Annotated in this window: 103 protein-coding genes and 5 pseudogenes (2 of these 108 only partly in view); 49 read left to right on the forward strand and 59 right to left on the reverse strand. The window is 50.4% G+C overall.

Annotation, left to right across the window (positions count from 1 at the left end):
• Positions 1–1,207, forward strand: partial view of a mannitol dehydrogenase family protein gene (locus ACLJZ5_RS01135; RefSeq protein ID WP_024798485.1) — the 3' portion only. It extends 260 nt beyond the left edge of the window; 1,207 of the gene's 1,467 nt are visible here — the last part of the coding sequence; the start codon falls outside the window, past its left edge; the stop codon is at positions 1,205–1,207.
• A 66-nt stretch (positions 1,208–1,273) separates the two neighbouring features.
• Here the strand turns inward: ACLJZ5_RS01135 and ydfZ are convergent, their stop codons facing one another.
• The 3 genes from ydfZ to ydfG form a co-directional block, all read right to left on the reverse strand.
• On the reverse strand, positions 1,274–1,477 hold the full coding sequence (gene ydfZ / locus ACLJZ5_RS01140) for a putative selenium delivery protein YdfZ (protein ID WP_000989267.1): 204 nt from the start codon (positions 1,475–1,477) through the stop codon (positions 1,274–1,276).
• Between the two features lie 180 nt (positions 1,478–1,657).
• Positions 1,658–2,344 carry a GntR family transcriptional regulator gene (locus ACLJZ5_RS01145; protein WP_000215563.1) on the reverse strand — a complete coding sequence of 229 codons (687 nt, stop codon included), beginning with the start codon at positions 2,342–2,344 and terminating at the stop codon, positions 1,658–1,660.
• A gap of 129 nt (positions 2,345–2,473) precedes the next feature.
• Positions 2,474–3,220: a bifunctional NADP-dependent 3-hydroxy acid dehydrogenase/3-hydroxypropionate dehydrogenase YdfG gene (gene ydfG, locus ACLJZ5_RS01150; RefSeq protein WP_024798471.1), complete on the reverse strand. Its 747-nt coding sequence runs from the start codon at positions 3,218–3,220 to the stop codon at positions 2,474–2,476.
• Positions 3,221–3,358: 138 nt separating this feature from the next.
• On the opposite strand from ydfG, the gene dcp reads away from it, so the two are divergent.
• A complete protein-coding gene (gene dcp / locus ACLJZ5_RS01155) occupies positions 3,359–5,401 on the forward strand; it encodes a peptidyl-dipeptidase Dcp (protein ID WP_024798470.1) in 2,043 nt (680 codons plus the stop codon).
• Between the two features lie 345 nt (positions 5,402–5,746).
• Complete coding sequence (locus ACLJZ5_RS01160; RefSeq protein ID WP_000807642.1) at positions 5,747–5,929, forward strand: general stress protein; 183 nt, start codon at positions 5,747–5,749, stop codon at positions 5,927–5,929.
• 119 nt (positions 5,930–6,048) lie between these two features.
• Here the strand turns inward: ACLJZ5_RS01160 and ACLJZ5_RS01165 are convergent, their stop codons facing one another.
• Positions 6,049–6,576 carry a 2-oxo-tetronate isomerase gene (locus tag ACLJZ5_RS01165; RefSeq protein ID WP_001235357.1) on the reverse strand — a complete coding sequence of 176 codons (528 nt, stop codon included), beginning with the start codon at positions 6,574–6,576 and terminating at the stop codon, positions 6,049–6,051.
• Between the two features lie 427 nt (positions 6,577–7,003).
• Here ACLJZ5_RS01165 and ACLJZ5_RS01170 point away from each other — a divergent pair, with 427 nt between their 5' ends.
• Entirely contained in the window at positions 7,004–7,396 is a 393-nt protein-coding gene (locus ACLJZ5_RS01170) for a YdeI family stress tolerance OB fold protein (RefSeq protein WP_410958868.1), read from the forward strand.
• A gap of 346 nt (positions 7,397–7,742) precedes the next feature.
• Here the strand turns inward: ACLJZ5_RS01170 and mgtS are convergent, their stop codons facing one another.
• Together mgtS and ydeE are read right to left on the reverse strand one after the other, a co-directional pair.
• Positions 7,743–7,838: a protein MgtS gene (gene mgtS, locus ACLJZ5_RS01175; protein ID WP_000901531.1), complete on the reverse strand. Its 96-nt coding sequence runs from the start codon at positions 7,836–7,838 to the stop codon at positions 7,743–7,745.
• Between the two features lie 247 nt (positions 7,839–8,085).
• Positions 8,086–9,273 carry an efflux MFS transporter YdeE gene (ydeE, locus tag ACLJZ5_RS01180; RefSeq protein ID WP_024797879.1) on the reverse strand — a complete coding sequence of 396 codons (1,188 nt, stop codon included), beginning with the start codon at positions 9,271–9,273 and terminating at the stop codon, positions 8,086–8,088.
• A 227-nt stretch (positions 9,274–9,500) separates the two neighbouring features.
• Here ydeE and eamA point away from each other — a divergent pair, with 227 nt between their 5' ends.
• Positions 9,501–10,403, forward strand: a complete 903-nt coding sequence (gene eamA, locus ACLJZ5_RS01185) for an O-acetylserine/cysteine exporter (RefSeq protein WP_077914002.1) — start codon at positions 9,501–9,503, stop codon at positions 10,401–10,403.
• Positions 10,404–10,521: 118 nt separating this feature from the next.
• Here eamA and marB read toward each other — a convergent pair whose 3' ends face one another.
• The 3 genes from marB to marR are packed head-to-tail and all read right to left on the reverse strand — an operon-like array spanning position 10,522 to position 11,603.
• Complete coding sequence (marB, locus tag ACLJZ5_RS01190; RefSeq protein ID WP_000783049.1) at positions 10,522–10,737, reverse strand: multiple antibiotic resistance protein MarB; 216 nt, start codon at positions 10,735–10,737, stop codon at positions 10,522–10,524.
• Positions 10,738–10,765: 28 nt separating this feature from the next.
• Complete coding sequence (marA, locus tag ACLJZ5_RS01195; protein WP_000091194.1) at positions 10,766–11,149, reverse strand: MDR efflux pump AcrAB transcriptional activator MarA; 384 nt, start codon at positions 11,147–11,149, stop codon at positions 10,766–10,768.
• Positions 11,150–11,168: 19 nt separating this feature from the next.
• Positions 11,169–11,603 (reverse strand): multiple antibiotic resistance transcriptional regulator MarR, encoded by a 435-nt coding sequence (marR, locus tag ACLJZ5_RS01200; protein ID WP_000843434.1) that lies wholly within the window; start codon positions 11,601–11,603, stop codon positions 11,169–11,171.
• A 258-nt stretch (positions 11,604–11,861) separates the two neighbouring features.
• On the opposite strand from marR, the gene ACLJZ5_RS01205 reads away from it, so the two are divergent.
• On the forward strand, positions 11,862–12,527 hold the full coding sequence (locus tag ACLJZ5_RS01205; protein WP_000968968.1) for a MarC family NAAT transporter: 666 nt from the start codon (positions 11,862–11,864) through the stop codon (positions 12,525–12,527).
• 46 nt (positions 12,528–12,573) lie between these two features.
• Here ACLJZ5_RS01205 and ACLJZ5_RS01210 read toward each other — a convergent pair whose 3' ends face one another.
• Together ACLJZ5_RS01210 and ptrR are read right to left on the reverse strand one after the other, a co-directional pair.
• On the reverse strand, positions 12,574–13,764 hold the full coding sequence (locus ACLJZ5_RS01210; RefSeq protein WP_000154613.1) for a sugar transporter: 1,191 nt from the start codon (positions 13,762–13,764) through the stop codon (positions 12,574–12,576).
• Positions 13,765–13,879: 115 nt separating this feature from the next.
• Positions 13,880–14,752 (reverse strand): putrescine utilization regulator PtrR, encoded by an 873-nt coding sequence (gene ptrR, locus ACLJZ5_RS01215; RefSeq protein ID WP_000366535.1) that lies wholly within the window; start codon positions 14,750–14,752, stop codon positions 13,880–13,882.
• 102 nt (positions 14,753–14,854) lie between these two features.
• On the opposite strand from ptrR, the gene sad reads away from it, so the two are divergent.
• The 4 genes from sad to ACLJZ5_RS01235 all read left to right on the forward strand — a co-directional run bounded on the left by sad (position 14,855) and on the right by ACLJZ5_RS01235 (position 18,772).
• Positions 14,855–16,243 carry a succinate-semialdehyde dehydrogenase gene (gene sad / locus ACLJZ5_RS01220; protein ID WP_023233323.1) on the forward strand — a complete coding sequence of 463 codons (1,389 nt, stop codon included), beginning with the start codon at positions 14,855–14,857 and terminating at the stop codon, positions 16,241–16,243.
• Positions 16,244–16,315: 72 nt separating this feature from the next.
• A complete protein-coding gene (glsB, locus tag ACLJZ5_RS01225) occupies positions 16,316–17,242 on the forward strand; it encodes a glutaminase B (RefSeq protein WP_000090081.1) in 927 nt (308 codons plus the stop codon).
• Positions 17,242–17,601, forward strand: a complete 360-nt coding sequence (locus tag ACLJZ5_RS01230; protein WP_000992444.1) for a DUF4186 domain-containing protein — start codon at positions 17,242–17,244, stop codon at positions 17,599–17,601. The genes glsB and ACLJZ5_RS01230 overlap by 1 nt, the downstream gene beginning before the upstream one ends.
• A 256-nt stretch (positions 17,602–17,857) precedes the next feature.
• The gene (locus ACLJZ5_RS01235) at positions 17,858–18,772 is read left to right on the forward strand and encodes a bestrophin family protein (protein ID WP_001670736.1); all 915 of its coding nucleotides are present in this window, start codon (positions 17,858–17,860) and stop codon (positions 18,770–18,772) included.
• Positions 18,773–18,827: 55 nt separating this feature from the next.
• Here the strand turns inward: ACLJZ5_RS01235 and ACLJZ5_RS01240 are convergent.
• Positions 18,828–19,205, reverse strand: a pseudogene (locus ACLJZ5_RS01240) (YybH family protein); the annotation flags it as partial.
• A gap of 501 nt (positions 19,206–19,706) precedes the next feature.
• Between ACLJZ5_RS01240 and ompC the strand changes: the two are divergent.
• Complete coding sequence (ompC, locus tag ACLJZ5_RS01245; protein ID WP_023227492.1) at positions 19,707–20,825, forward strand: porin OmpC; 1,119 nt, start codon at positions 19,707–19,709, stop codon at positions 20,823–20,825.
• 140 nt (positions 20,826–20,965) lie between these two features.
• Here the strand turns inward: ompC and hypA are convergent, their stop codons facing one another.
• From hypA to ACLJZ5_RS01290, 9 genes are read right to left on the reverse strand one after another with little or no spacing between them, the layout of a single operon-like run.
• Positions 20,966–21,307 (reverse strand): hydrogenase maturation nickel metallochaperone HypA, encoded by a 342-nt coding sequence (hypA, locus tag ACLJZ5_RS01250; protein ID WP_000544772.1) that lies wholly within the window; start codon positions 21,305–21,307, stop codon positions 20,966–20,968.
• Positions 21,308–21,319: 12 nt separating this feature from the next.
• Positions 21,320–22,207 (reverse strand): ATP/GTP-binding protein, encoded by an 888-nt coding sequence (locus ACLJZ5_RS01255; protein WP_024797877.1) that lies wholly within the window; start codon positions 22,205–22,207, stop codon positions 21,320–21,322.
• Positions 22,195–23,256 carry a hydrogenase expression/formation C-terminal domain-containing protein gene (locus tag ACLJZ5_RS01260; RefSeq protein WP_024797876.1) on the reverse strand — a complete coding sequence of 354 codons (1,062 nt, stop codon included), beginning with the start codon at positions 23,254–23,256 and terminating at the stop codon, positions 22,195–22,197. Before ACLJZ5_RS01260 ends, ACLJZ5_RS01255 begins: the two co-directional genes overlap by 13 nt.
• Positions 23,257–23,273: 17 nt before the next feature.
• The gene (locus tag ACLJZ5_RS01265) at positions 23,274–23,684 is read right to left on the reverse strand and encodes a hydrogenase (RefSeq protein WP_024797875.1); all 411 of its coding nucleotides are present in this window, start codon (positions 23,682–23,684) and stop codon (positions 23,274–23,276) included.
• Complete coding sequence (hypC, locus tag ACLJZ5_RS01270; protein ID WP_000334910.1) at positions 23,681–23,980, reverse strand: HypC/HybG/HupF family hydrogenase formation chaperone; 300 nt, start codon at positions 23,978–23,980, stop codon at positions 23,681–23,683. The genes ACLJZ5_RS01265 and hypC overlap by 4 nt, the downstream gene beginning before the upstream one ends.
• Positions 23,980–24,588: a HyaD/HybD family hydrogenase maturation endopeptidase gene (gene hybD, locus ACLJZ5_RS01275; RefSeq protein WP_000852663.1), complete on the reverse strand. Its 609-nt coding sequence runs from the start codon at positions 24,586–24,588 to the stop codon at positions 23,980–23,982. The genes hypC and hybD overlap by 1 nt, the downstream gene beginning before the upstream one ends.
• 5 nt (positions 24,589–24,593) lie before the next feature.
• Complete coding sequence (gene cybH / locus ACLJZ5_RS01280) at positions 24,594–25,337, reverse strand: Ni/Fe-hydrogenase, b-type cytochrome subunit (protein ID WP_000924456.1); 744 nt, start codon at positions 25,335–25,337, stop codon at positions 24,594–24,596.
• Positions 25,288–27,090: a nickel-dependent hydrogenase large subunit gene (locus tag ACLJZ5_RS01285; RefSeq protein WP_000331200.1), complete on the reverse strand. Its 1,803-nt coding sequence runs from the start codon at positions 27,088–27,090 to the stop codon at positions 25,288–25,290. The genes cybH and ACLJZ5_RS01285 overlap by 50 nt, the downstream gene beginning before the upstream one ends.
• A gap of 2 nt (positions 27,091–27,092) precedes the next feature.
• The gene (locus ACLJZ5_RS01290; RefSeq protein ID WP_001194448.1) at positions 27,093–28,196 is read right to left on the reverse strand and encodes a hydrogenase small subunit; all 1,104 of its coding nucleotides are present in this window, start codon (positions 28,194–28,196) and stop codon (positions 27,093–27,095) included.
• Between the two features lie 418 nt (positions 28,197–28,614).
• Between ACLJZ5_RS01290 and ACLJZ5_RS01295 the strand changes: the two genes are divergently transcribed.
• Positions 28,615–29,706 carry a choloylglycine hydrolase family protein gene (locus ACLJZ5_RS01295; RefSeq protein ID WP_000976508.1) on the forward strand — a complete coding sequence of 364 codons (1,092 nt, stop codon included), beginning with the start codon at positions 28,615–28,617 and terminating at the stop codon, positions 29,704–29,706.
• A 45-nt stretch (positions 29,707–29,751) separates the two neighbouring features.
• On the forward strand, positions 29,752–30,543 hold the full coding sequence (locus tag ACLJZ5_RS01300) for a FadR/GntR family transcriptional regulator (protein ID WP_000388417.1): 792 nt from the start codon (positions 29,752–29,754) through the stop codon (positions 30,541–30,543).
• Positions 30,544–30,601: 58 nt separating this feature from the next.
• On the opposite strand, the gene ACLJZ5_RS01305 is transcribed toward ACLJZ5_RS01300, so the two are convergent.
• The 5 genes from ACLJZ5_RS01305 to ACLJZ5_RS01325 all read right to left on the reverse strand — a co-directional run bounded on the left by ACLJZ5_RS01305 (position 30,602) and on the right by ACLJZ5_RS01325 (position 37,430).
• Entirely contained in the window at positions 30,602–31,627 is a 1,026-nt protein-coding gene (locus ACLJZ5_RS01305; RefSeq protein ID WP_000864928.1) for a zinc-binding alcohol dehydrogenase family protein, read from the reverse strand.
• Positions 31,602–32,888 carry an MFS transporter gene (locus tag ACLJZ5_RS01310; RefSeq protein WP_000824240.1) on the reverse strand — a complete coding sequence of 429 codons (1,287 nt, stop codon included), beginning with the start codon at positions 32,886–32,888 and terminating at the stop codon, positions 31,602–31,604. The genes ACLJZ5_RS01305 and ACLJZ5_RS01310 overlap by 26 nt, the downstream gene beginning before the upstream one ends.
• A gap of 176 nt (positions 32,889–33,064) precedes the next feature.
• The gene (locus tag ACLJZ5_RS01315; RefSeq protein WP_077914003.1) at positions 33,065–34,621 is read right to left on the reverse strand and encodes a PhoPQ-activated pathogenicity-related family protein; all 1,557 of its coding nucleotides are present in this window, start codon (positions 34,619–34,621) and stop codon (positions 33,065–33,067) included.
• A gap of 69 nt (positions 34,622–34,690) precedes the next feature.
• Positions 34,691–35,932: an MFS transporter gene (locus ACLJZ5_RS01320; protein ID WP_024797873.1), complete on the reverse strand. Its 1,242-nt coding sequence runs from the start codon at positions 35,930–35,932 to the stop codon at positions 34,691–34,693.
• Complete coding sequence (locus ACLJZ5_RS01325) at positions 35,922–37,430, reverse strand: FAD-dependent oxidoreductase (RefSeq protein ID WP_000199415.1); 1,509 nt, start codon at positions 37,428–37,430, stop codon at positions 35,922–35,924. The genes ACLJZ5_RS01320 and ACLJZ5_RS01325 overlap by 11 nt, the downstream gene beginning before the upstream one ends.
• Positions 37,431–37,474: 44 nt before the next feature.
• Between ACLJZ5_RS01325 and ACLJZ5_RS01330 the strand changes: the two genes are divergently transcribed.
• Together ACLJZ5_RS01330 and ACLJZ5_RS01335 are read left to right on the forward strand one after the other, a co-directional pair.
• Positions 37,475–37,963, forward strand: a complete 489-nt coding sequence (locus tag ACLJZ5_RS01330; RefSeq protein ID WP_001293634.1) for a MarR family winged helix-turn-helix transcriptional regulator — start codon at positions 37,475–37,477, stop codon at positions 37,961–37,963.
• 192 nt (positions 37,964–38,155) lie between these two features.
• Complete coding sequence (locus tag ACLJZ5_RS01335) at positions 38,156–39,235, forward strand: S-adenosylmethionine:tRNA ribosyltransferase-isomerase (protein ID WP_024797872.1); 1,080 nt, start codon at positions 38,156–38,158, stop codon at positions 39,233–39,235.
• Positions 39,236–39,282: 47 nt separating this feature from the next.
• Here the strand turns inward: ACLJZ5_RS01335 and ACLJZ5_RS01340 are convergent, their stop codons facing one another.
• Both ACLJZ5_RS01340 and ACLJZ5_RS01345 read right to left on the reverse strand, forming a co-directional pair.
• Complete coding sequence (locus ACLJZ5_RS01340; RefSeq protein WP_000194089.1) at positions 39,283–39,672, reverse strand: RidA family protein; 390 nt, start codon at positions 39,670–39,672, stop codon at positions 39,283–39,285.
• A 170-nt stretch (positions 39,673–39,842) separates the two neighbouring features.
• A pseudogene (locus ACLJZ5_RS01345) lies at positions 39,843–39,944 on the reverse strand (type II toxin-antitoxin system mRNA interferase toxin, RelE/StbE family); the annotation flags it as partial.
• Between ACLJZ5_RS01345 and ACLJZ5_RS01350 the strand changes: the two are divergent.
• Positions 39,941–40,180 (forward strand): annotated as a pseudogene (locus tag ACLJZ5_RS01350) (DUF1493 family protein); the annotation flags it as partial. The pseudogenes ACLJZ5_RS01345 and ACLJZ5_RS01350 sit on opposite strands and share 4 nt — an antisense overlap.
• Positions 40,181–40,561: 381 nt before the next feature.
• Entirely contained in the window at positions 40,562–40,684 is a 123-nt protein-coding gene (locus ACLJZ5_RS01355) for a hypothetical protein (RefSeq protein WP_254888761.1), read from the forward strand.
• A 364-nt stretch (positions 40,685–41,048) separates the two neighbouring features.
• Here the strand turns inward: ACLJZ5_RS01355 and ACLJZ5_RS01360 are convergent, their stop codons facing one another.
• A complete protein-coding gene (locus tag ACLJZ5_RS01360; protein ID WP_410958869.1) occupies positions 41,049–42,515 on the reverse strand; it encodes a hypothetical protein in 1,467 nt (488 codons plus the stop codon).
• Positions 42,516–42,772: 257 nt separating this feature from the next.
• On the opposite strand from ACLJZ5_RS01360, the gene ACLJZ5_RS01365 reads away from it, so the two are divergent.
• From ACLJZ5_RS01365 to ACLJZ5_RS01375, 3 genes are all read left to right on the forward strand, one after another.
• Complete coding sequence (locus tag ACLJZ5_RS01365; RefSeq protein ID WP_000201071.1) at positions 42,773–43,780, forward strand: LacI family DNA-binding transcriptional regulator; 1,008 nt, start codon at positions 42,773–42,775, stop codon at positions 43,778–43,780.
• 143 nt (positions 43,781–43,923) lie between these two features.
• Positions 43,924–45,375, forward strand: coding sequence for a Na+/H+ antiporter NhaC (gene nhaC, locus ACLJZ5_RS01370; RefSeq protein WP_001276632.1), 1,452 nt, complete (start codon positions 43,924–43,926; stop codon positions 45,373–45,375).
• Positions 45,376–45,387: 12 nt separating this feature from the next.
• Complete coding sequence (locus ACLJZ5_RS01375) at positions 45,388–46,596, forward strand: MalY/PatB family protein (RefSeq protein WP_024797868.1); 1,209 nt, start codon at positions 45,388–45,390, stop codon at positions 46,594–46,596.
• A gap of 112 nt (positions 46,597–46,708) precedes the next feature.
• Here ACLJZ5_RS01375 and glgX read toward each other — a convergent pair whose 3' ends face one another.
• The 6 genes and pseudogenes from glgX to ACLJZ5_RS01405 form a co-directional block, all read right to left on the reverse strand.
• Positions 46,709–48,784, reverse strand: a complete 2,076-nt coding sequence (gene glgX / locus ACLJZ5_RS01380) for a glycogen debranching protein GlgX (RefSeq protein WP_024797867.1) — start codon at positions 48,782–48,784, stop codon at positions 46,709–46,711.
• A 56-nt stretch (positions 48,785–48,840) separates the two neighbouring features.
• Positions 48,841–51,369, reverse strand: coding sequence for a malto-oligosyltrehalose synthase (gene treY, locus ACLJZ5_RS01385; RefSeq protein ID WP_024797866.1), 2,529 nt, complete (start codon positions 51,367–51,369; stop codon positions 48,841–48,843).
• Complete coding sequence (gene treZ / locus ACLJZ5_RS01390) at positions 51,366–53,150, reverse strand: malto-oligosyltrehalose trehalohydrolase (protein ID WP_024797865.1); 1,785 nt, start codon at positions 53,148–53,150, stop codon at positions 51,366–51,368. The genes treY and treZ overlap by 4 nt, the downstream gene beginning before the upstream one ends.
• Positions 53,151–53,278: 128 nt before the next feature.
• Positions 53,279–54,064 (reverse strand): OBAP family protein, encoded by a 786-nt coding sequence (locus tag ACLJZ5_RS01395; protein ID WP_023218045.1) that lies wholly within the window; start codon positions 54,062–54,064, stop codon positions 53,279–53,281.
• A 142-nt stretch (positions 54,065–54,206) separates the two neighbouring features.
• The gene (gene hdeB / locus ACLJZ5_RS01400; RefSeq protein ID WP_001032161.1) at positions 54,207–54,536 is read right to left on the reverse strand and encodes an acid-activated periplasmic chaperone HdeB; all 330 of its coding nucleotides are present in this window, start codon (positions 54,534–54,536) and stop codon (positions 54,207–54,209) included.
• 234 nt (positions 54,537–54,770) lie between these two features.
• A pseudogene (locus ACLJZ5_RS01405) lies at positions 54,771–55,003 on the reverse strand (efflux RND transporter permease subunit); the annotation flags it as partial.
• Positions 55,004–55,303: 300 nt separating this feature from the next.
• Between ACLJZ5_RS01405 and ACLJZ5_RS01410 the strand changes: the two are divergent.
• Both ACLJZ5_RS01410 and hlyE read left to right on the forward strand, forming a co-directional pair.
• Complete coding sequence (locus ACLJZ5_RS01410; RefSeq protein ID WP_000778346.1) at positions 55,304–55,939, forward strand: hypothetical protein; 636 nt, start codon at positions 55,304–55,306, stop codon at positions 55,937–55,939.
• A gap of 134 nt (positions 55,940–56,073) precedes the next feature.
• A complete protein-coding gene (gene hlyE, locus ACLJZ5_RS01415; RefSeq protein WP_024797864.1) occupies positions 56,074–56,985 on the forward strand; it encodes a hemolysin HlyE in 912 nt (303 codons plus the stop codon).
• 120 nt (positions 56,986–57,105) lie between these two features.
• Here the strand turns inward: hlyE and ACLJZ5_RS01420 are convergent, their stop codons facing one another.
• Positions 57,106–57,537, reverse strand: a complete 432-nt coding sequence (locus tag ACLJZ5_RS01420; protein ID WP_000152297.1) for an OsmC family protein — start codon at positions 57,535–57,537, stop codon at positions 57,106–57,108.
• A gap of 512 nt (positions 57,538–58,049) precedes the next feature.
• On the opposite strand from ACLJZ5_RS01420, the gene bdm reads away from it, so the two are divergent.
• From bdm to adhP, 4 genes are all read left to right on the forward strand, one after another.
• On the forward strand, positions 58,050–58,265 hold the full coding sequence (bdm, locus tag ACLJZ5_RS01425) for a biofilm-dependent modulation protein (RefSeq protein WP_000495700.1): 216 nt from the start codon (positions 58,050–58,052) through the stop codon (positions 58,263–58,265).
• Positions 58,266–58,359: 94 nt separating this feature from the next.
• Positions 58,360–58,503 (forward strand): stationary-phase-induced ribosome-associated protein, encoded by a 144-nt coding sequence (gene sra, locus ACLJZ5_RS01430; RefSeq protein WP_000841559.1) that lies wholly within the window; start codon positions 58,360–58,362, stop codon positions 58,501–58,503.
• A 176-nt stretch (positions 58,504–58,679) separates the two neighbouring features.
• Positions 58,680–60,377, forward strand: a complete 1,698-nt coding sequence (locus tag ACLJZ5_RS01435; RefSeq protein ID WP_000450511.1) for an NAD-dependent malic enzyme — start codon at positions 58,680–58,682, stop codon at positions 60,375–60,377.
• A 281-nt stretch (positions 60,378–60,658) separates the two neighbouring features.
• Positions 60,659–61,669 (forward strand): alcohol dehydrogenase AdhP, encoded by a 1,011-nt coding sequence (adhP, locus tag ACLJZ5_RS01440; protein WP_000642447.1) that lies wholly within the window; start codon positions 60,659–60,661, stop codon positions 61,667–61,669.
• 90 nt (positions 61,670–61,759) lie between these two features.
• On the opposite strand, the gene fdnI is transcribed toward adhP, so the two are convergent.
• Genes fdnI through fdnG form a run of 3 tightly spaced genes read right to left on the reverse strand, consistent with a single transcriptional unit; the run spans position 61,760 to position 66,354 of the window.
• Positions 61,760–62,416, reverse strand: coding sequence for a formate dehydrogenase-N subunit gamma (gene fdnI, locus ACLJZ5_RS01445; RefSeq protein ID WP_000045658.1), 657 nt, complete (start codon positions 62,414–62,416; stop codon positions 61,760–61,762).
• Positions 62,409–63,293 carry a formate dehydrogenase subunit beta gene (gene fdxH, locus ACLJZ5_RS01450; RefSeq protein ID WP_000061599.1) on the reverse strand — a complete coding sequence of 295 codons (885 nt, stop codon included), beginning with the start codon at positions 63,291–63,293 and terminating at the stop codon, positions 62,409–62,411. Before fdxH ends, fdnI begins: the two co-directional genes overlap by 8 nt.
• 13 nt (positions 63,294–63,306) lie before the next feature.
• Positions 63,307–66,354: a formate dehydrogenase-N subunit alpha gene (fdnG, locus tag ACLJZ5_RS01455; protein ID WP_077914005.1), complete on the reverse strand. Its 3,048-nt coding sequence runs from the start codon at positions 66,352–66,354 to the stop codon at positions 63,307–63,309.
• A gap of 277 nt (positions 66,355–66,631) precedes the next feature.
• Here fdnG and yddG point away from each other — a divergent pair, with 277 nt between their 5' ends.
• The 3 genes from yddG (at position 66,632) to ACLJZ5_RS01470 (ending at position 69,650) form a co-directional block, all read left to right on the forward strand.
• A complete protein-coding gene (yddG, locus tag ACLJZ5_RS01460; RefSeq protein ID WP_000203793.1) occupies positions 66,632–67,513 on the forward strand; it encodes an aromatic amino acid efflux DMT transporter YddG in 882 nt (293 codons plus the stop codon).
• 524 nt (positions 67,514–68,037) lie between these two features.
• Positions 68,038–69,126 (forward strand): porin OmpD, encoded by a 1,089-nt coding sequence (ompD, locus tag ACLJZ5_RS01465; RefSeq protein ID WP_000769035.1) that lies wholly within the window; start codon positions 68,038–68,040, stop codon positions 69,124–69,126.
• Positions 69,127–69,269: 143 nt separating this feature from the next.
• Positions 69,270–69,650 (forward strand): GFA family protein, encoded by a 381-nt coding sequence (locus ACLJZ5_RS01470; protein WP_014343841.1) that lies wholly within the window; start codon positions 69,270–69,272, stop codon positions 69,648–69,650.
• A 24-nt stretch (positions 69,651–69,674) separates the two neighbouring features.
• On the opposite strand, the gene smvA is transcribed toward ACLJZ5_RS01470, so the two are convergent.
• The gene (gene smvA / locus ACLJZ5_RS01475; RefSeq protein WP_024797947.1) at positions 69,675–71,162 is read right to left on the reverse strand and encodes a methyl viologen efflux MFS transporter SmvA; all 1,488 of its coding nucleotides are present in this window, start codon (positions 71,160–71,162) and stop codon (positions 69,675–69,677) included.
• A gap of 117 nt (positions 71,163–71,279) precedes the next feature.
• On the opposite strand from smvA, the gene ACLJZ5_RS01480 reads away from it, so the two are divergent.
• The 7 genes from ACLJZ5_RS01480 (at position 71,280) to ACLJZ5_RS01510 (ending at position 81,204) form a co-directional block, all read left to right on the forward strand.
• A complete protein-coding gene (locus ACLJZ5_RS01480) occupies positions 71,280–71,858 on the forward strand; it encodes a TetR family transcriptional regulator (RefSeq protein ID WP_000121044.1) in 579 nt (192 codons plus the stop codon).
• 213 nt (positions 71,859–72,071) lie between these two features.
• The gene (locus ACLJZ5_RS01485) at positions 72,072–73,460 is read left to right on the forward strand and encodes a NarK family nitrate/nitrite MFS transporter (protein ID WP_000198255.1); all 1,389 of its coding nucleotides are present in this window, start codon (positions 72,072–72,074) and stop codon (positions 73,458–73,460) included.
• A 91-nt stretch (positions 73,461–73,551) separates the two neighbouring features.
• Entirely contained in the window at positions 73,552–77,292 is a 3,741-nt protein-coding gene (locus ACLJZ5_RS01490; protein WP_024797946.1) for a nitrate reductase subunit alpha, read from the forward strand.
• Complete coding sequence (gene narH, locus ACLJZ5_RS01495; RefSeq protein ID WP_024797945.1) at positions 77,289–78,833, forward strand: nitrate reductase subunit beta; 1,545 nt, start codon at positions 77,289–77,291, stop codon at positions 78,831–78,833. The genes ACLJZ5_RS01490 and narH overlap by 4 nt, the downstream gene beginning before the upstream one ends.
• Positions 78,833–79,528 carry a nitrate reductase molybdenum cofactor assembly chaperone gene (narW, locus tag ACLJZ5_RS01500; protein ID WP_024797944.1) on the forward strand — a complete coding sequence of 232 codons (696 nt, stop codon included), beginning with the start codon at positions 78,833–78,835 and terminating at the stop codon, positions 79,526–79,528. The genes narH and narW overlap by 1 nt, the downstream gene beginning before the upstream one ends.
• Positions 79,525–80,205 carry a respiratory nitrate reductase subunit gamma gene (gene narI / locus ACLJZ5_RS01505; protein ID WP_023220220.1) on the forward strand — a complete coding sequence of 227 codons (681 nt, stop codon included), beginning with the start codon at positions 79,525–79,527 and terminating at the stop codon, positions 80,203–80,205. The genes narW and narI overlap by 4 nt, the downstream gene beginning before the upstream one ends.
• Before the next feature lie 105 nt (positions 80,206–80,310).
• Positions 80,311–81,204 (forward strand): PhzF family isomerase, encoded by an 894-nt coding sequence (locus ACLJZ5_RS01510; protein ID WP_024797943.1) that lies wholly within the window; start codon positions 80,311–80,313, stop codon positions 81,202–81,204.
• Positions 81,205–81,239: 35 nt separating this feature from the next.
• Here the strand turns inward: ACLJZ5_RS01510 and nhoA are convergent, their stop codons facing one another.
• Both nhoA and steA read right to left on the reverse strand, forming a co-directional pair.
• On the reverse strand, positions 81,240–82,085 hold the full coding sequence (gene nhoA / locus ACLJZ5_RS01515) for an N-hydroxyarylamine O-acetyltransferase (protein WP_024797942.1): 846 nt from the start codon (positions 82,083–82,085) through the stop codon (positions 81,240–81,242).
• A gap of 282 nt (positions 82,086–82,367) precedes the next feature.
• Positions 82,368–83,000 carry a type III secretion system effector SteA gene (gene steA, locus ACLJZ5_RS01520; RefSeq protein ID WP_001120860.1) on the reverse strand — a complete coding sequence of 211 codons (633 nt, stop codon included), beginning with the start codon at positions 82,998–83,000 and terminating at the stop codon, positions 82,368–82,370.
• Between the two features lie 512 nt (positions 83,001–83,512).
• Between steA and ansP the strand changes: the two genes are divergently transcribed.
• Complete coding sequence (ansP, locus tag ACLJZ5_RS01525; RefSeq protein WP_000857110.1) at positions 83,513–85,006, forward strand: L-asparagine permease; 1,494 nt, start codon at positions 83,513–83,515, stop codon at positions 85,004–85,006.
• A 76-nt stretch (positions 85,007–85,082) separates the two neighbouring features.
• Here the strand turns inward: ansP and ACLJZ5_RS01530 are convergent, their stop codons facing one another.
• Positions 85,083–85,304 carry a YgdI/YgdR family lipoprotein gene (locus tag ACLJZ5_RS01530; protein ID WP_000732362.1) on the reverse strand — a complete coding sequence of 74 codons (222 nt, stop codon included), beginning with the start codon at positions 85,302–85,304 and terminating at the stop codon, positions 85,083–85,085.
• Between the two features lie 144 nt (positions 85,305–85,448).
• Positions 85,449–86,510, reverse strand: a complete 1,062-nt coding sequence (locus tag ACLJZ5_RS01535; RefSeq protein WP_000550642.1) for a YncE family protein — start codon at positions 86,508–86,510, stop codon at positions 85,449–85,451.
• A 263-nt stretch (positions 86,511–86,773) separates the two neighbouring features.
• On the opposite strand from ACLJZ5_RS01535, the gene pqqU reads away from it, so the two are divergent.
• Positions 86,774–88,894 (forward strand): TonB-dependent receptor PqqU, encoded by a 2,121-nt coding sequence (pqqU, locus tag ACLJZ5_RS01540; RefSeq protein WP_024797941.1) that lies wholly within the window; start codon positions 86,774–86,776, stop codon positions 88,892–88,894.
• 55 nt (positions 88,895–88,949) lie between these two features.
• Here the strand turns inward: pqqU and mcbR are convergent, their stop codons facing one another.
• Together mcbR and ACLJZ5_RS01550 are read right to left on the reverse strand one after the other, a co-directional pair.
• Positions 88,950–89,615, reverse strand: a complete 666-nt coding sequence (mcbR, locus tag ACLJZ5_RS01545; RefSeq protein WP_024797940.1) for a colanic acid/biofilm transcriptional regulator McbR — start codon at positions 89,613–89,615, stop codon at positions 88,950–88,952.
• Positions 89,616–89,948: 333 nt separating this feature from the next.
• A complete protein-coding gene (locus tag ACLJZ5_RS01550) occupies positions 89,949–90,986 on the reverse strand; it encodes an NADP-dependent oxidoreductase (RefSeq protein WP_017465903.1) in 1,038 nt (345 codons plus the stop codon).
• Positions 90,987–91,197: 211 nt separating this feature from the next.
• Between ACLJZ5_RS01550 and mddA the strand changes: the two genes are divergently transcribed.
• Together mddA and ACLJZ5_RS01560 are read left to right on the forward strand one after the other, a co-directional pair.
• On the forward strand, positions 91,198–91,713 hold the full coding sequence (gene mddA / locus ACLJZ5_RS01555; RefSeq protein ID WP_000155373.1) for an L-methionine sulfoximine/L-methionine sulfone acetyltransferase: 516 nt from the start codon (positions 91,198–91,200) through the stop codon (positions 91,711–91,713).
• Positions 91,713–92,162 (forward strand): DMT family transporter, encoded by a 450-nt coding sequence (locus ACLJZ5_RS01560; RefSeq protein ID WP_017441332.1) that lies wholly within the window; start codon positions 91,713–91,715, stop codon positions 92,160–92,162. The genes mddA and ACLJZ5_RS01560 overlap by 1 nt, the downstream gene beginning before the upstream one ends.
• A 4-nt stretch (positions 92,163–92,166) precedes the next feature.
• Here ACLJZ5_RS01560 and ACLJZ5_RS01565 read toward each other — a convergent pair whose 3' ends face one another.
• Positions 92,167–92,400: a YdcY family protein gene (locus ACLJZ5_RS01565; protein WP_024797939.1), complete on the reverse strand. Its 234-nt coding sequence runs from the start codon at positions 92,398–92,400 to the stop codon at positions 92,167–92,169.
• Between the two features lie 223 nt (positions 92,401–92,623).
• On the opposite strand from ACLJZ5_RS01565, the gene srfA reads away from it, so the two are divergent.
• From srfA to srfC, 3 genes are read left to right on the forward strand one after another with little or no spacing between them, the layout of a single operon-like run.
• Complete coding sequence (gene srfA, locus ACLJZ5_RS01570) at positions 92,624–93,943, forward strand: virulence-associated effector SrfA (protein WP_024797938.1); 1,320 nt, start codon at positions 92,624–92,626, stop codon at positions 93,941–93,943.
• A gap of 4 nt (positions 93,944–93,947) precedes the next feature.
• On the forward strand, positions 93,948–96,929 hold the full coding sequence (locus tag ACLJZ5_RS01575) for a virulence factor SrfB (protein WP_024797937.1): 2,982 nt from the start codon (positions 93,948–93,950) through the stop codon (positions 96,927–96,929).
• A complete protein-coding gene (gene srfC / locus ACLJZ5_RS01580; protein WP_024797936.1) occupies positions 96,926–99,070 on the forward strand; it encodes a virulence-associated effector SrfC in 2,145 nt (714 codons plus the stop codon). Before ACLJZ5_RS01575 ends, srfC begins: the two co-directional genes overlap by 4 nt.
• Before the next feature lie 33 nt (positions 99,071–99,103).
• Here the strand turns inward: srfC and ACLJZ5_RS01585 are convergent, their stop codons facing one another.
• Positions 99,104–99,277, reverse strand: a complete 174-nt coding sequence (locus ACLJZ5_RS01585; protein WP_000171943.1) for a GhoT/OrtT family toxin — start codon at positions 99,275–99,277, stop codon at positions 99,104–99,106.
• Between the two features lie 198 nt (positions 99,278–99,475).
• On the opposite strand from ACLJZ5_RS01585, the gene yncL reads away from it, so the two are divergent.
• The gene (yncL, locus tag ACLJZ5_RS01590) at positions 99,476–99,571 is read left to right on the forward strand and encodes a stress response membrane protein YncL (RefSeq protein ID WP_001103198.1); all 96 of its coding nucleotides are present in this window, start codon (positions 99,476–99,478) and stop codon (positions 99,569–99,571) included.
• Between the two features lie 104 nt (positions 99,572–99,675).
• Here the strand turns inward: yncL and patD are convergent, their stop codons facing one another.
• From patD to ACLJZ5_RS01615, 5 genes and pseudogenes are all read right to left on the reverse strand, one after another.
• Entirely contained in the window at positions 99,676–101,121 is a 1,446-nt protein-coding gene (patD, locus tag ACLJZ5_RS01595; protein WP_000158095.1) for an aminobutyraldehyde dehydrogenase, read from the reverse strand.
• Positions 101,122–101,235: 114 nt separating this feature from the next.
• Positions 101,236–102,660: a GntR family transcriptional regulator YdcR gene (ycdR, locus tag ACLJZ5_RS01600; RefSeq protein ID WP_024797935.1), complete on the reverse strand. Its 1,425-nt coding sequence runs from the start codon at positions 102,658–102,660 to the stop codon at positions 101,236–101,238.
• 135 nt (positions 102,661–102,795) lie between these two features.
• Positions 102,796–103,566, reverse strand: coding sequence for a M15 family metallopeptidase (locus ACLJZ5_RS01605; protein ID WP_024797934.1), 771 nt, complete (start codon positions 103,564–103,566; stop codon positions 102,796–102,798).
• A 259-nt stretch (positions 103,567–103,825) separates the two neighbouring features.
• Positions 103,826–104,058 (reverse strand): annotated as a pseudogene (locus ACLJZ5_RS01610) (hypothetical protein).
• A gap of 32 nt (positions 104,059–104,090) precedes the next feature.
• Positions 104,091–104,489, reverse strand: coding sequence for a hypothetical protein (locus ACLJZ5_RS01615; RefSeq protein ID WP_024797933.1), 399 nt, complete (start codon positions 104,487–104,489; stop codon positions 104,091–104,093).
• A gap of 515 nt (positions 104,490–105,004) precedes the next feature.
• On the opposite strand from ACLJZ5_RS01615, the gene sifB reads away from it, so the two are divergent.
• Both sifB and ACLJZ5_RS01625 read left to right on the forward strand, forming a co-directional pair.
• Complete coding sequence (gene sifB, locus ACLJZ5_RS01620) at positions 105,005–105,955, forward strand: SPI-2 type III secretion system effector SifB (protein ID WP_024797932.1); 951 nt, start codon at positions 105,005–105,007, stop codon at positions 105,953–105,955.
• Positions 105,956–106,226: 271 nt separating this feature from the next.
• A complete protein-coding gene (locus ACLJZ5_RS01625; RefSeq protein ID WP_000956438.1) occupies positions 106,227–106,457 on the forward strand; it encodes a DUF2554 family protein in 231 nt (76 codons plus the stop codon).
• On the opposite strand, the gene ACLJZ5_RS01630 is transcribed toward ACLJZ5_RS01625, so the two are convergent.
• A complete protein-coding gene (locus ACLJZ5_RS01630) occupies positions 106,458–108,422 on the reverse strand; it encodes a peptidase U32 family protein (RefSeq protein ID WP_024797931.1) in 1,965 nt (654 codons plus the stop codon). It lies immediately after the preceding gene.
• 78 nt (positions 108,423–108,500) lie between these two features.
• Entirely contained in the window at positions 108,501–109,037 is a 537-nt protein-coding gene (locus tag ACLJZ5_RS01635; protein WP_000369544.1) for a helix-turn-helix domain-containing protein, read from the reverse strand.
• A gap of 91 nt (positions 109,038–109,128) precedes the next feature.
• Between ACLJZ5_RS01635 and ACLJZ5_RS01640 the strand changes: the two genes are divergently transcribed.
• Complete coding sequence (locus ACLJZ5_RS01640; protein ID WP_024797930.1) at positions 109,129–110,307, forward strand: benzoate/H(+) symporter BenE family transporter; 1,179 nt, start codon at positions 109,129–109,131, stop codon at positions 110,305–110,307.
• Positions 110,308–110,360: 53 nt separating this feature from the next.
• Here ACLJZ5_RS01640 and ACLJZ5_RS01645 read toward each other — a convergent pair whose 3' ends face one another.
• From ACLJZ5_RS01645 to tehA, 3 genes are all read right to left on the reverse strand, one after another.
• Positions 110,361–111,029, reverse strand: a complete 669-nt coding sequence (locus ACLJZ5_RS01645; protein ID WP_001259021.1) for a DUF3313 domain-containing protein — start codon at positions 111,027–111,029, stop codon at positions 110,361–110,363.
• 155 nt (positions 111,030–111,184) lie between these two features.
• On the reverse strand, positions 111,185–111,781 hold the full coding sequence (tehB, locus tag ACLJZ5_RS01650; protein ID WP_000218275.1) for a tellurite resistance methyltransferase TehB: 597 nt from the start codon (positions 111,779–111,781) through the stop codon (positions 111,185–111,187).
• Complete coding sequence (tehA, locus tag ACLJZ5_RS01655; RefSeq protein ID WP_001243996.1) at positions 111,768–112,781, reverse strand: dicarboxylate transporter/tellurite-resistance protein TehA; 1,014 nt, start codon at positions 112,779–112,781, stop codon at positions 111,768–111,770. Before tehA ends, tehB begins: the two co-directional genes overlap by 14 nt.
• A 106-nt stretch (positions 112,782–112,887) precedes the next feature.
• Here tehA and ydcK point away from each other — a divergent pair, with 106 nt between their 5' ends.
• Positions 112,888–113,868 carry a YdcK family protein gene (gene ydcK / locus ACLJZ5_RS01660; RefSeq protein WP_000170582.1) on the forward strand — a complete coding sequence of 327 codons (981 nt, stop codon included), beginning with the start codon at positions 112,888–112,890 and terminating at the stop codon, positions 113,866–113,868.
• Here the strand turns inward: ydcK and rimL are convergent.
• Positions 113,865–114,404, reverse strand: coding sequence for a 50S ribosomal protein L7/L12-serine acetyltransferase (gene rimL, locus ACLJZ5_RS01665; protein ID WP_000229294.1), 540 nt, complete (start codon positions 114,402–114,404; stop codon positions 113,865–113,867). The genes ydcK and rimL overlap by 4 nt on opposite strands.
• A 216-nt stretch (positions 114,405–114,620) precedes the next feature.
• On the opposite strand from rimL, the gene ACLJZ5_RS01670 reads away from it, so the two are divergent.
• On the forward strand, positions 114,621–115,343 hold the 5' portion of the coding sequence (locus tag ACLJZ5_RS01670; protein WP_000144624.1) for a M42 family metallopeptidase. Its footprint extends 396 nt past the window's final position; 723 of the gene's 1,119 nt are visible here — the first part of the coding sequence; it begins with the start codon at positions 114,621–114,623; its stop codon lies off the right edge, out of view.

Below are 115,343 nucleotides of genomic sequence, written 5' to 3' on the forward strand. Positions count from 1 at the left end.
GGCGCGTGTGGTGGGCGTCGTCAAAGCGGCGTTGCATGTTCAGGTTGATGGTCTGGAACGTGTGCTGGCGGCGATGTGCGAACCGCAAATAGCGATTGTGTCTCTGACTATTACCGAAAAAGGGTATTGTCATTCGCCAGCCACGGGCCAACTTCTGCTGGAGCATCCCATGATTGCAGCCGACCTGCAAAATCCGCATCAACCGCTAACGGCACCGGGTATTATTGTCGAAGCGTTAGCACGTCGTAAAGCCGCAGGCTTACCGGCATTTACCGTGATGTCCTGCGATAACATGCCGGAAAATGGGCATGTGACGCGTCAGGTTGTGACGGCTTACGCCCGGGAGGTGGATGCGGAACTGGCGATATGGATCGAGCAAAACGTGACATTTCCGTCAACCATGGTTGATCGGATTGTCCCTGCGGTCACGCCGGAGACGCTGGATAAAATCGAACAACTGACCGGCGTGCGCGATCCGGCGGGCGTTGCCTGTGAACCGTTTCGTCAGTGGGTGATAGAAGATACGTTTGTGGCGGGGCGTCCGCAGTGGGAAAACGCGGGCGCGACGTTGGTCGCCGACGTGGTTCCGTTTGAAGAGATGAAACTGCGAATGCTTAACGGCAGTCATTCATTCCTGGCTTATCTGGGGTATCTTGCCGGCTATCAGCATATTAATGACTGCATGGCTGACGACAACTATCGTCTGACCGCGCAGGTGTTAATGTTACGCGAGCAGGCGCCCACGCTGAAAGTCCAGGGGGTAGATTTACAGCGTTATGCCGATCAGTTGATTGCGCGTTACCGTAATCCGGCGCTGCGTCATCGTACCTGGCAGATAGCGATGGATGGTAGCCAGAAACTTCCGCAGCGTATGCTGGACTCCGTTCGCTGGCATCTTGCTAATCATAGCGATTTTGATTTGCTGGCGCTGGGCGTGGCGGGGTGGATGCGTTACGTTGGCGGCGTGGATGAGCAGGGCAAGGCCATCGACATTAGCGATCCGCTATTGCCGGTTATTCAGCGCGCCGTGGCAAACAGTGAAGAAGGCGCCAGTCGTGTTAAGGCGCTGCTGGGAATGGCAGAAATTTTCGGCAACGATTTGCCGCAGGCGGCGCGGTTTACGCAAAAAGTGCAAGAAGCCTATGACAGTTTACTGACATATGGCGCGAAAGCGAGCGTGGCGAAATATGCCGAGCGGTTGAAGTAGCGCAACAGAGACCCGGTAGCATTATGCTACCGGGAAGGCCGGAGCGGTTATTAGCGGCCAGTGGTATCAGTTCATGCCAAGACGAATCAGTTCGACCGGCGCGAATTTACCTTCACAACCTTCGACAATCACCGTTTTGCCGCGGCGAATTTGACCTGCATCCAGACCTTCGCTCTCAATGGCTTTGATAATCCCGGTATGACCCGTGCCGCTTATCATGACCCGGCTACCGGTAGTGATTGCGTTACGGTTACGATCGTATGTCATCATGGTGTTTTCTCCTTTCAAACTTACTGCCAAAGCCCGCAGGTTTCCCCGCATGACGGGCGACATATAAATACGCTTATCGTTGCGAATTTTTTTTGTTTTTGATCAAGCTCACGGCTTTTTAGGCGGGAATGTGCAGGGTGAGAAAGCGAAGAAGGCGTCTCACCCCGACGTTAAAGGGAGTTACTCTTCGCTAAACCAGCCGCTGTTTTCCTGACGGATAAGCTGAACGGATTCGCTAATTTCTTGCAAATGCTGGGTCATTGCGCTCTCAACCGCATTGCCGTCACGATTTTCCAGCGCGGAGAAAATATCATGGTGCTGGCGCAGCAACATCTCCGGCGGAGAAACATGATCCAGACTCATATAGCGAACCCGGTCGATTGTCGCTTTGATATTTTCAATGGTATCCCACGCTAACTGGCAATCGGCGATCTGCGCCAGCTTTTGGTGGAAATCGTCATCAAGCTGGAAAAAATCATCAATCTGTTTGCGCTCGATGGCAATATGTTGCAGGTGCAGGTTTTGCGCCAGTTGATAGCACTGGTTGTCGGTGATCATCGCCGCCGCACGGCGGACCACCGCGCATTCGATCGCCTGCCGTACAAAACAGCCATTCTGTACCTGAGAAAGCGAAATCTTATTCACATAACTACCGCGCTGAGGGCGGATCTGAATCAACCCATTTTCCGCCAGCTTTATAAAAGCCTCGCGCACCGGTTGACGCGAAACGTTAAAACGGGTTGAGACCTCTTTTTCTGATAGCGGCGTGCCAGGCGGGATCAGACAATGCACGATATCACGCCGAAGAATACGGTAAATTTGCTGGTTGACAGGCTGTGTAGGGTTAAGCTGCGTTTCGACGGTCATTCATTCTTACTTTTTAGGCGGTTGACCCGGATACTCTACCACTTTTCCGTGGTGGTCTATACCGATCATGTTTCTGGTTGCAGATACGTTTGCCAGGGATTACCCGGCCCGCAGACCGGGTATAACCCCTTAGCTACGGTGGACGCTGAGCCCTGCGAAGGATTGGGTAACAGGCATCATTTCAACGGTATTAATATTCACATGCGCGGGGAGTGTGGCCACCCACCATACCGCTTCGGTAATGTCTTCTGGCGTGAGCGCGGTGGTATTTTCGTAGGTTTTACCCGCTTTCTCATCGTCGCCTTTGAAACGGACGCTGGAAAACTCGGTACCGCCAACCAGACCCGGTTCAATGTCGGTCACGCGAACCGCCGTGCCGTGTAAATCCGTGCGCAAATTCAGGCTAAACTGGCGCACAAAGGCTTTCGTCGCGCCATAGACATTGCCACCAGCATAAGGCCAACTGCCGGCGGTTGAACCGATGTTAATGATATGACCGCGATTACGTTCGACCATTCCTGGCAGCACGGCGCGGGTCATATAAATTAAGCCTTTATTATTAGTATCGATCATAGTTTCCCAGTCTTCTACGCTGGCTTTATGCGCCGGTTCAAGACCCAGCGCCAGACCGGCGTTATTGACCAGCACATCAATATCGCGCCACTGCGCAGGCAGAGAGGCCATCATCTCTTCGATGGCCGCGCGGTTGCGCACGTCCAGTTGGGTGGTCAATACGTTCTCGCCAAGCTCATCTTTTAACGCTTGCAGGCGTTCATGACGACGTCCCGTGGCAATGACTTTATGTCCATTCTCAACAAAACGACGTGCAATGCACTCGCCAAACCCTGCGGTTGCTCCAGTTACTAAAACGATCATCACACAGTTCCTCAACGCTTTTTGTGTTGTATTACCATAGCACGCGGCGTTTATGAAAGGGTAATCCTGGTTAACACGGTTGCGGTCAGCATAGGGGGAAGCTTACTCTTATGATCAACCTATTTTCAGGAGTGAAAAATGTCGACGAATCCTTTGTTAGACCAGAGTATGTTGCCCTATCAGGCACCGCGTTTTGATCGGATCAAAGATTGCCATTATCGTCCTGCTTTTGATGAAGGCGTGCGGCAAAAACGCGTGGAAATCGAGGCCATCGTCAATCATCCGGCGGCCCCTGACTTTACGAATACGCTTCTGGCGCTGGAGCAAAGCGGGGCGCTTCTGTCACGCGTCACCAGCGTTTTTTTCGCGATGACGGCTGCGCACACTAACGATGAACTCCAGCGGTTGGATGAGACCTTTTCTGCCGAGCTGGCGGCGCTCTCCAACGATATTTATCTGAATAGCGCGTTATTCGCTCGCGTGGATGCCGTCTGGCAACAGCGTCACTCACTGGGGCTGGATGATGAGTCGCTACGGTTGGTCGATGTGATCCATCAGCGTTTTGTGTTGGCAGGCGCGCAGCTTGCCGAAGAGGATAAAGCGCGACTGAAGGTATTGAATACTGAATCCGCGACCTTAATGAGTCAGTTTAATCAGCGTCTGCTGGCGGCAAGTAAAGCGGGCGGGCTGGCGGTAGATGACGCGCATTGCCTGGCAGGATTAAGCCCGGAAGAAATGACCGTCGCTGCCGAAGCGGCGCGTGAAAAAGGCCTGGAGGAGCGCTGGTTCATTCCGCTCCTTAATACGACGCAACAGCCTGCGCTTGCTACGCTGCGCGATCGCCAGACCCGCGAAAATTTATTCGCAGCGTCATGGACTCGGGCGGAAAAAGGAGATGCCCACGATACCCGCGCTATCGTTCAGCGTCTGGTAGAGATTCGTCGCTGTCAGGCAAAACTGCTGGGTTTCCCCAATTATGCCGCATGGAAAATGGCCGATCAGATGGCGAAAACGCCGCAAGCCGCACTGAGCTTTATGCGTGGCATTGTGCCGCCAGCGCGTCAGCGTGTACTCAATGAACAGGCGGAAATTCAGAACATCATTGATGGTGAGCAGGGCGGCTACACCGTTCAGGCCTGGGACTGGATGTTCTATGCCGAACAGGTACGGCGGGAAAAATATGCGTTAGATGAAGCGCAACTGAAGCCCTATTTTGCCTTAAATACGGTGTTGCAAGAGGGGGTTTTCTGGACCGCCAACCAGCTATTCGGCATCACCTTCGTCGAGCGTTTTGACATTCCGGTGTATCACCCTGATGTTCGGGTGTGGGAGATTTTCGATTCCGATGGTGTCGGCATGGCGTTATTTTATGGCGACTTCTTCGCGCGGGACTCGAAAAGCGGCGGCGCGTGGATGGGGAATTTTGTCGAGCAATCCACACTCAATGAAACCCGGCCCGTTATATACAATGTATGTAACTATCAGAAACCGGTTGATGGGCAGCCTGCATTACTGCTTTGGGACGACGTTATTACGCTCTTCCATGAGTTTGGTCATACGTTACATGGTTTGTTTGCCGTCCAGCGCTATGCCACGCTTTCAGGTACCAATACGCCCCGCGACTTTGTCGAGTTTCCCTCCCAGATTAATGAGCATTGGGCGAGCCATCCACGTGTGTTCGAACGCTACGCGCGTCATGTCGACAGCGGTGAAAAAATGCCTGCTGATTTACAGGAAAGAATGCGCAAGGCGAGTTTATTTAATAAAGGTTACGATATGACTGAATTGCTCGGCGCCGCATTGCTGGATATGCGCTGGCATATGCTGGAGGAGAGCGTAGCAGAGCAGTCTGTCGCTGAGTTCGAGCAGCAGGCGCTGGCCGCCGAGCATCTTGATTTACCGGCAGTGCCGCCCCGCTATCGCAGCAGTTATTTTGCCCATATCTTCGGCGGCGGCTACGCAGCGGGATACTACGCCTATCTTTGGACGCAAATGTTAGCGGATGACGGTTATCAATGGTTTGTAGAGCAGGGCGGCCTGACGCGTGAAAACGGGCAGCGTTTTCGTGATGCTATCCTTTCCCGGGGGAATAGTACTGATTTAGAAACGCTTTATTCAGCCTGGCGTGGACATGAACCGCATATTGACCCCATGTTGCAATATCGTGGGCTCGATCGCTAAGCTGATACGGTTGTTCGGCTCTGTCGAACAACCGCCTGAAAATGAATCCTGCACTTCTGATGACAGCCAGTTAAATTTATGGGGTTAAGTTGTCTGAATATAACAAGGGCGTGCATTCGGATTTTTCTACTTATTTTCCCGTGGTGGCTTGATTGCCAAAGATTTATTACCGCTTCGCTGTTGATGTTTTCAAAAAATATATTTTCCGCCATGTGTCGGCGTTATGTAAATAATGCAGAAATGAATTTGACACTGCGCACAGGGCGACTAGATTTAGAATCTGTATCACATGATATGAGAAGACATATCATATTTAAAACGCAACATCATCATGAGGATTATATTATGGCAGAACATCGCGGCGGTTCCGGTAATTTTGCAGAAGATAAAGAGAAAGCCTCAGAAGCAGGTCGTAAAGGCGGCCAGCATAGCGGTGGGAACTTTAAAAACGACCCACAGCGTGCATCTGAAGCGGGTAAAAAAGGTGGCCAGAACAGCCACAGTGGCGGACGGAAATCCGGCAATTAATTTTACTCCTGATATTTCGTAAATATATTCTGAAATATTGCGCATACGATGCGGGCCATAGGCTCGCATTTTTTTATTCTGACCGGGAGTTATTCTGACCGGTCAGATGAAATTATTGTTTATGCTTTCTTCGTTAACAGAAAAAGCAATTCAGCGAGGGCGAAGCGTACGCATTTTTCCAATACTTCCTGACAATCTCCGTTGAAATGTTGTCGGCTTGTAAAAGTTGTATTGTTAATATTCCAGGCAAACCAAACGGTGCCCGCCGGCGTGCCATCTTCGCCGCCTTCCGGCCCGCCATAGCCGCTGATCGCTATGCTGATATTGACCTCAGCCTGATCCTTAGCGCCCTGTGCCATTTCAGTAACAACCGCTTCGCTGACGGCGGTATGTTCGGCAAGACTGTGGCGTTGTACGCGTAAGATTTTTGCTTTGGCTTCATCAGTAAAGGTGACATAACCCACACCGTAAAATGAGGGCGTATCTTCTGCTGCGCACAATGCTGAAGCCAGTTTCCCGCCAGTGCAGGATTCTGCAGTGGTTAGACGGAGTTTCTGGTTAACCAGTAAATCACCAAGTTTTTTTGTCAGGCTATCGACGGATTCGGCTTCATCAAGGGTGACAATATCGTGCTGTTCTAATCTCATCGTTTATTTTTCCGTTACCAGAGACAAAAGAAATCTGTTCGTTCTTCTCAAGTATGGCATATTTATTTTATGACATTGTCAGTGAATGATTATTTTATCCACTTACCAACAAACCCGCTGTTGCATATCTTGCTTACTTTCTTACGGCGATGACTGTCATTGATTATGCGTAAGGCCATTATCCTCAAAAAATAAAGCCGATTATTCTGAATTGCTATCCAGACGTTGATACATATGACTTCAGCTATGTGGCAAGTTAACTATTACGCCGTTACGCTTTCGCGCTCACCGGCGCTGATGTCGGTTGCATATTAATCCGGATGGGTTGATTTTATTGCTTAATATTCTGCGGATAAATTCATGTTTGTAAAAACTAAAAATAGCGGCCAGACTTAATACGTCAAATAGACGTTATTAAGGAGAGAGCATGAAACTACAGGTGGCTGCATTTTTAAGTTTTCTGATAATGCCTTACGCGCTAGCGGATGATCAAGGGGGATTAAAAAAAGACGTGGCACCGCCGCCGCCTCATGCTATTGAGGATGGTTATCGTGGTACGGATGATGCAGAAAAAATGACCATCGAACAGGCAAAAACCCTGCATGATGGCGCGACCGTTTCGCTGCGCGGCAACCTTATTGATCATAAAGGCGACGATCGCTATGTATTTCGTGATAAGTCCGGCGAGATTAACGTGATAATTCCTTCCGTCGTATTTGATGGGCGGGAAGTTCAGCCGGATCAAATGATCAACATTAACGGTAGTCTGGACAAGAAAGCGAAGGAACCGCTTGTTCGCGTGAACCGACTGCAAAAATAACGCGCGCTAATCGGCAATCTCCAGGTCAGCCATACGGGGCATGCGGCTGGCCTGATACCATGGGTCTTGTAAAAGCCCCTGGGGGACAAAAGGTCCCATAATGTCTTATTCAGGTCTGGTTGCGTATCGTTTAAGCTTCATTGATATTGACGGTGCTACAGTCGTTAGCGATCCGTTATCCTCGCAAGAATTTGCCCGGTAGCGTATAAGCAAAACACAAATCTATCCATGCAAGCATTTACCGCTGGTGAACCGGCGGTTTTTTTTGCCTGCCATCCAGACAAAAGCGGCCCCTTGCGCAACGATGTAGCAAGGGGCCGGCTCTGCGAGGGATTATCTCCGTTCATTAATCATCCCATTTGTGACTGAACCAGGCGGCCAGAAATCCGGAAAATAAAATAATTCCTAATACAACGATAAAAAGGTTAATACTGCCTAACATCTCGTTTCTCCTTATTTTAGCGTGCATCCTCTTTTTTAAAAAACCTCGTACAGACTATAGTACTAATTTATACTTAAGCAAAGTCTGAATTGCGTATTTATTTTACTGGAAGGGTAAGGCATTAGAATATTTTCGTCAGCGCCCAGGAATATTCCTGAATTATCGCAGTGACAGCAGATAATTAGCCTGCAATATATAGGGTTAACCCAGTGCGCCAGAAACGGCGCACATCACTGGCTGCAGATAATTAACAGGTGATAGCCTGTTGCGTAGGGGTAATCCGCATTCCTTTTAACATCAGTGCCCAGGCGAACACAATGGCGATTATCAGGACAACGAAAAGCGACCAGGCGGGAAGTGTCGTCAGGATGACGCCGCTGGCCAGCGGGTTTAGCGCCGCACCCAGCCAGCCCAGCGATTGCGCTGAAAAATAGCTGGCTTTCATCCCGGCAGGCGCAATGTTGTCAATTAACATATATTCGCCGGGGGCATAAATAATTTCGCCAATCGTGAATACTGCCGCTGAAAGCCCCCAAAAAAACAGATTGTCGCCTGAAAAAATAAATCCGATGAGCCCGGCGATAAAAAAGACGGTGCCGGTCGTCATCATTGGTCGAATATTGACGGCGGTAAGTCGACGGCCCACGGCGTATTGCAAACTGACCACAATAACCGCATTAACCGGCAGGACGACGGCTACCACTTTTTCCGCGAAGCCGCTATCGGCAACGACCATAACGTACTGTGAAATACAGGACGCAAAGGCGCCCCCCACAAAGGAGGCCAGAAATGCCGAAAGCGTAAACCACAATAATGCTTTGTCGCGCAGCAGAACGGAGGGAGACCAGATAGCGGCATTTTTCCCCTCGCTGGCGGCAACCGATCGTGTCACCCATACCTGAATAAAGACCAGCGGAAATGCGGAACAGATGGCGGCAAGCCAGAAGGGTAAATTGATGCTTTGCATCACCAGCAGCGTGCCGAGCGGCGGGCCAACCGTCCAGCCGATATTGAGTACGGTATAGTTGAGCGAAAAAATCCGTGTTTTTGTTGTCGCGGTGAGATTATCGGCGAACCAGGCCTTCAGGACGGTAGAAAAAACCGAATAGGCGCAGTTAATAAGCGCAAAAAGCAGGACAACCAGTACGACATTGTGCACCATTGGGATGGCGATAAATCCGCAGGCGAAGGCGATAATCGCGAGTAACATGTAGCGCTTTTTATCAAACTTGTCCGCCAGAATCCCAAAGCCAAGACTAAAGACGACGCCAATCGTTAACGCGCTGGTCAGCGCGTAGCCAATCAGATCCACGCCTAAACCGTACTGACGGTTAAGATAGATGGTCATAAAGGGGAGCGTGGCACCGCGTCCAATTGTCAATAACAGCGATGAGGCGAGTAGAGCCAACGTCGAACGTCTCAATCCTGGATTCATTTTTCCTGCCTGAAATGGAGGTTACGTATCGGGACGTTTTAATCTACCGTGCCCGCAAAAGCATGATGTCTATACGCTATAGCGTAGTCTTAACATACCATAACGCAGGATTTTGCCCATCGTGTGTTGTTCAATGCCATGCTCACGGTAAAAAGAAAAGTCCTGTTATGGCGCACTGATTTCCGATAACTTACCTTTTTACAAAATTTTAATAATGACAGGGGCCGATAATGTCGCGTAAAGACGGTTTTTTGGCGTTACTGGTGGTTGTCGTATGGGGGCTCAATTTTGTTGTCATCAAAGTAGGCCTGCACCATATGCCGCCATTATTGCTGGCAGGATTACGATTTTTACTGGTGGCGTTTCCGGCAATTTTCTTTGTCGCCCGGCCTAAAGTCCCGCTTACGCTGTTACTGGGCTATGGGCTGACGATAAGCTTTGGGCAGTTCGCCTTTCTCTTTTGCGCGATAAAGTTTGGTATGCCCGCAGGACTGGCGTCGTTGGTATTACAGGCGCAGGCCTTTTTTACCATGGCTTTGGGGGCGTTTGTTTTTAGCGAGCGGTTACAACGTAAGCAGTTGGCGGGAATCGCCCTGGCGATTATAGGTGTACTGGTATTGATTGAAGCCAGTCTCAACGGACAGCATATAGCGATGTCGGGATTTATGCTGACTCTGGCGGCGGCATTTAGCTGGGCCTGCGGCAATATCTTTAATAAAAAAATTATGCAACATAGTCCGCGCCCGGCGGTGATGTCGCTGGTGGTCTGGAGCGCGCTGATCCCGATCCTGCCGTTCCTGCTGTCATCGCTGCTACTGGAGGGGGCGGATCACATTACGCAAAGCCTTATTACCATCGATATGACGACGATATTGTCGCTGCTTTATCTGGCTTTTGTCGCCACTATACTTGGCTACGGCATCTGGGGCACGTTACTGGGGCGCTATGAGACCTGGCGCGTGGCGCCGTTATCATTGCTGGTGCCGGTAGTCGGGCTGGCGAGCGCCGCGGTGTTACTCGAGGAAACGTTGACCGGGATGCAGCTTGCGGGCGCAGTACTGATTATGGCTGGACTCTATATCAATGTGTTTGGATTTCGTGTGCGCCGTACTGCGCGCGTCAGGGGATGAGGCATTATGTTACTAAGAAGACAAGCGCTAATTTCAGACCATGCCGCGAGGTAATAGCGGCGGACTTGTCATCGCCAGATGGTACTAAAAAAATGCCCCGCAAAACGGGGCAAAGAGGTTAAAGGTGTTGGTCGTTATAATAGGGCACGCCTAATTCATCTGACTTATCGCTGTTCACGCTCACGGGGTGAAGGTCATTTGGCGGATCGCCTACACAGGGCAGCAGCATCACATCGCGGCTATTTTGCGCCACAGGTAACAAAGTTTGTTCTGCAATGCCATATCCGGAGGCGATAAGTAACAGACCCGGCAGGGCGGGAAACAGCATTTTCATGGTGCTCTTCGCGTGGCGCATAAACAAACTAGTAGTTGCCATGGTTCAGCGGCAGCATATACCGTGATTCGCCATGCATATTGGTGATCCGGTATTTGTGTGGCGGCACATCAAAGTAGTTTTTGAACGTCCGGGTCAATGTTTGCTGTGACTCAAAGCCATAGCGTTCCGCCAGATAGAGAATGGGCTCGTTGCTCTCTTTTAATTTTTGCGCGATTTCCGTCATCTTACGGCTGCGGATGTATTGACCTAATGAATGACCGGTCTCTTTTTTAAACATCCGTTGCAGGTGCCATTTGGAATATCCTGAACGCTCAGACACTTTTTCCAGTGAGAGCGGCGACTCCAGGTTATCCTCGATCCAGTCCAAAATGCTATGAATAGTAATAGCGTCAGTGTTGCGTCTGGACATCGTCATACCTCTTTTTTGTCTACGGCAGAATTTTCTTGAGCAAATACTCAAGCGTTGCCACTTCGTCCGCCGTTAAGTTTTTTGTTAATTCCTGATGCAGGTCTTGCCCTGGTCGTTGATGACATTGCTCACAAATTGCCGCGCCGTCCGGCGTTAGCTTCACCAGTACGCCGCGTTTGTCATTAGGATTCGGCAGTCTTTCGATCCAGCCTTTGCACAGCAGGCGATCGAGCATCCGCGTCAATGCGCCGAGATCGACAGACAGCACTTTTTTAAGTTCAACCGGGGTAATACATCCCGCGCAGCGTATCGAGCACAGCACTTTAAACTGTGTTGCGGTGATATCCAGCGGGGATAAATAGTTATTTAACAGGCGATCTTTTTTTTGATTTACCATGTAGATCAAGCGACCCAGCGGAATGATTTCATTGAACAGATCACTGGTGCTTTTCAAAATGGTTGCCCCGGCAAGTAATTAATTTCGTCAGATACTATTGCCCAGGCAAGTATAAGTCAACTAAATGAATTGGCCGATGCCACGATTTGCTAAAAGGCGTCCGGGGTATTGTGCTGTGATAACTTGTAACTAATTGATAATTACAGGTTATAGGTTGTAGAGGATATTAATTTGCACACTGGCGAAATGGCGCGCCTGGGTAATTTCACTTTATACTTCCGGTTCATGAAACGCTGATGGGTAAGAGATAGTATTATGATGGATTTGTTTAAAGCGATTGGATTGGGGCTGGTCGTACTGCTCCCGTTAGCCAATCCGCTAACCACCGTGGCGCTGTTTCTTGGCCTTGCGGGCAATATGAATAGTGCGGAACGCAACCGGCAGTCCTATATGGCTTCGGTTTATGTCTTCGCTATTATGATGGTGGCGTACTACGCCGGGCAGTTAGTTATGAACACCTTCGGTATTTCGATTCCAGGGCTACGGATCGCCGGGGGGTTAATCGTGGCGTTTATCGGCTTCAGAATGCTTTTCCCGCAGCAGAAGGCGCATGAGTCGCCGGAAGCGAAAAGCAAATCGGAGGAGCTGGCAGACGAACCGACGGCCAATATTGCGTTTGTTCCACTGGCTATGCCAAGCACCGCAGGACCGGGGACCATCGCAATGATCATCAGTTCCGCTTCCACGGTGCGTCATGGCGGCGAGTTTCCCGACTGGGTCATTATGGTCGCGCCGCCGATTATTTTTCTTGCCGTGGCGGTGATCCTGTGGGGATGCTTACGCAGTTCTGGCGCTATTATGCGGCTGGTGGGTAAAGGGGGGATTGAAGCGATCTCCCGCTTAATGGGATTCCTGCTGGTGTGTATGGGCGTGCAATTTATTATCAACGGCGTGTTGGAAATTATTAAAACGTACCACTAAGGCGCATTTTCGTCTGCCGGAAACCTGTTCCCGGCAGACGAATGTCTTAATGCGGTTGTTCTTCCAGCGTCACTGGCCATTTGCGGAATATGAGCACAGCCCATACCAGCGCGGCACAGGCGGGTATAGCGCCAATATAGCCGATGGCCGACATTGACCAGTGCAAACTCACCTGATTGCCTACCAGCGCGCCAGCGCCAATACCAATATTAAAGATGCCTGAAAATAGCGCCATTGCGACATCGGTCGCGTCCGGGGCCAGCGCCAGTACTTTCACCTGCATACCGAGCCCTATCACCATAATCGCGATGCCCCAGAAAATGCTCAGTATGGCCAGATGCGCTTCGCTATTCGCCGCAGGCAGCAGCAGAAGCAGACAGATAACCAGCAGGGCAATAGCGATACTGACGAGCGACGAGGCATGGCGATTACCCAGTTTACCAAACACGAGGCTGCCGATGATCCCGGCGCCGCCCAGGATCAGTAACAGGACGGTAGCAAAATTCGCACTGAGCCCGGCGACATTCTGAACGAACGGTTCAATATAGCTATAAGCGGTGTAATGCGCAGTCACCACAACGACGGTCAGTACATAGAGGCTCATCAGCGCCGGGCGCCGGAATAGCAAAGGTAAACTTTTTAGTGAGCCGGAATGTTCGCTCGGCAATTTCGGTAGAAGCTTAATCAGACATAGCAGCGTAATTAATGCGCCCATGCCGATGGCAAAAAAGGTGGTGCGCCAGCCAAAATACTGACCAACAACGCGACCTATCGGCAGCCCAAGCACCATGGCCAACGCGGTGCCGGTCGCTATCAGACTTAATGCCTGCGCGCGTTTCCCGGCAGGGGCCAGGCGGATCGCCAGCGAGGCGGTTATCGACCAGAAAATAGCGTGGGCGAAAGCGATACCAATACGGCTAATGACCAGCACGGTAAAGTTCCATGCCAGAAAGGAGAGCACATGGCTGGCAATAAACAAAACAAACAGACAAATTAGTAGCTTACGGCGCTCCATTTGACTGGTAAGAAGCATAAAAGGCAGCGACATGACGGCAACTACCCAGGCGTAAATGGTTAGCATGATGCCGACCTGCGCGGTTTGCATATGAAAGCTTTCAGCAATGTCTGATAGCAAACCAACCGGCACAAATTCTGTGGTATTGAAAATAAAAGCGGCAATAGCAAGCGTAACTACCCGTAGCCACGCGACCTTGCGGGAAACTGGATTGATTGTCATAAAAATATTTCGGGTTAGTTGCGAGAAGGTGAGACCGCGATCTTAAAACGTTTACTGGCGAAAAGACAATCATTTTGTGACCTGCTTCTCATTTACTTCGCAGGCCGTTTCGTCTTCAGTCGACGCTCGCCAGTTGGGCGTTAAGTAACTCGATAAAGGCCTCAAGCTGGCGCGTCATCGCCCCGCGCCGCCACATTAGCCAGGTGCTAAGCCAGCGCCACTTCTCCGCCAACGGCCAGGCCTCCACCTGATGATGTCCTGGCATACTGTTGAGCATACTTGCTGGCATCAGCGCAATACCTGCGCCGGCAATTACGCACGCCAACATTCCATGATATGACTCCATTTCGTGAATCGTACCGGGGGTCGCGCCATCGGCATGAAACCAGCTTTCGAAATGCCGTCGGTAAGAACAGTTGGCGCGAAAAGCATAGATGTTGCAACCATTCACCTCGCTGGCCCGCGAAACGACGGAATGGCCGTGTGGCGCGACGATCATCATCTCTTCCTGGTAAGCCGGTATACCTTCCAGCCCCGGATGCATTAGCGGGCCATCAATAAAGGCGGCGTTCAGCTTTCCTTCGAGCACGCCATCCAGCATGGCGCCGGAAGGACCGGTCGTTAACGCGAACTGAATTTTAGGGTAACGCTGGTTATAACCCGCCAGCAGCGCGGGGATACGTACGGCGGCAGTACTTTCTAACGCGCCGAGTGAAAACAGTCCTTGCGGTTCCTCTCCGGCAACCACCATGCGGGCTTCATCGACCAGCGCCAGGATCTGCTGGCTGTAACGTAAAAAGTTATGCCCGGCTGGTGACAGCCTGAGTCGCTGGTTTTCGCGAATAAACAGAGAGACGCCCAGGTCGGCTTCAAGCTGACGGATACGCGTGGTCAGGTTGGACGGAACGCGGTGTACTTTTGCCGCCGCCTGCGTAATGCTGCCCGTCAGAGCGACAGCGTTAAACATTTCCAGTTGCGTCAGGTCCATGGTTTTCTCAATTCGTGAATAGTCTGGTTAATATTATTCATTTTTCAGAAACGGTAAAGGGCGTCATGATGGTACAACTCCCCTGATAACGAGAGAAAGAACATGACCATGATGACTGCAACACAGGCGTTATCCGTGAATCCTGCGACCGGCCAGACGCTGGCGGCAATGCCCTGGGCTAACGCGCAAGAGATTGAACATGCGCTGAGTCTGGCGGCGAGCGGTTTTAAAAAGTGGAAAATGACATCGGTAGCGCAACGGGCGCAAACATTACGCGATATTGGTCAGGCGCTTCGCGCTCATGCAGAAGAGATGGCGCAATGTATTACGCGTGAAATGGGTAAACCCATAAAGCAGGCGCGTGCGGAAGTGACGAAATCCGCCGCGTTATGCGACTGGTATGCGGAACATGGCCCGGCAATGCTGAATCCTGAGCCTACGCTGGTAGAAAATCAGCAGGCGGTGATTGAATACCGTCCGCTGGGCGTCATTCTGGCGATAATGCCGTGGAATTTTCCTTTATGGCAGGTGTTACGCGGGGCAGTGCCGATACTGTTGGCGGGGAATAGCTACTTGTTAAAACATGCGCCCAATGTCACGGGTTGCGCGCAGATGATAGCCCGAATCTTGACGGAAGCCGGTACTCCTGCTGGCGTCTATGGATGGGTGAACGCCAATAATGAGGGCGTGAGTCAGATGATTAACGATCCGCGAATCGCGGCGGTGACGGTGACCGGTAGCGTGCGCGCCGGCGCGGCGATTGGTGCTCAGGCTGGGGCGGCGCTGAAAAAGTGCGTACTGGAACTGGGTGGCTCGGATCCGTTTATTGTACTCAATGATGCCGATCTCGAACTGGCGGTAAAAGCCGCGGTTGCAGGACGCTATCAAAACACCGGACAAGTCTGCGCCGCCGCCAAACGTTTTATTGTCGAAGAGGGCATTGCGCAGGCGTTTACCGATCGTTTTGTGGCGGCTGCCGCAGCATTAAAGATGGGTGATCCTCTGGTTGAAGAGAATGACCTGGGGCCGATGGCGCGCTTTGATTTGCGTGATGAACTCCATCAACAGGTGCAGGCTTCCGTCGCCGAAGGCGCACGGTTACTGTTGGGCGGGGAGAAAATCGCCGGGGAGGGCAACTATTATGCCGCGACCGTTCTGGCGGATGTCACACCTGACATGACGGCATTTCGTCAGGAACTTTTTGGGCCTGTTGCCGCCATTACCGTTGCAAAAGATGCGGCGCACGCCCTCGCGCTGGCGAATGACAGTGAGTTTGGCCTGTCGGCGACGATCTTTACCGCCGACGATACGCTGGCCGAGGAGATGGCGGCGCGTCTTGAGTGCGGCGGGGTATTCATTAATGGGTACAGCGCCAGCGATGCGCGTGTGGCATTCGGCGGGGTGAAGAAAAGCGGCTTCGGTCGCGAGCTTTCGCACTTTGGTTTACACGAATTTTGTAATGTGCAGACCGTCTGGAAGAACCGCGTCTAATCGCCCTGACGTCGCGTGGCGCCCTCTGCTATACTCGCAGGCCTTTTCAGACCTGCGAGCAAGGAGCATGTTGTGGCCAGGGCCATGGATAATGCAATTTTAGAGACGATTTTACAGCGCGTTCGCCCCCTCATTGGCCAGGGCAAAGTCGCTGACTATATTCCGGCATTAGCGTCCGTCGAGGGTTCAAAGCTGGGGATAGCGATTTGTACCGTGGACGGGCAGCATTATCAGGCGGGCGATGCGCACGAACGCTTCTCTATTCAGTCTATTTCGAAAGTGCTCAGTCTGGTGGTGGCGATGCGTCATTATCCGGAAGAGGAGATCTGGCAGCGCGTCGGAAAAGATCCTTCCGGCTCGCCGTTCAATTCGTTGGTTCAGTTAGAGATGGAACAAGGCATCCCGCGTAATCCATTTATTAATGCGGGCGCGCTGGTGGTATGCGACATGTTGCAAGGGCGGCTTAGCGCGCCGCGTCAGCGGATGCTGGAAGTTGTGCGCGCGCTTTGCGGCGTATCGGATATTACGTATGACGCTACGGTCGCGCGCTCTGAATTTGAGCATTCCGCCCGTAACGCCGCTATTGCCTGGCTGATGAAATCATTCGGTAATTTTCATCATGATGTGCCTACCGTGTTGCAAAATTACTTTCACTACTGTGCGTTGAAAATGAGCTGCATGGAACTGGCGAGGACGTTTGTCTTTCTGGCGAATCAGGGCGAGGCGTTTCATCTCGACGAGCCGGTAGTTACCCCCATGCAGGCCCGGCAGATTAATGCGCTAATGGCGACCAGCGGTATGTATCAGAATGCCGGAGAGTTTGCCTGGCGGGTGGGATTGCCCGCTAAATCCGGCGTGGGCGGCGGTATTGTCGCCATAGTGCCGCATGAAATGGCGATTGCCGTCTGGAGTCCGGAGCTGGATCCTGCGGGAAACTCTCTGGCAGGTATCGCCGCGCTTGAGCAATTAACACAAACGTTAGGACGTTCGGTATATTGATGAATGCGCTTGAACCGCTCTTTGCCCGCCTGGCGCGATCGACATTTCGTTCGCGTTTTCGTCTCGGGATAAAAGAAAAACAATATTGCTGGGATAAAGGCGCGGAGGTGATTGATAAACACGCCGCCGATTTTATCGCCCAGCGACTGGCGCCAGCTCACCCGGCGAATGATGGTAAGCAAACGCCGATGCGGGGCCATCCGGTATTTATCGCGCAACATGCGACGGCAACCTGCTGTCGTGGGTGCCTGGCGAAGTGGCACCAGATACCTCAGGGAGAACCGCTGAGCGAAGCGCAGCAACAGTATATTGTCAGCGTTATCCATTACTGGCTGGTCATACAAATGAATCAGCGGTAGGGCAGCGCGTCGTTGCTGACGCTTTCCCTGATAAATTACCCTCATACCACTGATAGCAGCCGTTGACCGTCATATATCTCATGCGCTGAAGTGCATATTTAGTTACAACATACAGTTGGTTGTTTTTTTTCAACGCCTGTCAGCACTGTGCAAAAAAATGTTCTACAGGGCAGGGAACCCGTGTATCGCCAGAAGCTTGCAACCTTGATCTGGATCACGTTTAATGACAGTGCTTTTTCACCTGCTGAAGATAATCATGATCGTTAGACCACAACAGCACTGGATTCGCCTGATATTTGTCTGGCATGGTTCCGTGTTATCTAAAATCTTTTCACGACTGCTCCTTAACTTTCTTCTTTCTATCGCCGTTATTATCATGCTGCCCTGGTACACAATGCTGGGTATTAAGTTTACCCTTGCGCCGTTTAGCATACTGGGCGTCGCTATCGCCATTTTTCTGGGGTTTCGCAATAATGCCTGTTATGCGCGTTACGTCGAAGCCCGACATTTGTGGGGGCAGTTGATGATCGCTTCACGCTCAATATTGCGTGAGGTGAAAACAACCTTACCTGATGAACGCGGTATCGAGGATTTTGTTCGGTTACAAATCGCTTTTGCCCACTGTTTGCGTATGACATTGCGTCGACAGCCTCAGACGCAAGTTTTGGGCAACTATCTTGACCAGGAGGCGTTACAGAAAGTTGTCGCTTCCCATTCCCCCGCTAACCGTATCTTATTGCTGATGGGAGAGTGGCTGGCGATTCGCCGCCGCAGCGGAAAGCTTTCCGATATTTTATTTCATAGCCTCAACAACCGTTTAAATGATATGTCGTCAGTGTTGGCCGGCTGTGAACGCATCGCCAACACGCCGGTGCCTTTTGCCTATACGTTAATTTTGCATCGTACGGTTTATCTTTTCTGCATTATGTTGCCATTTGCACTGGTGGTTGATCTGCACTATATGACACCGTTTATTTCGGTGCTTATTTCTTATACGTTTATCGCGCTGGATGCGTTAGCGGAAGAGTTGGAGGATCCGTTCGGTACTGAAAATAATGATTTACCGCTGGATGCGATATGCAATGCGATAGAAATCGATTTACTGCAAATGAATGATGAAAGGGATATTCCGGCAAAACGGATACCGGATAAACGCTATCAACTGACCTGAGCTCGACTTAACTGGCGCAGAATGTTCATCTGCGCCATAACCTGAAGAGCAAAGCTTAATAGCCTTCTCCAACGCCGGTTTTTGCTGGACCGGAGTAGTGGACATGAACGATTCGCCATCCTGTGTTTGGTATCTTCGCCCACACCTGGCTTTCGCGGCCTGTCGTGTGTTGAGTCTGCCCATTATCACGGCGTACCGCGGTAAAATGCCAGTCGAACTCTGCAACGGCGGCATTGCCATACACATGAATAGCAGGGGGAGCGTCCAGTTTTAATGTGCGTTTGCTGAAGGTTTTACCCATAGTGGCGCCATAAAAATTTTCAGCGATCTGCGACCATCCGCGTTCGTGACCGCGTGGATGAATAAAACTGGTTTCCGGTGAAACATAAAAGAGCTGCTTGCCTAACGTTGGGTCTGCCTTATCTATTGAATAAAATTACCACTGGTAAATAGTTAATCTTATGAATAGTGATACACAAATGACCGTTTGCGCTATGTGATAATTAACCATAGTAAAAATACACGAAGCGAAGAAGTGCTATTTCAGTAGTACTGATATTTTCATAACGCTAATTTAAAAATAAATGTAAACGTAACAAATTATACACAAAAATAAGAAGGACTGTGGCCTCAACTGACTTGATTATGATTCCGTCTTAACGAATGTCAGCCGAGTGTTCAGTGCCATTCTCGCCCTGGCATCCTCGACCGTAAGCCAGTTTTCTACGGGTAACCCCCTTGTTATTACAGCAGAAAACAGGGCACACCATTGGTGTAGCCATGCTTAACTTGCATTTTAACATCACTAATACATAGCAAGCTAATATTACACTTTGAAACTTAACGCACGGTAATTGTTAGTGATATTGTCCTGGACAGTTCCGCGAGCAGGCTTTGCGGAAAGTCCAAAAATAAGACAAATAAGGCATATAAAATGAAAAAAGTAGTGGTGTTATCTGCGGTAGCCGCAGCCGTGATGATGGCTGGAGCCGCCAACGCAGCAGAAATCTATAACAAGGATGGCAATAAACTGGATTTGTATGGCAAGGTCGACGGCCTGCATTATTTTTCCAGTAATCATAGTACGGATGGCGATCAATCTTATATCCGTATGGGTATTAAAGGCGAGACTCAAATTACCGATCAACTAACCGGTTTTGGACAGTGGGAGTATCAGGTCAACGCCAATCGTCCGGAAGATGGTGACTCCAGCGGTTCCCCGCAAAGCTGGACGCGTCTCGGTTTTGCTGGTTTGGCATTTGCCGATATGGGGTCTGTTGATTATGGTCGTAACTATGGCGTGTTATACGACATTGGTTCATGGACTGACGTACTGCCTGAATTTGGTAATGATTCGTATGAAGCTTCCGATAATTTTATGACCGGACGCGCGAATGGCGTTCTGACTTATCGCAATAATGATTTCTTTGGTCTGGTTGATGGTCTGAATATTGCGTTGCAGTATCAGGGTAAAAATGACGGCCTGTCGAAAGAAGGCGATCCTTTAAGTAATAATGCCAGAAAAAGTATCGCGTACCAGAATGGCGATGGTTTCGGGGCATCAGCGACATATGATTTGGGCATGGGGGTGAGCCTGGGGGCAGCCTATACCAGTTCCAAACGCACGCTTGACCAGATAACGCAAGATAAATACGACAATGGCGACCGTGCTGAAGCCTGGACTGGCGGCGTGAAGTATGATGCCAATAATATTTACCTGGCGGCAAACTATACCCGTACTTATGATATGACCTATATGGGCGATACATTGGGCGGCTTTGCACATAAAACCGATAACTGGGAAATGGTAGGGCAATATCAATTTGATAATGGCTTACGCCCGTCACTGGCGTTCCTGCAATCCAGAGCCAATGATGTTGATGGACTGGGTTCGTTCGACCTTGTGAAATATATTGATGTGGGTTCCTATTACTACTTCAATAAAAATATGTCCGCGTATGTTGACTACAAAATCAATCTGCTAAAAGATGGCAACCCATCGAATCCTAATACAGACAACACCGTGGCGCTCGGCTTAGTCTACGAGTTTTGATAAAACTTGCTGATTAAGACAGTTTAGGGATACCCTCCTTTTCCCAAAACTGTGTCACTGCTTAACCTTTATTATTGTTAATTTATTCTTTTATTATTTCAGGACGCTTCTGGCGTCCTTTTTTATTGACTATTCGTTGACTATTCGACTTCGATCTCGCGAATGCGCATTCTGCTACTGTCATCTATCTGCACTTTACCTGAATGACAAAAGGGGCAACAGAGTGTGGACGTTTGAGAGGTGAAGGGTTGATTACAGGACAGACACCAACCTTGCGCCGGTGCGATAGTAATGTGGAAACGCGCATTGTCAGCAAGGGTATGACGAGCGGCGACGTCCAGGCCAAAATGCAGCGCCGGCACCTCAACACAGGCCATAACGCCAATCTCCAGCCAGACTTGCTTTACCTTGCTGAACTGGTGATTTACTGCCTGTTCCTCCAGCAATTCGATAATATTTTGCGCCAGGGCTAATTCATGCATGGGCCAGCTCCTTCATTCAACAATATTTACGGCGACACAAGGATCAATTACCTGTAACTGTTGCGCCCACAATGAGAGTGGAATAGTGGCCAGTTCGCGAGCAATGACGCCGTCAGATTGGGCGTGACGTGTGGTAGGCGAGATAATACGGTAATCAAGAATATTGCCTGACGTCGTCAGTCTGGCCTGATGAACTAACCATCCTCGCGCGGTTTCCACTACCGCTATTTTCCATTCGCCATCATCAAAACGATTCCAGCGCAGGGTAGGAAGGGCGCTCAAACTTCGGGCGAGCGTAACGCAGCGGGCCAGCAGACGTAGCGCAGTCGTTTTTCCGCTAAGACAACAGGCTGACAGTAGCGGATATTCGATAGCCAGAGGCGAGACATCCAGGGGACCATGGGTTATTAACGTATGGTCCGGGGACGACGCCATCGGTAGTGTAGGTGTAATGATATTCTGTACTGCCGCCAGCCAGCGGGCGGCTTCAGAACGCTCTTGCAAAAACCAGGCTTCCCAGCCCTTTACGCCAGCGGCAAGCCAGGTCTGAGGATCATCGTCAAAAAAGATTGTGCTTGCCAGCGGGGATAACTCTCCGCGACGTAACAACGCCCATTCTTCAGCGGTTGCCTGTCGGTGGCTAAACAGGGGGAGCCAGTCGGTCAACGCGCGACGGAGCGTTTCTCGCGCCAGCTCTTGTTGTGCGGCCTGCATATCTGGCTTCTCTTCAGGAAACAACAGTAAAGCCGCCGCTGCGCTGTGCGCCTGAGCGCACAACGTAAACAAACGTGAAATAAGCGTTTTTGCGTACACCGGTGTTGCGCCCTGTAACAAACGACCGATCGGCGCCTCCTGCCAGATAATCCGTAGCGGGTGAGAATAGACGGTCAATCTTTGCACGAATTATTACCTTCATCGATCACCATAAACCCGGACTTACTGGTTTCGCAAACCGGGCAGCACCAGTAATCAGGTAACTGGCTGAAGGGCACGCCGGGTGGAATTTGCCATACGTCATCGCCCAGCGCAGGGTCGTAAACCCACCAACATACTTTGCACTCCATGCGCACCACTGGCTCATTTTCTGTGACCGGGTATTCTTTCAACCATTCCAACATATTTTTTAGCCCCGCGTAGGCATCTTCGATATCGTCGATGCCTGCAACGGCGATATCAGGAATGTCCGCTATCTCAATCATATCTTGCAGTAATGTGTTCATATCATTGAAATAATTGACCCGCCATACGCCGGGAAAATGCGTGCTTACAATCCGGCATTTACCATATCCGCGTGAAAAAATAGCGCTACAGCCTTCGCCTAAAAAATGATCCAGATACTCGCGATCGGCATCGTTTACTGGCAATAGCGTTAAGTTAATGATATGCGGCTCTTTTACCGGCTGTTTTACGCGCTCGGCTATTTCATGCGCGATAAAGGCGCCATTCATCAATCCCGCCGGTTGTGGCGGCAATTCTGGTGTAATCGGCGGCTGCGGATGCGTCTGCCAGATGCTCTCCGGGATCGGGCCAATGATAATTTCATCGGCAACCCGTTGCTGGTCAGCGTTATATTCACGTACACGCCAGACGCCCGTAAAAACCGTCTCCTGAATACGCTGTTCTTTTCCATCGGATAATAGTACCCGGGCGGATATTTCACCTTCGCCGAGCAGTTGATCCAACAAACCGCTATTCTGTTGCTCAGTGGCATTCAGCTTATAGCTCAGGGGAAAGGGGAGCGTTGCTACCGGGTTATCCATATCGCGAATAAGCGTAGTCAGGATGTGTCTGGCAACACGAAGCTCAGCGGGCAGCGCCTGTTCCGGTAAAACCGGCGTCAGTGGGAGATTAATGCCGGCGGGGATAGGAAGAAAGTTAAAGTCTTCCTCTTCTGGCTGCGAGCCTGGTCCAGCAATATTAACGACTGGAATAGTTCTGGAATGATTCACGTGTGTTACCTTTCATTCTATTGCGTAATAACGGGAATATCCTGACGATAGCCCGGTGTGGTCAGCAATGCGGCCACCTGCTGAGAGTATTCTTGCCAGCTATATAATCCCGCCAGACTGCCGACAAAACGGTGCTGGCGAAAGAAAAGCAGCGCCGGATATTTCAGAATGCGATACTCCCGGGCGATCAGTTCACTCTGTTCGCTATCCGCAAATGCCGCGGTATAAGACGTCGCCGGAAATTGCTTGAGGAGCTCCGGGATGATGACCCAACTGTCGGCGACTTCCGGATGTTTGTTGGGGTCGCTTTGCAGCAAAACCAGCAGAGTCGGATGCGCATTAATCAACGACGGGAGCGTTTGCGCATCGGTAACCAGAAAGCCTTTATCCGCCAGTGGACAAACAGGATTTTGGGGTGAGATAGTCATTTTTTTAAATGCTCCGGTAATTCAGGCGTGCGAGACAATAAATCGGCAAAACCGGTCAGCGGATCGCTTTGCGTGAGCATGGCCTGTTCCAGCGAGTCCAGCGCCGCCAGTACCTCAACGGCTTCCGTTTCGTCCATTTCCCGTCGCGCTGCGCCGCCAAATGTCAGCAGCCATGCGCCTGCTAAGGGGGGAGCCACAAGCCGAATATCAACGTCGATAAGCTCGCCATGTCGGTCGCGGCATTTGGCGAACCACTGACCGGGTGAAATAACCTGCACAGGAACGCCGATACACATTATGATTTCTCTCTCTGTAGCACCCGAATATCGCCGACCCGGCAAGCGCTTTGCGCATCTGGCCGTTCATCTTCGTAGCGTTCCATACACAGGCTGTAATGATTGAGTCTTTCAGTGGGCAAGGCCGCTGAAGAGGCGGTGATACCCCATTGCGCCAGCACTTCCTGCGCGAGACAGACCGCAGGCATCAGTTGCGCCTTTACCTGCGGCGTAAGACTTCCGCCATAGTCATCCAGACATTCCGGCTGCACGCCAATCAGCACAATCTCCGATAACTGGCCGCCGGTTAATTGCAGCAATGCCAGCACTTCAGAAAAACTGGTCTGATGTAAACTGAGTTTTTTCGCCGTCAGATAGGCGGGAACCTGTTCATCACGAAACATCGCCAGCGAACCTGGCGCCATACCAAAATCGATAGCATCCATGATTAACAGTTTTTCGGTCTGTTGCAGCCAGGGCAGCAGCGCCAGCCCCTGCGTACCGCCATCAACAACGTCAACTTTCTCGTTATCGGCATACTGTTCAAACAGCTTTTCCGCCGCTCTGACGCCGAACCCTTCATCTGCCCAAAGCAGGTTGCCAAGCCCTAAGATTGTTACTTCTGCCATTGTTATCACCTGAACCAGCGCCAGCCGCTTATCATGACGGAGATCACGCTTTGTCGGCTCATAATGTCTTCACGGATAGCGGTATAAACATGCGCAATGACGAAGGCGATAATGAACCACATGCCCAGCCGGTGCCAGAAATGCAGCGCGAGGCTATCGTTGCCAGTCAGGCGAATCATCCAGCCAAACCATTGATACGCCCAACTGTCTGTTCCAAGCCCTTCGCCATAGAGCGCAAAGCCGCTACACACCATCAGTACGGACATCCAGAAATAGAACATTACCGCCAGTCCCGCTACCGGATTATGTCCATAGTAACGATGGGCCTCTTTTTCGAGGAAAAAATACCAGCGGATTTCGCTGATAACGCCTTTGCGCCAGGCGCGGCGCCAGAACGGAACCAGAAACATCTCCCTGGCGTACTCATTGCCGACACATGCCCAGTAAATACGAAACAGCAGCGCGACAGTAAAAATATACGCCGTGGTAAAATGGATCAGTCGTATCCAGCCCATCCAAAACATAAAGGTCGCTTCACCTTGAATCGATGGCAGGGGGCGGCCAATGAAATATCCTGTAACAGCCAGGACGACAATGGATAACGCCGTGATCCAGTGCCATAAACGGACCGGCGCTTCATAGATATAGTACCCCTGGCTGGTTATTTCTTTGAGATGCATTGAGACCTCCGAATCGTCGTCATCGTACCTGAACCCTGACCAGCTCCCCTCCATGATTATCAATAACATGGGTGGAGCAGGCCAGGCAGGGATCGAAGCTGTGCAGAGTACGTAAAATCTCCAATGGTTGATCGGGAACGGCGAGTTTAGTCCCCATTAACGCCGCTTCGTACGCGCCAATTTGACCTTTATCGTCACGTGGCCCGGCATTCCAGGTTGTCGGTACCACACACTGATAGCTGTCGATTTTCTGATTTTCAATTTTTATCCAGTGCCCCAGCGCGCCACGCGGCGCCTCGCTGAAACCAACGCCTTTTGCCGATGTAGGCCAGGTATCGGGTTCCCAGAGCGTGACGTTTGCCGTCGCCGTATCGCCGGACTTGAGGTTACGCATCAGACGATCGAAGAAATATTGCAGCGTATTGCCTGCCCATACGGATTCCAGTGCACGCGCGGCAGTACGTCCTAATGTAGAAAAGAGCGCTTCTTTAGGCAGCTTTAATACACTAAGCAGTTGATCCACAGGTTCTTTAAATTCCGGTTTATTTTGATGATATCCAATCAGATAACGCGCCAGCGGACCTACCTCCATCGCATGTCCCTTCCAGCGCGGCGATTTAATCCATGAATATTTAGCGGACTCATCCACCTGTTCGATAAAGGTTTTTGTGCCTTTATAGTGTTCGCCCATGACCAGTTGCGGTTCGGTCAGACCATCCCACGGATGCAGGCCCTTATCGTTATTGCCGTTACCATAGGTATACCAGGAGTGAGTGACAAACTCCTGAATCTCATCGGGGGCGGTTAAATCGACAGGATGAATTTCGTCGAAACGACCGTTAATAATAGCCCCACGCGGAAGCAGAAGATTACTGGCGGAATAATCGTTAGGGTTATCCGGAAACTCGCCATAAGCCAGCAGGTTCATGCTCGATAACCCGCCGCCGATTTTTGCCCAGTCTTTGTAATAACTGGCAATCAGCAAGACGTCCGGAAGATAAACCTGTTCGCAGAACTGGCGAGCTTTTTGGATGATGGAACTGACAAGGTTCAGGCGTTCCATATTCACTGCGCCGACCGCGCCCGTTTCGTCAAGGTTGATGGCGCAAGGAACGCCGCCCACCAGCCAGTTAGGATGCGGGTTTTTACCACCGAAAACGGTGTGAATTTTTACGATCTCTTTTTGAAAATCGAGCGCTTCAAGATAGTGGGCGACCGCCAGCAAATTGGCTTCCGGCGGAAGTTTCATCGCCGGATGTCCCCAGTAGCCATTACGGAAAGGGCCAAGTTGACCGGACTCGATAAACCGCTTCAGTCGATTTTGCAAATCGCGGAAATATCCCGGCGAGGATAGCGGCCATGCGGAAAGGCTTTGCGCGATGGCGGAGGTCTGATGCGGGTCGGCTTTCAGGGCGGCAACTACATCGACCCAGTCCAGCGCGTGCAGATGATAAAAATGCACCAGGTGATCGTGAACGTGTAGCGTAGCCTGCATCATATTACGGATACAGTTTGCGTTGTCAGGAATCGCGATTCCCAGCGCATTTTCTACGGCACGGATTGAGGTCAGAGCGTGTGTACCGGTGCAGACGCCGCAAATGCGTTCAACGAATGCCCAGGCGTCTCGCGGATCGCGACCTTTCAGGATAACCTCCAGGCCGCGCCACATGGTGCCGGTCGACACGGCGTTAGTAATGACATTATTACTGTCGATATTCACTTCGCAACGCATATGCCCTTCGATGCGAGTAACCGGATCGACCACAATTCGCCGTCCGCTATTGTCCAGCGTAAAACCCTGAGTCTGATAAGGATATGCCATAATTATTTTTTCTCTTCCGGAGCGTTTTCTGATGACGTGTTGTTTTTATTGCGGGCGTGTTTTATGGCGCTCACCGTGGCGTGAGCGATGGCGGCAGCGCCCGCGACGCCGGCAACGCCCAGTCCGATTTTATCGGCGGTAGCTTCAATGCCGGTTTGCGGAATGCCCGTTGCCCGGCTGTAAAAAGAACCGTAATCCCAGAATCCATCTTCCGAACATCCGAGGCATCCATGACCCGACTGGATAGGAAAAGACACGCCATCATTCCAGCGAACGGTTGAACAGGCGTTATAGGTGGTCGGGCCTTTACAGCCCATCTTGTACAGGCAATACCCTTTTCTGGCGCCTTCGTCATCCCACGCTTCCACAAACTGACCGGCATCGAAATGCGCGCGTCGGTAGCATTTGTCATGAATTCGCTGGCCATAAAACATTTTTGGTCGTCCAAGACGATCAAGGGGAGGGATGCGATCAAATGCCAGCATATAGGTGATAACGGCGGACATCACTTCAGGTATAGGCGGGCAGCCTGGCACTTTAATAATGGGTTTATCGGTAATTAATTTGTGAACCGGCGTGGCTTTAGTTGGGTTGGGGCGGGCTGCCTGCACGCAGCCCCATGATGCGCAGGACCCCCAGGCGATAATCGCTTTAGCATCCGCGCTGACGCGTTTTAACTTCTCCAGGAACGGCTCGCCAGCCAGTATGCAAAACATCCCATCTTCATTCAGCGGCGCGTTACCTTCCACGGCAACGATATAATTTCCTTTGTACTCACGCATCACATCCGCCAACGCCTGCTCGGCTTGTTGCCCTGCGGCGGCCATAATGGTGTCGTCATAATCCAGGGAAATGAGCGACAAAATGGCATCTTTTGCCAACGGGTGCGCAGAGCGAATGAAAGATTCGGTACAACAGGTACATTCAAGACCATGCAGCCATATCACTGGCGTACGCGGTTTATTCTCCAGGGCATAAGCTATCTGAGGAATCATCGAACTGCTCAGGCCTAAAGACGTTGCGGTAAGGCTGCAAAACTTGAGGAAGCTACGCCTTGTCACGCCGTGTCTACGCATAACTTGATAAAATGTATCTTGTGTTTGCATAACGTTTATCCCAAACCACTATAGTTAGTGTGGGCATCATATGTTGCATTTCTTGTCTTTCTCAACGTGTTTTAGTAGCAATTATGTTTCTAATTCGTAACAACCGATTACATGTGTGCTACTCACATTACTCAAAAACATAAATTAATTTAATGTTATTGGTGATGTGGAGTAAATATAGCGTTGTTATGGTATCTCTTAATGTTGATAAGATTTATTTATAACATGATGGGATTTTTTTAAATGGTCACACGGATAACGCGTTTCATGTTAGTTCGCTGTGTTTAACTCTCCTTTAAACCCGTCAGTTAAATTTATTAGCTTGTAAAATAAGATCACAATTAATTACGTGCTGCATAACCATTGATAGGTTTAATTTAATATATTCATCCAATCCATTTTTACAAACAAGGAGAGCATGATGAAAAAAAGTAAAGCAATGTTATTTATCGCTCCGGCGCTGTTTTCATACGCCATGGCTGCACAGGCCTGCACAACCCTTGCTATTCAGGATAAACAAGGCGATATTTTTCATGGGCGTACGCTGGAATATATGCAGGATTTACCCTCATGGTTAACGTATTACCCGGCGGGAACACAGTTTGATAAAAAAACGCCGGATGGCAGCCAGGGGATAAGCTATCAGGCGAAGTATCCGATACTGGCCATTACTTCCACCATTACTGATGGCGATAGCAGAGACATACTTGAAGGCATGAATAGCGCGGGATTGTCATTTAGTGAAAACATGATCATGAATGCGCAGTTGCCGCCATTGCCCGCGAGTGAATATAAACAGGCAATTCCTGTCACCTCGTTGGGAGAATGGGCGCTGGCCCGTTTTGCTACTGTCGGCGAGGTAAAACAGGCAATAAAAGAGGGCAAATTCTGGTCACCGGAACTGCATCGGTTTGGCGATCTGAAATCGCCATTTCATTATGCGTTTTACGACAAGAAAGGAGGAAGCATTGTCGTTGAAGTGGAAAATGGCAAATTCCATGTCTATGACAATCCCACTCGCGTGATGACAAATGGTCCCGCATTCCCCTGGCATCTGACAAATCTGAATAATTATACGCAATTAACCAATGTGGACCGCTCTTCAGGCACACTGGGCGGGATAAAAGTGATGCAGCCTGATAGCGGGATTGCTATTGCAGACTTGCCATCGTCCGATACGTCGGTTTCCCGTTTTATACGCGGCGTTTATTACACCACATATGCACCGCAAGCGACATCCGCCCACGATGCAATGAATACGCTTGCGCATATTATGAGCCGTTTCGATCGTCCGAAAAATATTACGGTTGATTATATGGGGAGTGAAGGGGAAGGCAACGCCACCCGCAAACCGGTCTCAGAATATACGGTCTGGACAACGCTGTCTGACTTAACGCACGGTGAGATGATGGTGCGCGGCTACAATGATATCAACTATAAAACCTGGTCTCTTTCTCAGTTTAAGAACGCGACAGCGCCCGTGTTCGAGAAAATCAACGTCAAAGGATAAATAGCTCATCTCGGTTTAGTTTCCCCGGTAGTCTCGGCGAAGGTAATGGAGGCTACCGGCGGTTGCTTCTCTTTATCATGCACGGTAATTAATTATCACGATCACCAGCGCCAGGATGGTATGCTAAATCCATTCAAAATCCCCTGGATATGGATTGGAGGGCGCATGGTTATACCTGAGGTCAGGCAGGAGAGGCTCTATCAGAAGATAGCCAACCTCATCATTAAGCTGATCAATGATAATATTTTTCCACCGGGAACTTTTTTACCGCCAGAACGCGAACTGGCAAAACAGCTTGGCGTGAGCCGCGCCTCCTTGCGAGAAGCCCTTATTGTACTGGAGATCTCCGGATGGATCGTGATTCAGTCCGGTAATGGGGTTATCGTTTCAGATAAAAAACACCTTGCCAGCGACTATACCATCGAAGAAATTCTCTCTACTCGCGAGCTGGTCGATAGCCATTGTGCGCGCTTAGCCGCACAAAACGATAACGTTGACGTCATCAATCAAATAGAGGCGATTTATCATCGTATGGATCAAGCCATTAACGATAATAACGTCCACGGCTTTTACTCGCTGGATAAAGAGTTTCACCTTGCGATCTCTGAGGCCAGCCGTAACCGGGTGTTGTTCGATATGTCCCGTATGTTATGGGAACAACGGATTAATATCCCTTATGCTGGGCTCGATGAGCAGTCTGGAGACAGAAATGTTTTACTTAATCTCAACAAACAACATAAAGCGATAGTGGATGCGATGCGACAGTCTGATGCTGACAGCGCCTATGAGGGATCGCTGGAACATTTACGCTATGTGAGAAAGATTGTCGGCGGCTAATTTTGTCGATGAATAACACCGCATGGCGGTCATGCCATGCGGTGGAGCTTGCCGTAAATCAATGGAAAACAGCATTAATCTTTAAGTAGCGCTCCGGATAGCGATCAAGTTCTTTAACTGCATCAGGGATCTCATCAAGATTGACGACCTTACTGACAACATCTTGCGGATTAATCTCCAGCGTTGACAGCATGCGTAATGCCTCATCAAATTCACCGGCACTGGTGCGGGAGCCGCGTAAATCCAGTTCTTTGTAGGTGATCAGGTTCGTCGGCAGCGACGTTTCCTGTTTTGGCCATCCGGTAAACGAAATACGACCAGCAAACGATGCTAAATCAAGCGTATTTCGAATAGCGCTATTTGCGCCGGAGGCTTCTATCACGACCTGCGCCATGGTGCCGTGGGTGATATTTTTAATAGCGTCGATAACCTGATCGTCAGCGGCGTTCAGCACATAGGGAACGCCAAGCTTTTGCGCATAGCGTAGCCTTTCTTCCACAATATCGATCAGAATAGGCGTTGCCTTGTAATGTCGCGCGCTTAATGCCGCCATAAGACCAATGGCCCCCGCGCCGATGATGGCAACATATTCCCCGGCCTTAACGTTTGCCCGGTGCAGCGCGTGCAGAGCGATGGTCAGCGGTTCTGCCAGCGGCGCCATTTCAGAAGGCACGTTATCTGGAATTTTATGAATTAAATGTGCGGGATGAGTAACCACCTCCTGCATTGCGCCATCGACATGCACGCCAATGACGTTTAAATTTTCACAACAGTTAGTTCTGCCGACAGAGCAAGGGTAGCAGTGACCACAATAAATATAAGGGTCAACAATCACGCGGTCGCCTTTTTTAATATTGTCCGGCATTCCGGCGCCTTCCTGAAGAACAATTCCGGTCACTTCATGCCCAATAATTCTTGGGTAAGTAACCAGTGGGTTCGTTCCACGAAAAGCCCCGATATCCGATCCGCAAATGCCTGCAGCATCAACCTTAATTAATACTTCATTTTCTTTCTTATGGGGATAATCCACCCAGCGGGTTTCAACTTCACCAGGCTTATTAATGAACACAGCTTTGACTTTCATTGGCTTTGAATCCTTTACTTTTTACAAACACGAAGACCAACAGGCTTGAAACGATAGCGATAGCACCAGCCAGATAGAACGCATAGTCATATTTACCGCTAAATTGAACGATAAAACCGGTGACAAGCGGACCGATAATGCCGGATATATTAGCCAGGCCATGCATGGCTCCGCCGACGCTCCCTACCTTATCTTTATGAACAACATCCTGAATAACCGCCCAATAAATTGGGCCCGTTAAATAGAGCAGGAAGAGTGAAACTGACATGAGCGTAATTGCGCTACCAATAGTGCTAACAGTACCGGAAACGGCAACACATACCGCCGCGCCTGCCAGACATACGCCCAGAATAAGTCGACGTGAGAGCAGAGCATTACCGGTAATCCGATAAATTACATCAGAACAGACGCCGCCGAGCACCATACCAATGGCACCGATGACCCAGGGAATTACCGTGGCGATACTAATTTCTTTAATATCGAGATGTAACGAATGGTTCAGGTAACTTGGGAACCAGGTCAGGAAGAAAAAAAGAATATAGTTGTAGCTGAAAAAAGCCAGAGTTGTCGCCCATACCATTGGTTGTTTCATGTAATAGCCGAGTGAAGGCGTAGCCCGGCCATCATCAGATAAAATAACGTCCTCATGATTTTCAAAATCAATGCGTTCTTCCGGCGCCAGGCGTTTACTCATTGTTGGCTTATCGCTAACGATAAAGTACCACAGTAGTACCCAGACCAGGCCAAATAAGAAAATAATGCCAAATGCGGGGCGCCAGCCTAAGGATAACGCCAGCAGGCCCACTATCGGCCCGGACACCGCGCCGCCGAGCGGGGAACCGGCGCTAAAAATTCCGATCGCCGTGGCAGACTCCTTTCGGGAAATCCAGTTATTGATGATTTTATTTCCGGCAGCGCTGACCGGTCCTTCAGCCATACCGAAAAGAACGCGCACGATAAGCATTGTCCACAATCCGGTGACCAAACCAGTTAAGCCACAAAATACAGACCATAGTAACGCTGCGATGAGAAAAACCGTTTTTGGTCCAACTTTATCGCTGGCCCAGCCACCAATAAAATTAAACAGGGCGTATCCGATAAAAAATGCGCTGAAGATCATTCCCATCTCCGCGGCGTTAAATCCTAACTCCTTTTCGATCAAGGGGGCAGTTATCGACAATGCTGAACGATCCATATAGTTGAGCATGTAAACTATAAATAGAAGAAAAACGATAAGCCATCCCATTGTTTTTCTTTTCATGATTAATCCTCTTATTGTGGTCTAGCGGCCTGACCACAATATTTTAAGGTTATTTTCAAATCACCTCTCTTGTGGTTAGAACGTGATCAATATAACAAAAATTTATCGCAGAGGATTTTTATCCATCGCAAGTGTGATGGATAAAATTCTTTAAAATCAGTCAATTACTTGAAAATTCAATCGGGACTATCGTTTTCCCCTAATCCACGCCCCGGTAACGTTTGACATGCGGCGTTAACGGAAGGTGGTGCTGTCTGTGGGTATTTTTCATCGGGCGTAATATAAACCTGACTCGTGGCGACATAGCCATCATTAAAAGTGGCTTCGATATAGGTAGCTTCCCAACCTGTCTTCGGTTCATTTAGCGTAATACTGATCTTATTGTTGGCGGGAATATCTATTGTAAGCGGCTGATAGCGGATGCCACAGGCATAACGAAAATCACGCGCATTTGGATTGTTGGCTGTCCAGCGAACGACTTTTACCGGCGCTTCTGAGAAATAGACCGTAAGAAGATGGTGGTGAATAAGGCCGATCAACTGTGGTAATGTTTTTTTACTTTGAAACCTATTAATAAATGGAACGAGGCTTTCTTCAGCGAACTGGTTAATTGAGTAGTGGTTCATATTAGGCACTATACGTAATGATTTTACGCCAGGAAGTTTGCTATAATAGAAGCGAGTATTGTCTGGTACGAAAAAATCATCGCCGCTTGCATTAATAATATATTTCGGTATTGCAAGGCGGGGTTGATAAATAGTGTTGAGATATCTTAGAGGATCTATTATTTGCCTTAGTTGGGTAAATGTGGAGGATTTTATTTTCTCATCTATGCCTTGCTGGTAGTAGGGGTAGAATGTAATGGGCCAATTCCCACCGTATGATTGATAAATATGCTCAAGTGAAGCATCAATATCAAGTAGATCAATGGCGAAGGGAACAATTGCTTCAACATCAGGATCGGCAATAGCTGACAACCAGGTGGTCCACCCACGCTTTGAAATACCTGTAATGATAAAGGAGTTTATATTCCATTGCGTTAACTCCTTTTTTGCTAATCTCATCGCTTGCGATATGGCAGTGACCATAGGAATATTTAAAGGCATTAACTCACGTTGCTCCGGCGCTTCCATAAATAATGCCCAGCTTCGGGAAACGCTCTCGTCCTCTTTCAGTGGTTTTTTATCATCCTGAAAGGTTAAATATTGGTTAGGTATATCACTCACTGATATTACGATGGTATTCGTATCACGGGAGATGCTTGCCAGTGTTTCCTGGGGGAAATCACCAGCTTTACTGGGGATTTGTACGCCTTTTTCATAATTAATTCCGTTGTTTACAACCACCAAAGCATGGTGCTCTTTTGCCGTTTCAGGGATATAAATATCAACGTTATGTCGCCATTGCGCAGGGGTTACCATGTCATCTGGCGACCAGTGTTGCGATAATAACTCATAGTGTCTGACTACCACCTGTGCTAATGGAGCTATATTAATCAAGGTATATTTTAACGGTGTGCCTGAAATCTTCTCCCGGTAGTCGGGGAGAACATGAGACAAATCACACTCCGGGCTGTTTCGACAAAAGAAGATGTTGTTATGAAGTAGTGTATAAACTTTTGTAGAAATAAAAAACAGTACGATAACAACGAGATATATTTTTTTCATGCTTTCCCCGCGCGTTACAAGGGCAAATGCCAGCCAGCATAATTTCCATAAATACCTCTTAAACATTCAATATAAGTACAATACTTTTGATAAATAACGGAAGAAGGGAACAATAATATTTGTGACGTTGTCACATTATTCTGTTTCTGGTTTCACTATTAGCACTGAACTTTTTGAAAGGTAAATCATTGCCGTCACCAGACCAATAATGGCGACAGAGATAGCTATACCGATCCAGACGCCGTACAGGGCATACCCCAGGACCAATCCGCCCAATACGGGGGATATAAAATCAGCGATTGCGATTAATGCCTGCGCCGTTCCGATGACGATACCTTGTCGGGCAGGCGATACATGGACGGACAAGCCGGCAAGATAAGTGGGTTTGGCTAGCGCATCAGCGATGCTAATACAAACGATAGCAAAAACAAGCACAGGTATGGTCGTGGCGATACCCGCAGTGAGAAATCCAGTACAAAGAAGGGCGAAGATGAGGATAATTAGCTTTCGCTCCGAAAAATATTGGCTCACCCAACCTAACAGAAATAGCTGAACGAAAATATTAATAACCCCGTCCGCCATTAACAGATAGCTTAACGCTTTTGGCCCAAAGGGAAGCCCATTCCAGATGAAGGTGTCAGAAAGAAAAACAGGTAATTGTGAAGAGTACATGCCATAGGCGAAGAAATGACAAAGCATTACGATGATTAAGACGCGAAGGACTGGCATCTTTAAAATAGCGCGGGCAGAGAACGACGCTATTTTATCTGTGGTACGTGATGTTGTGGAAGGGTCTTTTAACCCCCAAATCGCGACCAGGGCAGACCCAAGGACAAGTATAAAGGCGGCGTAGATCGGCGCGCCCAGACTGATACGCGATAGCCACCCGGAAACGCCTGCCCCGACAATACCGCCTAAACCAATGCAGCCTGTGAGGATACCGATTGCCTGACGCCGATTTCTGACGTGCGTACAATCGGCAATATAGGCTGCGGCGGCTGACAAATTCCCGGCGCTAATGCCAAAAAGCGTGCGGGCGAGCAGGATAAACAGGATACATTGCGCGTTGGCGAGTAATAGTAAACTTATCGCCGCAATAGCCAGCGTGACAATCAGTATTCGCTTGCGGCCAACGCGATCGGAAAGGTGGCCAATCAGGGGCGCTGCACAAAATTGGCTAAAAGCCTCAGTGGCGATGATGATTCCAATGATAAGCGGCGAACCGCCCATCTCGCGGATATAAAAAGGCAGTACCGACATCACAGCCGCTGTACTGGCGGCGTAAAGGCCGACAAGCAGGAAAACAGGCAAAATACGCCGCTTGTTGAGCGGGGTGATAGTTTCGCTGTCGGTGTTCTCATAGACATTAGTATTCATCTTTAATCCCTATGGCAAAACGAGAGAGATAATTTTCAATATCGTTGCTCTGTTTGCCGTGAAAGAATGCGCCGACATAGCCATCGGGTCGAATCACCACGCATTGACCCGGCGCCAGATGATAGGATTCCCGGAAGTGCCCCAGGGTATCGATGAGCTCGTCCTGCTCGCCAATGTGATGAATACGCAGTCCTCGCCGCGCATCGATGACCTTACCGTGGGTTTCGTAGGCCAACAGATTCCAGTCCGGACCTTGTAGTAACTGAAATAATCGTAATGATTGGCCGCCGGCGCCCAAAAGAGGAGCATCCGGAGCTCTTTCTCCCGCTTGTAACCCATGCTGACGTTCGGGCAACGTGTGGGCTAAGGGGGAGTCGGTATACTGGATGTCAAGTTGTTGAACGTCGCGTTCTCGTTTGATGCCACCCTGTTTTTGAGAGTCAAGTAATCGGGTCGAAAGGTGGAGCAGTGATTCGGCTACCGGGCGGCGTTCCTGTTCATAGCTATCGAGAAGCTCTTCTCCTGCGCCCCGCAGCGAGGCTGCCATTTTCCACCCCAGGTTATAGGCATCCTGGATGCTGGTATTTAATCCTTGCCCACCCGTCGGCGGATGCACATGAGCGGCATCACCGGCTAAAAATACCTTACCCACACGGTAATGTTCCGCTATGCGCGCATTCATCTGGTACTTCGATACCCAGGGAATCGAATGGATGCGAACATCCGTCCGCCCGATTCGTTCAGTAAGAAAAGCCGTGAGCACGTCGGCTGAGAAATTCTGCGAGTCGTCCGGGGCCAACAACGCCTGGATTTGAAAGAGCTGCGTGCCGGCGAGAGGGCAAATCGTTATCATCCGCGTCATATCGCCATCGTTAAAATGGTGCCATACATCCCGGTTCAGACCGGAAAGTGAAGCGTCAGCCACAAGCGCATGGATTCCCAACGTACGACCGGGGAAGCTGACGCCTAATTTTTTTCTGACAAAGCTTCCGCCGCCATCCGCACCTATCAAATAATGCGCGATGATGACCTCTTCTCCAGCCGGCCCGGCAACATACGCGGTGACTGTGCGTGGGGTTTGCGCAAAATGTCGTAACTCGCAGCCGAACTCCACCCGATGTCCCCATGCTTTTAATTGCTCTCGCATAATCGTTTCTGTCACGTTCTGTGGAACCATCAATGGCAGATGGTAGGGTTCGGCGTGGGTCGGTTTTGTATGATGCGCAATATCTGAATCTACATAGCTTCCGTCGTGACGGTAGGTTCGTAGTCGGGGATAGAGCCCGCCGGCGGCGACCACTTTATTGAGTATTCCAAGATCCTCGAAGATTTCTTGCGTTCGCGGCTGAATACCTTTACCGCGGGAGCCGATAAAAGGCGTCGTTCTTTTCTCAATCAGGCGAAATGAGACCCCGTGACGCGCCAGTTCGATGGCTAAAGTAAGCCCGGTAACGCCAGCGCCGCAGATCAGTACATCTGTAGTGGTGTATCTTGTCATCGTCTCTCCGATATGTGTATTATGCACATAAGAGGAGACATGCTATGTCAGAAAATAAAAATGTGCAAGATACACATATTTCCGAGCAAATGAAGGCGCTTCACGGTGCGTTGATTCGCGTGGTAAGCGCGCTTAACCGGCCTCGTAATGATGAGAAATTAATTGCAGAGGCGGGGATTCAACTCGATCGTGCGCTATTTTCGATCCTTATTAGTATCGAACGTTTAGGGCCGATTGGCGTTGTTGAGTTAGCCGAACGTGCCGGTCGTGATTATACGACGGTAAGCCGACAGGTCGCCAAACTGGAGAAGCTGGGGTTGATAATACGGCAGCATAATGCCATCGATCGTCGTATACGCGAGGCCGTTATTTCCCGGACAGGAAAGGCGATGACGGAGCGTATAGACGCTGCGCGAGAGCAAATGGGCAAAGTTGTTTTTAAAGACTGGCCTCAGGATGAACTTGATGTCTTTGTTCGGTTAATGCAAAAGTTTGCCGATGCAATGGATAGCGATGCTTCAATGCCGGAATAAGCAAAAGAAAAGGGCGGTCAAATCCGATCGTCCAGCTTAATATCGGTATCTGACATTGATTAAATAGCCAGCAAAGTAAATATAATAACAACATTTATCGAGTTAATTTTCACCCTTTGAAAGGCCAACGTATACTGCAGAATACGGCTATATAACAATCGCCGTATCAATGGTTTTTCAAAGGGTAAATATATGCTTACCGAAAAATATGATTTTCGCATTACCGATCAGATGACTATCCCACTCAGACCTCATTGGATAGCCAATGATTCATACAGGGAAAAGTGTAAAATGCTTGTCCTCAACCGGAGTAAAGGGGAAATTCATAAGGTAGACTTTAGTAAAGTAACAGATTATATCAAAGAAGGTGATGTAATCTGTTTTAACGACAGTACTATAATAAACCATATGTTTATCTGTAAAACAAGACAGAATAGGTTAATTAAAATTGTTTTAGAGGGATTTTTACCAAATAATAGAGTAATTATTTCCGGACTTTTAAAAGAAAGGCTTAACGCGAATGATGTTTTCTATTTGGTTGATAACCCTGAAATTTCCATTAAGATAGAGCAAAAGTTTAGCGAAGAGAGCCAGTACCGGGCCGTCGTGGAAAATCATGAGGCCTTAATTTGCTATTTAGCCAGTCATGGTGAGCGTCTTGATGAGTATGTGGATTCCAGCCTATTTTATAAATATCCAGATGCTTACCGTTCCGTTTTTTCTAAAAAGTATGGTTCTTTGGAAATACCTTCTGCCGGCATTCATTTTACCTGGGATCTTATCCAAAAAATCAAAGATAAAGGTGGGTTAATATCCTTCATCACTTTACATGTTGCATCAACAGAAATGTTGTCCAACAGAAAAATACAAACAAAATGTGTAGAGGAAGTGACTATCAACGAAGAATACTACGAGGTTCCGCAAGCAACAGCGGATATCATTAATACTGCGAAGCAAAATGGCGGACGTATTTTTGCCGTAGGAACTACCGTTACACGATGCCTGGAGTCCGCGTATTCGAGGGAACACAATTGCCTCAAAGCAAGTTCTGGCTGGACTGCGCTTTATATACATCCAGGCTATCAACTGAAAGTGGTTGACTGCCTGCTAACGAACTTACATCAGCCAAAAACGACGCATATGGTGTTAACTGGTCAGTTTGCTGGGGTTGATCTACTCATGAAGGCCTATGCCTCAGAAGATATCCAGTCATGTCAGTTCGATATGTTTGGTGATTGCATGTTAATCATACAGGATGAAGGGCAGGGATGAATAAAATAAAACCGGTACAATGCTACCGGTTTTACCGAGAATAAGCATCAGGGGATTCGGGCAATAACCTTTATTTCGAAATCAAAGCCAGCCAGCCAGGTAACGCCAACAGCGGTCCAGTTAGGATAAGGGGGATGGGCAAATATCTCCTGTTTCACCGCCATCACGTCGTTAAGTTGTTGCTCTGGATCGGTATGGAAGGTGGTGACATCCACTATGTCATCGAATGTGCATCCTGCTGCAGTCAGTGTTGCTTTCAGGTTTTCAAAAGCAAGCCTCACTTGTTTTTGAAAATCAGGCTCCGGCGTGCCGTCTGTATGACTGCCTACCTGGCCTGAAACAAACAGTAAATCACCAGAACGGATGGCTGCGGAATACCCATGTTCCTCATACAGAGAATGGCGGTCAGCAGGAAAAACCGCGATACGTTGCGTCATAATGTTATCCTCAGATAGCGTAAACACTCCGGGCGGGAATAAAATGAATGTCACATACACAACGTAGGCCATAGTTTCATATACGTGGCATATGTCAAGGTGCCGTCACATAAAAGAACTGAGCCTGTTTGTCGTATCGCTTGACGGGAAAGAGAGCATTTTCTGAGTGATTAGCTTCTGTGTCGTGTCATTTTGTAGACGGCATCATTTTCACGCTTTCCAACACCAATGACAGTTACCGTGATAATTTCATCTTCGACGCTGTACAACAGATTTGGATTCAGATCTACGGTTGGAAGATGATGAAGCACTGGCATTGATGGATGATTTTTTTACGACATTCAATGTAGATAAAGGGAATTTCTCGATCACAACATACTATCCGCCAGAACCACCGCTAAAGCATTTGCTTAATCCGTTTCGCAAAAACGATATTCCTCAGGCGCCGGAGTTCACGATAGGTATGCTCATTGCGTCTGCCAGGGCTGGTCGCTGGTTGTATGACTGATTCACGCTTGGGGGCTGCTTTCCGTTCTCCATCATCATGGTGCGCATAATGTATATTATGTTAAATTCATCAGAACATTTAAAAGACATGTTAAAGCGGCTGGATTCGTGTATGTCAAAAAACTTCTGGCCCATAAGTTTGATCCCTTCCCTGCCGTGACGCTGCGCGAATTCTGTTGATTTGCACCCGCTTATCCTGCACACGATTTCACGCAGCACACGCCACGCAGGCATAAAAAAACCGGCCACTGTGACCGGTTCGTCGCGCAGGTTTTTGGCTCAGTGGGTTTTACCCTGGTCCGCTGTTTTTTCTGACTGATGTTCTGCAGCTCTGACAACGGCTATAAACGCTTTGATACCCGGATCCACATCCGGCGACAACATGCGCATTGTTGATTTGGCATTCCTGCCGAACCTCGTCAAAAATCGCAGGATAAGCGAACGTGACTTTAATCAGCGTGCGCAGCATCCCTTTGGCGACTTCCATTTCACCCGCCAGAATTAATTCGTGTATCTCCTGGATAATCTGAACCCGCGGCCCGATGTCCTTTTCGATGTCATACGCGGCCATGTTTTTTACTCCTATAATCAGCACGATATTTTTCGACGGCACCCAAGTCGTTATGATACTGACAATACACTGGAAAATCTGACGGTCAAAGCAGCAACCGGGGAAAAACAGTGGCCAGTTAGCACAGCGTTTGCATGAACTGGTGGATAGTTCGGGGAATCAGCGGAAGACCCCCTATTCTCAACCATCTCCTCATAGGCTTTCCTGAACAATGTGATTGTTTGAGTAACTTTACGACAATTGCTTCAAAAACTATCAAATGCCAGACTTCCGCTACCAGACGGTATACACAGTATTACTATTTCTTTTTATATGCCCCATACAAAAGCGATACGGGTGTTTTTTCTAATATCTGGATTTCATTTTTATGTGCTTTATGTTCACTAAAAATATCTGCCAGACTTTTACCTCCAAAGGCCAGGCCAATTCCCGTTGCTGCTGCTGAAAGTAATGTCAATTGCGGCATGGCAAGTGAAGCTATACCTAACGTGGCTGTTCCTGCAAAAATTAATCCAGATGAGATCTTTTTTTTCTTTGAATTCTTAATGGCTGATTCATGCGACTTTCCATACTCTTCGACCACATTGATTAAATGTTTTGAAAAATTATCTGCCGCATCTTGCATTTGATCTGGTTTTTTTCCTTGCAAGTCATGCCTTGAAATTCTTAGTTCATGCCTTAAGGATTCCAGTTGACCTCTTTCTCTAATCTTTTTTAATTCCAGATCGGAAAGCGCAGTAAGGAATTTTACTTCCGCGGCTGAAAGGCCCATTGTAATCGCTTGCTCTTCAGAAGAAAGAGGATTTAATTTACCATAATCCTTGACTAACTGCTCCGTAGTCCATTCATGTAAAAACATATGGTTACTATAAATAACCGGATCAATGCCTAATAGTGTTGCCGATAATTGAGTTGATCGTTGTGCATAAATTGCACCTTCAACCTTACCCAGTAAGGTTGCTATAGCTGACGGCAGATCGTAATCCAGAAGATCTACCTCACTTGTTGTAAAACTCTTTAAATCTGTATCGTAAACCCAGACTTCTTTTTCGATGTTATTGAAATTATTAAGCAATGTTTTTAATAATTCTTTATTTGTTAGGATCTTCTGGAATGTTTCTTCATTTCTCCCAAAGTGCTCAAGAAACGCTAAATAAGTAGCGTAATCCATTTTTCTATCTTTAAAAAAGAGCTGGCTTAGAAAAGCGGCAGATTGTTCATGATTGCGTTCTTTATCAAAATCCAGTAATTCAGGAGCGATTAGAAAAATTGGATAATCATCATCAATAGTCATAAATGGGATGGCGCGAAATAGATTGGAAACATGTTCAAGTAATACCAACCTGCGCATGCGGACATAACTATTATATGGTGGCAATGACAAAAATGAATGCAGAGAGCTAAGAGAAGGAAAATGTAATGGATCAACCATTATGATGCTATCAAAATAAATTCTAAGAGATCTAAGATGATTAGATATTTTATAACCAAAGCGTTGAATCGGAAGTAATAATCGATAACTTTTAGACGCCCGCACTTCTGTTATAAGCGCCGCGGCGTGAGTATCCCAAAATTTATTTAGCAACACAATTAGGTTTGTAAGTTGATTATCTAGCTCGGGAGAGCTAATTAGCTCTTTCAGGATGAATCTACGTAATTCTTTTAGTTCTAAATTTCTGAATGCATATTTATATTTTTCAGAAAAAGCGTTTTCCATCAATAAAACATATTCATTCTGTATGCTTTTTGTAATACTACTCATCATCTATCTCCGAACCACCACGCAACGATTTCCCAGTGTAGTGGTTTTTATCATGTGTATATTGTTAGTCATGTTATCGTAGAAAATTCAGTGGTCAATAACTCATTGAGGTAGCTACTAAAATTTGCAGTTACCAGGATTTAGGATGATTTTAAAAATGTTTATAAATTCAGGCTGCGCTGCAGTGATTGCACTGATTTCCACGTAACATGATAATCAATGGCTTTGATACCCTTTAAACGAACAAATATGAGCTTAACATGGCGACAATAAAGGATGTTGCATCTTTGGCCGGTGTATCAACCGCGACTGTATCACGTGTCATTAACCAGACCGCGTGGGTTGAACCCGTCACGCGCGAACGTGTAGAGAAAGCCATGCGCGATCTCAATTATCGCCGGAATGCCGCCGCTATCGCGCTGGCGAAACGTAGCGGCGATATGCTCGGATTGTTAACCGGCAATCTGGCTGATCCTTTTTTTGCCCACCTTGCTCGCGGCGTAGAAGATGTTTCTCGTAAGCAGCAGTATCGCTTGATGGTATGTAGCGGCGGCCACGATGAAGAAATGGAAAAAGCGGGACTGGATTTTCTGGTTAATCAAGGCTGTGAGGCTATTGTTGTACACGCCAGCCGATTACCGGATAAAGAGCTGCTGCGCTACGCAGCCCACTTTCCAGCGCTGGTTGTTGTTAATCGTTATATCGCCGGTATGGCCAACCGGTGTATCTGGCTGGAAAATCGCAGCGCCGCCAGGGAAGCGACCCGATATCTCCTGGCGAACGGGCATCGGCGCATTGCCTGTGTGACATCTGACTTGCCAATTATTGATCGTCAGGAACGCCTTGATGGTTACCGTGAGGCGCTGGAAGAATATGGTATTTCTCCAGACCCTCGCTGGGTGATTAGCGTTCCGTTTAACGAAGAAGGCGGCGAGCGGGCCGCGCATCAACTTATTAATAGCGGGCTTCCCCTTACGGCAGCGGTCACGTTTAACGATGTGATGGCCGCTGGCATTATGCGTATTCTTCATCAACGCGGCGTTCAGCTTCCGCAACAGCTCTCTATTGTCGGCTTTGATGATGTGGTGCTGGCCCGGTATCTTTATCCGGCGTTAACAACAATGCATTATCCGGTCGAACAAATGGCGCGTTGTGCCGCGCAACTGGCGATACAGTTATACCAGGGCATTACGCCGCCGCCCAGCAGCAATCATTTCAATGCCGAACTGGTGATCCGCGATTCTGTCGCGCCCTATTTTTCACGATGAATGCGTCGTCAACAGTAAAAACTGTGATGACTATCAAATTAACCCTTCTCATGTAATCGGTTACATGGGCGAAAGTAATGGATCACAGTAGTGAGAAGCGTATCCCCCTACCCTTGAGCTACCTTACTGACCGGAGCTCCATTATGAGTGCATCACAAAACAAGAAGAAAACGCTGTCATTGGGTTTAGCGCTAATCCCAGTCATCTCCATGTTGTTATTGTTGATTATCGGTTACGGCATCATGGGGCTACGTATCGAACCGCTCCTTCTGTGCTCTGCGGCGGTAGCGGCAGGCATTGCATGGTGGCAAGGATACTGTTGGGAAGACATCATCAACTCAGTGGTGGATAAGCTGGCTAAAGCAATGCCGGTTATCATGATCCTGATCTGCGTGGGCGGTTTGATTGGCACCTGGATGTTTAGTGGCACCATTCCCTACATGGTGTACTGGGGGCTAAAACTCATAAGCCCGGAATATATTTTGATTGCTGCCTTCTTTTTAACCAGCGTGGTCTCCGTCTGTACCGGTACATCGTGGGGGTCCGCCGGGACGGTTGGCGTTGCGTTAATGGGGGTTGCCGCCGGGCTGGACGTGTCTCTTGCAGCAGCAGCTGGCGCCGTCGTTTCTGGCGCTTATTTCGGCGACAAAATCTCACCGTTGTCCGACTCGACTAACTTTGCCGCGATTGTCGCAGACACTACTCTGTTTGAGCATATTCAGCATTTACTTTGGACGACCCTGCCAAGTTTCCTGCTTGCCGCCGTGGTTTATCTTATCGCCGGACACAGTAATATGCTGGGCGAGGTGGCCACGCCGCAGCGCGTTACGGACATCATCCACTCGCTGGAGTCGCTATACCATTTTAATATTGTTCTTATTTTGCCGCCGGTGATCGTACTGTGGGGCGCAATTCGCAAGAAGCCTGTCATCCCATTAATGTTAAGCGCCTGCGTACTTGCCTTGTTCCTCGGCGTCATCATGCAGGGACTGAGCATCAAACAGGGACTGGACGCTTTCATTGATGGATTTGATATCGCCATGTTCCCGCAAGGCGCAGAAGGTGTCGTGGCCGATGTTCCGCGCCTGCTAAACCGGGGCGGAATGTTCTCGATGATGGGAACAATACTGTTAGTTTTCTGCGCTTTTTCATTTGCCGGAGCGCTAACGTTAACCGGCGCGTTAACGATCATCATTAACCGACTGCTGACCATTATTCATAGCGTTGGTCAACTCATTGCCGCCACTATCGGCACCACAATTTTGGTCACAGGAGCGACCAGCGACGGTAAACTGGCATTGTTAGTTCCCGCCGAACTGTTTAAAGATGCCTATCGTCGTATGGGGCTGGATACTAAAAACCTTTCACGGACGATAGAAGATGCCGGTACCGTTATCGAACCTCTCCTGCCGTGGACCTCGGCTGGCGTCTACATGGCGACCACGCTGGGCGTTAGCACGCTTGATCTTCTGCCCTGGGCTATCCAGTGCTATGCGGCGATCTTCTTCGCATTAATTTATGGTTTTAGCGGAATTGGTATTGCCAGAACTGCCTCCGCTTCAGAAAAGTCGCCGCAAACGTCAGTGACGAAATAATAAGGAAACAAGATGGATTTTAACCAGATTATCAATCGCAACAATACTGGTTCGGTAAAGTGGGATTTTATTGAGCGTCACTTTGGCGATGGCGCAGGGAAACTGCTGCCGATGTGGGTTTCTGATTTCGATTTTGCCTGCCCGCCTGAGGTTCAGGCGGCATTGCATCAGCGAATCGAGCACGGCGTATTTGGCTATAGTGAACGTGATGAGGCCTATTTTAACGCCCTGCTTCACTGGTTTTCATCACGCCACCAGCTCACGTTAAAACAGGAATGGGTATGCAGCGTGGAAGGCGTCGTACCAGGGTTGGCGCTCTTAGTGCAAATGTTGACGCATCCAGGCGACGGCGTAGTGGTACAGGGGCCATACTATGGCTCCTTCGCCAAAATAATCACGCTTAATGGTAGAAAACTGCTGGAGAATCCCCTTAGCGAGTCGCCGGACGATGGCTACCAGATGGATTTTTGCCAACTGGAAAGGCTGTTTTGCCATGAGCGCCCTCCGCTGATGATTTTGTGTAATCCACATAATCCAACCGGGCGTTGCTGGTCGGCCAACGAGCTGGAGCAACTGCTTTTATTATGTGAAGCTTATGATGTCACTCTCATCTCGGATGAAATATGGGCCGATCTATTGCTGCCCGGCGAAACCTTTACCTCGGTACTGCATTTAGGGGAGCACTGGCATAAACGGGTCATTTCCGCCACTGCGGCCAGCAAAACGTTTGGCTTATCGTCGTTGCGAATTTCTAATTTTCTCATTCCCGATCCTACGCTTCGCCAGCGTTTCCTGTCTCGTCTGGACGCTCATGGGCTGGACGTCTTTAACGCCCTCTCCGTTCAGGCGGCGACTACCGCATGGAATGAAAGCAGACAGTGGCTGGATTCGCTACTGGATTACCTGGCGGAAAACCGTCGCTGGTTTGTTGAACAGGCGACAGAGCATCTTCCCTGGGCAAGAATTGTCCCGGCGCAGGGAACCTATTTATTATGGATGGATTGTAAAAAACTGGGACTGGATGACGAACAGCTAAAATGGGTAATGGCGGATGTCGCGGGTATTGCTCCTTCAATGGGCAGCAGCTTTGGCCCGGCGGGCAGCGGATTTATCCGTTTAAATCTGGGATGTCCACGTACCTACCTTGAAATGGCAATAGACGGCCTGAAGCGAATATCGGTGAAGACAATCAAAGGAATACCAATACCAACAGGCGGATGAATTTTTCGGGCGGTAAACTGACACCGGTGTTATTTCTGCGGCATGATATCGCCTGAGCGCCAGTAAAAAACCGGCCATCAAGGCCGGTTGGGTCCGGAGCGCGGTTTTACTATCAGGGGCGTCTGAATAACACGATACTGCGCCCGGCCAGATCGAAATCCATTTCTTCGGTAATCCGCATTCCCTGCTGCGCGTTATCGGCAGTCGTCAGTTCAAGTACCCAGCCGCCTTCTCCCCACATCGGAATACGGAACGGTACGCTGCCTTCAAACGGATTGAAAAGCAGTAAGGCGTCATGCCAGATCCCCGCTTCCGGCTGTAGATCGGGTCGACTAATGCATACGCCTATCGTCGATCCCTCATCCCATTGTTCGGATTGCTGCGCCCCTCCGCCGGCGTTAAACCAGCGGATCTCCAGACCCTCACGCCAGCTCTCCCGGCGCAGCAACGGTTGCGTGGCGCGCAGTTGAATCAGATGGCGGGTAAACTCCCGTAGCGCATTGGCGGTTTCCGGCAAATTATCCCAGTGGACCCACGATATTTCACTGTCCTGACAGTAGCCATTGTTATTGCCCATCTGACTGCGGCCAAACTCATCGCCCGCTAATAACATCGGCGTACCGTGCGAGAAAAGCAAGGTGGTCAGGAAATTACGTTTCTGTTGCTCGCGTATCGCATTGATACCCTCGTCGTCGGTTGGCCCTTCTGCGCCATAGTTACAGGAGCGGTTATCATTATGCCCGTCATTATTATCTTCGCCATTGGCTTCATTATGCTTGTCGTTATAAGACACCAGATCGTTCAGTGTGAAGCCATCATGGGCAGTAATAAAGTTAACGCTTGACCAGGGGCGACGGCCGCGCAAATCGTAGAGATCGCCGGAACCCAGCAGGCGTGCGGCGAAATCATTTGTGACGTTGTCACCTTTCCAGTATTCGCGCACCGTATCGCGGTATTTATCATTCCATTCGCCCCACCCTGGTGGAAAACCGCCAACCTGATAGCCACCCGGTCCGATATCCCAAGGTTCGCCAATCAGTTTCAGTTTTGCCAGTACCGGGTCTTGCGTTACCGCATCAAAAAAGCCGCCTCTCTGATCAAAGCCTTCCGGCTCACGACCAAGAATGGTGCCCAAATCAAAACGAAAGCCGTCGACATGCATTGACTCCGCCCAATAGCGAAGCGAATCCATCACCATTTGCAGTACCCGTGGATGAGAGGTATTGACGGTATTACCTGTCCCTGTATCGTTAATGTAATAGCGATGCTGATCGGGCATGGTGCGATAGTAAGAGAAGTTATCGATACCTTTAAATGACAGCGTGGGGCCAAGCTCATTCCCTTCTGCCGTATGGTTATAGACCACGTCCAGTATCACTTCGACGCCGGCATCATGGAAAGCGCGCACCATATCGCGGAATCCCTGAATACCTTTTGGACCATAGTAGCGCGTCGCCGGCGCAAAAAAGCCCAGCGAGTTGTATCCCCAGAAATTTTTCAGTCCTTTATCGAGCAGATGCTGATCGTCCGGGAACCAGTGAACGGGTAAAAGCTCGACGGAGGTAATACCCAGACTTTTAATGTAATCCACGCTGGCTTTATGCCCCATGCCCTCAAACGTACCGCGTAGAGGCTCAGGGATCGCGGAATTAAGCTGGGTAAAGCCTTTTACATGCGTTTCATAAATAATGGCGTTCGACCACGGTATGGAAGGCCGTTGTCTATCCTCCCAATTCGCCTCAGCCGGATCAATCACCCGGCATTTAGGCGTAAATGGCGCGCTATCCTGGTCATCAAAGGTCAAATCTTTATCGTCATGAAGTAATTGATACGCGAAATGCGCATCGTTCCACTGAATATCGCCCACCAGCTCACGGGCATAAGGGTCAATAAGCAGCTTATTGGGGTTAAAACGATGACCATTTTCCGGGTCATAAGGACCGTAAACGCGGTACCCATACAGCGCGCCGGGCTGCAACTTCGGGACATAGCCGTGCCATATTTCGTCGGTATATTCCGGTAACTCCAGACGAGCGATTTCATGCTCCCCGCTCGGATCGTAAAGACAAAGCTCGACGCGTTCCGCATGGGCTGAAAAAATAGCGAAATTCACACCTTCGCCGTCATAATTTGCGCCAAGCGTATGGTTGTATCCTGATCTGATTTCAAAAGCCCTGTTTGTTGTCATTCTCTTTCTCCACCCACGGTAAACGTTGTCTTGTCACGGCACATCAACACATAAACTCAGTCGCTCATTAAAACCAGTACGCCGCCCTGATGTGAGGCCAACGACAGGTGTTCACCAGGCATTAACCTCTCCTGGGTAAGCACATTGCGATAACGATGCTGATTAAGCTGTCCGGGTATAATAATGTCGGTTCCTGCCCAGAAACCGCTATGCGATTGTGACAATAAGCCGTCACATTCGGCGAACACCAGTCGGGGCGCAACAACAATCAGCGCATCATCATGATTGACTCTGGCGTAAGCGATGACCTTGTCGGCACGCTGACCAACAGCCCGCAGCGGTATATAGTCGCCAAAACGGAAGAGCTCATGATTCTGCTGACGCAAACGCAGTAATGCAGCGGTGACATACTGATTCACCTGCCCGTTCAGCCAACTCTCTTCGCGCGAGAAAACTCCCGGCGTTAGTTGGTCTAACTGCTGCGCCAGCGTGGCGAAATCCGGTTCGCGGCGGTTGTCGGGATCGACAAGACTAAAATTTAACGCCTCGCTCCCCTGATAGATATCAGGTACCCCCGGCGCGGTTAATTTGATAACGGTCTGCGTCAGGCTGTTAACCAGCCCTGCGCGGATGAAGGGTTGCAAGGAACGATAAAAATCCTGCAAAAATGTCTGATTATCCGGCGCCAGTAAATAACGGGCGTAATCAAGCATTGCCGTTTCGTAAGCCTCATTACTGTCCACCCAATCGGTACGTAGCTTCGCTTCGCGTAGCGCTTTCTCCACAAAGGCTTCAAAGCGTATTTTCAGCGCGTTTAAACCTTTTTCGTCCTGTGGTTGTAGCATCGGGGGCCAGACGCCGGTCAGCGCCTGATATAACATCCACGTATCCGCCGATTTTGGCGCAGTGCCATCATTCAAAAATTTGACATGGGTCTGGTTCATCTGCCGCCAGCGGGCAAGGCATTCGCTCCACTGTTCCGGCGCTTCGGTAAGCGTATACAGCCGTGCTCGCGCATCCTCGCCTCGCTTGGTATCGTGGGTCGACGTACCGGATAACGCGTCAGGCTGTCGCGCCTGTCGGGTTTTCATCTCATGGTGAAAGCGTTCAATGGAGAAGTGATGCGTGACGGGCTCGGCGCCGACTTCATTTAACGCCAGTCCCATGTTTTGACGAAAGAAAAGCGTATCCTCTACCGATTTCGCCATCAGCGGACCGGTGAGTTGTTGGAACCGAACGCGAAACTGTGTCGCCTCCTCCAGGCTGGAGGTGGGAACATCGCCGGTAAGAAGGCGGCTCAGAAATGTAAGCGCTTCTGGCTGCGGAGGGTTTTCAAGCGTCTTTACCCGTTCCACAATACGATGTAACAGGCAAATATCGGTCGGCGGTAGCCCTTCTGCCGTGCCGTAAGTGCGATATACGGGAAAGGCAATTAATAACTCGCGTAACGCCTGCCGAACGACGCTCTCTTCCTGTGCGATCTGTAGCTCGCTGGCAATCGACAGCGCAAGCGCGAGCAGCCGGGTAAATTCCCCCTCGAAATTGCGATCGACCATCAGCAATTTAGCTGCCCGTAATTCCGCCCGCATATCCACTGGCGCGCCTTTAACGGTCTCGTAAGCCTGGCGCAGATTGTCTATCTGCTCATCGTCAACCAGCACCTCCGCCAGCGAGGCGATAAATTCATAGCCTGTGGTGCCGGAAACCGGCCAGTCATCAGGAAGTTGCTCGCCTTTAGCGAGAATTTTTTCCACGGTGATATAGCACGCCGGCCCCACTTCCTGACGTAAACGCGCAAGATAGGCTTTCGGATCGGCAAGGCCGTCGATATGATCGATACGTAAACCGTCAACCGCCCCCGTTCTGACCAGCTCCAGAATCAGCCGATGTGTATCGTCGAAGACGGTTTTATCTTCCACCCGCATTCCTACCAGCCCTGTGACCTCAAAGAAACGCCGATATGAAAGCGAGCGAGCAGCATCGCGCCAGGACATTAATTTCCACGGCTGGCGCTCATGCAAATCAGCAATAGCGGCTTTATCGGTAAGCGCCAGTATTTCGGCCTCGCGCCCCTGCCATGTCGCCGGCGCAAGCGGATAATAGTTATCATAATAGGCGAACGCGGGTTTACCCGTAGCGGGATCGGGCTTGATCGCAATTTCTCCGTTTTCCAGCACGGCGTCAAACGTGTCGCCTAAAAAAGGCAGCGTCAGTCGGCGCGACCAGTCAATATCGAAATGGCGCGCGTAACGGCTCTCCTTGCCATATTCAAGCACGTCGCGCCACCAGGCGTTTTCCAGCGAACTGGCCATGTGATTAGGCACAATATCGATGATCAATCCCAGACCTTGCGCTTTAAGTTCAGCCACCAGTCTTTCAAATCCTTCGCGCCCGCCAATAGAAGGCTCAATCTCATTCGCATCGGTGACATCATAACCATGCGTTGACGCTTTGGTGGCGGTAAAGATGGGTGAGGCATAAAGATGGCTGATACCCAGATTTTTAAGGTAAGGCACCAGCGCCGCAGCGCGATCGAAGGTCATGCCATTGCGAAACTGAAGGCGATACGTTGCAGTTGGGATCATGATGCAGACTCTCCCTGGGCTAAGCGGACAATAAGAGAATGTTGGGAAAGCGACCCGGTGGATTCATTCGGCCAGGCGAAGAGAGTCTTACCCGGTAAATCGGGCAGTAATACCGTCGTGGCGCTAATATTCAGCGCCAGTGACAGTGTTCCTCCCGGAAAACGCCAGCTAACGGCAATAAACCCGGGCGCGGTTTGCAATACCGTTCCTGAGCTCTCACGGGCAGCGGACAACAGCGGCACGATATGCTTCTGGCGCAAAAGCAGTAGTTCGCGGGTAAACGCCAGCCACGCTTTACCCTCTTCACTGTGCTGTTGCTTCCAGTTAAGTTTTGAGCGTTGAAAGGTCTCTGGCGCATTCGGGTCCGGAACATTTTCCCCTGCATGATCGGCAAACTCTTTTGCGCGACCTTCACGAACGGCGCGGGCTAAATCCCCATGGAAATCGGTAAAAAAAAGAAAAGGACGGCTTTCGCCATACTCTTCGCCCATAAAAAGTAGCGGAATATGCGGTGAAAGCAGCAACGTGGCGACCAATACTTTTGTTCGTTCAGCACCCGCCAGGGTTATCAGTCTGTCGCCCTGGGCGCGGTTACCGACCTGATCGTGATTCTGAATAAAATCCACAAAGGCGACCGGGGGTTGTCCGGTACTTTTTACGCCGCGAGGTTCGCCGGTTTGTGGTGAAATTTCTCCCTGATAAGCGAATCCTTCGGCCAGCGCTCTTGCGAGGTGTTTTTCCGGGGCATCAGCAAAATCGTTGTAGTAGGCCTGGGTCTCTCCGGTCGCAAAAACGTGGACGGCATTATGAAAATCGTCATTCCATTCGGCGGTAAACAGCGGCGCATTGCCATCCTGATCACGGGGATGCAGAGAAATAATATTGCGGCTATCTTCGGTAGTCAGATGAATGGGTCTGTCGGTAATGTCTTCCCGAATACGTTGTGCGATTTCAACCAGCACATGCCTGGTGCTACTGTCTTCAATCTGATCGATAGCGTCAAAGCGTAAGCCGTCGAGATGGTATTCTGTCAGCCAGTATAACGGCGCCTCGATGATATAGCGCCGCACGGCGTCGACATCATAGGCGATACCATTTCCCCACGGCGTCATGCGCTCTTTGTGGAAAAACGCCGGCGCCAATAGCGGTAAATAATTTCCCTCCGGGCCGAAATGGTTCAGCACAATATCCAGGACGACGGAAAGACCATACCCATGCGCGGCGTCAATAAACGCTTTGAAATCATCCGGCGTCCCATAGGCAGAATGCGGCGCGTAAAGCAGTACGCCATCATAACCCCAGCCGCGCTCGCCGCCAAATTGCGCAACGGGCATCACTTCAATAACGGTAACGCCGAGTTCAGCGAGATAAGGCAGCTTCGCTATTGCGGCGCGGAAGGTGCCTTCCGGAGTGAACGTACCTGTATGCATCTCGTACACCACGGCCTGCTCCCAACGGCTACCTTTCCACCCGGTGTTGCGCCACGCGTAGCTGCCTGGATCAACCACATATGACGGACCGTTGACGTCAGTTTTTTGGGCGCGGGAAGCCGGATCGGGGACCACCATGCCATCGCTGAGTACAAAGTTATACTCCGTACCTGGCGTCACCCCGGAGACGTCCAGCGTAAACCAGCCGTCACCGCTCGCCTGCATTTCCTGGTCTTTACCCGCAAGCCTGAGCATAACCTTTTGCTGACCGGTGGCCCAAAGACGAAAGCGGACAACATCAGCGGCGATATATTCAGCCCCCCAGCTTTTGCAAAAAATTTTTGAACTCATTTGTCGCTCCGTTTAACCCATAACCTCTACAGCATCCGAAGAACAAGCATAGACTATGGGGCTAATCTTTACGTGACACTGTCACTTAACAGGCATTCTTTTTCATATCTGCGTGTAAAACCGTGGAATTATTGTCGGGATTGCTCAGATGTACCGAAGTGCGCGGTATCGCCTCGCCCGTGTTCGCCAGAGCCCTGAACACGCTGTAGCTGGATAACCTCCCCCTGCTCCCAGGCGTTAGCCCCCTTGATAACGGGATGCTCAGGCAGATCCTGCCGCTCGCGTTTAATGGCTTGGGTATCAATTCCCAGACGGCGATCCCGATCGGCCAGCAGCGCGGGGTCAAGCTGCCCGTCGCCAGTAAAGCCCATCATCAGCGCAGGGATACCCATTGGCAGGGTTTTATCCCGGTCGGTATGCCAGGTGTGCCAGGTCTTGCCATAGGTATTAACAATCTTACTCATCAACGCCTTATCAGCGACCTGCGGTAAGCCAGGCGCCACCAGGCTACCGGATTTCACCTCGTACTGGTGGCTGTGCCACAGTTTTTTCTCCTCGGGAGGAAGCGTTTTAAATAAACGTTCGCTGATAATGTACTCCACCCCCATCAGGCGCGCGTTTTTCGTATTGCCGTCGTAAATCACCGCCTGCATGACATCTTCGTTCAGGACGGTAACGTAATGGTGCGCTTCCATCTGTCCGTTTTTATCACCGCTATAAAAATGGAACCCGTCAAGGTAGGTACTGATGGCATCGACAGGTGGTCTGGATTGAATAGCCGCCGCGCCTGTTTCCAGGGTACGTAATTTGGCAGAGGTTTTTTCCCCGGGAATAGGCGTTTGCGGCGGCGTATTATTGGCGCCACATCCGGCCAGAAAAGGAATGATAAAGAGTGCCAGCGGTAAAATTTTCATTAGGTCTCCATATAGTGAAAGGGCTCTAATGAAAATAGTGCAATACCACGTGATTGGTAGAAGAAATGGAAGATGTTATTTGTGACGGCGTCACAAATAGTAAAACCCGACACACAGGCCGGGTTTTGATATCAGTTTACTCTTATTTTGAGAGTTCTTTCTTGATTTCGTCTTTTATTTTGCTTAATTCACTCTGCGGGTTTTTCTTACAAAGCTCAACGGCTAGCGGCACTGCTGTCGTCTCAGTTTCCTGGAAATCAACGTAGTCCCCGCCTTTAAAATCTTCATCTTCATTCAGCACCCAGAAAGCGACTGGCGCCATCGTCTGCGGATTGAGGTCAACAAACTCCTGGCAGCTCATACCTTTGGGCGTAACGTTTGTTTTAGTAGTATCTGTTGCCGCATTCACGCTAACACTGGTTACCAGCGCTGCCACGATAATACCTGCTGTAGCAAGGGAGAATTTATTCATTGTTGTTGCTCCAATAATTATATAAATAACCTCTACATCTGCGCGTTAACCCGTTAATGTAGAACGCAGAAAATAATACCCCTCCTCTCTCAGGAATAAAGATCACCCTCCGTGATATGGCTATTATTGATATTTACGTTGACTGATTTTGATGTTTGATGAATAAAGCAACATGGCGAGCAGATTTTAGGGCGAAAAAGTAGACCACGACAATAGCAAATGACGAGGTATGCGCTACGTTGAGCTGATGAAAGAGAACTTCGCTCTGACATGCTGTCGCAATCGCGCCAGCCAGACACAAATGGTGGGCAGAACAAACATCGTAAACAGATTGCCTGTCAGCATTCCGGAGGCAACCACCAGCCCTGGCCAAAACGGCTTGCGGCGTTTACGCCGCTGGCGAACCCTATCAGGACTAAACCAAACACTATTGCCCCGGTAGTCATCAACACCGGGCGCAATCGGATCTACAATACAATTTCATAGCATTTACAGATAGTCGGACAATTTCAGGTTTCCGTAATCATAAAAAACACCTTTCGTACACAAACTGTATACTTCCAGTAGATTTATTGTTATTTAGCACTATAACTGCAAGCAGTTGAATCCAAAGGGTAATAATTCAGGCATTATTGGAAGGGTAATTTACATTATTAAGATAAATAAATGCTTATCGGTGAAGTGAGCGACGTTTAAGTTTTGTTGCAACCACGGCTTTATACTTTTTACGAGTGCTATTTTTTTTGGCTAATTAAAAGGTAAAGTTAATGAAACTATCCGTAACATTGGCGTTTTTCGGTTACATGATGGCATCCAGTTTAGCACAAGCTAGCGATATCAATATGTGGCGTGAACCCAAACCTGTTGTGAAAGAGGGTAAATATTACAGCTTAATCATGGATCGTGGCGAGTTGCAGAAAGCAGTAAAAAGCAGCAATAACAACTATCTCTTTTCCGAAAAAGGTGCAGGAGTGAAACCGCTGGTATTGATCGGCTCTCCGGTAGAGATTAGCGAATTTATGTTGCAAAATAAAACTCGCAGTATTGAAAACCACATTAAAGGTCTACCTGACATTTATATGGGAGTGACAAAATATAAACCCAAACAACGTTTTACCGGCTTATTTCCGCTGCAAGATATATTGACTCAAACTGTTGATCAGGTATCGAAATTTGTGCCCGGTACCGATATCACCGATGCGGTGGGAATCCCCGCCGACCTAAAAGCATTACAACAAGCTATTTTGGCTATGAAGCCAAAAGATAAAACCAGCAACAATATACTGTACGTCAAATTTAGCTACTTACCGGAAGATGGGATGGTGAAAGTAGGAAGCAAAACAGTTTCTTTTGGTCGTATTCTGGAGAAAATGCAGCAGAGTAATCGTACCCTGCGTAGATAAGCAGGCAGTTGGCAGTATTTCCAGCTTCTGGAATGTTAACTTAAGCTACAAAATCTGTCTGGAGGTAATAGGTAGAAATAAGTTATAAAACAATAGCTTAATTGCAATTTATATATTTAAAGAGGCAAATGATTATGACCGGAATATTTGCAGAACAAACTGTAGAGGTAGTTAAAAGCGCGATCGAAACCGCAGATGGGGCATTAGATCTTTATAACAAATACCTCGACCAGGTCATCCCCTGGAAGACCTTTGATGAAACCATAAAAGAGTTAAGCCGTTTTAAACAGGAGTACTCGCAGGCAGCTTCTGTTTTAGTTGGTGATATTAAAGTTTTGCTTATGGACAGCCAGGACAAGTATTTTGAAGCGACACAAACTGTTTATGAATGGTGTGGTGTCGTGACGCAATTACTCTCAGCGTATATTTTACTATTTGATGAATATAATGAGAAAAAAGCATCAGCCCAGAAAGATATTCTCATCAGGATATTAGATGATGGCGTCAATAAACTGAATGAAGCGCAAAAATCTCTCCTGGCAAGTTCACAAAGTTTCAACAACGCTTCCGGAAAACTGCTGGCATTAGATAGCCAGTTAACTAATGATTTCTCGGAAAAAAGTAGTTATTTCCAGTCACAGGTGGATAGAATTCGTAAGGAAGCTTATGCCGGTGCTGCAGCAGGCATAGTCGCCGGTCCGTTTGGATTAATTATTTCCTATTCTATTGCTGCGGGCGTGATTGAAGGGAAATTGATTCCAGAATTGAATGACAGGCTAAAAGCAGTGCAAAATTTCTTTACTAGCTTATCAGCCACAGTGAAACAAGCGAATAAAGATATCGATGCGGCAAAATTGAAATTAGCCACTGAAATAGCAGCAATTGGGGAGATAAAAACGGAAACCGAAACAACCAGATTCTACGTTGATTATGATGATTTAATGCTTTCTTTACTAAAAGGAGCTGCAAAGAAAATGATTAACACCTGTAATGAATACCAACAAAGGCACGGTAAGAAGACGCTTCTCGAGGTTCCTGACGTCTGATACATTTTCATTCGCTCTGTTTACTTTTAACGCCCGATAGCGTGAAGAAAATGAGAGACGGAGAAAAAGCGATATTCAACAGCCCGATAAACAAGAGTCGTTACCGGGCTGGCGAGGTTATCAGGCGTTAAGCTGGTAGTCGAGGGTGATTTCCGCATTCAGAACCTGCGATACCGGGCACCCGGCTTTTGCTTTCTGGATGATTTGATCGAAAGTTGAAGCATCAATATCTGCTACCGCAACTTTGCTTTGTAGCGCAATTTTGGTAATGGCGAAGCCCGCCTCCACCTTATCAAGCGATACGTCGGCGGTTGTGTCAATGGATGTCGGCGTAAATCCAGCCTCTCCCAGCATGAGTGATAGCGCCATGGAGAAACAGGCCGCATGTGCGGCGCCAATTAGCTCTTCCGGGTTGGTTCCCTGCGCGCCTTCGAACCGGGTATTGAATCCATACGGTTGTTGATTAAGCACGCCGCTTTCTGTTGATACAGTACCTTTACCTCGTTTGATGTCGCCTTCCCAGTGTGCCTGACCTTTCTTATGGATTGTCATTTTTGCTCTCCTGTTGGCTCAAAAAATAAAGTATAGACCATGCTGCTAATCTGCGTTGTCCATGCCGATGGAGGTAGCATGTTGTCGATTACCCGCACTTCAGATATAGAAAATAGTTGTTATGCTTTTTCAGTGATGAATATTAAACCAACAGGCCTCCCTTTCTTTAAAGAATATATCCTTCTTTTTATCCTTACTTTTTCTTCCGGAGGCGTATTCCATTATGTATATTTTCATTCAAATTAAGATTTGTCTTATCTCATTGTAATAAAGGATAAAAATCGCAATAAGTAGCCTTTTAAATGTATATTAATTGACCGCTATTTGTATGAGGATATGTAATTGGCAAACGTAATATATTTTCTTCTGGGGTAAACAATTAGAGTTCCGCCTTGCGTTAAAATAACTCCAGGACTAATCTTAACCACAGCCGCAAAAATATTTGCCATGCTGAATACGAATTAATTTTCTGCGAGCCGTACTAAATAAATACATGTTCACGGAGGCATTATATGTTTACTTATCACTCAGCAAATACCTCAGCAGCACAACCGGCCCTGGTCAACGCGATTGAACAAGGATTACGCGCGGAGTTAGGCGTTGTCACTGAAGATGATATTTTAATGGAGCTGACCAAATGGGTTGAGGCTTCCGACAATGACATCCTCAGTGACATCTACCAGCAGACCATCAACTATGTGGTAAGCGGGCAGCACCCTACTCTGTAAAACCTGCTATGCTGTATCGGCAACCTTAGGGGTTACGTTTCTTTCGCGTAAGCGAATTTGTCCTTAAAACTAGCAACAGGATTGAGGAGTTAACATGAAATCGAACCGTCAGGCTCGTCATATACTTGGACTGGATTACAGAATTTCCAACCAGCGTAAGGTTGTTACTGAAGGCGACACCAGCAGCGTGGTGAATAACCCAACCGGCAGAAAGCGCCGCGCCGATAGCCAAAAGTAATCGTACAGTCCTGAAATGACGTTAAACACCATTGCATCTGCAATGGTGTTTTTGTTTATAGGAATGACCTTAACGTCTCACAATGCTTTATACTCAGGGTCGGTTCCCTGGTGGAAGGCAATATATGATGATAAACGACGATGCCAGGGACAGTTATTCGAAAAAGAGTGAGTAACATGGAAACTACAACCAAGAAAGCACGTTCCCTTTATATCCCTTACGCTGGCCCTGTATTGCTGGAATTCCCCCTGTTAAACAAAGGCAGCGCTTTTAGCGTAGAAGAGCGCCGCAACTTCAATTTGTCAGGGCTCCTGCCGGAGGTCGTCGAGTCGATTGAAGAACAGGCCGAACGCGCCTGGCTCCAGTATCAGGGGTTTAAAACAGAAATCGATAAGCATATTTACCTGCGTAACATCCAGGATACCAACGAAACGCTCTTTTATCGACTGGTGCAAAACCATCTTGAAGAGATGATGCCGGTTATCTATACCCCGACCGTGGGCGCGGCCTGTGAGCGCTTCTCTGAGATTTATCGCCGGGCGCGCGGCGTATTTATCTCTTATCCGAACCGTCACAATATGGACGACATTTTGCAGAATGTGCCTAACCACAACATTAAAGTTATTGTGGTGACGGATGGCGAACGGATTCTGGGGCTTGGCGATCAGGGCATCGGCGGGATGGGGATCCCTATCGGTAAGCTGTCATTATACACCGCCTGCGGCGGCATTAGTCCGGCCTATACCCTTCCCGTTGTGCTGGATGTCGGCACCAACAATCAACAGTTACTCAACGATCCGCTTTACATGGGCTGGCGTCATCCGCGCATTACCGACGATGAGTATTATGCGTTTGTCGATGAGTTTATTCAGGCCGTTAAGCAGCGCTGGCCAGATATCCTGCTACAGTTCGAAGATTTCGCGCAGAAAAACGCAATGCCGCTGTTGACGCGCTATCGTGATGAGATTTGCTCCTTTAACGATGATATTCAGGGCACCGCAGCCGTGACCGTCGGTACGTTGATCGCCGCCAGCCGCGCTGCCGGCAGTCAGCTTAGCGAGCAGAAAATCGTTTTCCTCGGCGCGGGTTCCGCCGGATGTGGGATTGCTGAACAAATCATCGCGCAGACTCAGCGTGAAGGTTTAAGCGAAGATGCCGCCCGACAGAACGTTTTTATGGTCGATCGCTTCGGCCTGTTGACGGACCGGATGCCTAATTTATTGCCGTTCCAGGCAAAACTGGTGCAGAAATGCGACAATCTCCAGCACTGGGATACCGAAAATGACGTGCTGTCGCTGCTGGATGTGGTGCGTAACGTGAAGCCGGATATTCTGATCGGGGTTTCCGGCCAGACCGGGCTCTTTACTGAAGAGATCATCCGCGAGATGCATAAGCATTGCCCTCGCCCGATCGTCATGCCGCTCTCTAATCCCACCTCTCGCGTGGAGGCCACGCCACAGGACATTATCGCCTGGACGGAAGGCAACGCGCTGGTGGCAACCGGCAGCCCATTCTCGCCGGTCATCTGGAAAGATAAGGTTTATCCGATCGCACAATGTAATAACGCCTATATTTTCCCCGGCATCGGTCTGGGGGTTATCGCTTCCGGCGCATCGCGCATTACTGATGAAATGCTGATGTCAGCCAGTGAGACGCTGGCGAAACATTCTCCGCTGGTCAATAACGGCGAAGGATTAGTGTTGCCAGCGCTTAAAGACATCCAGGTCGTGTCGCGCGCTATCGCTTTTGCCGTAGGTAAAATGGCGCAGCAACAAGGTGTAGCGGTGAAAACCTCTGCGGAAGCGCTGCAACAGGCGATTGACGATAACTTCTGGAAACCGGAATACCGCGACTACCGTCGGACTTCCATTTAATACGTACCCGGCGGTGAATGCCGCCGGATATCACTTTCTTCTTTAGTTTTGGCGAGTCTGTCGACACATCTGAATTCCTTTCCCTGCTTATTTGTCAAGCTACTAATATTAGCCACCTTTATGTATTGAACGGGGATTTATCAGGATAATCCTGGCTAAACTATTACATTGTATTTCTGCCGCCTTGCATAACTCATCAGAAATATTAATCCTAAAGAGGTAATAGCACCTTACCTGCTATTACCTGCTATGCAGTTCACTATTAATAAAAGGAGAAGGTTATGAAAGCTGCTGTTGTCACACAAGATCATCAGGTTGATGTTACTGAGAAAACGCTGCGTCCCCTTCGCCACGGTGAAGCTTTGCTAAAAATGGAGTGCTGCGGCGTATGCCATACCGATCTACACGTGAAAAACGGAGATTTCGGTGACAAAACCGGCGTCATTCTGGGACACGAAGGCATTGGCGTCGTGGCGGAAGTCGGTCCCGGTGTCACCTCGCTGAAACCCGGCGATCGCGCGAGTGTCGCGTGGTTTTATGAAGGATGCGGACACTGTGAGTATTGCAATACGGGCAATGAAACCTTATGCCGCAACGTGAAAAATGCCGGTTACACGGTAGATGGCGGCATGGCCGAAGAGTGTATTGTCGTCGCGGATTATGCGGTGAAAGTACCGGAAGGTCTGGACTCTGCGGCGGCAAGTAGTATTACCTGCGCGGGCGTTACCACGTATAAAGCGGTGAAGATTTCTCATATTAAACCTGGCCAGTGGATTGCCATCTACGGTCTGGGCGGTCTGGGTAATCTGGCCTTGCAGTACGCGAAAAACGTTTTCAATGCGAAAGTGATCGCCATTGATGTCAATGATGGACAACTGAAACTGGCCGAGGAAATGGGCGCAGATCTGACCATTAATTCACGTACGGAAGATGCGGCTAAAATTGTGCAGGAAAAAACCGGTGGCGCGCACGCAGCGGTGGTTACCGCGGTCGCTAAGGCGGCGTTTAATTCCGCAGTAGATGCCGTTCGCGCCGGAGGTCGCGTGGTGGCAGTCGGGCTGCCGCCAGAAGCCATGAACCTTGATATCCCTCGCCTGGTGCTGGATGGCATTCAGGTTGTCGGTTCGTTGGTGGGGACACGCCAGGATCTGACCGAAGCCTTCCAGTTCGCGGCGGAAGGAAAAGTCGTGCCAAAAGTCGCTTTACGTCCGCTTGAAGATATCAATGTTATTTTTAAAGAGATGGAACAAGGGCAAATTCGTGGCCGTATGGTCATCGATTTCCGTCGTTAAACGATTTGCTGTGGTCGTCTGAGTATACAGACAGCAGATGAAAACAAGGCGCTACGAGGATAGCGCCTTGTTTATCAGATCGCGAAAGAATTACTGAATACCTTTTTCGCTCTCTTTTTTTGCTTCCGCCTTCTCGATTTCACGATACCAGCGTGGGTGATGTTTCTTCGCCCAGCGACGGCTGACCTTCCCTTCGATCATGCCTTTAATCGAGCCTTTCACCCAAAACGCCATATACATATGGATGAGGATCGCGTGCATTAAAATAATGCCCGCCGCCGCATGAATTAACAGGCTATAACGCACCACCTGCATGGGGAAATACTGCGCGAAATACGGACGCCAGATAATCACGCCAGTCACCAGCAGCACAAAAATCATGCTCATAATGGACCAGAACATCATCTTCTGTCCGGCATTGTATTTGCCGACATCCGCCACCTTATGCTCATTGCCTTTCAATACTTCGACAATATTTTTCAGCCACGGAATGTCTTTTTTATCCGGGATGTTGTGGTGGACGAAACGCACGAACATAAACATCAGCGCGATGAAGATGGCAATACCGAAGAACGGGTGCAAAATACGTCCCATCTGCGGCGTGCCGAAGGTTTGCGTCAGCCATTGTAGCGTCGGGAAGAAAAACGAAATCCCCGACAGCGCTACCAGGAAGAAGCAGATCACCACCGTCCAGTGACAGGCGCGGTCGACAAATTTCGTGCGCACAATCATTTTCGACTTACTCATGATGATCCTCCTCATCGTCGTCCGTTTCTTTATTCGGGCCAATACCGATGTAGTGGTAAATCAGACCGGCGAAAGTGGCGATAAAGCCCGCTGCGGCCAGCGGTTTTAGCGCCCCTTTCCACAGATTGATTGAGGTATCGATCTGCGGATCTTTCGGCAAGCCGTGGTACAACTCCGGCTGATTGGCATGGTGCAGCACATACATGACGTGCGTACCGCCAACGCCCTGCGGGTTGTAGATACCGGCATGTTCAAAGCCGCGCGCTTTTAACTTCTCCACGCGTTGCTCACCCAGTTCCAGCATCTCTTTTTTGGTGCCGAAATGAATAGCCCCGGTCGGACAAGTTTTGACGCAGGCCGGTTCCTGGCCCACGCTGACGCGATCGACGCAGAGCGTACATTTATAAACGCGGTTGTCCTCTTTGTTGAGGCGCGGAATATTAAACGGACACCCGGCGATACAGTAACCACAGCCGATACAGTGTTCAGATTGAAAATCAACAATCCCGTTCGCGTACTGGATGATAGCCCCGGCAGATGGACAGGCTTTAAGACAGCCTGGATCTTCACAGTGCATACAACCATCTTTACGAATCAGCCACTCCAGCTTGCCGTTCTGCTCGGTTTCGGTAAAGCGCATCACCGTCCAGGACTTGGCGCTGAGATCGGCAGGGTTATCGTACACCCCGACACAATGACCAACGTTATCGCGAATATCGTTCCATTCAGAACAGGCTACCTGGCAGGCTTTACAGCCGACACAGGAGGAGACGTCGATCAGTTTCGCGACTTCGGCTTTGTAATCACGCGCCTGCGGAGGCGGCGTGATGGCGTTTGTTGCGGACCGTTTAATAATGTCCTGCGTTTCCATAGACATATGTTCGCCTCCCTTACGCCTTCTCGATGTTAACTAAAAACGCTTTGTATTCCGGCGTTTGCGAGTTGGCATCACCGACATTTGGCGTCAGAGTATTGGCGATATAGCCTTTGCGCGCGACACCCTCAAAGCCCCAGTGAATCGGGATCCCCACCGTTTCAACCTGCTGACCGTTGACATGCAGGGTGCGAAGACGACGAGTTACCACCGCGACCGCGCGAATAAACCCGCGTTTACTGCTCACCTTCACATAGTCGCCGTTAGCGATACCTTTCGCTGCCGCCAGCGTCTCACTGATCTCCACAAACTGTTCCGGCTGAGCGATAGCGTTAAGTAGCGCATGTTTGGTCCAGGTATGGAAATGCTCTGTGAGACGGTAAGTCGTGCCCACGTACGGAAACTGCTCCTTCTTACCCATGCGCAGCGCATCTTCTTCATACAGACGCGCCGCCGGGTTCGAGACCACATTCGGGTGCAGCGGGTTAGTGCCCAGCGGCGTTTCCATCGGCTCGTAGTGCTCAGGGAACGGCCCTTCCGCCATCTTATCAATAGCAAACAGACGTCCCAGCCCTTCCGGCTGCATGATAAACGGATTGGTCCCGCTCCCCGGCGCCGCGTTGTTAAAGTCCGGAATATCGTTCCCTGTCCACTTCGCGCCGTTCCACTGGATCAGCATCCGTTTTGGATCCCACGGTTTACCCTGCGGGTCCGCCGAAGCGCGGTTATACAATACGCGACGGTTTAGCGGCCACGCCCACGCCCAACCCAGTGTATTGCCAAGCCCTGACGGGTCGGCGTTATCACGTCTGGACATCTGGTTGCCCTGCTCCGTCCAGCTACCGGTATAAATCCAGCAGGAGGAGGATGTCGTACCGTCATCGCGCAGTAATGCAAAACTGCTCAACAACTGGCCTTTCCTGGCAAGCAGTGTACCGTTGGCGTCATAGAGATCTTCCAGCGCATAGCCGTTGTTCTCTTTCGCCACTTCTTCCGAATGCGGTTCATCCGGCTGCTTGTAGTTCCAGCTCATCTTCAATAGTGGTTCGGCGCCTTTACCGCCTTCTGAGCGATACATTTCACGCAGACGATGGTAAATACCGGCCAGAATCTCGCCGTCGTTACGCGCTTCGCCCGGCGCGTCCTGACCTTTCCAGTGCCACTGTAACCAGCGACCGGAGTTAGCGATAGAGCCATCCTCTTCCGCAAAACAGGTAGACGGCAGACGGAAGACTTCGGTCTGAATCGTTGTCGGATCGACATCATTAGATTCGCCGTGGTTCTGCCAGAACGTTGACGTTTCAGTCACCAGCGGATCGATAACGACCAGATACTTCAGTTTGCTTAAGCTTTGCACCACTTTGTTTTTGTCCGGGAAGGACGCCACCGGGTTAAAGCCCTGACAGAAATAGCCAGTGACTTTCCCGCTATCCATCATGTTGAAATATTTGATCACGTCATAGGACTGATCCCACTTAGGCAGCCAGGCAAAGCCCCAGTCATTCTCTTTCTGCGCCGCATCGCCATAGAAAGATTTCATCAGGCTGACGAAGAACTTAGGATAATTACCCCAGTAGTTGACCTGATCGGCCAGCGTCGCTTTGGGGGTATTCGCTGCCAGATAAGTTTGCAGATCGGCCTGTTTTTCTGACGGTAGCGTCAGGTAACCCGGCAGGCTGGTGGAGAGCAGTCCTAAATCCGTTAAACCCTGAATATTAGAGTGGCCGCGCAAAGCGTTCACACCGCCGCCAGCCATCCCCATATTGCCGAGCAGCAACTGGATCATCGCCATGGTACGGATGTTCTGCGCCCCGACGGTATGTTGCGTCCAGCCCAGCGCATACAGGAAGGTGGTAGTGCGATCCGGAACGCTGGTAGAGGCCAACACCTCACACACCTTCAGGAAGTCTGCTTTCGGCGTACCGCAAATGTTTTCCACGACGTCCGGCGTATAGCGCGAAACGTGCTGCTTCAGCAGATTCCACACACAGCGTGGGTGCGTCAACGTTTCATCACGTTTGGCATAGCCGTTTTCATCGAACTGGTAGTTCCAGGAGGATTTATCGTACTGACGCTTTTGGGCGTCATAGCCGCTGAAAAGACCGTCATCAAAGGCAAAATCATTCCGCACCAGCAGGCTGGCGTTGGTGTAATGCTTAACGTATTCAGCGTTGATTTTGTTATTTTCGATCAGGTACAGCAAAACGCCGGACAGAAAGGTAATGTCTGTACCGGAACGTATTGGCGCATAGATATCCGCCACCGACGCCGTACGCGTAAAGCGTGGATCAACGACAATCAGCGTCGCATCGTTATTGTTTTTCGCTTCCATCGCCCAGCGGAAACCCACCGGATGCGCTTCTGCGGCATTGCCGCCCATCACCATAACGACGTTGGCGTTTTTAATATCCACCCAGTGGTTGGTCATCGCACCGCGACCAAATGTTGGAGCAAGACTTGCTACCGTTGGTCCGTGTCAGACGCGCGCCTGGTTATCTACCGCCAGCATACCGAGAGAACGCGCAAACTTCTGCGTCAGCATACCCGTTTCATTGCTGGCCGCCGAGGCGCACAGCATTCCGGTAGAGAGCCAGCGGTTAACCGTGACGCCCTGCTCATTCTTTTCAATAAAGTTGGCGTCGCGGTCGGCTTTCATTAATTTAGCAATACGAGTGAAAGCGTCATCCCAGCTAATGCGCTGCCACTTGTCGGAACCCGGCGCGCGGTATTCCGGATAGCGTAGGCGATCTTCACTGTGAACATAGTCCAGCAAACCGGCCCCTTTCGGGCACAGCGCGCCACGGCTTACCGGATGATCCGGGTCGCCTTCAATATGGTAAATCGCTTCTTTCGCGTTTTTTGCCCCATCTCCCAGGCTATACATTAATAGCCCGCAACCTACGGAACAGTATGTGCAGGAGTTACGGATCTCTTTTGCGCGCAACAGCTTATAGTTTCGCGCCTGAGCCAGGGCCATTTTAGGGGTAAAACCCAGTGCGGCCACCGTTGTTCCCGCCATACCGCCCGCGCAGATTTTAAAAAATTGTCTGCGGCTGACGTCCATTGCTTTCCTCTTTTTTCCACGGATGCACGCCTCCTTCGAACTGCAGCAAAACCCCAGCCCAGGATGCGTGTATAACTTCGCGAGGAAACTAACAGCAAAATCGATAACTTTTTTGCGTCAAATCAATATTGAAACGGTTCCGCTATTAAATAGCCCTATTTTTAAACTGCAATAACTCCAGGGAGGTACTAAAAAATGACACTGCATGGCATCGCCCTCGGAAAAAGTGCTATAAGTGGCAGTTTATTTTGCGCGGTATTCAGGACAGTCACAAAGCATGACATCACAAAAAGCAACGCTAATAGGGCTTGTTGCCATCGTTCTGTGGAGCACGATGGTTGGGTTAATTCGCGGCGTCAGCGAAGGTCTTGGACCGGTAGGCGGCGCAGCCATGATCTATTCATTAAGCGGCCTGCTGCTGATTTTTACCGTCGGATTACCTGATATCCGCCGTTTCCCGGGGCGATACCTCATCGCAGGCAGCGTACTGTTTGTCAGTTATGAAATATGCCTGGCGCTTTCTCTCGGTTATGCCGCCACTCGCCATCAGGCTATCGAAGTCGGCATGGTTAACTATTTATGGCCCAGCCTGACTATTCTGTTTGCCATTCTTTTTAATGGGCAAAAAACTAACTGGCTTATTGTTCCTGGATTGCTTATTGCACTTACTGGCGTTTGCTGGGTTCTGGGGGGCGAGAATGGTCTTAATCCAGGAGAAATTATCAGCAATGTCGCCACCAGTCCGCTAAGTTATTTACTGGCATTTTTTGGGGCGTTTATATGGGCGACGTACTGCACGGTCACCAATAAATATGCGCGTGGTTTTAACGGTATCACCGTCTTTGTGTTACTCACCGCCCTGGCGCTGTGGTTACACTATTTTCTTACGCCGCAACCTGCCATGATATTTAGCCTACCGGTGATTGCTAAACTTTTTACCGCGGCATTAACGTTGGGGTTCGCCTACGCAGCATGGAATGTGGGCATACTTCATGGCAATGTGACTATCATGGCCGTAGGGTCTTATTTTACCCCCGTCATGTCCTCTGCTCTGGCAGCGCTGTTACTCAGCTCACCACTGTCATTCTCCTTCTGGCAAGGCGCAGTCATGGTTTGCGTAGGTTCGCTACTTTGTTGGCTGGCAACGCGGCGGCGCTAATAGCGACGGGCGGGCCGATGTTGATATTAAATCGACCCGCTGCACCTTGACACTCTTCATAACACAACTACGCTTTTATCTATTGCCTGTGCGTATTTGACGATTTTCCATTTTCACGTGCTCCTCCTGCGCCATACCAGGATTGCGCTGGTAAAAATGAATTTTATAAAATCGTTAAATATGTTAATGTAATGATATAATTATATTAACAAATATATAATTAACGTTAGCTCGCAACTGTTATTAGTGCATATAATAATCAGTCGTTACTACCAAAAATAAAACCATAAACAGCCCAATAGTCCCCTCCGAAAATATGTCTTATTAGACAGTCCCTATTTAAATTAATACTCTCAAATGTATTAAGGAGATCTCGATCACACAAATTAAAATAATTTGTAATCTTATGAAACTTATTATTGAACTTATGCCACTCCGTCATTTAAAAATAGTCTGCCATTGACAAACGCCTTGTTTAACAATGGTTGAGGAAACACGCTAAGAAAATTATAAGGATTATTAAAATGAAACTTAAGTTAGTGGCAGTGGCAGTGACTTCCCTGTTGGCAGCAGGCGTTGTAAATGCAGCCGAGGTATATAACAAAGACGGCAATAAACTGGATCTGTACGGTAAAGTTCACGCTCAGCATTATTTCTCTGATGATAACGGAAGTGATGGTGACAAAACTTACGCGCGTCTGGGCTTTAAAGGCGAAACGCAGATCAACGATCAGTTAACCGGTTTTGGCCAGTGGGAATATGAATTCAAAGGCAACCGTACTGAAAGCCAGGGCGCTGACAAAGACAAAACCCGTCTGGCGTTTGCTGGTCTGAAATTCGCTGACTACGGTTCTTTCGACTACGGTCGTAACTACGGCGTTGCTTACGACATCGGCGCATGGACCGACGTTCTGCCAGAGTTTGGTGGCGATACCTGGACTCAGACTGACGTCTTCATGACTGGCCGTACTACTGGTGTTGCCACCTACCGTAACACTGACTTCTTTGGCCTGGTTGAAGGTCTGAACTTCGCCGCGCAGTACCAGGGCAAAAACGACCGTGACGGCGCGTACGAGTCTAACGGCGACGGTTTCGGTCTGTCCGCAACGTATGAGTACGAAGGTTTTGGCGTAGGTGCGGCCTATGCGAAGTCTGACCGTACTAACAACCAGGTGAAAGCAGCGAGCAACCTGAATGCTGCGGGTAAAAACGCTGAAGTCTGGGCTGCTGGTCTGAAATATGATGCGAACAACATCTACCTGGCGACCACCTACTCCGAAACGCTGAACATGACCACCTTTGGTGAAGATGCAGCGGGTGATGCGTTTATCGCGAATAAAACCCAGAACTTTGAAGCAGTTGCTCAGTATCAGTTCGACTTCGGTCTGCGTCCGTCCATCGCTTACCTGAAATCCAAAGGTAAAAACCTGGGTACTTACGGCGACCAGGATCTGGTTGAGTACATCGATGTCGGTGCTACCTACTACTTCAACAAAAACATGTCCACCTTCGTTGATTACAAAATCAACCTGCTGGACGACAGCGACTTCACCAAAGCGGCTAAAGTGTCTACCGACAACATCGTTGCTGTTGGTCTGAACTACCAGTTCTAATTTTGTTGTAGTCTGAATACAAAGCCAGTCCTTTCAGGGCTGGCTTTTTCTCTTGATGTAGACTCGGTCATAAGGAGTATGCCGTGCAGACGTTCACTGGTCGTTGTCTTTGCGGACAGAGCCATTTTACCGTTGACGTCGAAATGCTGGATGTCTATGCCTGCCATTGTACGCTGTGTCAAAAATGGTCGGGTGGAATAGCCATGTATCTGGAAGCCTGCGGGCAACCACAGCTAGCCCCCCTTTCCCCGGAACCGCCATACTTTTCATCCTCTTCGCGCGGCGAACGCTACTTCTGTTCCGGCTGCGGGTGTCCGCTGTGGTTTCGGCTTACCGATACCGATCGCTATTTTATTCCCTGGACCTTACTGGAACTGAACGAAGTTGATCGCCGTCGGCTGATTCTGGCTGCGGAAATTTATACCGAAACCCAGCCTGCCTTCTGGCGACTGACGGGGCAATACGCACGCCTCAGCGGTAAAGAGGTTGAGGAAATGGACTCCCCCTGCCAGCTAGCGCATTAAGCGCTTATCTCACCAGGCGTTATGTTATCGGCGTTGGGCTTTTGCCAGGCTGAACCACATCCCTACCGCCAGCAAAAGAAGCATACTCCCGGCGCTGCTTAACGCCACGCTATGCGACCAGATAAAGGCATGTCTGGCGGCGTCCAGTATTGCCTGCCCCAGCGTGGGCGGCAGGCTATTAGCCAACTGCACGGCTTCCCCCATTGAAGATGACGCTCTGGCAATCTCTTGCGCCTCAAGCCCGGCAGGCAGACGGATAGACGCGGAGAAGCTACGGCTTAACAACAGACCGAAAATGGCGATGCCCAGTCCCGCGCCCAGTTCATAAGCCATCGTTTCGATCGCGCCGGCCGCCGCCGCTTTTTCTGCCGGCGCAGCGGCCATAATTGCCGACGTGGAAGCCAGCAATGCGCTGGCGGCGCTAAATCCCAGCAGCGCCATTAGCCCCCAGGCCTGCCATTGCTGGGTGCTGAAATCCGTCATCGCCAGGCCATAAAAACTCAGCGCGCTTAACGCCATGCCGCCCGTCGCGACCAGCCGTAGTCCCAGACGCGAGACCAGCGCGCCCGCAATCGGCCCGCTGAATCCACTGGCGACCATCACCGGCAGCATAAATACCCCGGCCTCATAAGGCGATAGTCCGTGAACAAACTGCAGCTCTTGCGCCATCAGCAGCTCAAAACCCACCAGCGTGATCATCGCGGTCATCGCCATCACGACGCCGCTCAGGATAATGCGATGGGTAAATAATCGCATATCAATCATCGGACGCGATGTCGCAAGCTGTGTGCGGATAAAGAGTCCCAGGAGCAGCGCGCCGGTAAGCAGGGTAAGCGAGATGACCCACAGCGACAGATGCCCTTTCAGCGCGGTTTTAGCGCTATAGACCAACAGCAAAATGGCAATAATCAGCATCACCGCATGGCCAAGATTGAGCGGTTGATCGCGACGGCCCGCCTGGCGAGGAACATAGCGGGCGGTTAAGCCCATGACGACCAGCACAATCGGCACGTTGATCAGGAAAACCGATCCCCAGTAAAAATGCTCTAATAATATGCCGCCGATGAGCGGCCCAAACGCCGCTCCGCCCGAACCTACCGCTGCCCAGACGCCCAGCGCCATGTTGCGATGCTTCTCTTCACAAAAGGTGGCGCGTATCCCGGCCAGCGTCGCCGGTACAATCATCGCCGCGCCAATAGCCAGTAATACCCTGGTGGCGATAAGCCAACTGGCGGTATGCGAAAACGCCGCCGCCAATGATGCCAGGCCAAAGAGCGTCCCGCCCAGCATCAGCAGGCGTTTAAAACCGATACGATCTCCAAGCGCGCCCATCGGCAACACCATGCCAGCCATGACCAAAGAATAAATATCAATGATCCACAGCAGCTCGTTGCCGTTGGCCCCCAGTGTCATACTCAGTGTCGGGGCGGCGACATGCAAGACCGTGGCATCAATGGCGACAGGAATATAGACCAGCACAATAATGACTAACGTTAACCACTGACGAAACATAACTCTCCCTTCAAAAACTCAAATTTGGACGCCTGTCCAGTTTCAGGATCCTACGGTAAGTTGAACGAATGTCCAGCTTTTTGTTACACTGCGCGCATTGGCTAATGTGGGGAAAATATGAGTTACCTTAACCGGGATGAACGCCGCGAAGTGATCCTGCAAGCGGCGATGCGCGTGGCGCTGGCAGAGGGGTTTGCCGCCATGACGGTGCGACGAATCGCATCAGAAGCCGATGTCGCCGCCGGACAGGTGCATCACCACTTCAGCTCGGCGGGCGAGCTCAAAGCGCTGGCCTTTGTCCATTTGATCCGCACCCTGCTTGATGCCGGGCAAGTTCCGCCGCCCGCCACCTGGCGTGCACGGCTTCACGCTATGTTGGGTAGCGAAGACGGCGGCTTTGAGCCTTACATAAAATTGTGGCGAGAGGCGCAAATTCTGGCCGATCGGGATCCGCACATCAGAGATGCTTATCTCCTCACGATGCAGATGTGGCATGAGGAAACGGTCACAATTATCGAGCAGGGCAAACAGGCAGGAGAATTTACGTTTACTGCTAACGCCACGGATATCGCCTGGCGGCTTATCGCACTGGTGTGCGGGCTGGACGGTATGTATGTGCTGGGTATTCCGGAAATGGCCGATCCCGCGTTTAAATACCATCTGGATCGTATGATTACGCTTGAACTCTTTGCGTAAAGTTACAAATAATTTAATAAAAATCACTTTTAGTTTACAAATAGTAACAATTAAGAAACATCATATCTCCTCTTCGCGCCGCGCTGGCCTGGTTTTTTATCTATTCTTTCACTCAATATTCTAAAAAAACTTCAATAAGTTCTCAAAAGAGCGCGTGACGCTCTGTCTCTTTTTTGTGTTTTTTTCAAATGATATGCGCATGTGAGGGGTAAAATGACACGACAAAACGAGAATTATAACCGTTATCTCTTGAGTGACTGGCGACCCGAAAATCCAGCCTTCTGGGAGAATAAAGGGAAAGGCATCGCCAGAAGAAACTTATGGATTTCAGTAAGTTGTTTGCTCCTGGCATTTTGCGTCTGGATGTTGTTTAGCGCTGTTGCCGTCAACCTCAATAAAATTGGATTTAATTTTACCACCGACCAACTCTTTTTATTAACCGCATTACCTTCTCTTTCCGGCGCAATATTACGCGTCCCCTACTCCTTTATGGTGCCACTGTTTGGTGGCCGTAAATGGACCGTATTAAGTACCGTAATATTGATTATTCCCTGCGCCTGGCTGGGATTCGCCGTGCAAAATCCCGCCACCCCTTTCGGGGTATTTATGCTCATCGCTCTGTTGTGCGGTTTTGCGGGGGCAAACTTCGCGTCCAGTATGGGCAACATCAGTTTTTTCTTTCCAAAAGCCAGACAAGGTAGCGCGTTGGGTATTAACGGCGGACTGGGAAATCTTGGCGTCAGTGTGATGCAGTTGATTGCGCCGCTGGTTATTTTTCTGCCGATATTTACTTTTTTAGGCGTCCGGGGCGTGCCGCAACCTGATGGCTCCCTGCTCGCCCTCACTAACGCCGCCTGGATCTGGGTGCCGTTACTGGCTGTCGCGACGCTTGCCGCCTGGTTTGGTATGAACGATATCGGCAGTTCAAAAGCGTCTGTCGCTTCGCAATTGCCGGTGCTAAAACGTCTGCACCTGTGGCTGCTTAGCCTGCTGTACCTGGCGACATTCGGGTCATTCATCGGCTTTTCCGCAGGTTTCGCCATGCTCGCCAAAACGCAATTTCCCGACGTAAACATTCTGCAACTGGCGTTCTTTGGCCCCTTTATCGGCGCGCTGGCGCGATCGGCAGGCGGCGTGATCTCCGATAAATTCGGCGGCGTTCGCGTAACGCTCATTAATTTTATCTTTATGGCGCTGTTTACCGCCCTGCTATTCCTCACGCTGCCAGGCTCCGGCGCAGGCAGCTTTAGCGCGTTCTATCTTGTTTTTATGGGCCTGTTTTTGACAGCGGGTCTCGGCAGCGGTTCTACCTTCCAGATGATTGCGGTGATCTTTCGTCAGATCACGCTCTACAACGTCAAACTGCGCGGCGGGAGCGATGAGCAGGCGCAGCGCGAAGCGGTGACGGATACCGCCGCCGCACTCGGTTTTATCTCCGCTATTGGCGCTGTGGGCGGCTTCTTTATTCCAAAAGCGTTTGGCACCTCTTTGGCCTTGACCGGCTCGCCGGTGGGCGCCATGAAAATCTTTTTGCTGTTTTACATCGCTTGCGTCCTGCTGACCTGGCTGGTCTACGGGCGTCGTAAGCCTAAACAACAATAACAACATACGCACCTGTAGGATGGCCATCCGGCAATGGTTTAACGCCAAATCGACAGGATGGCGGAAAATTTATCGAAGCAGGAGAAATGTCATGAGTAAACTGTTGGATCGCTTTCGTTACTTTAAACAAAAAGGCGATACCTTTGCCGACGGCCATGGTCAGGTGATGCATACCAACCGCGACTGGGAAGACAGTTATCGCCAGCGCTGGCAGTTTGATAAGATCGTACGCTCAACCCACGGCGTCAACTGCACGGGCTCCTGTAGCTGGAAAATTTATGTCAAAAACGGTCTGGTGACGTGGGAAACCCAGCAAACCGACTACCCGCGCACGCGTCCCGATTTACCGAACCATGAACCGCGCGGCTGCCCGCGCGGCGCCAGCTACTCCTGGTATCTCTATAGCGCCAATCGTCTGAAATACCCTCTGGTGCGTAAGCGGCTGATAGAACTGTGGCGCGAGGCTCTTTCCCGGCACAGCGATCCGGTGCTGGCATGGGAATCTATAATGAACGACCCGCAAAAATGCCAAAGTTACAAACAGGTGCGCGGACATGGCGGCTTTATTCGTTCGAACTGGAAAGAGCTGAATCAGCTCATTGCCGCCGCTAACGTCTGGACAATCAAAACCTATGGCCCGGATCGTGTGGCGGGGTTTTCACCTATTCCAGCAATGTCGATGGTTTCTTACGCCGCCGGAACACGTTATCTGTCATTGCTTGGCGGTACTTGTCTGAGCTTCTATGACTGGTATTGCGATCTTCCGCCCGCGTCTCCAATGACCTGGGGCGAGCAGACTGACGTGCCGGAGTCCGCCGACTGGTATAACTCAGCCTACATTATTGCCTGGGGCTCTAACGTGCCGCAGACGCGTACCCCGGACGCCCACTTCTTTACCGAAGTGCGCTACAAAGGCACCAAGACAATCGCCATCACCCCGGACTATTCCGAAGTCGCTAAACTGTGCGATCAGTGGCTGGCGCCAAAGCAAGGTACAGACAGTGCGCTGGCGATGGCCATGGGTCACGTCATTTTGAAAGAGTTTCATCTCGATAATCCCAGCGACTATTTCCTTAACTATTGCCGCCGTTATACCGACATGCCAATGCTGGTCCTGTTGGATGAGCACGCAGACGGCAGTTATGTACCGGGGCGTATGATGCGCGCATCGGATCTGGTGGATGGACTGGGAGAAGCCAATAATCCGGAATGGAAAACCGTCGCGCTCAACAGTACGGGCGAACTGGTCGCGCCCAATGGTTCTATCGGTTTTCGCTGGGGAGAAAAGGGAAAATGGAACCTGGAAGCGGTGGCGGCGGGCGTCGAAACTGAACTGTCGCTCTCTTTACTCGGTCAGCATGATGATGTGGCGGGTGTCGCCTTCCCCTATTTTGGCGGTAACGAAAACCCACATTTTCGCAGCGTGCGGCAGGAACCGGTGCTGGTACGTAAGTTACCGGTGAAACGCCTGGCTCTGGCGGACGGTAGCGAGCGGATGGTCGTCAGCGTTTACGATCTGGTGCTGGCCAATTATGGGCTGGATCGTGGTCTGGATGACTGCCATAGCGCCAATAATTATAACGACGTAAAAGCCTACACGCCGGCCTGGGGCGAACAGATTACCGGCGTGCCGCGTCGACATATCGAAACTATTGCGCGTGAATTTGCCGAGACCGCTCATAAAACTCACGGTCGTTCGATGATCATCCTCGGCGCGGGAGTGAATCACTGGTATCACATGGATATGAATTACCGTGGGATGATTAACATGCTGGTGTTCTGCGGCTGTGTTGGACAAACTGGCGGCGGCTGGGCGCACTATGTCGGCCAGGAGAAGCTGCGGCCGCAAACCGGCTGGCTGCCGCTGGCCTTCGCGCTGGACTGGAATCGCCCGCCGCGTCAGATGAACAGTACCTCGTTTTTCTACAACCATGCCAGCCAGTGGCGCTATGAAAAACTGACTGCGCAAGAGTTGCTGTCGCCGTTGGCCGATCCGGCTAAATTTTCCGGACACCTGATCGATTTCAACGTGCGCGCGGAACGTATGGGCTGGCTACCCTCGGCGCCGCAGCTTAATCTTAACCCGCTCAGCGTGAAAGCGAGCGCCGATAAAGCCGGGCTGTCTGCGGCGGATTATACCGTGCAGGCGTTGAAATCAGGCGCTATCCGTTTTGCCTGCGAACAGCCTGACAGTGGTCATAATCACCCGCGAAATTTATTTGTCTGGCGCTCTAACCTGCTCGGCTCCTCCGGGAAAGGTCATGAGTACATGCTCAAATATCTGCTGGGCACCGACAGCGGTATCCAGGGCGAAGCGCTGGGTTCCAGCGAAGGAATTAAGCCTGAAGAGGTGGAATGGCAGCCAGCCGCGATTGAGGGCAAGCTCGATCTGTTGGTCACGCTTGATTTCCGTATGTCCAGTACCTGTCTGTTTTCCGATATCGTCTTGCCGACCGCCACCTGGTATGAAAAAGACGATATGAATACCTCGGATATGCATCCGTTTATCCACCCCCTTTCCGCCGCGGTCGATCCTGCCTGGGAATCCAAAAGCGACTGGGAGATCTACAAAGGTATAGCCAGCGTCTTTTCTGAGATGTGTGTCGGACATCTCGGACAGGAAACCGATGTGGTGTTACACCCGCTCCAGCATGATTCCCCGGCGGAACTGGCGCAGCCATTTGATATTCTCGACTGGCGTAAAGGCGAGTGCGAACTTATTCCGGGCAAAACCGCCCCCAATATCGTCGTGGTTGAACGCGATTATCCGGCCACCTATGAACGTTTTACCTCGCTGGGTCCCCTACTGGATAAATTAGGCAACGGCGGTAAGGGTATTGCCTGGAATACGCAAGATGAAGTCGATTTCCTCGGTAAGCTCAATTACACCAAACACGATGGTCCGGCGAAAGGACGTCCGCGGATCGACACCGCGCTGGATGCTTCGGAAGTGATTCTTGCCTTAGCGCCGGAAACCAACGGTCAGGTGGCGGTGAAAGCCTGGCAGGCGCTGGGCGAGATGACCGGGCGCGAGCACACCCATCTGGCCATCAATAAAGAAGATGAGAAAATTCGCTTTCGTGATATCCAGGCGCAACCGCGCAAAATTATCTCCAGCCCGACCTGGTCAGGACTGGAAAGCGAGCATGTCTCTTATAACGCCGGATATACCAACGTACATGAACTGATCCCGTGGCGTACGTTGTCGGGGCGGCAACAACTCTATCAGGATCATGCGTGGATGCGCGCTTTTGGCGAAAGCCTGGTGGCATATCGTCCGCCGATTGATACCCGCAGCGTCAGCGAAATGCGAGAAATTCCGCCCAACGGTTTCCCGGAAAAAGCGCTTAACTTCCTGACGCCGCACCAGAAATGGGGAATTCACTCCACCTACAGCGAAAACCTGCTGATGCTGACCTTGTCGCGCGGCGGGCCGATTGTCTGGATTAGCGAAGCCGATGCCCGTGAATTGGGTATTGAAGATAACGACTGGATTGAAGCCTTCAACGCTAATGGCGCCCTTACCGCTCGTGCGGTGGTCAGCCAGCGCGTTCCGCCGGGTATGACCATGATGTACCACGCCCAGGAGCGAATTATGAATATTCCGGGCTCGGAAGTGACCGGGATGCGCGGCGGGATCCATAACTCCGTGACCCGGGTCTGTCCAAAACCGACGCATATGGTCGGCGGCTATGCGCAACTGGCTTACGGCTTCAACTATTACGGAACCGTGGGTTCGAATCGCGATGAATTCATCATGATCAGGAAAATGAAAAACATTAACTGGCTGGATGATGAGGGCCGGGATCAGGTACAGGAGGCGAAAAAATGAAAATACGCTCACAGGTTGGGATGGTACTGAATCTCGATAAATGTATTGGCTGTCACACCTGCTCCGTCACCTGTAAAAACGTCTGGACCGGACGTGAAGGGATGGAATACGTATGGTTCAATAACGTCGAAACTAAACCGGGTATCGGCTATCCCAAAAACTGGGAAGACCAGCAGGAGTGGCAAGGCGGTTGGGTTCGTGATGTTAATGGCAAGATAAGGCCCCGTCTGGGCGGCAAAATGGGGGTAATTAGCAAAATTTTCGCCAACCCGGTGATTCCGCAAATCGATGATTACTATGAACCCTTTACCTTCGATTATCAGCATTTACATAATGCGCCGGAGAGTAAGCATCAGCCCACTGCCCGCCCTCGTTCACTGATTGACGGAAAACGGATGGACAAGGTGATCTGGGGGCCAAACTGGGAAGAGCTGCTCGGCGGCGAGTTTGAAAAACGCGCCCGCGACCGTAACTTCGACAACATACAAAAGGAGATGTACGGTCAGTTCGAAAACACCTTCATGATGTACCTGCCGCGCCTGTGCGAACACTGCCTGAACCCCAGTTGTGTCGCCACCTGCCCAAGTGGCGCTATTTATAAGCGTGAAGAAGACGGCATCGTGCTAATCGACCAGGATAAATGCCGGGGCTGGCGTTTGTGTATCAGCGGCTGTCCGTACAAAAAAATCTACTTTAACTGGAAGAGCGGCAAGTCTGAGAAATGCATATTTTGCTATCCGCGTATTGAATCCGGCCAGCCGACCGTTTGTTCGGAAACCTGCGTCGGGCGCATCCGTTATCTTGGCGTTCTGCTCTACGACGCCGACAGGATTGAAGAAGCGGCCAGTACCGAACACGAGACAGATTTGTATGAACGTCAGTGCGATGTGTTTCTCGATCCGCACGATCCGGCGGTCATCGAAGAGGCGCTTAAACAGGGCATCCCGCAAAACGTCATCGACGCCGCCCAACGGTCGCCGGTGTACAAAATGGCGATGGACTGGAAGCTGGCGCTTCCGCTGCACCCGGAATACCGTACCCTGCCGATGGTCTGGTACGTACCGCCGCTATCGCCCATCCAGTCATACGCCGACGCGGGCGGGTTGCCGCACAATGGCAATATTCTGCCGGCGGTGGAAACGCTGCGTATTCCGGTCCAGTACCTGGCCAATATGCTCAGCGCGGGCGATACCGGTCCGGTCATTCGGGCTCTAAAGCGGATGATGGCGATGCGCCACTACATGCGCTCGCAGACGGTTGAAGGCGTGACGGATACCCGCGCGATTGACGAAGTGGGTCTGAGCGTACAACAGGTTGAAGAGATGTATCGCTACCTGGCGATTGCCAATTATGAAGATCGTTTTGTCATTCCCACCAGCCACCGGGAAATGGCGCGCGACGCCTTTCCGGAGCGCAACGGCTGCGGCTTTACTTTTGGCGACGGTTGTCACGGCTCGGATACTAAATTCAACCTGTTCAACAGTAGCCGTATTGATGCCATCAATATCACCGAAGTGCGTGATAAAGCGGAGGGGGAATAATGCAAATCCTCAAAGCGATTGGCCTGTTGATGGAATATCCGGACGACGAGTTGTGGGAATGTCGGGATGAAGCGCTTGCCCTTATCCAACACGATGCGCCAATGCTGGCCGACTTCACTCGCGAGCTGCTTTATGCGCCGTTACTGGATAAACAAGCAGAATGGTGCGAAGTGTTTGACCGAGGGCGCGCCACTTCATTACTGTTATTCGAGCATGTTCATGCGGAGTCCCGCGATCGCGGCCAGGCGATGGTCGATTTGTTAAGTCAGTATGAAATCGTGGGCCTGCAGCTCAACTGCCGCGAACTGCCGGATCACCTGCCGCTCTATCTGGAGTACTTAAGCGTGTTGCCGGAAGCGGAAGCGCGCGAGGGATTACAGAATATTGCCCCTATTCTGGCGCTGCTGGGCGGTCGTCTGAAACAGCGAGGAGCGCCGTGGTATCAACTGTTTGACGCCCTGCTGACGCTGGCGGGCAGTACGCTTACAAGTGACAGTGTCACAAAACAGATTGTTCAGGAATCGCGGGATGATACCCGTCAGGCACTGGATGCCGTCTGGGAAGAAGAGCAGGTGAAGTTTATCGAAGATAACGCCACGACCTGTGACAGTTCACCGTTACACCATTATCAACGACGCTTTAGCCAGGACGCGGCGCCGCAGTACGTCGACGTCAGCGCGGGAGGCCCGAAATGATACAGTACCTGAACGTCTTTTTTTACGACATCTACCCCTATATTTGCGCCACGATCTTCTTCCTCGGCAGTTGGCTGCGCTATGACTACGGACAATATACCTGGCGCGCGTCGTCCAGCCAGATGCTGGATAAGCGTGGGATGGTGATATGGTCGAATCTGTTCCATATTGGCATTCTGGGGATCTTTTTTGGCCATCTGTTCGGGATGCTGACGCCACACTGGATGTATGCCTGGTTCCTGCCGATTGCGGTAAAACAGCAGATGGCGATGATCCTCGGCGGCGTGTGCGGCGTATTAACGTTGATCGGCGGCGCGGGATTGCTGTGGCGTCGTCTGACCAATCAGCGTGTGCGTGCGACGTCCACTACACCAGATATTATCATCATGAGCATTTTGCTGATTCAGTGCCTGCTTGGCCTGAGCACCATTCCGTTTTCGGCGCAATATCCGGATGGCAGCGAAATGATGAAGTTGGTGGGCTGGGCGCAAAGTATTGTCACCTTCCGCGGCGGGTCTTCGGAAATGCTGAACGGTGTGGCGTTTGTTTTCCGCGTTCATCTGGTGCTGGGAATGACTATTTTCCTGCTCTTCCCGTTCACCCGTCTGGTTCATGTCTGGAGCGCGCCGTTTGAGTATTTCACCCGTCGCTACCAGATTGTTCGTACCCGCCGCTAATTCTCTTTGCCCGGGGGTACGCTTACCGGGCAAAGAAAAACGCCTGTGCGTCGTCATTCGGCAACGCACAGGCTATGATGATTCTTCAGCCAAAGGAGAACATCAATGAAACCGCAGATTTACCATGTTGACGCCTTCACCAGCGAACCCTTTCGCGGCAACTCTGCTGGCGTTGTCTTACATGCGGATACGCTAAGCGACGCGCAGATGCAGCTGATTGCCCGTGAACTTCGTCACTCGGAAACCGCCTTTTTGCTAAAAAGCGAAGAGAGTGATGTGCGCATACGCTACTTTACACCGACAGTAGAAGTCCCCATCTGTGGTCATGCCACCGTGGCCGCGCATTATGTTCGGGCAACGGTACTGGGGTTGGGAAACACCACCGTCTGGCAAACCTCGTTAGCGGGCCGTCATCGCGTTGAAATTCATGCCGAACACAACGACTATCGCATCACGCTGGAACAAGGTCAGCCCTATTTTGAACCACCGCTAGTCGGAGAGATTCGGGCTGCCATCATCACCGCACTGAACCTGACTGAAGATGATATCGTGCCGGGAGCGCCAATTCAGGTAGCTTCAACAGGACATGCAAAAGTGATGATCCTGCTCAAACCAGACGTTGATATTGATGCCCTTTCTCCGAATCTGGCAGCCCTGACGGCAATCAGCCAGCAAATTGGCTGTAACGGCTTTTTTCCTTTCCAGATTCGTCCGGGAAAAAACGAAACCGATGGGCGAATGTTTTCTCCGGCGATAGGGATTGTGGAAGATCCGGTAACGGGAAACGCCAATGGCCCGATGGGTGCATGGCTCGTCCATCATGGCCTGATGGCGCATGACGGTAAAACGCTGCAGATTCAAGGCCATCAGGGGCGCGCTTTAGGCAAAGAGGGTACTGTTGATGTTACCGTCACCATTCGCGATAACGAGCCGGAAAACGTCACCATCTCCGGTCAGGCGGTCATTCTGTTTCATGCCGAATGGGCCATTACTTTTTAATCGTTGTCAGGCCCGCAAATCCTCGCGGCAAAAAATTATTTTCCCGCCTCCGGATGGGTATCAAATGCAGCCATTACCGCGGCCAGCTCCACCTCGGTAAAACCGTGCTTTACATCATTTACGCCGAGACCAAACTGCTGCTGAAGTAACTGATACAACGACGGTACATCCGGTACATTGACCTGTTCAACGGCATGTCCCTGGTGGTAACGCGTGAAGTGGAAATTCGTTAATGTCAGCTTGCCGCCATCAGGCAAATGGCGGCACATCAACAAATGATGACGAAAATGGGATTGTGGCCAGTGAGCCGACCAGAAATTGCCCATCACATGATCGCTCTGCTGCTGCACCCCCAGATCAAAACAGTACATCGACTGCCAGTGCTCATGGTGGCGGAATTGTAAAATCCATGTGCTCCCCACCTGCATCAGGCGGTATTCACCATGCGGCGTCTGCTGGGCAATTTCGGCCTGCAGACGAAGCGGCGCGGTTAGCGTTTGGCCGCCAAACCCCACGTCAGCGATCCACTGCTCATCCTCAACATCAACCAGCAGTAAACGGTGCGTGCGTGGCGGTAAACTGGCGGGATGAGACAGAATGACCCGCCCCAATAAGCTTCGGACGTTAAAACCGATGTCGCGTAACGCACGTTCAAACAGGCCATTCAGTTCAAAACAGTATCCACCGCGTCGGGCATAAAGCAGTTTCTCCTCTAATGCCGTCTCATCGAGCTGTATTTCACGAGGCAGTAGAACATCCAGATTTTCAAAAGGAATCGCGCAGTTGTGCGCTAAGTGAAGCGTCCTGAGCGCTTCAACCGTAGGAACCCCCAACGGCTGACAATGTAATCGCGTAAAATAAGCATGTAAAAAAGAGGTCATCTGAGGCTTCCATTAACATTAATGCTTGCGTTCGGCACACAGGCTGAGGCGGATATCGCTGCGCAACAGGATACCCTATCCGTGGAATAGCGTTGGATACTTTTGAAAAAAATAAGACAGGCCGGCTACAGCGCCGGAGGTACGTGGGATTTTGGCCTACAAACGGAAATCGGTTCTGAGAATCTCTTTGCGGCACGCCGCCAAAATAGCGGCGTGTTAAAATTTTTAACGCCAGCTCAGCGAGTCTGATTTCTAACAAAACTGGCTAAACATAAACGCTTTTTAATACTTGTCCAAATAGTTATGGTAACGATCTTTTATGTCGGCCGCCCATTGCACTTTCGCCTCCTGCATGTCGCTGGCCCGAGCGATATAATGTTCTAAACTCGGAATGGCGCCTAATGCCTGAGGTAAGGCATTATATTCTGCTATTCGCTCTCTGACGGTTTTATATTTTTCATCAATATCATAATGATAGTACGCTGGCGCTTCAAAAAAGCCCTCTTCCAGTCTCATACAAATATCTTCAAAGGACCCCTTAACCTCTACGGTATGTTCGCCATCCGATATCCTGACGATTGGCTCACGTCCAGCCATCAGCGAGAGTTGTTCGAATGTTAACATCCGACCATCAGAAAGCTCGACATCTATAATAAATTGTTCATCACGTACAGCATCTGCAAGGTGATTATGGATAGTCCCTGCATTGGCACAGAACTCCGCAACTTTAGGCGTAACATTGCAATAATGTTCAATTACTCTTGTAAATCCGTAGGCTAATCCTGCTGTAAGCACATACAAGATGCCTTTCATGATTTTTGTTGATAATTTATTTTCGTAATCTCCTGCAGCAACATGAGGTAGCTTATTTCCTGATAAAGCTCTGGCATAGGTAGAAACTGATGTATGTGGCATATCCTGCTCCTTCAAATTTTGCTCAATACCTTTATATGTCCTACTCCTCTCTCATTATGACGATATGTCAATCAACAAAATTGCTCAAAGGCATATATTTTCAGGAGAAAATGAGAATAACAGGCGCAACGGCCTTATCTTATGCTGCTGCAATATCGTCAGGTAGTTTACCGTTCGAGGTTATATCTATGACCATAAATCCCACAAGTGATTAGCGCTGGTTAATTATTGTGCAACGCAAGCACTGCGGATTTGTGCTGGCGTCTTATCTGGCTGAATCGTGACCACACCGCACCACATCTGACCACACAAATAAACTCGACATTCTCATTTTGTCCTTTCCGTATGTTTTGCGTCATTTAACAATTGCAGGTAGGATGCTCCGCCGGCGGTTTTATCCCTGTCACAGAATCAGGGAAAAGCGGCATTCGCCATTGCAGGCAATCGATTGGTGAGCGCCCGTCGCGGCATAAGGAATTTTTCTGTCAGGACAGGCTATAACAGGTAACGTAATGAAAACACAGACTACGCACGCCGCAGAACAACATGCGGCGAAACGACGCTGGCTGAACGCCCATGAAGAGGGGTATCACAAAGCGATGGGGAATCGTCAGGTTCAGATGATTGCTATCGGCGGCGCGATTGGCACCGGTTTATTTTTAGGTGCAGGCGCCCGATTGCAAATGGCCGGACCGGCACTGGCGCTGGTCTATCTGATATGTGGCATTTTTTCTTTTTTCATTTTACGCGCGCTGGGCGAACTGGTATTGCATCGCCCTTCCAGCGGGAGTTTCGTCTCCTACGCCCGTGAATTTTTGGGTGAAAAAGCGGCCTACGTCGCAGGCTGGATGTACTTTATTAACTGGGCGATGACCGGGATCGTCGATATCACCGCAGTGGCGTTATACATGCACTACTGGGGCGCATTTGGCGACGTTCCGCAATGGGTGTTCGCGCTCGGCGCGTTAACCATTGTCGGTACCATGAACATGATCGGCGTAAAATGGTTTGCCGAAATGGAGTTCTGGTTCGCGCTGATAAAAGTACTCGCCATTGTTATCTTCCTGGTGGTAGGCACGATTTTTCTCGGTACCGGTCAACCACTTGAGGGTAATGCCACCGGTTTTCACCTGATTACAGATAATGGCGGCTTTTTCCCGCACGGCCTGTTGCCCGCGCTGGTACTGATTCAGGGCGTAGTGTTCGCCTTTGCGTCGATTGAACTGGTCGGTACCGCCGCTGGGGAGTGCAAAGATCCACAGACGATGGTGCCAAAAGCCATCAATAGCGTGATCTGGCGTATTGGTCTTTTCTATGTAGGATCGGTCGTATTGCTGGTTTTGCTGCTGCCGTGGAACGCCTATCAGGCGGGGCAAAGTCCGTTTGTCACCTTCTTTTCTAAACTTGGCGTGCCTTATATCGGCAGTATTATGAATATCGTGGTGTTAACCGCCGCGCTTTCCAGCCTGAACTCCGGGCTTTACTGTACGGGGAGAATTTTACGTTCAATGTCGATGGGGGGTTCCGCGCCGAAATTCATGGCGAAAATGAGCCGACAGCATGTGCCCTATGCGGGTATTCTGGCGACTCTGGTGGTTTACGTGGTCGGCGTGTTCCTGAATTACCTGGTCCCCTCCCGTGTGTTTGAGATCGTTCTTAATTTTGCCTCGCTCGGCATTATCGCGTCGTGGGCGTTTATCATGGTGTGCCAGATGCGTTTACGCCAGGCGATAAAAGAAGGCAAAGCCGCAGACGTCAGTTTTAAACTGCCCGGCGCGCCTTTTACCTCCTGGCTAACGCTGCTGTTTTTACTAAGCGTGCTGGTACTCATGGCGTTTGACTACCCGAATGGAACTTACACTATCGCCTCGTTGCCGCTGATCGCTATTCTGCTGGTCGCCGGCTGGTTTGGCGTGCGACGTCGCGTGGCGGAGATCCATCGCACTGCGCCAGTGACGGCGGATTCGACAGAGAATGTCGTATTGAAAGAAGAAGCAGCGACATAACATTCCCCTTCCCCGGCAGCCCCAGGCCTGCCGGGTTTAATGCGCGTTGCCGCCAACACCGCATCGCGCCCAATGCTTAGTCAGCCTTAATCAACTGCGCCACATCATTGCTGTTAATTTCCCGCTGGTTGCCTTCCTGATCGGTATAACTGGTCATCCCCGTCTCTTTATCTAACTGCGGCTTACCCTGAGTTACGATCGTTTGCCCATTCTTCGTCGTCATCACATAGTTGGTTGTGCAACCCGCAAGCATAAAAAACATCATGCCCAAACCTGAGCATATAAATAACTTTTTCATATTTTCCTCGTGAATATAATGAGTTAACTACAGCAAAAAGGCAGTGTAATTCTCACAGAATCATCAGGCTATCGGCGGGGTGTAACGAGGCGTATCGGTGCGTTTAAAGAGATGACTGGAGGGGTTTCCCCCTCCATACCCTATTTACAGAGCAATGCGAATAACATCATCCGGCTGCGTCGCTTCCTGTTCACGTGTCGATTTCTGCTTCACGCTGACGTAGAGCGTTTTACCGTCTGCCGATAGCGCCAGGCTATTCGGGTACGTTGGCGTATCGAACGTTTTAACAACGTTATAGGTCTTCGCATCGATCACGCTGACCTGCCCTGCCTGACGGTGCGTCACATACGCCTCGTTACGTGTCGGATTATACAGGACGGCCAAAGAGGCAGGCGCCGCGATTTTGGCAAGAATATTGCCATTACGGGTATCGACAACCAGGACTTCAGTCGCCTTCGAGTCGGTGATAAACGCGCGATGACCTGCGGTATCGAGACTCAGGTTAATAAAAAAGTGTTCTTTACCGTCATCCAGCAACTTCTTACGACTGAGAATTTTATTGCTGGCGGTATCGATGGTGATAAATTCGCCATCCGCATTGGTGGTGTACAGGCGTTGCGCTTTACTGTCGAGCGCCAGACCCGTACTCATTTTGCCGGTATTTTCGATCGTCGTTTTCAGTTTGATGGTTTCGCCATCCACTACCCAAATAGCACTCTCTTTACCAACACCGCTAATGTAGATCGTGTTGGTAGACGCATCGGCAACCAGTTCACGGGGCTGTAACGGACGAACCTCTTCAGTACGTTTGCGCGCATCAAGTACCAGACGACCTTTTACATCACCCGTTTTGGCATCAATCGCGGTAACAGCGCTGTTAATGGTATTGCCAAACCACAGCGTTTGGGTCGCGGCATTGATGGTGGCGCCGAACGGCTTGAGATCGTTATGAATCGCTTGCGTGATTTCCAGCGTCACCGGGTCGAGACGATAAACTACGCCGCCTTTATCCAGTTTACGGCTTTGCGATGTAGCCAGCCAGAGCGCGTTTTCTTGCTGACTCCAGGCCATCTCATAAGCGCCTTTGCCTACCGCTTTACGCAGCATGTCTTCCGCCGCCAGCGTGCTAAATGAGGATGCGACGAGGAGCGAACCTAACAATAAAGAACCACGCAGGCGCGGCGAAAAAAGATGACGTAAGTGCATGACGACTCCCTTTGATCAAAACGTGTATAGCTGCTTCACACTACTTCACTGCGCGGGATCTTCGTTCCGCACTTATTATAAGTTGAGAATAATAATCATTATTTATCAGAAAGTGGAGCTTTTCCTCGCCTGCGAATGTCATGGCTCTTAAATACCGCACATTTTCTTAACTTAATGTGCGATTAAAATTTCAAAACTTTACATATTGACTACCCTTAATGTCACGTTTTCCGTTGATACGCTTACATTTATCCGGCATTTTCATGAAAATTATTTCCGTTAGACAGCGACTTTATCCCGCCCTCTTATTGCCTCTGACCTTCTCCCCGGTCCTTCAGGCCGCCAGCGCGCCCAATGAACAAACCATGATAGTCACCGCAACGCCGCAAACCGTATCCGAACTGGATACACCTGCCGCCGTTAGCGTCATTGAGGGAGAAGACATGCGTCTGGCGACGCCGCGCGTCAATTTATCTGAGTCTTTAACCAGCGTCCCGGGATTGCAGGTGCAGAACCGGCAGAACTACGCGCAGGATCTGCAAATCTCTATCCGTGGATTTGGCTCGCGTTCCGCCTTTGGCGTGCGCGGCATTCGTCTGTATGTTGATGGCATTCCCGCCACCATGCCGGATGGACAAGGCCAGATTTCGAATATTGATATTAACAGCATACAAGACGTTGAAGTGTTACGCGGCCCCTTCTCAGCGCTATACGGCAATGCTTCCGGCGGCGTGATAAATGTCACCACCGAAACCGGGAGACAGCCGCCTACCCTTGAGGCCAGCAGCTACTACGGCAGTTATGGAAGCTGGCGCTATGGGCTAAAAGCCACGGGCGCGATGGGTGACGGCACACAGCCAGGCGACGTGGATTACACGGTATCGACTACCCGTTTCACCACCCACGGCTACCGCGATCACAGCGGCGCGCAAAAAAATCTGGCTAATGCCAAACTGGGCGTGCGCCTTGACGATGTCAGTAAACTCTCGCTGATTTTTAATAGTGTGGACATTAAGGCGGACGATCCCGGCGGACTCACCGAATCTGAATGGAAAGCCGATCCGCAACAGGCGCCGCGCGCTGAACAGTACAATACGCGTAAAACCATCAAACAAACTCAGGCAGGATTGCGTTATGAACGTCAGCTCAGCGCGCAGGATGATATCAGCGTGATGGCCTACGCCGGAGAGCGGGAAACCACGCAATACCAGTCTATTCCCCTGGTGGCACAGCTAAAACCGGCCCAGGCTGGCGGCGTAATTACACTGCAACGCCACTATCAGGGCATTGATTCCCGCTGGACTCACCGGGGAGAATTAGGTGTGCCAGTCACCTTCACTGGCGGATTAAATTATGAAAATATGAGCGAAAACCGCAAGGGTTACAATAACTTCCGCCTCAACAACGGCACCCCTGAGTTTGGGCATAAAGGCGATTTACGCCGGGATGAGCGTAACCTGATGTGGAATGTCGATCCTTATCTGCAAACCCAGTGGCAGCTTACGCAAAAACTCTCGCTGGATGCTGGCGTGCGCTACAGTTCCGTGTGGTTCGATTCTAACGATCACTATATCGCGCCCGGCAATGGCGATGATAGCGGCGACGCCAGCTATCACCACTGGCTACCCGCCGGATCGCTAAAATATGCGTTAACTGACGCCTGGAATCTCTATCTTGCTGCCGGTCGCGGATTTGAAACTCCCACTATCAATGAGCTTTCTTATCGCGCTGACGGCCAAAGCGGGTTCAACTTTGACCTCAAACCGTCGACCAATGATACGGTGGAAATCGGCAGTAAAACGCGGATTGGCAACGGCTTGTTGACCGCCGCGTTATTTCAAACCGATACCGATGATGAAATTGTTGTCGCCAGTAGTATGGGAGGACGCACTACCTACAAAAACGCGGGTAAAACACGCCGCCAGGGCGCAGAACTCGCGTTGGACCAGCGCTTCGCCGGCGACTGGCGGGTGAAAGCATCATGGACCTGGCTGGATGCGACCTATCGCAGTAACGTTTGTCAGGGGCAAAACTGTGATGGAAACCGAATGCCCGGCATCGCCCGTAATATGGGATTCGCCTCATTAGGTTTTATCCCGGATGAGGGGTGGTATGCCGGAACAGACGTTCGCTATATGGGCGATATCATGGCCAATGATGAAAATACCGCCAAAGCGCCTTCGTATACCGTTGTTGGACTAAATACAGGGTATAAATTTAATTACAGTCAGCTTACCGTCGATATTTTTGGGCGGGTAGATAATCTATTTGATAAAGAATATATCGGTTCGGTGATCGTTAATGAATCTAATGGCCGATATTATGAGCCAGCGCCAGGGCGTAACTATGGCGTGGGGATTAATCTGGCATGGCAATTTGAATAAATATCCGGCAATAGCGGGGAACCCCCGCTATTGATAAGTCATAGTTGCATGAAGGTTACATGAAGTACTGATTTTTAATCGTCGCTACGTTTTGTTGCAAAACGTTCTGTAAGCAGTGGCGACTGGCTTCTTTATCACCAGTCACTAACGCATTAAGCAATTTTCTGTACAGATTAACGCCGTTTTGATAATCATCAAGTTTAAAATTATCATATAAAAAATGCAGGCTTGGCCCCAGGCGTACCCATAATTGCTCGATCATGGCATACAGCGTTGGCATATCCGCGTAGTGGTAGATCTCAAAGCGGAATGCGCGGTTGGCCAAAAGAATTTTATCCATAACGCCACTTTCCAGCGCCTGTTGAAATTCATCTAATAGCGTATTCAGCGTTTGCTCGCGATCCGGGGTAATCTTTCCCGCAGCGGCGACCACCGCCATCTCCTCCAGGGCAGTACGAATCGTATTAATTTCCAGCAAACTTTCCAGCGAGATCTCCGGCACCATAAACGCCTGTGCTGGTGCCACCGCCAAAGCACTGGAAGAGACCAGCCTTAACAGGGCCTCACGCACCGGCGTAATACTGACGCCTAACTCTTGAGCGATATTTTTAGTGATAAGCCTTGCGCCTGGTTTTAATGCGCCAATAGACAATTGATGCTTTAACCGATTTTCAACCTGTGTGGTCAGGCTTATATGTTGTGTTTTTTCCGTACCCGGCATTTTCCTTCCTTCACCTCTTGGCAGAACAACATCGCAATCGAGTCCCGAAGAAGTTTCGGAACTTAATTGTAAAAAAGATAATCCAGACCTGAACGGCCAAATAAATAAAAGTGATAATTTACTTGCGTGATATTCTCATCTTTTACAACAATACAGGTTTCTTTATGGCAACCGTTTTATCTCCGTCATTCCTTCATGTATCGAGATTTTTGATCGGTTCAGGCCGCTGAGGGAGATAAGCTGCCCCACCGAGATCTGAATGATGAATATAAGTAAAGCCGGAATTTTAAAATTTGCACATTTTTATGGCGACATAATGCCGCCATTTTTTCTTTACGCATCGTCCGCTAAACGTATCACGACTTTGCCAAAGTTCTTCCCCGCCAGCAGCCCCATAAACGCTTCTGGCGCATTTTCCAGCCCATCAGTAATCTGCTCCCGGTAATGTATTTTCCCTTCTTTGATCCAACGCCCCATTTCTTGCTGAAACTCATGTATCCGGTGACCATAGTCCTGGTTGATGATAAAACCTTGCAGGCGAATACGCTTTTTAAGTAATGTTGCCATCAGCAGAGGCAGTCTGTCTGGACCGTCCGGCAACGTTGTCGCATTGTAGCCGCTGACCAGACCGCAGAGCGGAATTCGCGCCGACGTATTCAGTAGCGGTAAGACGGCGTCAAAGACTTTACCGCCGACATTCTCATAATAAATATCGATACCCTGCGGGCAGGCCTGCGCAAGCTGTTGTGGGAAATTATCAGCGTGATGATCAAGGCACAGATCAAATCCCAAAACGTCTGTTGCATGACGGCATTTTTCCGCGCCGCCAGCAATACCCACGACCCGGCAGCCCTTCAGCTTGCCAATTTGCCCAACCGTTGCGCCTACGGGGCCAGTGGCGGCGGCGACAACCAGCGTTTCGCCCTCTTTCGGCTGGCCGATATCCAATAACCCCATATAGGCGGTAAACCCCGGCATTCCTAAAATACCCAATGACCAGGAAGGATGTTGCGGATTATCACCCAGCTTTACCAACCCTTCGCCATCTGAAATGTCATAATCCTGCCAACCATTGTAACTCAACACCCATTCGTCTGGTCGGTAATCAGGATGGTTTGACGCGACAACGCGACTGACCGTACCGCCAACCATAACGCAGCCAGGTTCAACAGGCGGCGCATAAGAGGGTTCATCGCTCATGCGGCCACGCATATAAGGGTCGAGTGATAAAAAAACGGTACGCAATAGCACCTGCCCTTCACCGGGCGTCGCGACGTCATCTTCTTCGAGGCGGAAGTTATCCATCTGTGGCGCGCCGTGGGGACGCGAGGCCAAAACCCAACGACGATTTCGGTTGGTCTGTTGCTTCATTCTATTCTCCTCATGCCTGGCATAATCCATCAATAATAGTCGAACATTAGCTTTCTGAGGGAGTTAAACACTCTCAGATATCAGGCTGTGCGCTTTTATGAACGACTTTCTTTCCCCTCTCGCTAAATATGAATTCTTGCGCTAATTCGTTGATTTATGCCGCCTTCAATAGTATTTCTAACACTATCGTAAACATTCCCTGGGGTTCCCTATGACGATTCGCTTTGCCGATAAAGCAGACTGCGCCGCGATTACCGAAATCTATAACCATGCGGTATTACATACTGCGGCCATCTGGAACGATCGGACGGTCGATACGGATAATCGCCTTGCCTGGTATGAGGCCCGTCAATTACTGGGCTATCCGGTGCTGGTAAGCGAAGAAAATGGCGTGGTGACTGGCTATGCATCATTTGGCGACTGGCGCAGTTTCGACGGTTTTCGCTATACCGTCGAGCACTCGGTTTATGTTCATCCGGCGCACCAGGGGAAAGGACTGGGGCGAAAACTGCTCAGCAGACTGATCGACGAAGCCCGACGCTGCGGCAAGCATGTGATGGTGGCCGGTATTGAGTCACAGAATGCCGCCTCAATACGCCTGCATCATTCGCTGGGGTTTACCGTCACCGCGCAAATGCCGCAGGTCGGCGTAAAATTTGGCCGTTGGTTAGATCTTACGTTTATGCAGCTCCAGCTTGATGAACACGCCGCGCCGGACGCCTGCTGATGAACCAGTCGTTGACGCTTATCTTTTTGATCGCCGCCGGCGTCGGGCTGGTGGTACAAAACAGTATTATGGTGCGTATTACGCAGACATCATCGACGATTCTGATCGCTATGCTGTTGAACTCGCTGGTAGGGATCGTTTTATTTGTGACGATATTGTGGTTTAAGCAAGGCGCTACGGGCTTCGGCGAGCTGGTCGCCAGCGTGCGCTGGTGGACATTGATCCCCGGTTTTCTGGGGTCATTTTTTGTATTTGCCAGCATTAGCGGGTATCAGAACGTTGGCGCCGCGACGACTATCGCGGTACTGGTCGCCAGCCAGTTAATCGGCGGACTGGCGCTGGATATCGCGCGTAGCCACGGCGTCACGTTACGCGCAATGGTCGGGCCGGCGTTTGGCGCGCTGTTGCTGGTCATTGGCGCATGGCTGATTGCGAAGCGCCAGTTTTAATGGGTTACAGGATCGAGCCGCCTTTGGTGAGCTGCTCGCGGCGCGCGTCCCGATCTTCTTGATATTGCCTGCCGTGATGCGCGATAGCCGTGCGCAAACGCTGCTGCTGCACATAACGATCTTCGCGACGTAATTCAGCGTCATCGCTCAAGGCAATCAGCAATTCATTCATATGGGCAATTACGCTCTCCGCGATGGCGGCATCCACGCGGGCGCTCACTTCGTCCAGGTGCGACATAAGCTCTCCTACTCTTTATTCTGTAACAGCATGATTCGCCTATTATACGCGTTATTGTCGCCCGATGCGGTAATTCGCCGCCGCCCCCCTGATTTAACTTACGTCAAGTGGAAACACGGGGCTTAATAGACCGAGAATTCGCGCCTTTTTGCCTTTCTTCCGCCGTTTGCTTGCGTATAGACCCCGTAAAGTAGACGCGTGAAGAAGTCTAAGGGATAACAACGTGGCAAAATCTCTCTTGCGCAGCGGCAATCTGGATGATTATCAGGCCGTGGGCGGCGGCGGTCAGGCCGTATTTGAATCAGCATTGCAAATTCGCGAAACGCTTCGTCTGCGTAAACAGCAGGCGATGGTTGACTGTCTGGCGATTCCGCAACTTAACGATAATGGCGATCGGGTTGACTGGTATTCGCCGATTGAAGGTCAGGCGATAGCGTGGAAAGCGGCTGACGAAGAGACACGTTCTCGGGCTTTACGTTATTTAGCCAGCACTTTTGAAAGCGCGGCTGCACTCAGTCGCAAAAGTCTGCAATCCGGTAAAACAGCGCTTCAGCTATTTGGTTCGCTACTTGAAAAAGCGACGCAATTTCCCGGCGAAAATCATGTTTTCCTGGTTAACGGCAAACCGGTTATCACCTTCTGGGGATTCGTTAATCTCAACGAAAATACACGCGATGATGTGCTGGACTGCCTGCGGGTAACCGAGGCAATCCCCGACATCCCTCTGGTCGAGCCGGAGCCCGAAGAAAAGCCGCTGGTAGAGGCGGCGTTTAGTCAGGCGGATGAACCTTTGTTAACATCTGTCATTGAGCCGCCGAAAATGCCGGAGGAACCTGTTGCGCCGCCCGTTATCGTTAGCGAACCGAAGTCGGCCACCCCCACCCCGGTTGCTGAGGCGAAAAGAGCTCGCCGTCTACCGCTGTGGAGCTTACCTGTCGCTGCCGTGGTTATCGCCGCCGTCGCCACGCCTTTTTTCTGGCCATCTTCATCCGTTGACGGGTCCTCTCCTGTTCGCGCCGCGCCTGTCGCTACCGCGAAAACTGACGTTACCCCATTGCCTGAACTCATCGCGCATTTGCCGCTGCATCGCGCTGAGGTGACGCCCGCCCCCAAAGCGGCGCCGCTGCCGGAAGCGCCTGTTATCATTGCCGCTATCCCCAAAGACGCGCTGGTGATGGACAGTACGCAGATGAAGCTTGGAACCACGCGCTTTTTAAACGGTAGCTGGCGGGTCAGCGTGGATGTCAAAGATCCGATTACCGGCAAGCCGCCCTCTCTGCGTTATCAGATCCAAAATAACAAAGGTATCGCGCGCGTAGTACATGGCGATAACGTGGTTTGTCGGGCGGAAATTTTCTCTGGTCTGCATCAAACGGGCGAGCTGATGATTAAAAGTCGCGGCAATGCGCGCTGCACCGACGGTTCACGTTATCCGATGCCGGAAATTACCTGTAAAGCAGGCGTCAATGACGTCGCAACCTGTACCGCCCGTTATGGCGACCACGCGGCAATTCCGTTGACGTTTAAAAAGATAGGTGCCTGATTTTATGTTGGTCAATCTGTGTGATTACAAACAGAGCGTCACGCTCATTGCAAACAGCGGCGTCCAGTTTCTTGATTTTGGCTTAACGCCGCAAGAGTCGGCCCACTACGGACGTTTTGTGCGCAAAACGGCAAACGGCCCGCTACTGCGCCTCGATTTTGATCTGACCAGCGGGCGCTACACGTTGCCTGGACGTGCTGGCGGCCAACCCGAAGTCGTGAAACCAGAAAGCACTCAGACGCTGCACTATTCTCTGGATGTACTCGACGGAATCTGGCTCCCCCTGCCGTTCCTGCGTTTTAATCCGCCGCGTACCTTTATTGACGGGCCGGATAACTGGGCGCGCATTCAGGTACGTAAACTCAGCGAGCCAGATAGCGCCGGAAACACACACCGCATCACCCTCGCCTTCGACAGTCAACTGGCAAAAAATATGCCTGCGGTGTTGGCGCCTTGCGAAAACGATCTGCTCAATGGCACACGTTTTGCGCTCGCCTGGCGCGATGAAGAAGTTGCCGATTTTCTTGACCAGACATGGATTGACGGCTGGCTGCGCGAGTCGTTTCTTCAGTATGCCTCACAGGTGGAAAACCGTCCGGAACAGGCCATTCAACAAGCGCTGCGTAGCTTTGAGTATCAGGCGCACTGGTTGAATTTACTGACGCTGTTAGGCGAACAGCTTACGGTGCCGGAAGTAAAGTTTGTGACACATACGTTAAGCACGCCCGCAATCCCGGTCGATCTGATTCTGGATGTCGGCAATACGCATACCTGCGGCGTCTTGATCGAGGATCATGGCGATGCGAATGACGGGTTACGCCAGACGGCAGAGCTTCAGGTGCGTTCTTTAAGCGAGCCGCAGTATCTGAACGATCCTTTATTTACCAGCCGGGTGGAATTCTCAGAAGCACGCTTTGGCAAGCAACACTTTTCTGTCGAAAGCGGACGAGACGACGCCTTTGTGTGGCCTTCCATTGTGCGTGTGGGCGACGAGGCTCGCGCCCTTGCTATGCAGCGTGTGGGCACCGAAGGCAGCAGCGGCATCTCCAGCCCGCGCCGCTACCTGTGGGATGAAACCCCCGCCTTGCAGGACTGGCGTTTTAGCCAGATCCACGGTAAAACGCAGCGCGAACCGCTTGCCACCGCGTTTCCGCTGATGAATCTGATGAACGACGACGGACAGCCGTTATTCCGCCTGCCGCATGAAGAAAGGCTACCGGTTTTTTCGCCGCAATACAGCCGTAGCACCTTGATGACGCATATGTTGTGCGAAATTCTGGCTCAGGCGCTGGGGCAAATTAACAGCGTCGCCACCCGGCTGCGGCTCGGCTTTCCCGCCTCGCCGCGCCAGCTACGCACCCTGATTTTAACGCTGCCTTCCGCCATGCCGAAACAGGAGCGAGAAATTTTCCGCCAGCGAATGTTTGAAGCGCTGGCGCTGGTCTGGAAAGCTATGGGCTGGCATCCGCAGGATGAGGATTTCACCACGCCTAAGCAGCGTGAAAAAAGCGTGGTGCCGGTACCAGAAATACAGATGGAATGGGACGAAGCAAGTTGCGGCCAACTGGTATGGCTTTATAACGAAGCCATTTCGCATTACGCCGGGCGTACCGAATCCTTTTTTAATGCGCTCGCCAGACCGGATCGCCAGCCTGAACCCGGCGTCGTCCCCGGACGCGCGTTGCGCGTGGCATCGATTGATATCGGCGGCGGCACGACGGATATGGCGATCGTTCACTATCAGTTAGATGACGGCGTGGGGGCCAATGTAAAAATTACGCCTCATCTCCTGTTTCGCGAAGGTTTTAAAGTCGCCGGGGACGATCTGCTATTGGATATCATTCAGCGTTGCGTACTCCCTTCCCTGCAAACGGCGTTGCAACGGGCAGGCGTTACGGATGCCGCCGCCCTGCTGGCGACCTTATTTGGCGATTCGGGACGAATTGATACTCAGGCCATTTTGCGCCAGCAAACGGCGCTGCAATTATTTATGCCGCTGGGCCATGCGGTACTTTCCGCCTGGGAGCAAAGCGACATTAACGATCCGTTTGCCGGTTTACATGCAACATTTGGCGATCTGCTGATCCGCCGCCCAACAAGCAACGTGATGAACTATATCCAGCAGGCGATCGATCATGCCTTACCGTCTGGTTCGCCGACATTTGATATATTCAATGTGCCGTTGCAAATCCAGTTTAGCCAGCTTCAGGAGGCTCTGCTGGCCGGTCAGTTTACGCTGACAACGCCGCTTCATGCGGTCTGCGAAGCGATCTCCCACTATCACTGCGATATCTTGCTGGTGACGGGGAGACCGACCTGTTTACCCGGCGTACAGGCGCTCATCCGGCACTTACAACCGGTGCCGGTTAATCGCATTGTGTGGATGGATAAGTATCAGGTACATGAATGGTATCCCTTCAGTCAGCAAGGGCGTATCGGCAATCCAAAATCCACTGCCGCGGTAGGCGCGATGTTATGCAGCCTGGCACTGGACTTACGTCTGCCGCGTTTCAATTTTAAAGCGGCTGATATTGGCGCGTATTCGACTGTGCGTTATCTCGGCGTACTGGATAATACCGTTAATACGCTTCGCGATGAAAATATCTGGTATCACGAGATCGATTTGGATAAACCCGGCGCAACGCTGGACGCTCGCCTGCATTTTCCGCTACGCGGCAACGTAACGTTGGGCTTTCGTCAATTGGCGAACAGTCGCTGGCCTGCGACCCCACTCTATTGCCTGAGCATTAATTCCGCCGAACTGGCGAAAACCATCGCAGGCGACGGCGTACTGAATGTGCGACTGAAATTACGCGGCAGTAGCAAAGATAGCGCCCCGGAATCGTTCATATTAAGTGATGCCTGGCTCCAGGAGGGGACGCCGGTCGCCGCCGATGCGCTGACATTAAAATTGAATACGCTGGCTGACCGTCGCCACAGCGGCAGCCACTACTGGATAGATAGCGGGAGTGTATACCTGAAATGACAAAACCGTTAAACGCCACCCAGGCTGTTATCGAGTGGGTTAACAACACGCGCCGTTACGCAACGCGACTGGATGACGAAGCCGACGCTCTGCTGGCGCAACTTACGCTTGCCGCGGCGGATGAGTCAGCGCTCAACGCCGCCTGCGCGTCACATGGCTGCGTTGGTCTGTACGGGTATGCGCAATCCGCAAAAGCGCATCTGTTAACGACGCTATGCGGTAACGAGAATGGCAAGCTGGAAATTATCACGCCGGACCGTGACTATGATTATTTCAGCCACATCAATCCGGGTCATGCGCCAGCGAATATGGCTATTCGCTTTACGCGCGACATTTTTTCAAACGAGAACGGCTGGCCGTTGCGCCTGCGCTTGATCAGTGAAGCCGAACTGGTGCAGATCTTTATTGCCTGGACCAGCGCGTCCCCCGTTTGTCGCCAGGTCGAAAAATCCATTATCACATCACGCCTGGAGAAATGGCAATCGCTTCGCCAACCGCAGCCCGTCCCCGGCGTTACCGCTGAAGAGGTAGCGACCATCGCGAGTTTCTGGCGCTCTTGTCTTCCGTCCGCCAGACAACATATTGATGATGCGACATGGCAACACTTTGCCTCGCTCTTGCCTGCGCTGGATCTCACGACACGGGCGCACGCCTGGGCATTACTGTGGGGAGAGCAACCAGAGATCACCCAGCAATGGCTGGCGCTGGCGCATATGTTGCAACAAACCGGCCATGCCGGGGAACTGGCGGCGCCGCTCAGCCTGCTGGTCGATCATTTTGGCTTACCGGCGGAAAACTTCCTGACGCAAATGGCGCTAACCGCCAGCGATACGCAAAGCGATGTGGTGGTGCATCCGGTTAAGGAAGGCCGACTGCTCAATGCGGTCAGCCTTTCGCTTGATTCTCTGGCGCTGCTTACTCGCGAACTGGTGCTAACCGTTGAAAATAGCGTACTGGATAACGTTGATTTACTGGATATTCCGGTCGCGCCAGACAGTCATCCTCATCCGTTATGGCGGGCAAAATTAGGCTGGATGCTGGCCCATTACCGTCAGCAGATACAGCCCGATGTTCTGGTGATTTGCAATGCTCTGGCATCTCGCTCGCAAACGTCCACTGCCGCCCGTCACTTACTGGAGTGGATTAACGCCACGCAGCCGCAGCACGAATCAGCGTTACCCGGCGTCGTCTGGGCTATTACTCCACAGGATGCCCGTTTTGCCACCCAGCAAAATCTGGATGAAGCCGTCCAGCAGTTGATGGGTAAACCTGGCGTGCACTGGGGAACGTTGCAGGCGCTGGATAAACACAGTATGCAGCGTTTGGTGGAGTGGTTATCGCAGGCGACATCGGCACCACAGCGACAGGCGCGCTTACAGGCGTTACGCGAACAACTGCGAGGCCGCGTGCGCGATCTGTTACCGATGTTTGATGACGCGCGGCTACCGGTTGAAACCGTGATCCGGCGTCTTCAGGCCCAGGCCGCCAGACATGGCGACCTGCTGGCCGGGCTGTTACCGCCGGTACAGAACTTCGAAGCGTTGCTGCGCACCCGACAGTCACGAGAAGAACAGGTCAGCGGTTTATTTAATGACGCGATCGATCTCTTTGCCGACGAACCAACGCGCGCTTCAGCGTCAGAAGGTCATGAAACAGGCTACCAGGCGCACAAAATGTGGATCAATCATCTGCGCCAGTGGGCCCACTGCCGGGATAATGCGCAGCGTCTGGGGCTGGAACCGCAGATGCTCAACGCCGTGGCGGAGATTTTAATTACCGCCAGCTATCGCCTCGGTTTACCTCAGCAGTTACAGAAAACCATGCAGCGTGAAGAGGTGAGCGGTGCGCAACTCCATGCCATCATTGGTAACTTCATCGCCTGGCTCGGCTACGCAAATATCGAGGAGGCCCAACGCCCGGCCAGCCGCGTTCAGAAAGGCGCAGCCATTTTCGCCGCAACACCGCGTTCGACAATGTTGCGTCTAACAAAGCTTGACGAACAGCCCGTTCACGCCGCCAGCCGCTATGTCTATGACTGGCTTGTTGCGCTGTATACCCTGGCCAATGAGAACGCAGGATATCGGCATCCGCAGGACGTAACCGACGTAGACAGAGAGCAATTAATTGCCCTGATAGCCTGACCTGGCGGAAAAACCATGCCCGGTAACTTGAGGTCAGAAAAGCGAAAACAGCAATGCGACGGGGAAACTTATCGGCCATGTCGCGCCAACCAAAAAGGCGCTCAGGAAACGAATTCGTTTTTTGTCATGAGTCAAAAACCAGGTGATCAGGGATGATATCACCGCCATGACGGCGTAAAAAATTAATATCTTTTGAAAGAGGGTCATATCAGGCATCCGCGCCAACCAGAGGAAAAAACGCGCGCAATATGCTCTTTTTATTTGACACACATCAAGGTTTATCAGCCTTGACAGCAAAACGTTCTCAATGCACGGCTCCGCTCACAGAATATCCTGTTTACGTATTATTGCGGATCTCGCCAACCCGTACTATACCCATAGGGGTTATGATGAAAGGTGGCGAAAATGAATGTTTCCAGTAAAACCGTCGTGCTGATTAATGTCTTTGCTGCTGCAGGACTTTTGGGTCTGATCTCGTTGAGATTCGGCTGGTTTGCTTGAGGTGTTCAACCTTTGAGTACTTGCTGCGCATGTTGGCGGGGAGGTCCCCCTCTCCGCCGACACCCGCCTATTTTTTCACGATTTTTCTGAACAGTAAATGATCCTTAATGCTTAACCATGATGTGGCGGACAAGGGTGTAGTCTTCCAGACCATACAATGACATATCTTTGCCGTATCCCGACTGTTTTTGCCCTCCATGCGGCATTTCGCTAACCAACATGAAATGGGTATTAATCCAGGTACAGCCATACTGCAATCTGGCGCTAAGCCGGTGCGCCCGCCCGACGTCCTGAGTCCAGACGGAGGATGCCAGACCATAGCGAGAATCGTTGGCCCACCTCAGAACCTGATCTTCATCATCAAAGACGGTTATACTGACCACCGGGCCGAAGACCTCGCGTTGCACGATGGCATCTTCCTGTTTTGCGTCTGCCAGCAACGTCGGAGCGAAATAGTAACCTTTACCTTCCGTTTGACTTCCGCCAGTAATCACACGGATATGGCTGAGGGCCTTCGCCTCCTCTACAGCCGCTGTGACGCGCTTCAGGTGCGCCAGCGAACTTAACGGCCCCAGCTCTGTCGACTTATCCTCCGGCGCGCCCATTTTCAGGCTGCTCACCGCGTTCCCTAGCTTTTCGACCAGCGCATCATAGATACCGCGCTGCGCATATATACGGCACGCCGCAGTACAATCCTGTCCGGCATTATAGAAACCAAAAGTCCGGACGCCCTGCGCCACCGCATCCAGATCGGCGTCATCAAAAACAATCACCGGGGCTTTACCACCGAGTTCCATATGCGTACGTTTTATCGCTGGCGCAGTATGGCGCAGAATATGCTCCCCGGTCGCGATAGAACCGGTTAAAGAGACCATGCGTACTTTTTCATGGCCGGTCAATACATCGCCAACAGTCTGCCCTCGTCCGAACAGGACATTGAGCACCCCCGGCGGAAAGATATCCTTCGCCAGCGCGGCAAGTTTAAGCGCCGTCAGCGGCGTGATTTCAGAAGGCTTAATCACCACGCAGTTACCTGCCGCCAGCGCTGGCGCCAGCTTCCAGGCCGCCATCATGAGCGGATAATTCCACGGCGCGATAGAGGCAACCACGCCAATCGGATCCCGGCGGATCATCGACGTATGTCCTTCCAGATATTCGCCCGCCGCCAGCCCACTCAAACAACGGGCCGCGCCGGCAAAAAAGCGAAAAACATCCACGATTGCCGGAATTTCATCATTAATTACGCAGTGCAAAGGCTTACCGCAGTTTTGCGATTCAAGCCGGGCGAACTCAAGGGCGTTTTGCTCGATGCTGTCCGCCAGTTTTAACAGACATTCCGCCCGTGCTTTGGGTGTGGTCTGCCCCCATTCGGCAAACGCGCTATCGGCGGCCAGCACTGCGGCGTCAACCTGCGCGGGCGACGCTTCCGCAATCTCAAGTATGACCTCGCCTGTCGCCGGGTTATAAACAGACTGCCTTTCTCCCTCGCCGTCCACCAGCACGCCATTAATCAGTAATTGATATTGCATAGCATTTTCCCATATCGTCATTAATCGATTTCCGGCGAACGGGCCGCCGCTTTCCTAAAAATAGACGGCGCGCCAGATGCTCACCCGGCACACTCGGGAAATTTAGTCAGGTTGTGAGCTGACACGCATTCCACCTCACACAAGGCTTTTAGCGCGCAGCATCTCGCGAATCAGGCTGCCAAGCTGTTTTACGGCCTGTTCTTCCCGTTCTCCCCAATGCCATGCGGTGTTAAAACGAAAGAAACGCGTCCAGGCGCCGGACGTTGAAAACATTTTCCCCGGCGCGATACTGATAAGGTGTTCAAGCGCTTTGGCGCTAAGTTCACCGGCATCAAGCTGCTCAGGTAGCTCCAGCCAAAGAAAATAACCGCTATCGTTATGGTGAATTTTTACTTCCGCCGGGAGATGGCGCAAAAGGGTTTGCCAGGCTTGCTGTTTACGTTCGGCAAGCTGCCTTCGCAATCGGCGCAGATGCGCGTCATATCGACGTGTCGAGAGATAATCCACTAACGCCAATTGCATGGGGGAACTGGTGGATAATGTGCTCATTAACTGCAAACGCTGAATTTGTCTGGCATGGCTTCCTCCCGCAACCCAGCCAATGCGAAAACCTGGAACCAGACATTTGGAAAAAGACGAACAATGCAACACGGTATCGTCGCGATCCCATGCTTTGGCGGGCAGAGGTTTCTCGCGGCCAAAGTAGAGTTCGCTATAAACATCGTCTTCAATTAGTGTCACGTTATGGTGCGTGAGTAACGCAACCAGCCGCGCTTTTTTCTCAGCACTCAGCGTGAACCCTAACGGATTCTGGCTGTTGGTCATTAACCAGCACGCTTTCACCGGATACTCCTGTAACGCCTGTTCCAGCGCCATAAGATCGATACCTTCTTTAACATCGGTGGGTATCGACAACGCTTTCAGGCGCAATCGCTCCAGGGCCTGTAGCGCACCGTAGAAACAGGGGTTCTCCACCACCACCCAGTCTCCCGGCGCTGTCACCGCCTGTAAACTAAGATTCAACGCTTCCAGCGCGCCGGCGGTAATGACAATCTCGTCAGGAGAAACGGTAATCCCCTGCTGCGCGTAACGGCGTGCTATCGCATAGCGCAATTCTGCATTACCTGGCGGCAAGTTTTCGATGACGCTCATTGCCGTCGCGGTTTTACTGACCTGCGCCAGAGAGCGGTTCAATTGCGGCAAGGGAAACAGACGCGGATCGGGAAACGCTGACGCAAAGGGCACCACTGAGGTATCACGGCTGGCCTGCAGCATCTCAAAAATATAGGTATTGATATCTACGGCTTCATCCTGAATAACGTGCGCTGCCGTCGCGACTGACCGACAAACCGGATGCGGCGCGACATAATAACCGGATTGCGGACGGGCGATAATCCGTCCCTGACTTTCCAGCAACTGGTACGCATGACCGACAGTCATAAAACTCATGCCGCTACTGGCGACCTGCTCCCTCAGCGAGGGTAATCGATCGCCGGGCTGCCAAACGCCAGAGGCGATTTGTTCTCTAATTTGCTCCGCCAGACGTTGATATTTTTTCATTATTCGTTCTCATTGAGCGCTGCTTGCAGGTGGCAACCGCAGTGTATATCAGTTGTTAAAATTAACAATGATTTGCTAACTGTTATGGTGCTTTCCAACAGGCGTAATGATTAGATTTCGCAACAAAACGCCGTTTCAGGGTCTCTGCTTAACGGGAAAGTCAAACCAGGTGTTCGGGTATGGTTCATGAATAAGGGAGAAGTGCCACCATTCGGTATCCAGTGGCGTAAAGCCCGCATCACGCATCAATGTTTGTAATAACAACCTATTTGCGCGTTGCTGAGCGGTAAGCATGACATTATCGGGATGGGATAACGGACTAAAACAGTCAAAGCCGGTACCAAAATCCAGACTATTATCTGGCGAGCGTTGCGCCGCTGACGCAGTACAATTCACCAGTGGTCGTCCGGGATGGTATATCGGTATTTTACTGTCGAGTGGAACAATCGTTAGATCAAGCGTACTTCCCCGACTGTGGCCGGATCTGGCGACAAGATAACCTTCCTCAAACAGACGATTTTTCTCTACCTGCGGATAAAATTCGTTTTTCATTTGGTTTTGAGAAGGATCTTTGGCCCACGCGATAAAGTCGTTCACTGCGCTTTGCGGACGGTAGCAATCATATATTTTTAAGGTAAGTCCGAAGGGGTGTAAACGATCGGCGACCTGCTTCACTGCGTTCGCGGCTGGTCGTGTTAACAGGCAAACAGGCGCGTTATAGCCTTTAATTGGGCGACCAATAAAGTTATGGGAAGTGAAGTATCGCATGTCTACCTGTACGTCGGGGGCGACCGTAGTAATATCGACAAAGTCTTTTGGCTGGTGGAGATCAATATGGTTTTCAGCTGACATTGCCTGAATGGAAAACAGGCTGAACAGGAGGAAAGAAGATACGCATTTTACCATATGTTACACCTCGCGAGAGTCACAGGGGTGATTATGTATTTGAGCAGGTACAGATTAGCGGACAGCGCTTAAACAGATGGTTAAAATAAACATCATTCCCCCCTGTAATCTGTGCCTTATTACAAACGGAGAGGTTATATTTTGCTTATATGACCATTACGCCGCCTGTTCTATACCCAAAATAATTCGAGTTGCTTAAAGGCGGCAAGGGAGTGAGTCCCAGGAGCACAGATAACGATGTGTTTTCACAAAGTCGAGTCTACCGGACCAGAAAGATTATTTGATAATCAGCAGGAAAGTTGTTGTCGCCTTCCATAACTAAATAAGATTGTTTCGCCAAAGATAAGACCACTATATAGTCAGGAAGGCAATTAGCGAGGAACGCTTCGATTGTCGGCGATAAGGCATCTTTAATTACGACTCACCGCGGTTGTTCAAACACATAGAATCCCCCCTCAAACCGAGATAATTCGGTCTGCTGGTCATAGCCATTATTCAGTAAGAACGCAGGTTGCAACGGCGGATCACGGGCGTGAAGAAAAATCCTGTGCCCCAAACTTTTTGGACAAGCGCTGAACCTGCCGTATACTTTTACTTAACGTACACTCCGCCATAAAAATAAACCCGGCGATGATACCGTAATGCCATAGGCATAACTTAAGGATATGCCATAAATCAAGAGAAGCATGATTTAACTTCTCGGTGATTGCGATAGTCTGTACAAATATTATAGGGTGAAATAATAAGACGCCTAACAAAAATAACCCTGCCACAATCATGGCGAGTAACTGAAAAAAAGCCCATCCGATAACGAAACGGTAAAGTAACAACAATAATAGCCGTCCACATTTTCTTAGCCATTCTGACTGCAGAATGCCCCAGGATGCTGTTTTTTCGTGAATTTCACCATCTGATTTTTTCATTTTGAGCCTCCTCGCAGGTTTTTATGATTTTATCGCCCAACTGGAAATAAACCTGTCAGCTAATCGTTACAACAAATATAATTAAGACAGAAATTAAAGAGTAAGATATTTATATCAAAGTACCATCAGCATTGGCCTTCTCTGCCCTACCGCTAAATATCTCATTGTTGTTAGCCTAATAATACTTTCAGTTTAACTTCTTATAAGACAATTTCTACACGGTTGAGCAACAATTTACTTTCTCTAAAAATAATATAGCGTGTAATTAAACATTACTTTGGTACATGATGATGTAAAAATTAAGAAAACCGTTTTAGTTTCATTCGTTTTACCTGACATATTTCATGTCCAGGAGGCATGGGCATGACTAAAGCTACGGGTCGATTTGAACGTTCAGGACAAAGCAAAAATCAGGTGTTTCACCGATAGGCAAACCGATGGGCAACATGGGATAATATTTTTAATACCACCTATTCCAGTAATGAAGTATTATATAATCACTTGTGGTCTAAATTATGCCAATTACTATCGGGAGAGGGTTTTTAAAGAGTGAGATGTTTTCTCAAAGTGCCATCTCTCAACGCTCCTTCTTTACGTTACTATGGGAAAAGATTAAAGATTTTTTCTGTAGCACGCGAAGATCCGCTGCCGATCAATATATAAAGGAATTATGTGATGTTGCCTCTCCGCCTGACGCGCAACGTTTATTTGATTTATTTTGCAAGTTATATGAATTATCATCACCATCATGCAGAGGAAATTTCCATTTTCAGCACTATAAAGATGCTGAGTATCAATATACAAATCTCTGCATTAAAGATGACGAAGATATTCCGTTATGCATTGTGATACGTCAGGATCACTACTATTATGAGATAATGAATAGAACAGTGCTCTGTGTTGATACTCAGTCTGCCCACCTGAAAAGATATTCTGATATTAATATAAAAGCTAGCACTTATGTTTGTGAACCACTATGTTGCTTGTTCCCTGAGCGGTTACTACTCTCGCTATCCGGCGGTATAACATTTTCCGTTGACCTAAAAAATATAAAAGAGACGCTTATCGACATGGCAGAAAAGGGTAATTTATGTGACTGGAAGGAACAGGAAAGAAAAGCCGCCATCTCCTCCAGGATTAATCTGGGCATCGCCCAGGCAGGTGTACTACCTATTGACGACGCTATTAAAAACAAAATAGCCGCAAAGGTTATTGAGAATACTAACTTAAAGAATGCAACATTTCATGCAAATCATACACAAAGCTCAGTTACTCAACTAGTTTATTCATGTTTGTTTAAGAATGAGATATTAATGAATATGCTTGAGGAAAATTCCTCTCATGACCTGCTATGTTTAAACGACCTTGTTGAATATGTAGCGTTACAAGTTCATAACAGCCTTTTTTCTGAAGATTTATCTTCACTCGTTGAAACAGCAAAAAATGAGGCTCATCACCAGCGTTGACCACACCATAAATATTATGGCTTACAATCCCCTGGCAATACCAAAACCATCTAATATAATACCTTTAAAATATACTTCCATGGAATAATGGATTTACTATGGAGCGAATTGGCTCGTTATTTTTATAATTGATATACTGAGTATAAGTATATTTTCTCATACAACTTATCGCACTTATTGACAAACCGTTTTCGCTAATTTGAAGTGTTGAATAATAACTCAAAGAAATTATTGGCATCATAGCCTCACGACGTAACTGGAAGGTGGCATGATGCTTACAAAAACGTTATCAGTAGTTTTACTGACCTGTGCGCTGTTTTCAGGCCAGTTACTGGCGAAACAGCAAGACCATGCGTTCGTATGGTTTGCGACGGGAGGGCACCAACTTAGACATGAAGCCGACAGCGATGAATTACGGGCGGCAGCGGAAGAATCCGCGGAAGGCTTGCGCGAGCACCACAACTGGCAGAAATCGCGCAAACCAGAAAGCTATTTTCGTTAATTAAACGCCCCTGCGCTTCGGCAGCGTTTTCATCAGCGCTTCAGGGCTCACTGAAGCGACAACGCTGCCGGGCTGGGGCATTTTTAAGATATGGTTTTTAATTTTGCCAATGACATGCATTTCGCAAGGGCGGCAGTCGAATTTTAGCGTCAGTACCTCATCGCCATGCACCAACTGCATCGGCGTGGCTTTCCAGCTCTTAATATTTCCTTTCGCCTGCTTAGGACAAAGGTTGAACGCAAAACGCAGGCAGTGTTTGGTGATCATGACCGGTACCTCGCCCTTCTCCTGATGCGCCTCATAGGCCGCATCAATCAATTGTACGCCGTAACGGTGATAAAATTCCCGCGCTTTGTGGTTGTAGACATTAGCGAGAAAGCTGAGATGCGTTTGCGGATAGACCGGCGCAGGCTGCGCCACGGGTTTCCGACGACCTCGTTGATAATGGGCCAACCGCGCCGCGTCAAGCATATCAACCGCCTCCCGACGGAACTGATTGAGCAGGCTATTTGGCACAAACAACGCCGCCGGTAATGTCACCTGCATATCACGCGCGTAGTAAGGCGTCTGTCCCAGCTTCGCCAGTCCGGCTTTTAGGTTATTCAACGCTTTTTCAGAGTTATTGGCTTCCTCAAATACCCCATCAAGCGTATGCGTGATGCAGACACCGTCTTCACTGGTCAGCGTCAGAATAAGCTGTTCCTGCCAGCCGCCCAGCATGATATCAACCGCCACACGGCGCTCACTGGAGGTTTTTGTCAGCGCTTGCTGCCAGTTATGATCCAGATTACGATTCAACGGATGATGCGGACGGACTTTATGCAGGTCGGCAGGCATATCATTTGGCCAAACGCGGTAGCGGTTATGACCGGTTTTCTCCACCGTATTGGCACGAAAACCCACCACTTCACGCTTAATCAACACGTTCAGACCATCGCCATTCGCCAACGGCTCCGTAGCTTCTACGTCGAGATAATCCTTCGCCACATTCAGCACCTCGCCTACCGGCAAGCCAATAAATTTTGGTGAATCAAATGCGCCAATATCGCCTTTACGCGCGTTAACAAAATAGTCGGTGCTGCCGCGATGGAAGGTTTTCTCCGTGGAGGGAACAAAAAAGTGTTCGGTCCGACCAACCGACGCACGTGCCAGATCGCCACGTTGCTCGATAATCGCGTCCAGCATCTGACGATAATGCGCGGTGATGTTTTTGACATAGCTCATGTCTTTATAGCGCCCTTCAATCTTGAAGGAACGTACGCCTGCATCGATCAACGCGCCGAGGTTAGCCGTTTGGTCGTTATCTTTCATCGATAGCAAATGTTTTTCGTAAGAGACCACCCGCCCCTGATCGTCTTTTAACGTATACGGTAAGCGACAGGCTTGCGAACAGTCGCCCCGATTGGCGCTGCGCCCGGTTTGCGCATGAGAGATATAACACTGCCCAGAATAAGCGACACACAGCGCGCCATGAATGAAGAACTCAATCGTGGCGTCAGTAGCCTGATGAATAGCCGCTATCTGACTCAAATTAAGCTCGCGCGCCAGTACAATCTGTGAAAAACCGACATCGGCAAGAAACTTCGCTTTTTCCACGCTGCGAATATCACACTGTGTACTGGCGTGAAGCTCAATCGGCGGGATATCCAGTTCCAGAATGCCCATATCCTGCACAATCAGCGCATCCACCCCGGTGTTGTACAAATCGGTGATTAACCGCTGCGCGGGCTCCAGCTCATCATCATGCAGGATAGTATTCAGCGTGACAAAAATCCTGGCGCCGTAACGGTGAGCAAACGGGACCAGATCGGCGATATCGCGCAGACTGTTACTGGCGTTATGACGTGCGCCAAAACCGGGTCCGCCGATGTAGACGGCATCTGCGCCATGCAAAATCGCTTCGCGAGCAATTGCGGCGTCACGGGCCGGACTTAACAATTCGAGATAGTGAGGTTGCTGGCGCATACAGTCTTTCTTATCCAATAGCAGCGAAATGGCGGCTATTGTAGTCAGAAGCGCAAACTAACGAAATAGTTTTCCCGCTTAATCACGCGGGTAATGGATCAGCGAGTGAAAATGAACCGTCTGGTCACTGCTGTTGCGATAGGTATGCGCCGTATCGCCGGCAAAACGCAAACCTTTACCGGCGTCTATGGTTTGCCATACCCCACCAGTACACATGTCCAGCCGACCCTGAATCACCACCACATGTTCGATAACGCCGGCTTTATGCGGCGCTGATTCGCTGACCGCGCCAGGCGCCAGCAATAGAGAAAAATAGTCAAAACAGAGTTCAGGGTCCCACGGAAACAGCGGTGTGATTACCATCGCTTGCTGCTGGGGATCGAAGGTTGGCGGAAATTCGGCCTGCGGAGGCGAAATAAACATTGAGAATGGAACGTTCAGGCCCGTCGCAATTTTCCACAGCGTTGCGACTGTCGGGCTGGATTCATTACGCTCTATCTGCCCTAACATGGCTTTTGAGACGCCGGAGATCTCCGCCAGACGCGATAAACTCCAGCCTCGCTGATGGCGTAACGTTCTTAACGTGGTCGCCAGATAGTGTGTCAGGTTATCCATTTTTCCCCCCAGTAAGACCATAGCGTATCACTTGTACGCTATAACGCACAATGCTACATTGACTGACCGTTATAACGCACAAGAGGCGATCATGCGTCTGTTATCACTGCCGTTACCTACTGTATTATCTGGTCTGGTCGCCGTTCTGGTCGGCTATGCAAGTTCCGCCGCCATTATCTGGCAGGCGGCGCTCGCCGCTGGCGCAACACCCGCAGAGATCGCCGGCTGGATGACCGCCCTCGGTATAGCCATGGGCATAAGCACACTAACGTTAACCTTGTGGTATCGTGCGCCGGTTTTAACCGCCTGGTCAACGCCTGGCGCCGCTCTGTTGGTAACAGGGCTTCAGGGATTATCGTTGCCAGACGCGGTGGGCATATTCATTGTCGCCAATGCCCTGATTGTGCTGTGCGGCGTCACGGGATTGTTTGCGCGTTTGATGCGGATAATCCCCCATTCTCTTGCCGCCGCAATGCTGGCGGGAATACTGCTACGCTTCGGCCTGCAGGCGTTCGGGACGCTCAACGGAGAGTTTGTCATGTGCGGCGGTATGCTATTGGCGTGGCTACTCTTTAAAGTATTCGCGCCCCGCTATGCCGTTATTGCTGCCATGGTGATGGGAATAACGGTGGCGCTCATCCAGGGTAAGGTGGCGATGAGCGGTATTCATTTCGCGCCGGTGTGGCCCACCTTCGTTCCCCCCCACTTTTCATTCGCGCAAAGCCTGAGCGTCGCGGTACCGCTCTTTCTGGTGACGATGGCATCGCAAAACGCCCCCGGCGTCGCCACAATGAAGGCGTCTGGCTATCAGCTTCCTGTCTCTCCGTTAATGATTTTTACCGGATTGCTGGCGCTGCTGCTTTCGCCATTTGGCGTTTATTCTATCTGCATTGCCGCCATTACAGCCGCCATTTGTCAAAGCCCGGACGCGCACCCCGATCCAACGCGTCGCTGGTTAGCGGCCGCCGCCGCAGGCGTTTTTTATTTACTTGCCGGGTGGTTTGGCGGTTCGATAACCGCGCTGATGGTCGCCCTGCCGGTTAGCTGGGTGCAAATGCTGGCTGGTCTGGCACTGTTAAGTACGATTAGCGGTAGCCTGTATCAGGCGCTTACTCACGAAAATGAGCGTGACGCGGCAGTTATCGCATTTCTCGTCACCGCCAGCGGGCTAACGCTGATGGGCATCGGATCGGCATTCTGGGGGGTGATCGCTGGCGGGATAGGCTACGCTGTATTAACGAGAACGCGCCGCCCATCGTTGTCTGGCTGATGGCGACCGCTAATCTGCCGGGGTTTGCGCCATCTTGCGATGGCGCCGCAGAACTATTTTTTGTTAACGTCAAACATAGAGGTATCCGTCGCCATATCATCCACGACCTGTTTCAACGTCTCAAACGCCATTGGCGTACTGGAATTACTCAGGTCTTGACCTTCACCCTGGCGCACTACCTTGACGACCGGCTTGTTGGTCGCGGCATCTATCAGCTCACCCTCAAAATAAAGGTGGGTATCCATGGTTCGGTGGCCCGTCGCCATTTGCGTGCCTGCCACAATCAGCGCTACAGGGATTACCTCATAGAATTGTAGCCCTTCTTTGCTGGTATCCACGCCCGTAATCGCCCCGCGGAAAATCAAACTGCGCGGCCCTGGCGTCGTGACCAGCGGTTTGCGCTGTTCAATTGCTGATTTTACTTTACTGTTCGTATAAGCCAGCAGTTTATCAAGAACTTGCTGCCCGACCTGGGTCGTTGGCTTGGGGACGGGATAGTACGTTATCGGATTGTAAACAATATTGTCATAGTTAGAGTCATTGAAATGTGGATCTACCCAGCGCAACACCGGTTTTCCCGTGGCGGAGGTAGTTTCCTGCAGGTCCGAATAATTTTTTAAGAATCCAGAATACTTATCCGGCTGTGTGACTTTGGACGCACAGCCGGATAACGCCAGCAAGCCAGTAAGCACTGCAACTTTAAATAAAGTATGAGTACGCATGAAACGATCCCTTTAGTCTTCGCAATGATGCAAAGGAAATAATAGCAAAACGAAATCATTCTGGATGCACTAAAAATGGTAACGACAGCACAATTTGAACGCGGCGCCCGACAAAAAAATGCCGAACGCAGCGAGACTTACAGAACTTGCATCGGTCAGGCCGGTTTTCTCGCCAGCATCGTAGCAAAGCGCAGTTTGATACGGTTGCCGTTTTCGTCCGTGCGGTGAAGCTCGCCGACATCTTCGTTGTATTTCAGCATGTCCCATCCTTCGTAATAGCGGCGTAATTCGCCTTCTTTAAAAGCGAACGGGAATCCCACCGTACAGGGAAAGTCCGGCGTATCCATTGCCGCAACAATCAAATTATACCCGCCGGGTTTTGTGCAGCGTTGCATATTGGCAATTAAACCGGGAATGGTTTGCGCCTCAAGAAACATCATAACCACCGTCGAGAGAATAAAATCGTACTCGCCGTCAAAGGTCAATGTATTCAGATCGACAATGTCGGTTTGCAGATTATCCAGCCCTTCTGCCGCTTTAATACGCTCAAGGTTAGCCATACTGGCCGGATTTTTATCCCATGCGGTAACGTCATAACCGTTCGCGGCCAGATACAGACTATTGCGGCCATTGCCGCATCCCAAATCCAGCGTTCGGCCCGGCGCGACAACCTTTGCCGCCGCCAGCACATCCGAATGCGTGCGGGTTAATCCATATTTCTCAGTAAAGTAATTTTCGTCACGAACGGTCATTTTTTTCCTCCGTTTTCAACAGTGCAGCGCGCTCAGTGCGAATAAGCAACGTCCCCTGCACCAGCAATAGAAATGTACGAACCAGCAATAAGGCGATAATAGCGTTAGTGAAAATAAACAGCGGGACGGCCAGAATATGGAAAAGCCCTGATTCACTACCGTGACCAAGATGTAACCCCGTGGTCGCCAGCGCGGAAACGCCGAACGAAAAACTCCAGAAAGAAGCATTAAACGGTTGTGATAAATACCAGGGCATTAATCGCAGCATAAATAAAAGCTGTAACAGACCGTAGCCGAATAGCATTTTCGCCAGCGTGTCGCCCTCCCCGCCATTGACGCTCAGCCAGGCGCTACAGGCGACCAGCGCGGGCGCCAGTTGGATACCCAACGACGTACGCAGCACCGCCGGTAATTCGCCGCAGCTACGCAGTCGCTGCAAAATAACCGGTTCCAGACTTAACCACGAAAAAACGCCTGCGCCTAAAAACACCAGTCCGGCATCATTGTAGCCGAGCGCTCCACAGGCCATGGCGCTGATAAAATTATTCGCTACCGTGGGCAGATAAAGCCCCGGGGTTGTCGCTTCTTCCGGATGCGCTCCGCGCCAAAGTCCCGCCGTCTGCCATGCGGCATACGCCAGTTGTATGACGACCCCCACGCTGAATAGCGCAACGGCCAACGGGCGATACCAGGGAACGAAACCGATCGCGACCAGCATCGTGGTGGCGGGAAACAGGCTGACAAAACTGCTCATTACCGGATGTCGCACTTCAGCCATCACGCTATGGGGAAAGCGCACAAGACGGCTAAGGAACGCCAGGGTCAAGAGTGCCCAAATAATCATCGCCAGGATCACCATGATGTCGCCGGGCCAGTGGCTTATTGCCCATATCTGGCTGGCATAACGCCAGGCGAATCCCATACCGATAGTGCCAAGGACGATGCCAAAATAGCCCGCAGGCAGATTGAGCACACGATCGCTCTGCTTGTGATTACGCATTTTGTTTAATTTATAAAGTATATTTTAAATGCATTTTATGGAATTTCTGGTTGTTTCGCCAGTACCTTTGCTACGGTTATCTTAATCGTTCACACGGAATTTCCCTATGACCAAATATCGACTGAGTGAAGAACCTCGTGCTTTTACTTATCAGGTAGACGGTGAGAAGAAAAGCGTCTTATTACGACAAGTTATTGCCGTAACGGATTTTAACGATGTTAAAGCCGGAACCTCCGGCGGCTGGGTTGATGCCGATAATGTGCTGTCACAACAGGGGGATTGCTGGATTTATGATGAAAACGCGATGGCCTTTGCGGGCACGGAAATTACGGGTAATGCGCGTATCACGCAGCCGTGCACGCTCTACAATAACGTGCGAATAGGCGATAACGTCTGGATTGATCGCGCTGATATCAGCGATGGCGCACGGATAGGTGACAACGTCACCATTCAGTCCTCTTCCGTGCGCGGAGAGTGTGCGATTTATGGCGATGCCCGCGTGTTAAACCAGTCAGAAATTCTCGCCGTTCAGGGACTAACGCATGAACATGCGCAGATTTTACAAATTTACGATCGCGCCACCCTGAGCCATTCGCGGATTGTCCATCAGGTACAGCTTTATGGCGACGCCACTATCACACACGCTTTTATTGAGCACCGGGCGGAGGTCTTTGATTTCGCGCTCATCGAAGGCAACAAAGACAATAATGTCTGGATCTGTGACTGCGCCAAAGTCTATGGCCATGCGCGGGTTATCGCCGGTACAGCGGAAGATGCTATCCCTACCCTTCGCTACAGCTCGCAGGTAGCGGAACATGCGTTAATCGAAGGCAACTGTGTGTTAAAACATCATGTGCTGGTAGGCGGACATGCAGAGGTACGCGGAGGCCCGATTTTACTGGACGACCGCGTGCTGATTGAAGGCCATGCCTGTATACAGGGCGAAATTCTGATTGAGCACCAGGTCGAGATTAGCGGACGGGCGGCGGTGATAGCGTTTGACGGCAATACTATTCACCTGCGCGGCCCAAAAGTGATCAATGGCGAGGATCGTATTACGCGTACCCCCTTAGTCGGTTCCCTTTAATCCGTATCAATAATGCGGGCATACATATTAACGTCGTGATAGACGCCGTTAAGATACTCTGCCTGTTTCATACAGCCTTCCAGCGTAAAATGGTTGCGCCGTGCGACCGCATTACTGGCCTGATTATCAACGCGGCATTTAATGACGAAGCGCCGAATATCGCCGCGCCGGGCATAATGTGTCATCAGCGCCTGTAATGATTGCGACATTATCCCTTGTCCCTGGAGGGACTCATCCAACCAGTAACCGATATAGGCGGCTTTGTTTATCGGTTCGATGGCATTAAATGAGAGTACGCCCGCCATCTCATTCTGGCAGAAAATCAGGTACATTTTGGCGTAACCACGCTGGTGCAACAGTATATTACCCTGCACATGCTTACGCGTTTCCTCCTGCGACGTGACATATTGCGGCCAGTCGAGCGACTGTTGTAGCCACGCTTTGTTTTTGAGTACCAGTTGGTGCAGCGCCGGAACATGACTTTCATCTGCCGCTTGCAGTTCCAGCGTCGTGCTAACAGGAATAATTTCCACCATCGCGTTGCCCTTCTTCGTTGTTGGTCGTGATCACATAAATAGCCTGGTTTACCGATAACCCGCAGGTGATATGAGCGTTTTTATTGTATCGCCATCACATTATTTTTTATTGGCCCTATTTAGCGTATTTCCGCGTGACACATTTCACACTTATCCAACCATTCTCCGCCTATAAAACGCTCAACGACTGATTGTTTTATCACCACGGAGACGCCAATGACCTTTTCTGTGCAGGAAACGCTTTTTTCTTTACTGCGGCTAAACGGGATTTCAGGACATGAAAGCAGTATTGCAAACGTTATGCAGCACGCGTTTGAACAGCAGGCCAAAGACGTCTGGCGGGATCGCCTGGGCAATGTCGTCGCCCGTTATGGCAGCGATAAATCCGACGCGCTTCGCCTGATGATTTTTGCGCATATGGATGAAGTGGGTTTTATGGTACGCAAGATCGAACCCTCCGGTTTTTTACGTTTTGAACGCGTGGGCGGCCCGGCGCAAATTACTATGCCCGGTTCGATTGTGACGCTTGCCGGACGTTCAGGCGATATCATGGGCTGTATCGGTATTAAAGCATATCACTTCGCGAAGGGTGACGAGCGCACCCAGCCTCCCGCTCTCGATAAACTCTGGATTGATATCGGCGCAAAAGATAAAGCGGATGCCGAACGAATGGGTATTCAGGTGGGGACGCCAGTAACCCTTTACAACCCGCCGCACTGTCTGGGCAACGACCTGGTATGCAGTAAGGCGCTGGATGACAGGCTGGGGTGTACGGCGCTACTGGGCGTCGCCGAGGCCCTCGCCTCCACACCGCTCGATATCGCGGTATTCCTGGTCGCGTCGGTGCAGGAAGAGTTCAATATTCGCGGCATTATTCCCGTTTTACGACGCGTGCGCCCCGACCTGGCGATTGGTATTGATATCACCCCATCCTGCGAC

It is taken from the genome of Salmonella sp. 5800 (genome assembly GCF_046558195.1).
Taxonomy (GTDB): Bacteria; Pseudomonadota; Gammaproteobacteria; order Enterobacterales; family Enterobacteriaceae; genus Salmonella; species Salmonella enterica.

Excerpts from the sequence above, each read along its gene's own strand:
- ydfZ (WP_000989267.1), bottom strand. The coding sequence starts at position 1,477 with ATGATGACATACGATCGTAACCGTAACGCAATCACTACCGGTAGCCGG.
- ACLJZ5_RS01145 (WP_000215563.1), bottom strand. The coding sequence starts at position 2,344 with ATGACCGTCGAAACGCAGCTTAACCCTACACAGCCTGTCAACCAGCAA.
- ydfG (WP_024798471.1), bottom strand. The coding sequence starts at position 3,220 with ATGATCGTTTTAGTAACTGGAGCAACCGCAGGGTTTGGCGAGTGCATT.
- dcp (WP_024798470.1), top strand. The coding sequence starts at position 3,359 with ATGTCGACGAATCCTTTGTTAGACCAGAGTATGTTGCCCTATCAGGCA.
- ACLJZ5_RS01160 (WP_000807642.1), top strand. The coding sequence starts at position 5,747 with ATGGCAGAACATCGCGGCGGTTCCGGTAATTTTGCAGAAGATAAAGAG.
- ACLJZ5_RS01165 (WP_001235357.1), bottom strand. The coding sequence starts at position 6,576 with ATGAGATTAGAACAGCACGATATTGTCACCCTTGATGAAGCCGAATCC.
- ACLJZ5_RS01170 (WP_410958868.1), top strand. The coding sequence starts at position 7,004 with ATGAAACTACAGGTGGCTGCATTTTTAAGTTTTCTGATAATGCCTTAC.
- mgtS (WP_000901531.1), bottom strand. The coding sequence starts at position 7,838 with ATGTTAGGCAGTATTAACCTTTTTATCGTTGTATTAGGAATTATTTTA.
- ydeE (WP_024797879.1), bottom strand. The coding sequence starts at position 9,273 with ATGAATCCAGGATTGAGACGTTCGACGTTGGCTCTACTCGCCTCATCG.
- marB (WP_000783049.1), bottom strand. The coding sequence starts at position 10,737 with ATGAAAATGCTGTTTCCCGCCCTGCCGGGTCTGTTACTTATCGCCTCC.
- marA (WP_000091194.1), bottom strand. The coding sequence starts at position 11,149 with ATGTCCAGACGCAACACTGACGCTATTACTATTCATAGCATTTTGGAC.
- ACLJZ5_RS01205 (WP_000968968.1), top strand. The coding sequence starts at position 11,862 with ATGATGGATTTGTTTAAAGCGATTGGATTGGGGCTGGTCGTACTGCTC.
- ACLJZ5_RS01210 (WP_000154613.1), bottom strand. The coding sequence starts at position 13,764 with ATGACAATCAATCCAGTTTCCCGCAAGGTCGCGTGGCTACGGGTAGTT.
- ptrR (WP_000366535.1), bottom strand. The coding sequence starts at position 14,752 with ATGGACCTGACGCAACTGGAAATGTTTAACGCTGTCGCTCTGACGGGC.
- sad (WP_023233323.1), top strand. The coding sequence starts at position 14,855 with ATGACCATGATGACTGCAACACAGGCGTTATCCGTGAATCCTGCGACC.
- ACLJZ5_RS01230 (WP_000992444.1), top strand. The coding sequence starts at position 17,242 with ATGAATGCGCTTGAACCGCTCTTTGCCCGCCTGGCGCGATCGACATTT.
- ACLJZ5_RS01235 (WP_001670736.1), top strand. The coding sequence starts at position 17,858 with ATGATCGTTAGACCACAACAGCACTGGATTCGCCTGATATTTGTCTGG.
- ompC (WP_023227492.1), top strand. The coding sequence starts at position 19,707 with ATGAAAAAAGTAGTGGTGTTATCTGCGGTAGCCGCAGCCGTGATGATG.
- hypA (WP_000544772.1), bottom strand. The coding sequence starts at position 21,307 with ATGCATGAATTAGCCCTGGCGCAAAATATTATCGAATTGCTGGAGGAA.
- ACLJZ5_RS01265 (WP_024797875.1), bottom strand. The coding sequence starts at position 23,684 with ATGACTATCTCACCCCAAAATCCTGTTTGTCCACTGGCGGATAAAGGC.
- hypC (WP_000334910.1), bottom strand. The coding sequence starts at position 23,980 with ATGTGTATCGGCGTTCCTGTGCAGGTTATTTCACCCGGTCAGTGGTTC.
- hybD (WP_000852663.1), bottom strand. The coding sequence starts at position 24,588 with ATGGCAGAAGTAACAATCTTAGGGCTTGGCAACCTGCTTTGGGCAGAT.
- cybH (WP_000924456.1), bottom strand. The coding sequence starts at position 25,337 with ATGTTATTGATAATCATGGAGGGGAGCTGGTCAGGGTTCAGGTACGAT.
- ACLJZ5_RS01285 (WP_000331200.1), bottom strand. The coding sequence starts at position 27,090 with ATGGCATATCCTTATCAGACTCAGGGTTTTACGCTGGACAATAGCGGA.
- ACLJZ5_RS01290 (WP_001194448.1), bottom strand. The coding sequence starts at position 28,196 with ATGCAAACACAAGATACATTTTATCAAGTTATGCGTAGACACGGCGTG.
- ACLJZ5_RS01295 (WP_000976508.1), top strand. The coding sequence starts at position 28,615 with ATGATGAAAAAAAGTAAAGCAATGTTATTTATCGCTCCGGCGCTGTTT.
- ACLJZ5_RS01300 (WP_000388417.1), top strand. The coding sequence starts at position 29,752 with ATGGAGGCTACCGGCGGTTGCTTCTCTTTATCATGCACGGTAATTAAT.
- ACLJZ5_RS01305 (WP_000864928.1), bottom strand. The coding sequence starts at position 31,627 with ATGAAAGTCAAAGCTGTGTTCATTAATAAGCCTGGTGAAGTTGAAACC.
- ACLJZ5_RS01310 (WP_000824240.1), bottom strand. The coding sequence starts at position 32,888 with ATGAAAAGAAAAACAATGGGATGGCTTATCGTTTTTCTTCTATTTATA.
- ACLJZ5_RS01315 (WP_077914003.1), bottom strand. The coding sequence starts at position 34,621 with ATGTTTAAGAGGTATTTATGGAAATTATGCTGGCTGGCATTTGCCCTT.
- ACLJZ5_RS01320 (WP_024797873.1), bottom strand. The coding sequence starts at position 35,932 with ATGAATACTAATGTCTATGAGAACACCGACAGCGAAACTATCACCCCG.
- ACLJZ5_RS01325 (WP_000199415.1), bottom strand. The coding sequence starts at position 37,430 with ATGACAAGATACACCACTACAGATGTACTGATCTGCGGCGCTGGCGTT.
- ACLJZ5_RS01330 (WP_001293634.1), top strand. The coding sequence starts at position 37,475 with ATGTCAGAAAATAAAAATGTGCAAGATACACATATTTCCGAGCAAATG.
- ACLJZ5_RS01335 (WP_024797872.1), top strand. The coding sequence starts at position 38,156 with ATGCTTACCGAAAAATATGATTTTCGCATTACCGATCAGATGACTATC.
- ACLJZ5_RS01340 (WP_000194089.1), bottom strand. The coding sequence starts at position 39,672 with ATGACGCAACGTATCGCGGTTTTTCCTGCTGACCGCCATTCTCTGTAT.
- ACLJZ5_RS01355 (WP_254888761.1), top strand. The coding sequence starts at position 40,562 with ATGCGCATTGTTGATTTGGCATTCCTGCCGAACCTCGTCAAAAATCGC.
- ACLJZ5_RS01360 (WP_410958869.1), bottom strand. The coding sequence starts at position 42,515 with ATGATGAGTAGTATTACAAAAAGCATACAGAATGAATATGTTTTATTG.
- ACLJZ5_RS01365 (WP_000201071.1), top strand. The coding sequence starts at position 42,773 with ATGGCGACAATAAAGGATGTTGCATCTTTGGCCGGTGTATCAACCGCG.
- nhaC (WP_001276632.1), top strand. The coding sequence starts at position 43,924 with ATGAGTGCATCACAAAACAAGAAGAAAACGCTGTCATTGGGTTTAGCG.
- ACLJZ5_RS01375 (WP_024797868.1), top strand. The coding sequence starts at position 45,388 with ATGGATTTTAACCAGATTATCAATCGCAACAATACTGGTTCGGTAAAG.
- glgX (WP_024797867.1), bottom strand. The coding sequence starts at position 48,784 with ATGACAACAAACAGGGCTTTTGAAATCAGATCAGGATACAACCATACG.
- treY (WP_024797866.1), bottom strand. The coding sequence starts at position 51,369 with ATGATCCCAACTGCAACGTATCGCCTTCAGTTTCGCAATGGCATGACC.
- treZ (WP_024797865.1), bottom strand. The coding sequence starts at position 53,150 with ATGAGTTCAAAAATTTTTTGCAAAAGCTGGGGGGCTGAATATATCGCC.
- ACLJZ5_RS01395 (WP_023218045.1), bottom strand. The coding sequence starts at position 54,064 with ATGAAAATTTTACCGCTGGCACTCTTTATCATTCCTTTTCTGGCCGGA.
- hdeB (WP_001032161.1), bottom strand. The coding sequence starts at position 54,536 with ATGAATAAATTCTCCCTTGCTACAGCAGGTATTATCGTGGCAGCGCTG.
- ACLJZ5_RS01410 (WP_000778346.1), top strand. The coding sequence starts at position 55,304 with ATGAAACTATCCGTAACATTGGCGTTTTTCGGTTACATGATGGCATCC.
- hlyE (WP_024797864.1), top strand. The coding sequence starts at position 56,074 with ATGACCGGAATATTTGCAGAACAAACTGTAGAGGTAGTTAAAAGCGCG.
- ACLJZ5_RS01420 (WP_000152297.1), bottom strand. The coding sequence starts at position 57,537 with ATGACAATCCATAAGAAAGGTCAGGCACACTGGGAAGGCGACATCAAA.
- bdm (WP_000495700.1), top strand. The coding sequence starts at position 58,050 with ATGTTTACTTATCACTCAGCAAATACCTCAGCAGCACAACCGGCCCTG.
- sra (WP_000841559.1), top strand. The coding sequence starts at position 58,360 with ATGAAATCGAACCGTCAGGCTCGTCATATACTTGGACTGGATTACAGA.
- ACLJZ5_RS01435 (WP_000450511.1), top strand. The coding sequence starts at position 58,680 with ATGGAAACTACAACCAAGAAAGCACGTTCCCTTTATATCCCTTACGCT.
- adhP (WP_000642447.1), top strand. The coding sequence starts at position 60,659 with ATGAAAGCTGCTGTTGTCACACAAGATCATCAGGTTGATGTTACTGAG.
- fdnI (WP_000045658.1), bottom strand. The coding sequence starts at position 62,416 with ATGAGTAAGTCGAAAATGATTGTGCGCACGAAATTTGTCGACCGCGCC.
- fdxH (WP_000061599.1), bottom strand. The coding sequence starts at position 63,293 with ATGTCTATGGAAACGCAGGACATTATTAAACGGTCCGCAACAAACGCC.
- yddG (WP_000203793.1), top strand. The coding sequence starts at position 66,632 with ATGACATCACAAAAAGCAACGCTAATAGGGCTTGTTGCCATCGTTCTG.
- ompD (WP_000769035.1), top strand. The coding sequence starts at position 68,038 with ATGAAACTTAAGTTAGTGGCAGTGGCAGTGACTTCCCTGTTGGCAGCA.
- ACLJZ5_RS01470 (WP_014343841.1), top strand. The coding sequence starts at position 69,270 with ATGCTGGATGTCTATGCCTGCCATTGTACGCTGTGTCAAAAATGGTCG.
- smvA (WP_024797947.1), bottom strand. The coding sequence starts at position 71,162 with ATGTTTCGTCAGTGGTTAACGTTAGTCATTATTGTGCTGGTCTATATT.
- ACLJZ5_RS01480 (WP_000121044.1), top strand. The coding sequence starts at position 71,280 with ATGAGTTACCTTAACCGGGATGAACGCCGCGAAGTGATCCTGCAAGCG.
- ACLJZ5_RS01485 (WP_000198255.1), top strand. The coding sequence starts at position 72,072 with ATGACACGACAAAACGAGAATTATAACCGTTATCTCTTGAGTGACTGG.
- ACLJZ5_RS01490 (WP_024797946.1), top strand. The coding sequence starts at position 73,552 with ATGAGTAAACTGTTGGATCGCTTTCGTTACTTTAAACAAAAAGGCGAT.
- narH (WP_024797945.1), top strand. The coding sequence starts at position 77,289 with ATGAAAATACGCTCACAGGTTGGGATGGTACTGAATCTCGATAAATGT.
- narW (WP_024797944.1), top strand. The coding sequence starts at position 78,833 with ATGCAAATCCTCAAAGCGATTGGCCTGTTGATGGAATATCCGGACGAC.
- narI (WP_023220220.1), top strand. The coding sequence starts at position 79,525 with ATGATACAGTACCTGAACGTCTTTTTTTACGACATCTACCCCTATATT.
- ACLJZ5_RS01510 (WP_024797943.1), top strand. The coding sequence starts at position 80,311 with ATGAAACCGCAGATTTACCATGTTGACGCCTTCACCAGCGAACCCTTT.
- nhoA (WP_024797942.1), bottom strand. The coding sequence starts at position 82,085 with ATGACCTCTTTTTTACATGCTTATTTTACGCGATTACATTGTCAGCCG.
- steA (WP_001120860.1), bottom strand. The coding sequence starts at position 83,000 with ATGCCACATACATCAGTTTCTACCTATGCCAGAGCTTTATCAGGAAAT.
- ansP (WP_000857110.1), top strand. The coding sequence starts at position 83,513 with ATGAAAACACAGACTACGCACGCCGCAGAACAACATGCGGCGAAACGA.
- ACLJZ5_RS01530 (WP_000732362.1), bottom strand. The coding sequence starts at position 85,304 with ATGAAAAAGTTATTTATATGCTCAGGTTTGGGCATGATGTTTTTTATG.
- ACLJZ5_RS01535 (WP_000550642.1), bottom strand. The coding sequence starts at position 86,510 with ATGCACTTACGTCATCTTTTTTCGCCGCGCCTGCGTGGTTCTTTATTG.
- pqqU (WP_024797941.1), top strand. The coding sequence starts at position 86,774 with ATGAAAATTATTTCCGTTAGACAGCGACTTTATCCCGCCCTCTTATTG.
- mcbR (WP_024797940.1), bottom strand. The coding sequence starts at position 89,615 with ATGCCGGGTACGGAAAAAACACAACATATAAGCCTGACCACACAGGTT.
- ACLJZ5_RS01550 (WP_017465903.1), bottom strand. The coding sequence starts at position 90,986 with ATGAAGCAACAGACCAACCGAAATCGTCGTTGGGTTTTGGCCTCGCGT.
- mddA (WP_000155373.1), top strand. The coding sequence starts at position 91,198 with ATGACGATTCGCTTTGCCGATAAAGCAGACTGCGCCGCGATTACCGAA.
- ACLJZ5_RS01560 (WP_017441332.1), top strand. The coding sequence starts at position 91,713 with ATGAACCAGTCGTTGACGCTTATCTTTTTGATCGCCGCCGGCGTCGGG.
- ACLJZ5_RS01565 (WP_024797939.1), bottom strand. The coding sequence starts at position 92,400 with ATGTCGCACCTGGACGAAGTGAGCGCCCGCGTGGATGCCGCCATCGCG.
- ACLJZ5_RS01575 (WP_024797937.1), top strand. The coding sequence starts at position 93,948 with ATGTTGGTCAATCTGTGTGATTACAAACAGAGCGTCACGCTCATTGCA.
- srfC (WP_024797936.1), top strand. The coding sequence starts at position 96,926 with ATGACAAAACCGTTAAACGCCACCCAGGCTGTTATCGAGTGGGTTAAC.
- ACLJZ5_RS01585 (WP_000171943.1), bottom strand. The coding sequence starts at position 99,277 with ATGACCCTCTTTCAAAAGATATTAATTTTTTACGCCGTCATGGCGGTG.
- yncL (WP_001103198.1), top strand. The coding sequence starts at position 99,476 with ATGAATGTTTCCAGTAAAACCGTCGTGCTGATTAATGTCTTTGCTGCT.
- patD (WP_000158095.1), bottom strand. The coding sequence starts at position 101,121 with ATGACGATATGGGAAAATGCTATGCAATATCAATTACTGATTAATGGC.
- ycdR (WP_024797935.1), bottom strand. The coding sequence starts at position 102,660 with ATGAAAAAATATCAACGTCTGGCGGAGCAAATTAGAGAACAAATCGCC.
- ACLJZ5_RS01605 (WP_024797934.1), bottom strand. The coding sequence starts at position 103,566 with ATGGTAAAATGCGTATCTTCTTTCCTCCTGTTCAGCCTGTTTTCCATT.
- ACLJZ5_RS01615 (WP_024797933.1), bottom strand. The coding sequence starts at position 104,489 with ATGAAAAAATCAGATGGTGAAATTCACGAAAAAACAGCATCCTGGGGC.
- sifB (WP_024797932.1), top strand. The coding sequence starts at position 105,005 with ATGCCAATTACTATCGGGAGAGGGTTTTTAAAGAGTGAGATGTTTTCT.
- ACLJZ5_RS01625 (WP_000956438.1), top strand. The coding sequence starts at position 106,227 with ATGCTTACAAAAACGTTATCAGTAGTTTTACTGACCTGTGCGCTGTTT.
- ACLJZ5_RS01630 (WP_024797931.1), bottom strand. The coding sequence starts at position 108,422 with ATGCGCCAGCAACCTCACTATCTCGAATTGTTAAGTCCGGCCCGTGAC.
- ACLJZ5_RS01635 (WP_000369544.1), bottom strand. The coding sequence starts at position 109,037 with ATGGATAACCTGACACACTATCTGGCGACCACGTTAAGAACGTTACGC.
- ACLJZ5_RS01640 (WP_024797930.1), top strand. The coding sequence starts at position 109,129 with ATGCGTCTGTTATCACTGCCGTTACCTACTGTATTATCTGGTCTGGTC.
- ACLJZ5_RS01645 (WP_001259021.1), bottom strand. The coding sequence starts at position 111,029 with ATGCGTACTCATACTTTATTTAAAGTTGCAGTGCTTACTGGCTTGCTG.
- tehB (WP_000218275.1), bottom strand. The coding sequence starts at position 111,781 with ATGACCGTTCGTGACGAAAATTACTTTACTGAGAAATATGGATTAACC.
- tehA (WP_001243996.1), bottom strand. The coding sequence starts at position 112,781 with ATGCGTAATCACAAGCAGAGCGATCGTGTGCTCAATCTGCCTGCGGGC.
- ydcK (WP_000170582.1), top strand. The coding sequence starts at position 112,888 with ATGACCAAATATCGACTGAGTGAAGAACCTCGTGCTTTTACTTATCAG.
- rimL (WP_000229294.1), bottom strand. The coding sequence starts at position 114,404 with ATGGTGGAAATTATTCCTGTTAGCACGACGCTGGAACTGCAAGCGGCA.